At 63.4% G+C, this 115,343-nt stretch carries 97 protein-coding genes, 1 tRNA gene, 1 other RNA gene, 2 pseudogenes and 1 riboswitch (1 of these 102 running past the window's edge); of the genes and pseudogenes, 46 read left to right on the top strand and 55 right to left on the bottom strand.

Annotation, left to right across the window (positions count from 1 at the left end; all coding sequences use genetic code 11):
* The 4 genes in view from PPN31114_RS24155 to PPN31114_RS24140 are tightly spaced (at most 49 nt apart) and all read right to left on the bottom strand, a layout consistent with a single transcriptional unit that may run on beyond the window.
* Positions 1-280 carry the 5' end (the start) of an NAD-dependent succinate-semialdehyde dehydrogenase gene (locus PPN31114_RS24155; RefSeq protein ID WP_150682074.1) on the bottom strand. The gene continues 1,154 nt to the left of window position 1, outside the view, so only the first 280 of its 1,434 coding nucleotides appear in the window; its start codon is at positions 278-280; its stop codon lies beyond the left edge, outside the window.
* 49 nt (positions 281-329) lie between these two features.
* Positions 330-1,568 (bottom strand): MFS transporter, encoded by a 1,239-nt coding sequence (locus tag PPN31114_RS24150; RefSeq protein WP_150682073.1) that lies wholly within the window; start codon positions 1,566-1,568, stop codon positions 330-332.
* A 13-nt stretch (positions 1,569-1,581) separates the two neighbouring features.
* Complete coding sequence (locus tag PPN31114_RS24145; protein ID WP_150682072.1) at positions 1,582-2,097, bottom strand: flavin reductase; 516 nt, start codon at positions 2,095-2,097, stop codon at positions 1,582-1,584.
* A 46-nt stretch (positions 2,098-2,143) separates the two neighbouring features.
* On the bottom strand, positions 2,144-3,508 hold the full coding sequence (locus tag PPN31114_RS24140) for an LLM class flavin-dependent oxidoreductase (RefSeq protein ID WP_150682071.1): 1,365 nt from the start codon (positions 3,506-3,508) through the stop codon (positions 2,144-2,146).
* 212 nt (positions 3,509-3,720) lie between these two features.
* Between PPN31114_RS24140 and PPN31114_RS24135 the strand changes: the two genes are divergently transcribed.
* Positions 3,721-4,287, top strand: a complete 567-nt coding sequence (locus tag PPN31114_RS24135) for a helix-turn-helix domain-containing protein (protein WP_150682070.1) — start codon at positions 3,721-3,723, stop codon at positions 4,285-4,287.
* 42 nt (positions 4,288-4,329) lie between these two features.
* The gene (locus PPN31114_RS24130; protein WP_150682069.1) at positions 4,330-5,034 is read left to right on the top strand and encodes an aspartate/glutamate racemase family protein; all 705 of its coding nucleotides are present in this window, start codon (positions 4,330-4,332) and stop codon (positions 5,032-5,034) included.
* Here the strand turns inward: PPN31114_RS24130 and PPN31114_RS24125 are convergent.
* A complete protein-coding gene (locus tag PPN31114_RS24125) occupies positions 4,984-5,493 on the bottom strand; it encodes a hypothetical protein (protein WP_150682068.1) in 510 nt (169 codons plus the stop codon). The two genes, PPN31114_RS24130 and PPN31114_RS24125, sit on opposite strands and share 51 nt — an antisense overlap.
* A gap of 118 nt (positions 5,494-5,611) precedes the next feature.
* Positions 5,612-6,199, bottom strand: coding sequence for a TetR/AcrR family transcriptional regulator (locus tag PPN31114_RS24120; RefSeq protein WP_150682067.1), 588 nt, complete (start codon positions 6,197-6,199; stop codon positions 5,612-5,614).
* Positions 6,200-6,430: 231 nt separating this feature from the next.
* Here PPN31114_RS24120 and PPN31114_RS24115 point away from each other — a divergent pair, with 231 nt between their 5' ends.
* Positions 6,431-7,165 (top strand): SDR family oxidoreductase, encoded by a 735-nt coding sequence (locus PPN31114_RS24115; RefSeq protein ID WP_150682066.1) that lies wholly within the window; start codon positions 6,431-6,433, stop codon positions 7,163-7,165.
* 31 nt (positions 7,166-7,196) lie between these two features.
* On the opposite strand, the gene PPN31114_RS24110 is transcribed toward PPN31114_RS24115, so the two are convergent.
* The 3 genes from PPN31114_RS24110 to PPN31114_RS24100 form a co-directional block, all read right to left on the bottom strand.
* Positions 7,197-7,832, bottom strand: a complete 636-nt coding sequence (locus tag PPN31114_RS24110; protein ID WP_150682065.1) for a flavin reductase family protein — start codon at positions 7,830-7,832, stop codon at positions 7,197-7,199.
* Between the two features lie 9 nt (positions 7,833-7,841).
* A complete protein-coding gene (locus PPN31114_RS24105) occupies positions 7,842-8,735 on the bottom strand; it encodes a GntR family transcriptional regulator (protein ID WP_150682064.1) in 894 nt (297 codons plus the stop codon).
* Positions 8,736-8,802: 67 nt separating this feature from the next.
* Entirely contained in the window at positions 8,803-9,729 is a 927-nt protein-coding gene (locus tag PPN31114_RS24100; protein ID WP_246182736.1) for a polysaccharide deacetylase family protein, read from the bottom strand.
* A 446-nt stretch (positions 9,730-10,175) separates the two neighbouring features.
* Between PPN31114_RS24100 and PPN31114_RS24095 the strand changes: the two genes are divergently transcribed.
* The 4 genes from PPN31114_RS24095 to PPN31114_RS24080 all read left to right on the top strand — a co-directional run bounded on the left by PPN31114_RS24095 (position 10,176) and on the right by PPN31114_RS24080 (position 16,546).
* Positions 10,176-11,327, top strand: a complete 1,152-nt coding sequence (locus PPN31114_RS24095) for an ABC transporter substrate-binding protein (RefSeq protein WP_150682190.1) — start codon at positions 10,176-10,178, stop codon at positions 11,325-11,327.
* An 82-nt stretch (positions 11,328-11,409) separates the two neighbouring features.
* Entirely contained in the window at positions 11,410-12,288 is an 879-nt protein-coding gene (locus PPN31114_RS24090; RefSeq protein WP_150682062.1) for a branched-chain amino acid ABC transporter permease, read from the top strand.
* A complete protein-coding gene (locus PPN31114_RS24085) occupies positions 12,285-14,894 on the top strand; it encodes a branched-chain amino acid ABC transporter ATP-binding protein/permease (RefSeq protein ID WP_150682061.1) in 2,610 nt (869 codons plus the stop codon). The genes PPN31114_RS24090 and PPN31114_RS24085 overlap by 4 nt, the downstream gene beginning before the upstream one ends.
* A complete protein-coding gene (locus PPN31114_RS24080) occupies positions 14,891-16,546 on the top strand; it encodes a gamma-glutamyltransferase family protein (RefSeq protein WP_150682060.1) in 1,656 nt (551 codons plus the stop codon). The genes PPN31114_RS24085 and PPN31114_RS24080 overlap by 4 nt, the downstream gene beginning before the upstream one ends.
* A gap of 41 nt (positions 16,547-16,587) precedes the next feature.
* Here PPN31114_RS24080 and PPN31114_RS24075 read toward each other — a convergent pair whose 3' ends face one another.
* A complete protein-coding gene (locus PPN31114_RS24075) occupies positions 16,588-17,307 on the bottom strand; it encodes a response regulator (protein ID WP_150682059.1) in 720 nt (239 codons plus the stop codon).
* 236 nt (positions 17,308-17,543) lie between these two features.
* On the opposite strand from PPN31114_RS24075, the gene PPN31114_RS24070 reads away from it, so the two are divergent.
* From PPN31114_RS24070 to PPN31114_RS24040, 7 genes are read left to right on the top strand one after another with little or no spacing between them, the layout of a single operon-like run.
* Complete coding sequence (locus PPN31114_RS24070) at positions 17,544-18,182, top strand: energy transducer TonB (protein ID WP_150682058.1); 639 nt, start codon at positions 17,544-17,546, stop codon at positions 18,180-18,182.
* 51 nt (positions 18,183-18,233) lie between these two features.
* Positions 18,234-19,064: a MotA/TolQ/ExbB proton channel family protein gene (locus PPN31114_RS24065; protein ID WP_150682057.1), complete on the top strand. Its 831-nt coding sequence runs from the start codon at positions 18,234-18,236 to the stop codon at positions 19,062-19,064.
* A gap of 4 nt (positions 19,065-19,068) precedes the next feature.
* Entirely contained in the window at positions 19,069-19,503 is a 435-nt protein-coding gene (locus PPN31114_RS24060; RefSeq protein ID WP_150682056.1) for an ExbD/TolR family protein, read from the top strand.
* 28 nt (positions 19,504-19,531) lie between these two features.
* Positions 19,532-19,960: an ExbD/TolR family protein gene (locus PPN31114_RS24055; protein ID WP_150682055.1), complete on the top strand. Its 429-nt coding sequence runs from the start codon at positions 19,532-19,534 to the stop codon at positions 19,958-19,960.
* Between the two features lie 57 nt (positions 19,961-20,017).
* Entirely contained in the window at positions 20,018-21,370 is a 1,353-nt protein-coding gene (locus PPN31114_RS24050; protein WP_150682054.1) for an MFS transporter, read from the top strand.
* Between the two features lie 6 nt (positions 21,371-21,376).
* On the top strand, positions 21,377-22,396 hold the full coding sequence (locus PPN31114_RS24045) for a dipeptide epimerase (RefSeq protein ID WP_150682053.1): 1,020 nt from the start codon (positions 21,377-21,379) through the stop codon (positions 22,394-22,396).
* A 16-nt stretch (positions 22,397-22,412) separates the two neighbouring features.
* On the top strand, positions 22,413-24,101 hold the full coding sequence (locus PPN31114_RS24040; RefSeq protein ID WP_174988445.1) for a serine hydrolase domain-containing protein: 1,689 nt from the start codon (positions 22,413-22,415) through the stop codon (positions 24,099-24,101).
* A 65-nt stretch (positions 24,102-24,166) separates the two neighbouring features.
* Here PPN31114_RS24040 and PPN31114_RS24035 read toward each other — a convergent pair whose 3' ends face one another.
* Both PPN31114_RS24035 and PPN31114_RS24030 read right to left on the bottom strand, forming a co-directional pair.
* Positions 24,167-25,801 (bottom strand): serine hydrolase domain-containing protein, encoded by a 1,635-nt coding sequence (locus PPN31114_RS24035; RefSeq protein WP_150682051.1) that lies wholly within the window; start codon positions 25,799-25,801, stop codon positions 24,167-24,169.
* A 45-nt stretch (positions 25,802-25,846) separates the two neighbouring features.
* Positions 25,847-28,084, bottom strand: coding sequence for a TonB-dependent receptor (locus PPN31114_RS24030; RefSeq protein ID WP_246182725.1), 2,238 nt, complete (start codon positions 28,082-28,084; stop codon positions 25,847-25,849).
* Between the two features lie 471 nt (positions 28,085-28,555).
* Between PPN31114_RS24030 and PPN31114_RS24025 the strand changes: the two genes are divergently transcribed.
* Positions 28,556-29,584, top strand: a complete 1,029-nt coding sequence (locus PPN31114_RS24025) for an ATP-binding protein (RefSeq protein ID WP_150682050.1) — start codon at positions 28,556-28,558, stop codon at positions 29,582-29,584.
* Between the two features lie 138 nt (positions 29,585-29,722).
* Complete coding sequence (locus PPN31114_RS24020) at positions 29,723-31,180, top strand: M81 family metallopeptidase (protein WP_150682049.1); 1,458 nt, start codon at positions 29,723-29,725, stop codon at positions 31,178-31,180.
* Between the two features lie 157 nt (positions 31,181-31,337).
* Here the strand turns inward: PPN31114_RS24020 and PPN31114_RS24015 are convergent, their stop codons facing one another.
* Together PPN31114_RS24015 and PPN31114_RS24010 are read right to left on the bottom strand one after the other, a co-directional pair.
* Positions 31,338-32,570 (bottom strand): NAD(P)/FAD-dependent oxidoreductase, encoded by a 1,233-nt coding sequence (locus tag PPN31114_RS24015; protein WP_150682048.1) that lies wholly within the window; start codon positions 32,568-32,570, stop codon positions 31,338-31,340.
* Position 32,571: 1 nt separating this feature from the next.
* Complete coding sequence (locus tag PPN31114_RS24010; RefSeq protein ID WP_150682047.1) at positions 32,572-32,925, bottom strand: RidA family protein; 354 nt, start codon at positions 32,923-32,925, stop codon at positions 32,572-32,574.
* Between the two features lie 129 nt (positions 32,926-33,054).
* Here PPN31114_RS24010 and PPN31114_RS24005 point away from each other — a divergent pair, with 129 nt between their 5' ends.
* Entirely contained in the window at positions 33,055-33,711 is a 657-nt protein-coding gene (locus PPN31114_RS24005) for a helix-turn-helix domain-containing protein (protein ID WP_150682046.1), read from the top strand.
* Positions 33,712-33,769: 58 nt separating this feature from the next.
* On the opposite strand, the gene PPN31114_RS24000 is transcribed toward PPN31114_RS24005, so the two are convergent.
* The 5 genes from PPN31114_RS24000 to PPN31114_RS23980 form a co-directional block, all read right to left on the bottom strand.
* Positions 33,770-33,860 (bottom strand) — tRNA-Ser (locus PPN31114_RS24000).
* A 103-nt stretch (positions 33,861-33,963) separates the two neighbouring features.
* Positions 33,964-35,268 carry a serine--tRNA ligase gene (serS, locus tag PPN31114_RS23995; RefSeq protein WP_150682045.1) on the bottom strand — a complete coding sequence of 435 codons (1,305 nt, stop codon included), beginning with the start codon at positions 35,266-35,268 and terminating at the stop codon, positions 33,964-33,966.
* 231 nt (positions 35,269-35,499) lie between these two features.
* On the bottom strand, positions 35,500-36,945 hold the full coding sequence (locus PPN31114_RS23990) for a replication-associated recombination protein A (protein WP_246182724.1): 1,446 nt from the start codon (positions 36,943-36,945) through the stop codon (positions 35,500-35,502).
* A gap of 117 nt (positions 36,946-37,062) precedes the next feature.
* Entirely contained in the window at positions 37,063-37,713 is a 651-nt protein-coding gene (lolA, locus tag PPN31114_RS23985; protein WP_150682044.1) for an outer membrane lipoprotein chaperone LolA, read from the bottom strand.
* Between the two features lie 5 nt (positions 37,714-37,718).
* Positions 37,719-40,043 carry a DNA translocase FtsK gene (locus PPN31114_RS23980; RefSeq protein ID WP_150682043.1) on the bottom strand — a complete coding sequence of 775 codons (2,325 nt, stop codon included), beginning with the start codon at positions 40,041-40,043 and terminating at the stop codon, positions 37,719-37,721.
* A 342-nt stretch (positions 40,044-40,385) separates the two neighbouring features.
* On the opposite strand from PPN31114_RS23980, the gene trxB reads away from it, so the two are divergent.
* The 3 genes from trxB (at position 40,386) to PPN31114_RS23965 (ending at position 42,826) form a co-directional block, all read left to right on the top strand.
* Entirely contained in the window at positions 40,386-41,342 is a 957-nt protein-coding gene (gene trxB, locus PPN31114_RS23975; protein ID WP_150682042.1) for a thioredoxin-disulfide reductase, read from the top strand.
* A 74-nt stretch (positions 41,343-41,416) separates the two neighbouring features.
* Positions 41,417-42,100, top strand: coding sequence for a Smr/MutS family protein (locus PPN31114_RS23970; protein WP_150682041.1), 684 nt, complete (start codon positions 41,417-41,419; stop codon positions 42,098-42,100).
* A gap of 102 nt (positions 42,101-42,202) precedes the next feature.
* Positions 42,203-42,826, top strand: a complete 624-nt coding sequence (locus PPN31114_RS23965; protein WP_150682040.1) for a trimeric intracellular cation channel family protein — start codon at positions 42,203-42,205, stop codon at positions 42,824-42,826.
* 118 nt (positions 42,827-42,944) lie between these two features.
* Here PPN31114_RS23965 and PPN31114_RS23960 read toward each other — a convergent pair whose 3' ends face one another.
* The 5 genes from PPN31114_RS23960 to PPN31114_RS23940 form a co-directional block, all read right to left on the bottom strand.
* A complete protein-coding gene (locus PPN31114_RS23960; protein WP_058375414.1) occupies positions 42,945-43,283 on the bottom strand; it encodes a P-II family nitrogen regulator in 339 nt (112 codons plus the stop codon).
* Between the two features lie 87 nt (positions 43,284-43,370).
* Positions 43,371-45,482: an NAD(+) synthase gene (locus PPN31114_RS23955; protein ID WP_150682039.1), complete on the bottom strand. Its 2,112-nt coding sequence runs from the start codon at positions 45,480-45,482 to the stop codon at positions 43,371-43,373.
* Positions 45,483-45,591: 109 nt separating this feature from the next.
* Positions 45,592-46,722, bottom strand: a complete 1,131-nt coding sequence (locus PPN31114_RS23950; protein WP_150682038.1) for a GNAT family N-acetyltransferase — start codon at positions 46,720-46,722, stop codon at positions 45,592-45,594.
* A 174-nt stretch (positions 46,723-46,896) separates the two neighbouring features.
* Positions 46,897-47,424, bottom strand: coding sequence for an inorganic diphosphatase (ppa, locus tag PPN31114_RS23945; RefSeq protein WP_042116944.1), 528 nt, complete (start codon positions 47,422-47,424; stop codon positions 46,897-46,899).
* Between the two features lie 102 nt (positions 47,425-47,526).
* Positions 47,527-48,720 carry an alpha-hydroxy acid oxidase gene (locus PPN31114_RS23940; RefSeq protein ID WP_246182723.1) on the bottom strand — a complete coding sequence of 398 codons (1,194 nt, stop codon included), beginning with the start codon at positions 48,718-48,720 and terminating at the stop codon, positions 47,527-47,529.
* Between the two features lie 65 nt (positions 48,721-48,785).
* Here PPN31114_RS23940 and PPN31114_RS23935 point away from each other — a divergent pair, with 65 nt between their 5' ends.
* Entirely contained in the window at positions 48,786-49,664 is an 879-nt protein-coding gene (locus PPN31114_RS23935) for an IclR family transcriptional regulator (RefSeq protein ID WP_150682036.1), read from the top strand.
* Positions 49,665-49,764: 100 nt separating this feature from the next.
* On the opposite strand, the gene PPN31114_RS23930 is transcribed toward PPN31114_RS23935, so the two are convergent.
* The 5 genes from PPN31114_RS23930 to PPN31114_RS23910 form a co-directional block, all read right to left on the bottom strand.
* On the bottom strand, positions 49,765-50,670 hold the full coding sequence (locus PPN31114_RS23930; protein WP_150682035.1) for a dihydrodipicolinate synthase family protein: 906 nt from the start codon (positions 50,668-50,670) through the stop codon (positions 49,765-49,767).
* Between the two features lie 90 nt (positions 50,671-50,760).
* The gene (locus PPN31114_RS23925) at positions 50,761-52,485 is read right to left on the bottom strand and encodes an ABC transporter permease subunit (protein WP_150682188.1); all 1,725 of its coding nucleotides are present in this window, start codon (positions 52,483-52,485) and stop codon (positions 50,761-50,763) included.
* Positions 52,486-52,590: 105 nt separating this feature from the next.
* Positions 52,591-53,694, bottom strand: coding sequence for an ABC transporter ATP-binding protein (locus PPN31114_RS23920; RefSeq protein ID WP_150682034.1), 1,104 nt, complete (start codon positions 53,692-53,694; stop codon positions 52,591-52,593).
* Between the two features lie 45 nt (positions 53,695-53,739).
* A complete protein-coding gene (locus tag PPN31114_RS23915; RefSeq protein ID WP_246182734.1) occupies positions 53,740-54,783 on the bottom strand; it encodes an ABC transporter substrate-binding protein in 1,044 nt (347 codons plus the stop codon).
* Positions 54,784-55,025: 242 nt separating this feature from the next.
* Positions 55,026-56,462, bottom strand: coding sequence for an FAD-binding oxidoreductase (locus PPN31114_RS23910; RefSeq protein WP_150682032.1), 1,437 nt, complete (start codon positions 56,460-56,462; stop codon positions 55,026-55,028).
* A gap of 237 nt (positions 56,463-56,699) precedes the next feature.
* Between PPN31114_RS23910 and PPN31114_RS23905 the strand changes: the two genes are divergently transcribed.
* The 6 genes from PPN31114_RS23905 to PPN31114_RS23880 all read left to right on the top strand — a co-directional run bounded on the left by PPN31114_RS23905 (position 56,700) and on the right by PPN31114_RS23880 (position 64,650).
* Entirely contained in the window at positions 56,700-58,139 is a 1,440-nt protein-coding gene (locus tag PPN31114_RS23905) for an aldehyde dehydrogenase family protein (protein ID WP_150682031.1), read from the top strand.
* 49 nt (positions 58,140-58,188) lie between these two features.
* A complete protein-coding gene (locus PPN31114_RS23900) occupies positions 58,189-58,947 on the top strand; it encodes an SDR family oxidoreductase (RefSeq protein ID WP_150682030.1) in 759 nt (252 codons plus the stop codon).
* 123 nt (positions 58,948-59,070) lie between these two features.
* Positions 59,071-60,387: an MFS transporter gene (locus PPN31114_RS23895; protein ID WP_150682029.1), complete on the top strand. Its 1,317-nt coding sequence runs from the start codon at positions 59,071-59,073 to the stop codon at positions 60,385-60,387.
* A 91-nt stretch (positions 60,388-60,478) separates the two neighbouring features.
* Positions 60,479-61,993: an MDR family MFS transporter gene (locus tag PPN31114_RS23890; RefSeq protein ID WP_174988442.1), complete on the top strand. Its 1,515-nt coding sequence runs from the start codon at positions 60,479-60,481 to the stop codon at positions 61,991-61,993.
* 107 nt (positions 61,994-62,100) lie between these two features.
* Entirely contained in the window at positions 62,101-63,306 is a 1,206-nt protein-coding gene (locus PPN31114_RS23885) for a hypothetical protein (protein ID WP_150682027.1), read from the top strand.
* Positions 63,307-63,429: 123 nt separating this feature from the next.
* Positions 63,430-64,650: a hypothetical protein gene (locus tag PPN31114_RS23880; RefSeq protein ID WP_150682026.1), complete on the top strand. Its 1,221-nt coding sequence runs from the start codon at positions 63,430-63,432 to the stop codon at positions 64,648-64,650.
* A gap of 81 nt (positions 64,651-64,731) precedes the next feature.
* On the opposite strand, the gene PPN31114_RS23875 is transcribed toward PPN31114_RS23880, so the two are convergent.
* The 4 genes from PPN31114_RS23875 to hemC are packed head-to-tail and all read right to left on the bottom strand — an operon-like array spanning position 64,732 to position 69,001.
* Entirely contained in the window at positions 64,732-65,904 is a 1,173-nt protein-coding gene (locus tag PPN31114_RS23875) for a heme biosynthesis HemY N-terminal domain-containing protein (protein ID WP_150682025.1), read from the bottom strand.
* A 10-nt stretch (positions 65,905-65,914) separates the two neighbouring features.
* Positions 65,915-67,060: a uroporphyrinogen-III C-methyltransferase gene (locus tag PPN31114_RS26680; RefSeq protein ID WP_425325289.1), complete on the bottom strand. Its 1,146-nt coding sequence runs from the start codon at positions 67,058-67,060 to the stop codon at positions 65,915-65,917.
* A complete protein-coding gene (locus PPN31114_RS26675) occupies positions 67,047-68,042 on the bottom strand; it encodes a uroporphyrinogen-III synthase (protein ID WP_425325288.1) in 996 nt (331 codons plus the stop codon). Before PPN31114_RS26675 ends, PPN31114_RS26680 begins: the two co-directional genes overlap by 14 nt.
* Complete coding sequence (gene hemC, locus PPN31114_RS23865) at positions 68,042-69,001, bottom strand: hydroxymethylbilane synthase (protein ID WP_150682024.1); 960 nt, start codon at positions 68,999-69,001, stop codon at positions 68,042-68,044. The genes PPN31114_RS26675 and hemC overlap by 1 nt, the downstream gene beginning before the upstream one ends.
* 82 nt (positions 69,002-69,083) lie before the next feature.
* On the opposite strand from hemC, the gene ppc reads away from it, so the two are divergent.
* The 3 genes from ppc to argH all read left to right on the top strand — a co-directional run bounded on the left by ppc (position 69,084) and on the right by argH (position 74,599).
* Positions 69,084-72,065: a phosphoenolpyruvate carboxylase gene (gene ppc, locus PPN31114_RS23860; protein ID WP_150682023.1), complete on the top strand. Its 2,982-nt coding sequence runs from the start codon at positions 69,084-69,086 to the stop codon at positions 72,063-72,065.
* Between the two features lie 178 nt (positions 72,066-72,243).
* The gene (aroQ, locus tag PPN31114_RS23855; protein WP_150682022.1) at positions 72,244-73,050 is read left to right on the top strand and encodes a gamma subclass chorismate mutase AroQ; all 807 of its coding nucleotides are present in this window, start codon (positions 72,244-72,246) and stop codon (positions 73,048-73,050) included.
* A gap of 151 nt (positions 73,051-73,201) precedes the next feature.
* Positions 73,202-74,599, top strand: coding sequence for an argininosuccinate lyase (argH, locus tag PPN31114_RS23850; RefSeq protein WP_150682021.1), 1,398 nt, complete (start codon positions 73,202-73,204; stop codon positions 74,597-74,599).
* A 121-nt stretch (positions 74,600-74,720) separates the two neighbouring features.
* On the opposite strand, the gene gltS is transcribed toward argH, so the two are convergent.
* From gltS to apbC, 4 genes and pseudogenes are all read right to left on the bottom strand, one after another.
* On the bottom strand, positions 74,721-75,941 hold the full coding sequence (gene gltS, locus PPN31114_RS23845) for a sodium/glutamate symporter (protein ID WP_150682020.1): 1,221 nt from the start codon (positions 75,939-75,941) through the stop codon (positions 74,721-74,723).
* 367 nt (positions 75,942-76,308) lie between these two features.
* Positions 76,309-78,594 (bottom strand): arginine/lysine/ornithine decarboxylase, encoded by a 2,286-nt coding sequence (locus PPN31114_RS23840; RefSeq protein ID WP_150682019.1) that lies wholly within the window; start codon positions 78,592-78,594, stop codon positions 76,309-76,311.
* Positions 78,595-78,700: 106 nt separating this feature from the next.
* Positions 78,701-79,270, bottom strand: a complete 570-nt coding sequence (dcd, locus tag PPN31114_RS23835) for a dCTP deaminase (RefSeq protein WP_039373928.1) — start codon at positions 79,268-79,270, stop codon at positions 78,701-78,703.
* A gap of 126 nt (positions 79,271-79,396) precedes the next feature.
* Positions 79,397-80,494 (bottom strand): annotated as a pseudogene (apbC, locus tag PPN31114_RS23830) (iron-sulfur cluster carrier protein ApbC); the annotation flags it as partial.
* Positions 80,495-80,753: 259 nt separating this feature from the next.
* On the opposite strand from apbC, the gene PPN31114_RS23825 reads away from it, so the two are divergent.
* Positions 80,754-81,413 carry a YiaD family glycine zipper/OmpA-like lipoprotein gene (locus PPN31114_RS23825; protein WP_150682017.1) on the top strand — a complete coding sequence of 220 codons (660 nt, stop codon included), beginning with the start codon at positions 80,754-80,756 and terminating at the stop codon, positions 81,411-81,413.
* 357 nt (positions 81,414-81,770) lie between these two features.
* Positions 81,771-83,873, top strand: a complete 2,103-nt coding sequence (gene metG / locus PPN31114_RS23820; protein ID WP_150682016.1) for a methionine--tRNA ligase — start codon at positions 81,771-81,773, stop codon at positions 83,871-83,873.
* Positions 83,874-83,893: 20 nt separating this feature from the next.
* On the opposite strand, the gene PPN31114_RS23815 is transcribed toward metG, so the two are convergent.
* Together PPN31114_RS23815 and PPN31114_RS23810 are read right to left on the bottom strand one after the other, a co-directional pair.
* Positions 83,894-84,622: a class I SAM-dependent methyltransferase gene (locus PPN31114_RS23815; protein WP_150682015.1), complete on the bottom strand. Its 729-nt coding sequence runs from the start codon at positions 84,620-84,622 to the stop codon at positions 83,894-83,896.
* Between the two features lie 52 nt (positions 84,623-84,674).
* On the bottom strand, positions 84,675-85,136 hold the full coding sequence (locus PPN31114_RS23810) for an Lrp/AsnC family transcriptional regulator (RefSeq protein WP_150682014.1): 462 nt from the start codon (positions 85,134-85,136) through the stop codon (positions 84,675-84,677).
* Between the two features lie 117 nt (positions 85,137-85,253).
* On the opposite strand from PPN31114_RS23810, the gene PPN31114_RS23805 reads away from it, so the two are divergent.
* Entirely contained in the window at positions 85,254-85,490 is a 237-nt protein-coding gene (locus tag PPN31114_RS23805; RefSeq protein WP_150682013.1) for a DUF6356 family protein, read from the top strand.
* A 66-nt stretch (positions 85,491-85,556) separates the two neighbouring features.
* Here the strand turns inward: PPN31114_RS23805 and bamE are convergent, their stop codons facing one another.
* The 3 genes from bamE to PPN31114_RS23790 all read right to left on the bottom strand — a co-directional run bounded on the left by bamE (position 85,557) and on the right by PPN31114_RS23790 (position 92,283).
* A complete protein-coding gene (gene bamE / locus PPN31114_RS23800) occupies positions 85,557-86,093 on the bottom strand; it encodes an outer membrane protein assembly factor BamE domain-containing protein (protein ID WP_150682187.1) in 537 nt (178 codons plus the stop codon).
* A gap of 137 nt (positions 86,094-86,230) precedes the next feature.
* Entirely contained in the window at positions 86,231-90,511 is a 4,281-nt protein-coding gene (locus PPN31114_RS23795; RefSeq protein ID WP_150682012.1) for a translocation/assembly module TamB domain-containing protein, read from the bottom strand.
* Complete coding sequence (locus tag PPN31114_RS23790) at positions 90,511-92,283, bottom strand: autotransporter assembly complex protein TamA (protein ID WP_150682011.1); 1,773 nt, start codon at positions 92,281-92,283, stop codon at positions 90,511-90,513. The genes PPN31114_RS23795 and PPN31114_RS23790 overlap by 1 nt, the downstream gene beginning before the upstream one ends.
* Before the next feature lie 244 nt (positions 92,284-92,527).
* Between PPN31114_RS23790 and PPN31114_RS23785 the strand changes: the two genes are divergently transcribed.
* The 4 genes from PPN31114_RS23785 (at position 92,528) to panD (ending at position 95,349) form a co-directional block, all read left to right on the top strand.
* Positions 92,528-92,710 (top strand): DUF3460 family protein, encoded by a 183-nt coding sequence (locus PPN31114_RS23785; protein WP_150682010.1) that lies wholly within the window; start codon positions 92,528-92,530, stop codon positions 92,708-92,710.
* A gap of 178 nt (positions 92,711-92,888) precedes the next feature.
* Positions 92,889-93,764 carry a segregation and condensation protein A gene (locus PPN31114_RS23780; RefSeq protein ID WP_370865918.1) on the top strand — a complete coding sequence of 292 codons (876 nt, stop codon included), beginning with the start codon at positions 92,889-92,891 and terminating at the stop codon, positions 93,762-93,764.
* A gap of 187 nt (positions 93,765-93,951) precedes the next feature.
* Positions 93,952-94,788: a pantoate--beta-alanine ligase gene (gene panC, locus PPN31114_RS23775; RefSeq protein ID WP_150682009.1), complete on the top strand. Its 837-nt coding sequence runs from the start codon at positions 93,952-93,954 to the stop codon at positions 94,786-94,788.
* Positions 94,789-94,935: 147 nt separating this feature from the next.
* Entirely contained in the window at positions 94,936-95,349 is a 414-nt protein-coding gene (gene panD / locus PPN31114_RS23770; protein WP_058375448.1) for an aspartate 1-decarboxylase, read from the top strand.
* Positions 95,350-95,419: 70 nt separating this feature from the next.
* Here panD and PPN31114_RS23765 read toward each other — a convergent pair whose 3' ends face one another.
* Positions 95,420-96,043, bottom strand: a complete 624-nt coding sequence (locus PPN31114_RS23765) for a ParA family protein (RefSeq protein ID WP_150682008.1) — start codon at positions 96,041-96,043, stop codon at positions 95,420-95,422.
* Between the two features lie 212 nt (positions 96,044-96,255).
* Here PPN31114_RS23765 and PPN31114_RS23760 point away from each other — a divergent pair, with 212 nt between their 5' ends.
* Positions 96,256-97,296: an STAS-like domain-containing protein gene (locus PPN31114_RS23760; protein WP_150682007.1), complete on the top strand. Its 1,041-nt coding sequence runs from the start codon at positions 96,256-96,258 to the stop codon at positions 97,294-97,296.
* 24 nt (positions 97,297-97,320) lie between these two features.
* Here PPN31114_RS23760 and PPN31114_RS23755 read toward each other — a convergent pair whose 3' ends face one another.
* A complete protein-coding gene (locus PPN31114_RS23755; protein WP_246182733.1) occupies positions 97,321-98,772 on the bottom strand; it encodes a cobyric acid synthase in 1,452 nt (483 codons plus the stop codon).
* 184 nt (positions 98,773-98,956) lie between these two features.
* On the opposite strand from PPN31114_RS23755, the gene cobU reads away from it, so the two are divergent.
* The 4 genes from cobU to PPN31114_RS23735 all read left to right on the top strand — a co-directional run bounded on the left by cobU (position 98,957) and on the right by PPN31114_RS23735 (position 102,038).
* The gene (cobU, locus tag PPN31114_RS23750) at positions 98,957-99,508 is read left to right on the top strand and encodes a bifunctional adenosylcobinamide kinase/adenosylcobinamide-phosphate guanylyltransferase (protein ID WP_150682005.1); all 552 of its coding nucleotides are present in this window, start codon (positions 98,957-98,959) and stop codon (positions 99,506-99,508) included.
* Between the two features lie 6 nt (positions 99,509-99,514).
* Entirely contained in the window at positions 99,515-100,495 is a 981-nt protein-coding gene (cbiB, locus tag PPN31114_RS23745) for an adenosylcobinamide-phosphate synthase CbiB (protein ID WP_150682004.1), read from the top strand.
* Between the two features lie 5 nt (positions 100,496-100,500).
* Positions 100,501-101,559 (top strand): threonine-phosphate decarboxylase CobD, encoded by a 1,059-nt coding sequence (cobD, locus tag PPN31114_RS23740; RefSeq protein ID WP_246182722.1) that lies wholly within the window; start codon positions 100,501-100,503, stop codon positions 101,557-101,559.
* 254 nt (positions 101,560-101,813) lie between these two features.
* Complete coding sequence (locus PPN31114_RS23735) at positions 101,814-102,038, top strand: hypothetical protein (protein ID WP_150682003.1); 225 nt, start codon at positions 101,814-101,816, stop codon at positions 102,036-102,038.
* A 133-nt stretch (positions 102,039-102,171) separates the two neighbouring features.
* On the opposite strand, the gene PPN31114_RS23730 is transcribed toward PPN31114_RS23735, so the two are convergent.
* Complete coding sequence (locus PPN31114_RS23730; RefSeq protein WP_150682002.1) at positions 102,172-102,354, bottom strand: hypothetical protein; 183 nt, start codon at positions 102,352-102,354, stop codon at positions 102,172-102,174.
* A 287-nt stretch (positions 102,355-102,641) separates the two neighbouring features.
* Between PPN31114_RS23730 and PPN31114_RS23725 the strand changes: the two genes are divergently transcribed.
* On the top strand, positions 102,642-103,601 hold the full coding sequence (locus PPN31114_RS23725) for a cobalamin-binding protein (RefSeq protein WP_150682001.1): 960 nt from the start codon (positions 102,642-102,644) through the stop codon (positions 103,599-103,601).
* A gap of 4 nt (positions 103,602-103,605) precedes the next feature.
* Here the strand turns inward: PPN31114_RS23725 and cobC are convergent, their stop codons facing one another.
* The 7 genes from cobC to PPN31114_RS23690 form a co-directional block, all read right to left on the bottom strand.
* Positions 103,606-104,208, bottom strand: coding sequence for an alpha-ribazole phosphatase family protein (gene cobC / locus PPN31114_RS23720; protein WP_150682000.1), 603 nt, complete (start codon positions 104,206-104,208; stop codon positions 103,606-103,608).
* The gene (locus PPN31114_RS23715) at positions 104,199-104,972 is read right to left on the bottom strand and encodes an adenosylcobinamide-GDP ribazoletransferase (protein ID WP_246182732.1); all 774 of its coding nucleotides are present in this window, start codon (positions 104,970-104,972) and stop codon (positions 104,199-104,201) included. Before PPN31114_RS23715 ends, cobC begins: the two co-directional genes overlap by 10 nt.
* A gap of 116 nt (positions 104,973-105,088) precedes the next feature.
* On the bottom strand, positions 105,089-106,177 hold the full coding sequence (cobT, locus tag PPN31114_RS23710; RefSeq protein WP_150681998.1) for a nicotinate-nucleotide--dimethylbenzimidazole phosphoribosyltransferase: 1,089 nt from the start codon (positions 106,175-106,177) through the stop codon (positions 105,089-105,091).
* Positions 106,178-106,250: 73 nt separating this feature from the next.
* Complete coding sequence (gene cobO, locus PPN31114_RS23705; RefSeq protein WP_150681997.1) at positions 106,251-106,910, bottom strand: cob(I)yrinic acid a,c-diamide adenosyltransferase; 660 nt, start codon at positions 106,908-106,910, stop codon at positions 106,251-106,253.
* Positions 106,911-106,979: 69 nt separating this feature from the next.
* Entirely contained in the window at positions 106,980-107,837 is an 858-nt protein-coding gene (locus PPN31114_RS23700; RefSeq protein WP_150681996.1) for an ABC transporter ATP-binding protein, read from the bottom strand.
* Positions 107,834-108,829: a FecCD family ABC transporter permease gene (locus PPN31114_RS23695; protein ID WP_150681995.1), complete on the bottom strand. Its 996-nt coding sequence runs from the start codon at positions 108,827-108,829 to the stop codon at positions 107,834-107,836. The genes PPN31114_RS23700 and PPN31114_RS23695 overlap by 4 nt, the downstream gene beginning before the upstream one ends.
* 27 nt (positions 108,830-108,856) lie before the next feature.
* On the bottom strand, positions 108,857-110,830 hold the full coding sequence (locus PPN31114_RS23690) for a TonB-dependent receptor plug domain-containing protein (RefSeq protein WP_150681994.1): 1,974 nt from the start codon (positions 110,828-110,830) through the stop codon (positions 108,857-108,859).
* 177 nt (positions 110,831-111,007) lie between these two features.
* Positions 111,008-111,258: riboswitch (cobalamin riboswitch) on the bottom strand.
* A gap of 89 nt (positions 111,259-111,347) precedes the next feature.
* On the opposite strand from PPN31114_RS23690, the gene PPN31114_RS23685 reads away from it, so the two are divergent.
* From PPN31114_RS23685 to ssrS, 3 genes are all read left to right on the top strand, one after another.
* Entirely contained in the window at positions 111,348-111,659 is a 312-nt protein-coding gene (locus PPN31114_RS23685; RefSeq protein ID WP_150681993.1) for an ATPase, read from the top strand.
* Positions 111,656-111,967 carry a cell division protein ZapA gene (locus PPN31114_RS23680; protein WP_150681992.1) on the top strand — a complete coding sequence of 104 codons (312 nt, stop codon included), beginning with the start codon at positions 111,656-111,658 and terminating at the stop codon, positions 111,965-111,967. Before PPN31114_RS23685 ends, PPN31114_RS23680 begins: the two co-directional genes overlap by 4 nt.
* A gap of 45 nt (positions 111,968-112,012) precedes the next feature.
* Positions 112,013-112,194, top strand: a non-coding RNA gene (gene ssrS / locus PPN31114_RS23675) — 6S RNA.
* Between the two features lie 129 nt (positions 112,195-112,323).
* On the opposite strand, the gene PPN31114_RS23670 is transcribed toward ssrS, so the two are convergent.
* The 3 genes and pseudogenes from PPN31114_RS23670 to PPN31114_RS23660 form a co-directional block, all read right to left on the bottom strand.
* Positions 112,324-114,105: an acyl-CoA dehydrogenase gene (locus tag PPN31114_RS23670; protein ID WP_150681991.1), complete on the bottom strand. Its 1,782-nt coding sequence runs from the start codon at positions 114,103-114,105 to the stop codon at positions 112,324-112,326.
* Positions 114,106-114,300: 195 nt separating this feature from the next.
* Positions 114,301-115,233: an electron transfer flavoprotein subunit alpha/FixB family protein gene (locus PPN31114_RS23665; RefSeq protein WP_150681990.1), complete on the bottom strand. Its 933-nt coding sequence runs from the start codon at positions 115,231-115,233 to the stop codon at positions 114,301-114,303.
* 12 nt (positions 115,234-115,245) lie between these two features.
* Positions 115,246-115,343: pseudogene (locus tag PPN31114_RS23660) on the bottom strand (electron transfer flavoprotein subunit beta/FixA family protein); the annotation flags it as partial.

Raw genomic sequence — 115,343 nt, 5'->3', positions numbered from 1 at the left:
TCTTGCCCTGTTCCAGCGAGATAGCGAAGGCGATGCTCTCGACGCGCTCCTTGAGCAAGGCAATCGCGCGCAACATGATCTCGGTGCGCTGCGCGGGCGAAGTGCGCCGCCAAACGCGGAAGCCCTTTTCAGCAGCCGACAGCGCAGCATCGAGGTCTGCGAGCGATGCCGTCGGCACCATGCCGATCGTCGTGCCTTCCGAAGGGTTCGTCACGGGCTGGCCCGGCGCGCTGCGCCACTGACCGCCGATCAGCATCTTGATATCAGGGTAGGAATACATTTCAACGTCTCGAAACAGAAAGGAGAGAACGAAAGAAGACGAAGGCGTGCTATCGCTTGCCGCCGGCCATTCGGCGCGATTCGGGATGCTGGCGCAGCCGCCACATGGCAAGACAGCCCAGCGCCGGTCCAATGGCTAGCATGCCCATGGCACCCGCCCAACCGAGATGGGCCGAGATGACCGGCACCAGCCTGATGCTGGCGAGCGTGAGCAAGAAGCCTGCGCAGGTCTGCGCGGTGAGCAGCGTGCCGACCGACGTCGGGTCCGCCAACTCGGCCACGGCCGCAGAGAACTGCGCCGAATCCGCAATCACCGAGAAGCCCCACACGAACGCCACGCCCACGACGATCGCCAGCGGCGCACCCGGTAGCCAGCCGATGATGGCGGCGCACGTCGCGCTGGTCGCCATCGCGCCAATCGTGACGAGCGTTCTGCCAATGCGGTCGGCGAGCAGCCCCCCGGCCCACGCGCCGACCGCGCCGAACGCGATCACCGCGAACGTCAGCATTTCCGCCTTCTCGTGAAAATCGGCAACGCCGTGCAAGTTCAGCGTGTATTGCAGAAACAGCCCCAGCCACGCCCACATGGCATACAGCTCCCACATGTGGCCGAGGTATCCCAGATTCGCCAGCCGAACCGCAGGGTTGCGCCACGCTTGCGTCACCTTTGAAAAATCGACGCGCACGGCCCGCTTGATGTTCGGACCGATCGCCGCGAAGCCAATGGCGACACCCGAAGCCACCGCCAGCATCGCTGCGGCGAGATACACCCAGCGCCAGTCGAGGTCTTGCCAGCCGCCGATCAGATGCGGGCTGGCAGACCCCAGCGTGAGTGCCGCCACCAGCAGCCCGATCAGCAGCCCGAGGTCGGCTTTCGCCCACGTGGCGACAAGCCGGATGCCCACCGGATACACGCCCGCCATGCACACGCCGGTCAACAGGCGCAGTGCGATCACCAGCGGCCCCGTCGGCGGCAACACCGCCAGAGCGCCAGTGGTGAGCGCCGCCATCAAGGCCGATGCCGCGAAGATCTTGCGCAGGTCGTAACGGTCTGGGAGCGCCAGCGTGGCCGACACGACGGTGCCGATGACGAAGCCAAGCTGCACCGCGCCCGTGAGCATCGCCTCGTCGCCTGACGCAATTGCCTGCGTTCGCTTGATCAGCGCGACAGCCGTTGTCGACGAAAACCAGACGCCCATCGCCGCCACCTGCGCGAGCAGCACGATCGCGAGCGACGCGACCTTGCCGCGCGGTGCGCGATGGTGGCGAGTGGTGGTCACCCAGTCCATGACGCGTCCGTCCTCAGGCGCTGGCCGCTTGCGCGACCATGCCGACACGGTGGAACCCGCGTGCGAAGTAGATCAATCCGTCGAGCGCGCTGCTGGAACGCGCCGCTTTCACTTCGCAGAAGAAGACCGTGTGGGTGCCGACTTCCGTGATCGACGAAACCTCGCAATCGAGCACGCTGACGGCGCCGCGCAAGGCCGGTGCGCCGGTTTCCATCGTGTCCCAGTCGCCGCTGGCAAAGCGGGTCTCGATGGAGAGGTCTTTGGTCGCGAACTGCATGGCGATATCGCGCTGGTCAGCCGAGAGTACGTTCACGCAAAGGCGTGCGTTCTCGCGCATGACGGCATTGTTGCGGCTCGCCCGGTTGATGCACACGAGCAGCGTGGGCGGGTCGTCGGTGACGGCGCACACGGCAGACGCCGTGCAGCCGGCGAGCCCGCCGGGGCCATCGGTGGTAATGACGTTGACGGCAGCACCCAGCCCTGCCATCGCTTCGCGGAAGATCGATTTATCTACCGTGCACTTGTCCATGTCGTTCACCTCGTTCCAAACGTGACAGTTGCGATTCACGGCAGGCTTACTTCGCGCCCGAGCGGTACTGCGCGGCGCTGTGCGTGCTCGGCAGACGGTCGTGACCGAAGAGCTTCTTGCGATACGTACCTTCACCATAGGATGTTTTGTACGCGCCGCGCTCCTGCAACAGCGGCACCACGAGATCGATCACGTCTTCGAAGCACTCCGGCACGACAGTGCGCGACAGGTTGAAGCCGTCGATACCGGTGGCTTCGCTCCACGACATCATCTGGTCGGCGATGCTTTGCGCCGAGCCGACCCACGGCGTCTGGCGGCTGCCGAGCACCATCTGTTCGAGCAGCTTGCGACGGGTCCACTGCGGGCCGGCCGCGCGCGTCATGGCGGTCACGTTCGATACGATCGCCTGGCTCTTGCCCGTGTCGATCGGCTCGTCGATGTCGTACTTGGCGAAGTCGATCCCCAGCGACGCTGCCGCGTGCGCCAGCGCGCCTTCGGAACTCACGTAGCGGCGGTAGTCTTCGAACTTCTCTTTCGCCTCGGCGTCGGTGCGGCCCACGATGGGCGTGGCACCCATGAAGACCTTGACGTCGCTGCCTTGACGGCCATGCGCGACGGCTTGTGCGCGAATCGTGTCGACGATCTCCTTCACGCCGTCCATCTTCTGACCGTTCACGAAAACGCACTCGGCGTGCGTGGCGGCGAACTGGCAGCCGCGCGGCGACGAGCCTGCCTGATAAAGCACCGGCGTGCGTTGCGGCGACGGCGCGCTCAGATGCATGGCGTCGACTTTGTATTGCTTGCCGTGATGGTGAATGACGCGAACCTTCGACGGATCGGCATACACGCCGCCCGCGCGGTCGGCCACCACGGCGTCGTCGTCCCAACTGCCTTCCCACAGTTTGTAGACGAGCGACATGTATTCGTCAGCAAGGTCGTAACGGTCGTCGTGCGCGATCTGGCCTTCGATGCCGATGGCACGCGCCGCGCTGTCGAGATACCCCGTGACGATGTTCCAGCCGATACGCCCGCCCGTCAGGTGATCGAGCGTCGACATGCGGCGCGCGAACAGGAACGGCTGCTCGTACGTGAGGTTGGCCGTGACACCGAAGCCAAGGTGTTGCGTGGCGGCCGCCATGGCCGGGATGAGCATCAGCGGGTCGTTGACGGGCACTTGCACGGCATTGCGCAGAGCGGCGTCGGCGTTGCCGCCATAGACGTCGTACACACCGACGACATCCGCGAAGAACATGCCGTCGAAGAGCCCTTTCTCCAGCTTTTTCGCGTAGTCGGCCCAGTACTGGAGCTCGCCATAGCGCGTGGATTGATCGCGCGGATGCGTCCAGAGACCTTGCTGAATATGACCCACGCAGTTCATCTCGAAAGCGTTCAGCCGAATTTCACGGGGCATGTTGACTCCTTGTCTGCAACAAATTGGAAAGCGGAATCGACAACGGTCGACTCGTCGTTGCCGTTTACTATAGTAGACGTTTGACTACGATCAAAAATGTTTCAGATTGGGGTTAACGCGCAGGTCGATGGAGAAAGACAGTGGTGGTGTGGCAGGTTTGGGCGGGAGTCGGCTTGTATAATTTCGCAACTCGAAACCTTTGGAATCACAGCATGGCGCCCCCGATGGTCGATCCGACACCGGCGATTTCGCATCGCATCCGTATCGAACGCGAGTCTCGCGGCTGGTCGCTGGGCGACCTTGCCGAGCGCTCCGGCGTGTCGAAAGCGATGATCAGCAAGATCGAGCGGGGCGCTGCCTCGCCGACGGCCGCATTGCTGGGCCGTCTGTCAGGGGCGTTCGGCCTGCAACTGTCCATGCTGCTCTCGCTCGCTGAACAGTCGGGAGAACGGTTGAGCCGCGCCGACGAGCAACTCGTCTGGCAAGACCCGGAGACGGGCTATCTGCGCCGTGCGGTGTCGCCGCGCAATGGCGGCATGCTGGAATTGCTGGAAGTCACGCTGCCGCCCGGCGTCAACGTGTCGTATCCGTCGTCGGCGTTCACGTTCCAGCATCAGCAAATCTGGGTGCAGAAAGGCACGCTGATGTTCGACGAGGGCGAACTGACTTATGAGCTTAAGGAAGGCGACTGCCTTCAGCTTGGACCGCCCGCGCCTTGCACCTTCCGTAATCCGGGCAAGCAGCCTTGTGTTTATGTGGTCGCGCTGGTGCGGCGATAACATTACGGCCCACTTACGCTCACCATCGCAGCAGGAGTTTTCATGCGCACCATCGGCCTTATCGGCGGCATGAGTTGGCAATCCAGCGCCGAGTATTACCGCATCATCAACGAAGCCGTTCAGGCCCGACTCGGGCCATTGCGCTCGGCCGAGATGCTGATGTTCAGCGTCGATTTCGGTCCTATCGAGCGCGCCCAGCATGAGGGGCGTTGGGACGATGCGGGCGTACTGCTTCAACAGGCAGCGAAACGCCTTGAAGCCGGTGGTGCCGAGTGTGTGGTGCTCTGCACGAACACGATGCACAAGCTGGCGAGCTTCATCGAGGACGCGGTTGCTATCCCGCTGCTGCACGTCGCTGACCCGGTTGGCGAGGCTGCCAAAGCCCATGGCATCACTTGCGTTGGGCTGCTCGGAACCGCCTTCACGATGGAGCAGGACTTCATCAAATCGCGGCTGCGTGAGAAGTTCGGTCTGGATGTGCTCGTCCCGGATGCCGCCGATCGTGAGGTGGTCCACCGCGTGATCTACGACGAGCTGTGTGTCGGCATCGTCAAGGACACGTCGCTTGCGGCATATCAGGACGTGATGGCGCGGCTAGTCTCACGCGGCGCACAAGCCATCGTCCTCGGCTGCACCGAAATTTCCTTGCTGGTGAAGCCCGAGGACAACGACTTGCTGCTGCTCGATACGACCGCCTTACACGCTAGTGCTGCGGTGGAGTTTGCGCTGCGAACGCAACCACAGTAACTGCACGACAGCGCCAACCACGAAGATGCCCAGCCACGCCGCAAGCGCGCCGCGCACTAGCGGCGACTCCGGGCCGCTGGCGAGCGGATGGCTGACCGGCAAGCGGGTGAGTGTCTCGTTGATGCCCGGCACCAGCAACAAGAAGAAGCTGAACGCGAACGCCAGTTGCGACAGATAAGGCCGTGCGCGACCAAGGAATCCGATATTCGGAATGACCAGCCCGCCCAGCGTCGCGAGCAAAGCCAAAATGCCCAGCGCATGACCGGCATTGAAACCGCCTGTGCTCGATAGGCCAAACGACGTCAACACCGAGATCAACATCCCGGCCAGATACAGCTTGCCCGAGCGGCTGGCGCTTTCGATGCGCTGATACCGGACGAAGCTGACCAGCCCCGCCACGAATGTCACAAGACTGATGGCGGTATGACCCGCGCCCAAGGTAGAGATGGGATGAGGCATGGCAAGAAACTCCCGCTAAGTAGCGATGATCGAAATAACAACCAACTAGTTGGTTGGTTTGTTGCATCAAAAATCGGGCGCCGTAGCGCCCTTCCTTCCTGGCACGCCCGAACGATACTCAGTCCGTCGCGCTCAAGCGGCGGATCGCCGCTTGCGAAATTGTCTGAAATGCCTCTGCGTTGCCCAACGCACGCGCCGTCAACATGGCGCCGTGCACCGTGGACATCAACGTCTGCGCTTCCACCTGTGCGCTATCGCGTAATTTGAACTGCCCTTTCGCCACGCCAGCGGCGAGCACCGTTGCGAGCCACGCGGTCAGGCTGTCGAAGTAGCCGCGCACCTCGTCCGCAATCTCTTTCGGGATCATGGGCAGCTCGGCGGCGAGCATGGCGCATATACACATCGGCATTGAACCGTCACGAATGCATTGCGCCCAGTAATCGGTATAAGCGTTCAGGCGGGCCGTGGGGTCTGCGACGTGCTGATCCAGCGCCGCCAGTCCCTCACTGGCTTGCTCCCGGTGCCGTTTGACGACAGTGAGCACCAGTTCGGCCTTGCTCGGGAAATGGTGATGGATGCTCGCCTTGCCGATGTTCACGCGCTCGGATAAATCGGCGTAGCTGAAGCCGTGATATCCCCCTGCCGCCAACAATTGTTTGGTGTGATCGGCAATTTCGGTGGCACGCGGCGACAACGTTACGGTCATAGTCCTTAGCTCGATTCGGGCCAACGGGGCTCGGCACGCAATCTCCGAACCCACCATCGACGCCGATGAAAACATTCAATGGCAGCCAATCTACTAGTTGGTTGGTTAAATGTCAAATCGGCTTCAAACCTGCCGCACCCCGCCTCGCTTCACGGCAACTGTATCGACATTTGTGCCTAGAATTTCAGTCGACGCTTAACGATCGGCCACACCAACCTCTGGAGGCAGTTCATGACCGCAGCGCAAAAACCCCTCGTGATCATCACCGGCGCCAGTTCCGGCATCGGTATGACGACCGCTCGCCTGTTTTCGTCTCACGGCCACCCGCTGCTGTTGCTGGCGCGTCGCCTGGAAAAAATGCAGGCACTCGATCTGCCGAACATGATGACGCGATCGGTGGACGTCACCGACCGGGACGCGTTGGTTGCCGCGGTGCGCGAAGCAGAACAGCAGTTCGGCCCCGCAGACGCCATCATCAACAATGCGGGCATGATGTTGCTCGGCGACATCACGCGGCAAGACCCCGCCGAATGGGATCGCATGATCGACGTCAACATCAAGGGCGTGCTCAACGGGGTGCACGCCGTTGCTGCTGGCATGGTGCAGCGCCAGCGCGGCACCATCGTCAACATCAGCTCGGTGGCCGGGCGCAAGACGTTCCCCAACCATGTCGCTTACGTCGGCACTAAGTTCGCAGTTCACGGATTGTCGGAAAACCTGCGCGAGGAACTCTCGGCGCATAACGTGCGCGTGGTGACGATTGCCCCGGGTGCGGTCGAGACCGATCTGCTCAGCCACACGACCGACGAGAGCATCAAGACGGGCTACGAAGCGTGGAAGTCGGAGATGGGCGGCAAGGTTCTGACGGCGGACGACGTGGCCAATGCCATCTATTACGCCTACGCCCAGCCGCCAGGCGTTTGCATTCGCGAAATCGTGCTGGCGGCGACGCGTCAGCACGCGTAGTCGCCCCTCGCAAGGCGGGCGGCCGGTGTCGTCACATCTCGTCGACGGCCGTCGCCGCCGTGGGCTGCCCGTCGCGTTGCTCCAGCGAGAATCGATTGCGCGTGTCGACGTAGAAGCTCGCACCGAAGCGGCCAACAGGGAAGTAGTTCTGCAAGCGCACGCGCCAATGCTGCGTATCGATCAACTCGTCGCGGGCGTGCATGCGCTCGACACGGCCAATGAAGATGTGACGGCTCGGTGTCTCCAGCGTTTCCCACAAGGTGCATTCGAACGCAACCGGGGCTTCGGCAATGCGCGGCGGCGCGACAAGGCTGCTCGCTACCGGCGTGAGTCCTGCGTGCACCAACTCGCTCTCGGTCGGCGGCAGACTGTCTCCGCACGCGTGCATGCGCGCCGCCATCGCCTCGTCGGTCAGATGCACGACGTACTCCCGGTCGCGCAGGATGTTCGTCGCGGTGTCCTTCAGCGAGTCGTCGTCGCGCCGGTTGATCGATAGCATCACAATCGGCGGCTCTTCGCCGAGCATGTTGAACATCGAGAACGGCGCCGCATTGACGGTGCCGCCATCGCTGATCGTGGTCACGAGCGCGATCGGACGCGGCACGATCAGACTGGCCATCAGTTTGTATCGCTGATACGCCGTGATTTCACGGAAGTCGATTTCCATGCGATGTCCTCAGGCGCGTTTGCGGCTAGTGCGCTTGGCAGGCGCTACAGACGCGGCAGGCGGTTCGTCGTCCCCGGCAAGCGACACTTCCGGCACCTCCGGCAAACCCAGCAACGACGCCAGACTCTTTTGTCCTCGCATGCGGGTCGTCTCGATGCGGCGCTCAAGTTCCTCGAGATGCGACTGCATGCGGGCGATAGCCCCCGCGGCGTCGCGCGCTTCGATGCAGGCCACAATGGCCGCATGCTCGTCGTGTTCGCACGGCGCGTAACCCGGCGGCTCGTACAAGCCCACGATGAGCGAACACCGCGAAATCAATTCAGTGAGATAGCGCAACAGCACCGCATTGCCCGCAAGCGCGGCAACACGCAGGTGGAAGTCGCTCGCCAGCCGTGCCCACGACGGCTGATCGAAACGGTGCATGGCTTCGTGCTCGGCATCGAGTTGGCGGCGCAGCATGGCGAGATCGTCTTCGGTCACGCGCGACACGGCAAGCTCCACGAGCGAACGCTCCAACGCACGCCGGGCTTCGAAAATCTCGCGGGTTTCCTCCGGCGTCGGCTCGGCGATGACAGCGCCTTTGTTCGGCCTGAGCGTCACGATGCCGTCGTGCGCTAGACGCTCCAGCACGCGCCGCACCACCGCGCGTCCCACATCGAACAATTGGCAGAGTTCCGGCTCGGGCAGCTTGGTGCCGGGGGTAAGCCGATGCGCGAGCACGCCATCGACGATGGTGCGGTAGATCTGAGTCTCGATGCGCGTCTCGGCACTCTGCTCGTCGTCGTTCGCGACGGGCGAGTGCAACGAGAGCAGGCGGGATTCGGTTTCGTTTCCGTCCGAGGCGGCATTAGCGGCATGAGCGGCAGGACGGCGCGCACGGGCGGCGGGCTTGTCGGCTGGCATAGGGGGCAATGGCAATAGGGTCGAAGATTCGCAATCCGGGCAATACGGCTTGAGCGTCATGATGCGTTCATCCCATGACAGCGCCGGGCTCGGCAACGCTAACCGCCGCCACGTGCGCGGCGATATCGCCGGGCGTGGCCAGCCAAATCTCGCCGCGCTGCGCCGCTTGGGCAATCGGTGTGAGCACCCGTCGCAAATGCCGCAGGCGATACGGCTGCCCAACGAGATACGGATGCAGCGCAATCCCCATCACGAGCGGCTGCCCACGCGTGGGATGTTCGGCCTGAGCGTACATCTCGTCGAAATTGTCGGCAATCACGTCGGCGAACGCTGCGCCGTCCATCTGGCGCCCGACGATCATCGGAATATCGTTCACCTCCTGCGGATAAGGCACCGACCACAGCGTGCCGTGCGCGGTACGCATGCGCACCGGGCGGTCGTCGTGACACCAGTTCAATGTGTAGCGATAGCCGGTGCGCACGAGAAGATCCGGTGTGTGATGTGTCTCGGAAATCCACGGCGAAAGCCATCCGGTCGGCGTGTAGCCGGTCATCTCCGTCAGGCGGGAACGGCAATGCGCGAGCAGATCGCGCTCGTGCGCGGGCTCGAAATCGCTTTGCCGATGCGCATTCGTATGGCCATGGCCGATCAGCTCATCGCCACGCTCCACGCAAGCGCGCACGAGCTCGGGACAGTGATCGAGCAGCGACGTATTGAGCACCACGCCAGCCCGCATCGCCAGATCGCCAAACAGATCGAGACAGCGCCACGCGCCCACGCGGTTTCCGTATTCGCGCCAACTGTAGTTGAGCACGTCGGGCTGTGGCGAGAGGGGACCGAGATTCGCCCCCAGCCCTTCCCCGAAAGCAAAGTGCTCCAGATTGAAGCCGAGATACACCGCCAGACGCGCGCCGTTGGGCCAGCGATAGGTGTCGCGCGCCGTAATCGGCAAATAGTCGAAGCGCTCGTGCGAGCGAAGCGGGCCGAAGCGCATGTCACCAGTCGTGGGCGCATCGGGTTGCGAGGGTAGAGAAAGAGGCAGAGCAGAAGTCATCGTGTGTCGTCTTGAAACATTCGCGCACCGCCGCAGTGCGGGCGCGTTCCGAGTTGGCGCAAAGCGCATCGTCAACGAACGTCCTACGCAATCGTTCGCAATTTCAATGCCAGATCGTCAACACGTTGGTATTCCTATCGTTCGGCGTCGCAGTATCGAAATGTCGACGAGGTGGCATGCCTCTTGCGTACGGCGGAGACATCGTGGGCCGCACCCGATGTTGGGGCGCCCGCCCTTCCCGCTTCGCTTCTGATGCTTCCTCTCGGAGATTGCTCATGTCTGCTTCGTCTGCCTCAGCTCGTCACAACGCCGTCAGCCCCTGCTCGTCGACGCCCTCCCGCCGCCGCTGGCTTCGTGCGAGCGCGCTCGCCATCGCTGCGGCCGGTATGTCGTTTGCCAGCGTCGCGAGCTACGCCGCGGACACGGTCAAGATCGGCCTCGTCACGGCGCTCTCGGGACAGTCGGCACGTGCCGGAGAAGCGCTCACGCGCGGCATGACCATCGCCATCGACGAGATCAACGCGAGTGGCGGCGTACTCGGCGGGCGCAAGCTCGAACTGGTCCGGCGCGACGACGAAGGCAACCCGGCCAAGGGTGTGCTCGCGGCGCGCGAATTGATCTACAAAGACAAAGTGGCCGTGCTCTTCGGCGGTCTCGATACGCCGGTCTCGATGGCCATCGTCCCTATCGCCAATCAGGAGAAAGTGCCGTTCATGGGACCGTGGGCGGCTGGTACGCCGATTACCCACAACGGTGCCAATCCGAACTTCGTGTTCCGGGTGTCGGCGGTGGATGAAATCGTCGACGGCGCGATGGTGAACTACGCGCAGCAGACCTTCGGCGCGAAGAAACTTGGCCTGATTCTCGTGAACAACCCGTGGGGCGAATCGAACGAGAAAGGCATCGTGGCAGCGCTTGCGGCAAAGGGCATGAAGCCCGCCGCCGTCGAGAAGTTCGAGGCGAACGACGTGGACGTGACGCCGCAACTCGGACGCCTGAAGGCAGCGGGGGCAGACACGCTGCTGATGGTCGGCAACGTCGGGCCGTCGGCACAGGTTGTGAAGTCGCTCGACCGCATGGGCTGGAAGGTACCCATCGTCTCGCACTGGGGCCCGGCAGGCGGGCGCTTCACCGAACTCGCAGGCCCGAACGCCAAGACCGTGCATTTCGTGCAGACGTATAGCTTCTTCGGCGCGACGTCGCCAGTGAGCACGCGTGTCGTCGCCGCGCTCAAGGCGAAGTATCCGGACATCAAGGGACCGGACGACATTACCCCGGCCGTCGGTGTCGCCAACGCCTACGACGCCATGCGTCTCACGGCGCTCGCGATCGATCGCGCTGGGTCGACCAACGGCGACGCCATCCGTACTGGCTTCTACAAAATCGATCGCTACGAAGGGCTCATCAAGACGTATGTGAAGCCGTTCAGCGAAGCGCAACACGACGCCCTCTCGGCACAGGACTATGTGTGGGCGCAGTTCATCGACAACCGCATCGTGCCGGTGGCACCCGCTGGCGCGAAGGTCGCAGCGAAGTAGTTCTCGCAACCGACGGCACGACACGAACACACGACACCGGCAATGAACGGGCGCCGCCATGCGGCGTCCCGGAGGACTTCTCATGCAATGGATCTCGGCGCTCGTCGCCGGCCTGGGGCTCGGCAGTATGTACGGCCTCATGGCACTCGGCTTTCATCTGACTTTCGCTGTGAGCGCGACGGTCAATTTCGCGCAGGGCAGCTCGATGATGCTGGGCGCAGTCCTGGCGTACACGTTTGCGCAGACGCTCGGCTGGCCGATGCCGCTGGCCATCGTCGCAGCGCTGGCGCTGTGCGCCGTCTACGGACTCGTCGTCGAGCGGCTCGCCGTGCAGCCGTTCGTGCGGCGCAAGTCGAGCGCGTGGTTGATGGCGACGGTGGCGCTCGGCATCGTGCTCGACAACCTCGTCATGCTGACCTTCGGCACGGAGCCGCGCAGCCTGCCCTCGCCGCTCGCGCAAAGCTCGCTGCAAATCGGTGACGCGGGACTCGGCGTCTATCCGTTACAACTGCTGATTCCGGTCGTGGGACTCGCGCTGGCCGCGTTGCTGCACTACGTGTTGCGCCGCTCGCGCTGGGGCGTGGCCATGCTCGCCGTGGTGCAGAACCGTGACGCCGCCCGGCTTATGGGCATTCCGATCCAGCGCACCATCGCGGGCGCGTTTGCGATCTCGACGCTGCTCGCCGGTATCGCCGGGGTGCTGATCGCCCCGCTGTTCAATGTGCAGGCGGACATGGGCACTGTGTTCGGTCTCAAGGCGTTTGCGGTGGCGATTCTCGGTGGATTGTCCAGCGCGTGGGGCGTGATGATCGCAGGCCTGTTGTTCGGCATCACCGAGGCGATGATCACCGCGACGCTCGGCTCGGGCTACACGCAAATCATCACGTTCGGTCTGGTCATCGTGCTACTGGCGATGCGACCGGACGGCATGTTCGGCCGCGCGGAGGTGCGCAAGGTATGAGCGATTCTTCTTTGCGGCTGGCGTCGCAACCTTCCAAAGCGCAAGCGTTGCAAAAGCGCCGGACCTCGCGCGACGGCCTCGCGCTTGCTGCCGCGCTCGGCGTCGCGTTGTTGGCGATGGCCGGTGCTGCGTGTGTCGTGAACGGCTATTTCGTCGTGGTGATCGCCGGTGTCGCGTTGCTCGCGATCTGCGGCGTCGGTCTGAATCTTTTGCTGGGGCTTACCGGACAGGTGTCGTTCGGCCACGTCGGCTTCTACGCCATCGGTGCGTATGCGGTAGCGATTCTGACCACGCAAGCGGGCTGGCCGTTCTGGCCCGCATGGCTGGCAGGTGGCGCAATCGCGGCACTCACCGGTGGTTTGTTGGCGCTGCCTGCGCTGCGCGTGCGCGGGCCGGGGCTGGCGATGGTGACGATTGCCTTCGGCTTCATCGTCGAACACGGTGCCGTCGAATGGCGTGGCCTGACGGGCGGCCAGAACGGGCTGATGGGCGTGATGCCGCCGGGCGTCTTCGGCATTGGCGGCAGCGAACGCGTTGTCGCCGTCGCAGCGCTGGCCGTGCTTGCCGTCGCGTTGCTGATCTATGCGCGCATCTCTCGCGGCGCATGGGGCGCCGCCATGCGCGCAGTGCGAGACAGCGAGACGGCGGCGGCATCGATCGGCGTCAATCCTCTCGTTGTGAAGGCCGTGGCGTTCGCTTTCTCTGCGGCGCTCGCCGGGTTAGCGGGCGGATTGTTCGCACCGTTGCAAGGCATGGTCACGCCGGGCATGTTCTCGTTTCTGCAATCGATTTTGTTCGTGCTCGTCGTGATGATCGGTGGTGCGGGCACCATTGCCGGACCGCTGGTCGGCGCAGTGATCGTCGGCCTGTTGCCGGAATTTCTGGCCAGTCTCGAGAACCTGCGGCTGCTGTGCTTCGGCGTGCTCTTGCTGGTGGTGCTGTGGGGCGCGCCCAACGGCGTGATCGGCGTGCTGGGGCAGTGGTGGCAATCGCGGCGGCGCGCCGGGGCAGGTCATGGCGGCAGCGACACGGCATCGGCGCTGACCTTGCCGGTGCTCGATCCGGCGCAGCGCAAAGGACTGGCGGCGCATGGGCTAGCGATGACGTTCGGTGGCGTGAAGGCCGTGGCCGACTTGTCCTTCGACCTTCCCTCGGCGCGGGTCACGAGTCTGATCGGCCCGAACGGTGCAGGCAAGTCGACCGTGCTCAACATGCTCTCCGGCTTCTACCGTCCGCTCTCGGGTACGCGCTCGCTCGGTACTGACGAGCTAGCGGCCAAAGGCGCTTGCGACAGTGCGCGGCACGGCGTGGCGCGCACGTATCAAACGTCGCAACTGTTCGGCGGCATGAGCGTGCTCGATAACGTCACGCTGGCGTTGAGCGCGGGGCGTCTTGGCGGGTTGCTCGGCGTTGCCCGCATGCAGAGCGCAACGCAACGCGATGAGGCGCTGGCCTTGTTGCGGGCGTGTGGCTATCACGGCGATGTCGATCTCATGGCCGCCGATCTCGCGCACGTCGACCGCCGTTTGGTGGAAATTGCCCGGGCGTTGGCCACTCGCCCCGCCGTCTTGCTGCTCGATGAACCGGCTGCCGGTTTGTCGACGCAAGACAAGGAAAAGCTTGGCAAGCTGCTGCGGCAAATCGCCGACAGTGGTGTGGCTGTGGGGCTCGTCGAGCATGACATGTCGCTGGTGATGGGCGTGTCGGACGGCATCGTCGTGATCGACGCCGGGCGCTTTCTCGCGCAAGGCACCCCCACCGCGATTCGGCACGACGAACGTGTGCGGCAGGCCTATCTCGGCGCAGCGGCGGCCGATGCGGCGGTGCCGGTGGAGCGCGTCGCCGTCTCCACCCCGGAGGTGCTCGGCGTCGGCAAGCTGACGGCGGGCTATGGTGCCGCGCCGGTGCTGCATGACGTCTCGATTCAGGTGCGCGATGGTGAACTCGTCGCGCTGCTCGGTGCCAACGGTGCTGGCAAATCGACCCTCATGCGTGCGCTGGCTGGGCTGCATCGTCCGGTTAGCGGCGGCATTACGTTCAACGGACGCGACCTGTCACGACTGGACGCCGCGAAGATCGCCGCGCTAGGCGTAGTGCTCGTGCCCGAAGGGCGTCAGGTATTTCCGGAGTTGTCGGTGCTCGATAACCTGCGGCTCGGCGCGTTCCCGTGCGGACGTTTGCCGCGTGCCACGCTCGACGCGCGCATCGCACAGATGTTTGCGCGATATCCACGCTTGCACGAGCGGCAACATCAGCGCGCCGGTCTGCTCTCCGGCGGCGAGCAGCAGATGCTCGCCATTGCGCGGGCGTTGATGTCAGCGCCGCGTGTGCTGCTGCTCGACGAGCCGTCGCTGGGCCTCGCACCGAAGGTCATCGCGGAATTGTTCGCGTCGCTCGATGCACTACGCCGCGAGTCGCTGTCGATGTTGCTCGTCGACCAAATGGCCGCGATGGCGTTGTCGATTGCCGACCGGGGTTATGTCCTCGAAGAAGGTCGCGTGACGGTGAGCGGCTCGGCTGGCGAACTTGCCGGAGATGCGCGGCTCGCGGCGGCGTACCTCGGTGGTGCGCATGAGGCAGGTCACAAGGCAGGAGCAGCGGCATGACGGCGCGCGACGTGATGGACGGCCGCTCGTGCGTCGCCGCCAGCGGACGCGCAGGGCTGGTGACAAGCCCGCATACGATGGCAAGCGCTGCGGGCCGTGATGTGTTGCAGCAAGGTGGCAACGCCATCGAGGCGGCTATCGCCATCGCGGCCATGCTGTGCGTGACGATGCCGCACTTCACCGGACTGGGTGGCGACGGCTTTTGGCTGGTGGCGGACGCTAACGGCAAAAACGACGAGGCTGGCGATGCCGCGCCGCTTGCCATCTCCGGCATCGGTCAGGCGGCACGACATCTGCCGTCGGCGTTACGTGACGGCAATGCGATTCCCACGCGCGGGCCGGTCTCCGCGTTGACGACCGCCGCTACGGTTGCCGCATGGGAAGCCGCGTATCAAGTGAGTCGCGAGCAATGGGGCGGCACCCTGTCGTGGGCCTCGCTGCTCGCACCGGCCATTGAGGCCGCCGAGGAGGGCTTTGCGATCAGCCGCTCGCAGGACTTCTGGTACACGTATCGCGCCGGTGAGATGTGTGAGGCGTCGATATGGCGCGGTTTTGCCGAGACGTTTCTGCCTGACGGCCGTGCACCGGTCGTGGGCGAACGGTTCCGGCAACCGGCATTGGCGGCCACGCTGCGGCGGCTGGCCGATAGCGGGCCACGAGAATTCTATGAAGGCGAGTTGGCGGCGCGGGTGGCGGCGGGCTTGCAGTCGGCGGGGTCACCGCTCACGCGCGACGACTTTGCCGACACGCGCGTGCATGTGTCGCCCGCGCTGACGATGCCCTATGGCGAAGGTGTGCTGGCGACGCTGCCGCCGCCGACGCAGGGGGTGACGACGTTGCAAATCATGGGGATCCTTGCGCGTCTGGGGTTGAAGGACTGCGGGCATGGCAGCGCGACGTACTACCACCGGCTGGTCGAAGCGGTGAAGCAGGCGTTTATCGATCGCGACCAGTACGTCGCCGATCCGGCGTTTGCCGAGGTTCCCGTGGAGAGGCTGTTATCGGATGCGCATTTACGCGCGGCGGCGGCACGCATCGACGACAACGTCGCGCTCGAATGGCCGCACCGTTTTCGCGAAGGCGACACGGTGTACTTCGCAGCGACAGACGCCGAAGGTCGCGCCGTGAGCGTGTTGCAGACGATCTATTTCGATTGGGGCAGCGGCGTGATGGCGGGCGATACCGGGGTGTTGTGGCACAACCGTGGCGCAGCGTTTCGCCCCACCGGTAGCGCTCACCCGAACGCATTGATGCCCGGCAAGCGGCCATTCCACACCCTCAATCCGGGCATGTATCTGCAAGGTGGCCGAGCGCGGTTGCTATATGGGACACAAGGCGCAGATGGTCAGCCCCAGACGCTAAGCGCATTGCTCACGCGATTGATCGACTACGGGATGGCCCCGGATGAGGCGTTGTCGCATCCGCGCTTTCTGCTGGGACGCACGTTCTCCGACAGTCGGGACAATCTGAAGCTGGAAAGCGATGCCGGAGAAGCCGTGTTCGCAGCGCTCGCTGAACGCGGGCATGCCGTTGCGGCATTGCCGAAACACAGCGCACTCGCGGGGCAGGCCGGGGTGATCGCTATCGCCGAGGACGGTCTCGCGACCGGTGCGCATGACCCGCGCAGCGATGGTGCGGCGCTGGCGGTGTAGTCGCGTGCGGCGTAATACCGTCAACACCTAGCCGTCAGCACCTAGCCGTCGACGTCCGAGCGCGCGCGAACATCGAGCATGTAGCCTTCGCCGCGAATCGTGCGCAGTAACCGGGGCTCTTTGATGTCTTCTCGGAGCTTGTGCCGCAGCCGCGATATCTGCACGTCGATGCTGCGGTCGAACGCATCGATCGACTTTCCCCGCGCCGTATCCATTAGGTACTCACGGCTCAGCACGCGCCCCGGCGCAGACAGGAAGGCATTGAGCAGTCGAAATTCAGCGTTGGAAAGCGGAATGACCGTATTGTCGGGCGCAATGAGATGGCGACCGATCAAACTGAGGCGCCATCCAGCAAACCGCCGCTCGTCCTTCGGCTCGGGTACCGCCTTCGCCTGCGCGCGGGTGCGGCGAAGAATCGTCTGAATGCGCGCCACCAACTCACGCGGCTCGAACGGCTTCACGACGTAATCGTCCGCGCCAAGTTCGAGGCCGACAATTCTGTCGGTCATCTCGCCACGTGCGGTGAGCATCACGATGGGAATTTCCGACGAGGTGCGCAATTCCCGGCATAGCGTCAGGCCGTCGCTGTCGGGCAGCATCAAGTCGAGCACGACGATGTCGATATCGTTGTGTGCCAGCACATCGTGCATCTCCTCGCCGCTGGCCGCCTGCATACAGGTCATGCCAAAGCCGGCAAGACAATCGCAAAGCAGACTACGAATCTGCGCATCGTCGTCGACTACCAGTACGTGCGTTGCCATGTTCGCTCTCCCCTCTTTTTATCTTTCGCTACATCGATTCCCAGTCCCCCACTGCGCGATTATCCGCGACAAACGTGCCAGCAATCTTGCGGCATTGTTGCAGTCCTGAAACATTCGGCGCCGGTCCATCGCATCGCCTATGTATCAAACCCGATACAAAGTCGAGATGAAACAGAAATACCTGCGCCGTAACGTGGCTCCACACAAGACCGATGCCGGTAGGAGACACGTAGTCCATGAATTACGCCCAGCCCAAACCGCCCGCCCGGCGACTGCTCGGAATCGGCGTGGCACTGCTGCTGCACGCCCTGATTCTGTATGCCCTGCTTAGCGGGCTCGCAACCCGTGTCGCGACGATCATTCAGGCCCCCATCGAGACACGCATCATCGAGGAACTCAAACCGCCTCCGCCGCCGCCCCCACCACCGCCGGTAAAGAAGATCGCCCCGGCACCACGCCCTGTCGTCCAGCCGAAGGCCTACGTGCCGCCGCCCGAAGTGCAGGTGCCCACCACGCCGCAACCCAATGCGATCGCGGTGCAGTCCGACAAGCCTGTCGCCACCGCACCGGTGGCGCCTCCGGCCCCTGCCGAGAGCAAGCCTGTGGCGGGCAACGTCGGCGTCGTTTGCCCGAACTCTGCGCAAGTTCGCGCCGGTATCCGGTACCCGCGTGAAGCGCTGCGCGACAACATCACCGGCAACGTCCTCATCGAATTCGTGGTCGGCACCGATGGACAGGTCAAACAACTTCGCGTCGCCCGTTCTGCCGCCCCGGTGCTAGACCGCGCGGCAGAGAGCGCCGTCCGGCAGTTTCAGTGCGTCGCACAAGGTCAGGAAGTGCGCGTGCAAGTGCCGTTCGACTTTCAACTCAATTGAGGCGGTCTTCAACCGCCCCGCCCCCTCTGAACTCACGTCAAGGAGACGACTATGTTTCAGTTCCAGTATCGTGCCGCACCGCGTAAGCGCCGCCCTTCGGGCGCCTTGGCCCTCATGGCCGTCATGTCGACCCTTGCGGCGCTCACCTCGCCCGCCGCGCATGCCGCATCGACCGTGACCAACCCCTACGGGCTGCAAGCGCTGTGGGAAGGCGGCGACATGATCGCTCGCGGGACCCTGCTCATTCTCGTGGTGATGTCGATGGGGAGTTGGTACATCATCGTCGCGAAATTGCTCGAACAAGCCAAAGTCTTGCGTCGCGCCCGCGCCGCCGAAAAGAACTTCTGGAACGCCACGTCGCTGTCCGAAGGCATCCGGTCGCTCGATGCGGGTAGCCCGTTTCGATATATCGCTGAAACCGCGCTGTCGGCACGCGATCATCACAACGGTGCCCTGCTCGATCAGGTCGACTTGAATACCTGGATCGCCAGCGCTATCGAGCGTGCCATGACCGGCGTGTCGAACCGGCTCCAGGACGGCCTGTCGTTCTTGGGCACCGTCGGCTCGACGGCCCCGTTCGTCGGCCTCTTCGGCACCGTTTGGGGCATCTATCACGCGCTCACCGCGATCGGTATTGCCGGGCAGGCGTCGATCGACAAGGTCGCAGGGCCCGTGGGCGAAGCGCTGATCATGACGGCCATTGGCCTGGCGGTCGCCGTGCCCGCCGTGCTCGGCTACAACTGGCTCGTGCGTCGCAACAAAGCCGTCATGGAGCGCGTGCGCGACTTCGGCTGCGAAATGCACAACGTGCTGCTCACCGGCAAGACGACGGCCTCGGCCATCGTCGCGACCCGGTCGTCGCAAGTCGCGCGTGTGGGGTGATGCCATGGCGATGTCCCTATCTGGCGGGAGCGGTGGCGCAGAGCACGACGAGGTCATGGCGACCATCAACACGACGCCGCTGGTGGACGTCATGCTGGTGTTGCTCATCATCTTCCTCATCACCATTCCCGTGGTTTCGCACACCGTGCCCGTCACCCTTCCGAAGGAAGCAGTGCAACCCTTGCAGACCACGCCTCAGAACGTTGTCCTCGCCGTCACACGCGACGGCGAGGTGTACTGGGACGAACGGCACATTCCCGACGCGGCGACGTTGATGGAAAAACTCAAGACGGTCGCCGTGTTGACACCCCAGCCCGAAGTCCAAATTCGCGGCGATCTCGATGCTCGCTATGCCGCGATCGGACGGGTTGTCCTCGCCTGCCAGCGCGCGGGCATCGCCAAGGTCGACTTCATTACCGAAGCGCCGCCGCGCCAATAGCGCGACGCGCACCTCTCAGGAGACTGCCATGGCAATGACCATGCCCTCGGGCGCTGGCGAGAACAGCGACATCATGGTGGAGATCAACACGACGCCACTCATCGACGTCATGCTGGTGCTGCTGATCATGCTGATTCTCACCATTCCGATTCAGACGCATGCCGTGAAGCTCGACATGCCCGCACCTTCCAATGCCGCACCCGCGACGCCTCCGCTCGTCGTGCAAATCGATGTCGACGCGAGCGGCATCGTGGCATGGAACGGTTTGCCGCTTAGCGACCGCGCGCAATTGGAGACCCGCCTCACCGAAGCCGCGACGTCCACACCGCCGACCGAACTGCACCTGCGCGCCGATGCGACAGCGCCCTACCGGTCGGTCGCAACGGTCATGGCGTCGGCGCAGCGGCTGGGCGTGACGCGCATCGGACTCGTGGGTAACGAGCGCTTCGCGCAATGACATCTCGTCTCTGCGCCCGTGCCCTTGCACGCTGACGCACTCAATACTGGACTTCACATGTTCGATTCGAATACCGAAACGCCACGGTATGCCGCCGCCTCACGCCGCGAGCAATATGCGGGCGCTGGGGCGTGGCTCGGGCTGCTCGCCCTAGTCGTCGTGACCTTCTTCGCCAACGTCGATCGCCAGATGCTGGTGCTGTTGGCCGAACTCATCCGCGCAGAATTCGGCCTTGCCGACATTCAGGTCGGGCTTCTGCAAGGCGCTGGCATTGCGCTCTTTGCAGGCGCTGCGGCCATTCCTATCGGCTGGCTCGCCGACCGCGTGGATCGCCGTGCCGTGCTGGCGCTGTGCATCCTTCTCTGGAGCGCTGCGACGGCCGCGTGCGGCTTGGCGACCGGATTCTGGACGCTCTTCATCGCATCGATCGGTCTGGGTATCGGCGAAGCGGGGCTCATGCCGATCATCTACGGTTTGCTCCCCGACCTCTTCCCTGCACGCCAACGCATTCTCGCCAACTCGGTCTTCGCGTTGGTCAACTTGTTGAGCGCCGGTGCAGGTATGGCGCTTGGCGGGCTGCTCATCCAAGGCATCGACACCTTGCACGGCGTGATGCCGTTCGGTCTGGGCAACGCTTCCACGTGGCGGATGGCCTTCTTCGCCGTCGCCATACCCGCGCCGCTGCTGGTGTTGATCGTCGCGATGATCCGGCCGCGCTATGCCCATTCGGACACTCAGCGCGCGACCGGGAACGTGTCGGCGCCCGGGCTCGCTGCGGGGCAATACTTCCGCCGCGAAATGCCGATGATGATCCGTTTTTTCGGGGCCATCGCGCTGATCAACATGGCGTTTGCTGGCGTGACCACCTGGATGCCGGTCGTCGCCGTGCGCTTCTTCGGCGCAACACCGGCTACGGCGGGTGCCGGACTCGGCAGCGCCGCCATGGTCGGCAGCGTTATCGGCTGTGCGCTCGGCTGGCTAGTCGCTCGCCGCCTGAGCTCGCGGCTCGGCGTGCTTGCCCCGCTACGCGTTTGCGAGTGGGGGGCCTTGGGCGCGTGCGTCGTCAGCCTCGCCTATTTGGTCGCGCCGTCGGTGTCGTATGTCTACGTGCTGTTCGGCGCGCAGTTCATGTGCGTCGTGGCGGGCATGATCATGTTCCCGGGACTGATGCAGAGCATTTGCCCGCCTTATCTGCGCTCGAGAGTGGCGGCGATCGGGGTGCTGACTACGGTGTTGATGCAGTCCGGCAGTCCCGTCGCCATCGGCCTGATGTCGGATCACCTGCATGGCACCGCCTCGGGGCTTATCTGGGCCATCGTGGCCGTAGCCGTGTCGGGATTCGTCGCGGCCTGTCTCCTCATGCGCAGTGCGGCCAATGCCGTACGCGCGGCCATCGAACGCTACACCTGAGCGCCTATGACGATTCCCTGCACGCTTTCCGTTCGCATAGAACACTGGCCACTGGCCGCCCCCTTTCACGTCTCGGGTCATACCGTCGACGCCGCTCGCGTACTGGTCGTTGCGTTGCGATCCGGTCAGCATCGAGGCCGAGGCGAGGCCGCCGGTGTCTACTACCGGGCAGAAACGCCCGAGAACATGGCCGAGCAAATTGCCGCCGTACGCCCGCAAATCGAGCGCGGTATATCGCGTGAGGCGCTCATCGGGCTGCTGCCTGCCGGGGGTGCGAGAAATGCTGTCGACGCGGCGATGTGGTCACTCGCCGCTCAGCGTTGTGGCATGACGGTCGCGCGATTGGCCGGACGCGCGCGCCTGCGCCCGCTGCGCACAACGTTTACCGTCGGCGTGGACACGGCACCCGCCATGGCCGAGGCAGCGCGAGGATACGAAGGTGCCGTGGCATTGAAGATCAAACTCGACGGGAATGCGGCCGATGCCGATCGACTTCTCGCCATTCGCGCCGCATGCCCCAGCGTCGCACTGTCGGTTGACGCCAATCAGGGTTGGACACAAGACCACATGCGCCAGATGCTGCCAGTTATGCAGCACGTGGGTATCGACCTGCTCGAACAACCCCTGCCGGTGGGTGAGGACGAATGTCTTGAGTCGATGCGATATCCGATTCGCCTGGCCGCAGACGAGTCGTTTCAAGATCTGGACGATCTCGCATCGGTCGCGCGCCGGTACGACGTTGTGAACGTGAAGCTCGATAAATGCGGTGGCCTCACGCGCGCGCTTTCGCTCGTCAGCGCGATTCGAGAGCGCGGACGCTCGGTCATGGTCGGCTGCATGCCCTGCACATCGCTTGGCGTCGCACCGGCCTACATTCTGGGACAGTTGTGCGACCGCATCGACCTCGACGGGCCCTGCTTTCTGGCAGAAGACCGCACGCCCTCGTTTCAATATCGGGATGGGTATCTGTTCGGCCCGGAGAGTCCTTGGGGGCGCGATGACGCCTTACAGCATGAGGCGCATTGATTCCGGAGGATATGCCGTGTCGACACAAGCGCGATTCGATGGCAAAGCGCTGATGGCGCTGTTTGAGCCGTTCAACCGAAGCGACGCACCGGGCGTCGTTGCCGGGGTGGTGATGAACGGCGAGATCGCGTTGCGCCGAGCCTTTGGTATGTCGGATGTTGGTCTGGGACTGGCATTGCACGCGCAGACGCGGCTGCGCATCGGCTCGACAAGCAAGCACATGGCCTGCCTCGCCACGCTGCTGCTTCAGGAAGCGAAAGCGCTGGATATCGATGTGCCGATCCGGCGTTATCTTCCCGAGCTGACGGGAATCGCAGGCGAGGCGACGATACGCTCGCTCATGTTTCACACAAGCGGGCAACGCTGCGCGCTCGACATCTCGCTGCTTACCAACGGGCTGGCGGCACCGTCGCCGGGCTATCTGCTCGACATTCAGCGCAGACAAACCGGCGTCAATTTTCCTGCTGGCGAGCGGATGATGTACTGCAACGGCGGATATCACCTGATTTCGCTGGCGATCGAGCGTGTCAGTGGGCAATCGTTCGCGGCGTTTCTGGCGTCTGAAATATTCGAACCCTTGGGCATGAACGATACGTTTTGCCTGCCCGACGATTATCGGATTCACAGCCGGATGGCCGCTTGCCATGTCGATCACGGCGACGGCGCTTACGGCCGGGGACTCTTCCCTTCGCGCGAGATACTCGGCGAGGGCAGCGTCGTCTCGTGCGTGGACGACATGCTGAAATGGTGTGCCCATCTGCGCGGTGCAAAACGCGTGGGAAGCACCGCCACATGGGACATGATGTTTTCGTCGCCCCTATTCACCAGTGGCCGGCGCAGCGATTACATGATGGGGTTGAAACGCACGCAATATCGCGGGTGTGAGCTGATCCACCACGCCGGGGGTGTCGTCGGGGGATCGTGCCAGATGCTATGCGTCCCCGAGTACGGCATCGATATCGTGCTGCTTAGCAACGGGGCGATTTCGGCACCGACGGCGTTGTCGCTTCGCATGCTGGACATCCTGTTGGCTGACGAGTTGAAGGAATGCGCCGCCCCGACGCCCGCCATCATGGCCCCTTGGCGCGAACGCGCCGGAACCTACCGCGAGGCAAACAGCGACATCGTCTACGCCATCGCCGAGCGTGGCGAGACCATGACGCTCAGCGGTCCGCTTGAACCGAGCAATCCAACGCTCTACGCGGTCGACGCCCCGGCAACCGGCACGTGCGAGTTCGCCTTGGAATCGAGTGGCGACGGCACCTTCCTGCTTCAGTGGGGGGCCGCCATCGCGCCGGACGATGCAGCGCAATTGCGCATCTCGCACTGCGGTCATGCAAGGACTTATCGTCGGATTGAGATACCGTCATCGGTGAGTCTCGATGTCGTCGATTCGCTACGCGGTGACTATGCTAGCGAAGAAGCCGACGCTCGCGCCACGCTGTGTCGTGTGGTGCCGGGGAAAGAAGCGTCTGGCGACGTTTGCGCAATCATGTCGTTAGCGATCGTGGGGCGCGCGGGGGAATGCCACTACGACGTCTTTCCGCTCGACACCGATCTGTTTCGCTTCTCGCCCCGCGGCCCGAACGCCATCACAACAGGCACGATTTCCATCGTCAGGTGCCCCAGCTCGGGGAGTGTCGAGGGATTTGCTGTCAACACACCCCGGACGCGGCATCTGCGATTCGCCAAGGCTTTCTCGTAAGCTTTCTCGTTAGCTATATCGCGGCGGTGGGCGCTCACGTGCTGAGTTCCCACCGCCGCGCCACATCACTCGACTCGAGCGAACGCTAGTCCCCGCGTGCGGGATGTGGAAAGGAAAAAGCGCGTAGCCTTGTCCGCGCTGCGTTCCACCCGTGCCGTGCCCGTCGCCATTGCCGAAGCGTCGGCAGGCGCGAAGGTCCAGACATCGCGGGTCAAGGCATTCAGTCGATAGCGTGCACTTCCCGTAGCCCCGCGAATGGCGAGCGTCAGCCCCTCATCCTCAATCGAGACGACGGCGTGTGCGTCGGCATCGTGACTGAAGTATCGACCGCAGATTTCGTCCATTTTTAACGCCTCGGTCGGCAGCACGATGTCGTGTCGACGCAAGGTGACGGCATGCCCGCTCTCGATGACATCGATGGCCGAAACGTCGCCCGCCGGTGTACGTGCATGCGGCACGACGCGCGTCTGCGCCCCCGCGCCATCGTCGATTCGGTAGCCAAATTCATCGGCGATGAGCGGCTCCGGATGATGCGATTGATTGTGTGTCGTTGCGTACCACGCGCCGTCGCGCTCCGCGATTTCCACCCACTGAAGCGGTTCGACGGAAAGATATTTACCGCGCAAGCCGGGGTTGTCCGACGTCTCTGCCGGGGCTTGCCGCGGTGCGCCGAGGACTTCGTCGCCCAGGACGATATCGACGATCTCGGTCGCCAACGCCACGGGATTGACCGCTGCACCGTTGCTCATCAACACGATGTCCAAGTCGTGCGCGGGCACCGTCAACATCTGGCTGCATCCGCCGAAAACACCGCCTGCATGATGAATGGTGTCGACGTTGCGGTAGCGGGTGCGCATCAATCCCAACGCATAGACGCCAACTTCACCGCTCGAGTATCGCGGCATCGTCAGCATCTCTCTCCACGTGTCGGGGCTGCCGAGTTTGGTCGGGTGACGGAGGTGTGCGGTCCACGTCAGCATGTCGTCAATCGTGGAGACGATACCGCCCTCGCCCAAGACATCGACGCTCGGAAACAATCCACGCAAATATCCGCCCGCGCCGTCCGGCACGTGCTGCGTGGCCATGCGCGGCCGGATTCGCAGGTCGTCGCTGACGGACTCCGTGTCGTTCATGCCCATCACGCGGAAGATTCGTTGCGCAAGGAATTGCTCGAACGGCATGCCGCTCACCCGTGCGATGACTTGCGACAGGAGGTGATATCCCCCGTTGCAATAAATCATGCGCTCGCCCGGTGCGAAGTTGACATCCTGCTGACGCAACTCAATCGCTAACGGCACGCCCGGACCGATGGTGGCAACACCTTGCGTGATCACCGATAAGTCGAGATAGCAGCGATAGCCGCCGGTATGCGTCATCAACTGACGCAGCGTCGGTACGCCCTTCAATTCGGGTAATTCGGGAAGGTAAGTGCGAACGCCCGCATCGATATCCAGTTTGCCGTCCTCGGCAAGGAGCAGCACGGCAAGGCAGGTGAAATGCTTACTGGTCGAACCGATACGCATGCGGGTGGCCGGACTGTTGGCAACGCCGTGTTCGAGGCTCGTCATGCCGAACCCCTTCCGGTACAGCGCACGCCCCGCGCGGGCAATGCCGACCACTAGCCCTGGGGAATCACTTCGATTGAATTTCGCAAGATGGGCGTCAAGCCGATCGTGCACGTCTTGGTGCTGCAAAGTCATTGAGAGTCTCCGGTATTCGGTCATTCAGTCATTCGGTCGGGCGTATCAGAACGGCACGGTGAGCACAGCGCCGATGGTGCGCGGCTGTTCCACACTGACGAGCGCCGGTCCGCCGAGCGGCATGAGGGCGGTCCCTGCGGCAAGCAGCGCGCGGCGGTCGAACACGTTGCGCACGTAGAAGTTCAGGCTGGCGCGGCCGAAGTCGATCCCCGCCTGAAGGTCGGTCACGGCATAACCCGGCAGCGGGTAATCGGGTCGGCCGCTGCTGCCGCTAAACCCGGAGTGGCGACTGCCGACGAATCGCTGCGCAATCCCCACGTACGAGGCATACGAGGCGATCGAGAAGTGGTATGTCCCCGTCAGCGTGGCCGCGAACTTGGCGGAATTCGGCAGCGGGTCGCCTGTTTGTGTCCCAGTGGCGGTATTTCCCTGCGTCAACCTTGCGTCGATGTAGGAAAAGCCCAAGCCAAACGTCCAGTGCTGATCGGGGCGGAAGCTACTCGCCAACTCGAACCCCTTCACGCGCGCATCCCCCGCGTTGAGCACCTGATTCACACCATCGATGGCGCCGAGCTGCTGGATGTTTTTCCACTCGATGTCGTAGACGGTGGCCGAGAACGAAAGCCGTTTGTCGAACAAATCGGCCTTGTAGCCTGCCTCGTATGTCCAAAGCGTATCGGGCTGAAACGTTGGATTGCCATTGCCGGGAAGCCCCGTGATTGGGCTGATGAGCTGCGCGTTCGGCCCACCGGGGCGATAGCCGCTAGCCGCGCGAACGTACACGTTGCTGTTCTCGGTCAATCGATAGCTGGCCGTCAACATGTAGGTCTTGCTGGTGTCGGACGACGGCGAGGAAGTCGATTGGGGCGGTCCGCCCAGAATGCCCGATGTCGTTTGGTCGTAGTTCTGCTGGTTGTGGGCGATTCGGATACCGCCCGTGAGCGCCAAACGCGGCGTCAGGTGGTAGGTCACGTCGCCATACGCGGCGTATTCGGTATAGGTGCTCGGTGCCACCAGTCCGGAGAGCGTGGCCGACGTCCCGTCGGGGAATCCGGCGAGAATGCCCTGATCCGACTCGCTTCGTTCACGGGTAAAGAAGAGCCCGCCTAACCATTCGAGGCGCTGGTTCGCCGCCGATGTCAGACGAAACTCTTGCGTCACCTTGTTCGTCTTCGCAAAGTTTGCCGCGACGACCGAGTTCAAATTGAGCCCTTGAGCCGCGAGCGCCGGCACGTAGACCACCGACAGATCCTGCGGCTGGTCTGTCTTGACCGATTGATACGACGTGATCGAGTTCAAGCGTGCCCAGCCGAAGTCGTACTCCACGCCAAGCGAGTAGAGCTGAACGTTTTGATGGAACGGCTCCGGGGCATACACCCGCGTCGTCAGATCGCCATCGACGGGTTTGCCAGTGCTGTCGTAAGCAACATAGTTGGGGGCGTTGCGATTGATGTTCTGCGTGATCGCGCTCAGGCGCACGGTGAATTGACTCGTTGGCGTCAGGAGCAACGACGCGCGCGCGCCGTACGTATCGCCTCTGTCGATTCGGTTGCCTGCCTGCGGTCCGACGGCGTCGACGTACCCGGCGTCGTGTTGGCTGAACGCAGAGACGCGCACCGCCGCTACGTCGCTCTTGATCGGGATATTGAGCACCGCGTTCGCGCTATTGCCAATGCCGCCGTGTTTGGTCGACGACATGCCGAGGCTCGCCTGGCCGGAGAATTCATTGGTATTCGGCTCGTTCGTGACGTACTTCAACAGCCCGCCCATCGCCCCCGCGCCGTAGAGCGTGCCCTGCGGCCCGCGCAACACTTCGATGTGATTCAGATCCAACAGGCTCATGTCCAGCGCGAACGAGGCGCCTTGCGAGAAGACCGTGCTGCCGCCGAAGGCGACATCGTCGACGTAGACACCGACGGTGGGGCCGGTCTGCTCGCCGGTCGTCACGCCGCGCATGCTGATCTGTCCGGCACCGCTGCCGCCTTGGGTGTTGAGATCGACGCCCGGCTCGGCCGCGAGAAAATCGGACATCGTTTTCGCGCCGCTCTTCTGCAAGTCATCGGCGGAAATGACGTTGATCTGCATCGGCACTTCGCGCGCAGGCTCGCGACGACGCGTGGCCGTCACCACCACGGTATTGAGCGTTGCGCCGTCTTTCGCCGACGCTGCGGTCTTGGTTTCTGCGCTTGCTGCGGCTTCTGCGCTTCCGGCGCTTCCAGCGGTTCCGCCCGGGTTTGCGTTTGTCTGAGGCGTTGGGTTGGCGCTCTCTGCGTCGGCACTCACCGCAGACGCGGCACCTGGTAGCGTTACGGTTTGCGCATGTCCATAGGCTGACGCTAGCCCCAGCAGCGAGCCGACCAACCAGGTTCCGCCGCGCGGACATAATCTGAATCGATGCCAAGTGACTGCGGTATGCCTGCGATGCTGTCTGATTGCCACTGTCGTCTCCTCCGGGATTTCCGCACGTCGGTCATCACGAATGCCTTCGCGGTATGGGTCGTCAAGCGTTGTGTGTCCACGCTCATTCGAGTCTTAGGGCCAGTTCGCCCTAATTCCGGGATAGACGTTATTTGCGCGACATTTCTGGTTCATGTGGACTTTGTATCGCGCGTGAAACATAGCCTCGTGAACGCGGTGGCTTATCCCTGCGGAGTTGGCGCGCGGCGTATGTGTGTGTGGACGTGCGCGCGGATGTGTCTGTCTTGAAACAATCTGTTGACGAAGGCGCTACATGGGCGCGGGATAATGGCGGCCATGTTCGAGTTCTCTTCTACGACGTCCGCCACCACCATGCAAAAGCCATCGTTCGACTCCGCGTTTTATCGGCTGCTGTTTGTCATGCTCGTCATGGTGGCGCTCACGCAAGCTGGCACCGGAATACTGATGTACACGCTGTACTCGTCGGCCGCCTTCAAGCCACCGCCCGGCATGTCGGCCGGGCTGCAATGGGGGATTGCCACTGCCGTGCAGCTCGTTCCGCTACTCGTTTCTTCCTGGGTCGGCGCGCGAATGCTGTCGGTGCCGTTCAAGTCGCTGGCCGCGGGGGCGGCGGAGTTGTCCCGCAATATGGACGCGCCCCCCATTCCCGAAGCGGGGCCCATCGAAGCGCGGCAAGCGGCGCGTGTTTTCAACTCGATGCAGGCCGCCATCCGCCGTCAGGTAAACGATCGCAATCGCTTTCTCGCCGCCGTCTCGCATGATTTGCGCACACCGCTCACGCGCATGCGCCTTCGAGTGCGGACGCTCGAAGCATCGGAATTCAGCGATCGAATGGTCTCGGATATCGATGAAATGACGCAGTTGCTCGACGCAACGCTCTCGTTTCTGCGCAATGAGGCCGTCACGGAAGAACTCAGCCCCATCGACATCGATGCGCTCGTGGATGCCATTGCGGAAGACGCGCTGGAACGCGGCCAGAAAGTCTCAGTGCAGGGCGCGATCGCACCGCTGCTCGCGCAGCCGCTGGCGTTGAAGCGTTGTCTGAGCAATCTGGTGGCGAATGCCATTCGTTATGGCGGCGAGGCGCGCATTGAACTGATCGATGGCAACGACGCGGTTCAAATCGACGTCGTCGATCGCGGCCCGGGCATTCCGGAGCGCGATCTCGAGCGGGTGCTTGAGCCGTTCTTTCGCCTCGAACAATCGCGTAGCCGCGACACCGGCGGTACCGGGCTCGGGCTAGCCATTGCGCACGATGTGGTGAAGCGGCACGCCGGGTCGTTGACGCTGCTTAACGGCAAAGAAGGCGGCTTGATCGCACGTGTCGTGCTGCCGAGGCGATAGGTGCTTTCGGCAATGACGACCGCGTTCGGAGAGCGCTAGCGGGGCTCTGTGTCAATGTCGATACACATTGCTCACAATCAGGCAACGCGGTCCCCATAGAGTGTGTGTCACGGTTTTCTTCACACCTCTGGACTCGTCATGAAGATCTTCGCGGCACAGCTATCGACAGAAACCAACACCTTCGCGCCATGCCCCACGGGCTGGGGCGGGTTTCAGGAATTTGGCATTTTCCGGGGCGACGCAAGTCTGCGCGCGCCCGAAAGTGTGGGCTATCTGATGGCGGAACTGCGGCGACTCATTCACGCCGATGGCAACGCATTGGCTGAGGGGCTGAGCGCGGAAGCACAGCCATCGGGCCCTGTGATTCGAGCGGTCTATGAGACGTTGCGCGACGAGATCGTCGCCGGGGTGCGCGCCGCACTGCCGATCAACGCCGTGGTGCTCATGCTTCACGGTGCGATGGTGGCGCAGCATTACGACGATTGCGAAGGCGACCTGCTCGCACGCATTCGTGAAGTCGTCGGCCCCAACGTGCCCATTGCCGCGACACTCGATCCGCATTGTCATTTCACCGCGCAAATGCAGCGTGCGGCCGACATTCTCATCGCTTACAAAGAGTATCCGCATACGGATGCGATCGATCGGTTGCGCGAAGCCTACCGGCTGGTGACGCAAGCTGCCGATGGCAAAGTCACGCCAGTCACGGCCGTGCACGAGTGCCGCTTGGTGGGCGCATGGCATACCACGTCGGAACCGATGGCGGGCTTCGTGCGGCGCATGAAGTCCTTCGAGGGGCGCGACGGCATTCTCTCCGTGTCGCTCGGTCACGGCTTCCCCTGGGGAGACGTTCCCGAGGCAGGCGCGAAGCTTTGGGTGGTTGCAGACCGCGACCCCGAGCTTGCCAGTGCGTTAGCGGATCAACTCGGTAGTGAGTTCTGGGCGATGCGGCACGAGGTTCAGCCCAAATGGCTCGATCTGGATCACGGGCTCGATACCGCGTTGGCGGTGGGGGATGGTCCGGTCGTCGTGGCGGATGTTGCGGATAACCCCGGCGGCGGTGCCCCAGGGGACAGCACGTTTGTGCTTCGGCGCATCGTGGAGCGAGGTATCCCCAATGTTGCGCTGGGTTGCTTCTGGGATCTGGGGGCGATTCAAATCTGTGCGGATGCCGGTGTCGGCGCCACGCTCGACCTTCGCATCGGCGGCAAATGCGGTGTCACTTCAGGCGACCCGATCGATCTGCGTGTCACCGTCCGGGCTGTGCATGATGCGCATTCGCAGAGCATCCACGGGATGTCGATTCCGTTGGGACGCTCGGTCTGGGTCGAAGGGCCCAACGGATTGGACATCGTGCTTGTCTCCGTGCGAACACAAGTCATCGGTGTGGACGCTTTCACCGGCATCGGTATCGCCATGGACGCCAAACGGCTCGTGATCGTGAAATCGACGCAGCACTTTCAAGCGGAGTTTGCCCCTCGGGCGAAGGCGATCGTCCACGTCGCGGCACCGGGCGCGCTGACGCCTGACTTCGCGGCAATCCCCTACCACCGCCGCAATCTCAATTACTGGCCACGCGTCGAAAACCCGTTCGCGTGATTCGAGGCGCGCTGGCGCCTCCGACGGTCGATCCGATCATTTGCCGGGAATCGCCAAAACCTCGGCAAATTTTGCCCTTCTTATCGAAGGGCTTTTTTTTCGTGGCGCGCCGCCGGGGGGCGGCGCGTGTCGAACGAGGGAGTGGCGCTACGCCGAGTCAGAAACGATCGGCGCGGAAGGGTGTGAGGTCGACTAACGTCGGCTCGCCAGTCACCATCTCGGCGATTAAACGTCCTGTCACAGGACCGAGCGTCAGGCCGTGATGAGCGTGACCAAATGCGAACCAGAGGTCGCGATGGTTCGGTGCCGGGCCGATGATCGGCAGCATGTCTGGCGTGCAGGGGCGGCTGCCCATCCATGGCGTCGATTCGATGGGCGTTCCCAATGGGAACAACTGTCTCGCCATTGGCTCGACTGCCGCTAGCTGCACCGGTGTGCGTGGTGCATCGCGCCAAGCAAGTTCGACGCCCGTGGTCAGACGAATACCTTGCTGCATCGGTGCGATCAAAAAGCCACTTTCGGCATCGAGTACCGGTTGATTCAGACTTGCCCCCGGTTCGGGTTTGAAGTGCCGGTGATAGCCGCGCTTGACCGCCAGCGGCAGCTGGTAGCCCAGCGCACGCGTGACCGTGTCGGACCATGGGCCCATGGCCACGACGGCCTGTCGGCCTTCCACCTCTCCCTCGGCAGTCTGTACGCGCCAATGCGGGCTTAGCGTGGTCGCATCGCCGCGAATGATATGCCCGCCTAGCGACGTAAAGTAGCTTGCGTAGCGGGTCACCAACTCGCCCGGATCGCGTATCGAATTCGACGCGGTGTATCGAATGGCACCGGCGAGCGTTGACGACAGTGAAGGCTCATCGCGCTGAAGTTGCGTGGCATCGAGCCGCTCGAAAGGTACGTCGTACTCACGGTGCCAACGCTCAGCTTCGAGATGCGCAGCGTCGAGCGCTCCACTGTGATGGAAGACCTTGAGCCACCCACCTTCGCGTAGCAGTTCGTCTGCGCCCGCAAGACCGATGAGCGCTTTGTGCTCGGTTAAGCAATGTTCGATCAGCGTGCTGTACTGGCGGGCGATGCGCGCGTGGCGATCTGGCGCGGAGTGATGCCAGTAGCGCGCGAGGAACGGGGCGATGCTCGGCAGCGCTGATGGGTGATAGCGCACGTCTGTCGATCGATTGCGCGCGTAGTGAAGCAGCGTGCCGAGGTCTCTTGGAAATGCATAGGGGTACACCCCTTCACGCTGTATCAAGCCCGCGTTGCCATATGACGTTTCCCGGCCGGGCGCTTCACGGTCGATAAGCGCGGTTATCAGGCCACGACGCTGGAGATGGATCGCCGTCGAGGTGCCTACGATCCCGCCGCCAAGTACGAGAACATCGAATTTCATATTAGGCCAACGCCGTGACGGCAATTTCTACGTCGAAACCCGCTCGCATCAAGGGCGACTGCACGCATGCGCGCGTGGGGGCGTTGCCCTCCGGAACCCAAACATCCCAAATGCGGTTGAATTCCTCGAAATATCGCGCGTCGGAAAGCCAAATGTTCGCCGTGAGGAGATGGGTTTTATCGACGCCCGCCGATTCGAGCAACGCATCGATTTGCTTCAGAACTTCGATCGTCTGCTCGGTAATCGTGGCATGTTGCGTCATCGGCACTTGGCCCGCCAGATAGACGACGCCCCCAGCGATGACCACCTGACTCATACGGGCATTGGTTTGCAAACGCGTGATTTCTTTCTTCATTGCTGGACTCGGAAAAGAAGGACGATGGAATGACGATGCGACCGTCGACGCAGACACCAAGGGGCTGCGGCTATTTCAGTTATCATATATGAGAATTTTCATTCTCGTATACGAGAAAATACTAAGCGAATGACGTCAACGACACGAAAGAAATCGGCTTCGGCTGGCAAACAGAAGCGCAACGACAGTCAAGTCAGTCATGAAACCGTGGGCGCACGACTGCGCGACGCACGCAAAGCGAACGGGCTGACGCTCAAGGCGTTGAGCGAGCGCTCAGGGGTTGCCGTGTCGACGATCTCGAAGGCGGAGCGCGGCGATATTGCGCTGACCTACGACAAGTTCGGCGCGCTGGCCTCGGCCCTTGGTCTGGATTACGCCAGTCTCTTCGGGCAAGGCAATGCCGAACTCAGTGGCGGGATCAGCCCATGCTTTACCGAGGCGGGGAAGCAAGCGATCTATGAGACGCCTAACTATCGCTACGGCATGATCGCTTCCGATCTCGCCAATAAGCGCATGGTGCCAATGCGTGCCCACATTCGCGCGCGTAAGTTGGAAGATTTTCCCGACTACATTCGCCACGAAGGCGAAGAGTTTGTTTTCGTTTTATCGGGCAGCTTGTTGTTGCAGTTTGAAGATGGCAACAAATTCCGGCTGGCGCCGGGAGATAGTTTGTATTTCGACAGTGCGGTGGGGCATGTCTATTTGAGCGAACACGATGGCGGCGTTGACGCCATTGTGTGCTGCGTGGACGGCAATGTGCCAATGCCGATGTTGCGGGCTCGATGACGTTTGGGACGCAGAAAACAAAAAAGCCCTTGAATGATCAAGGGCTGATTTGTTTGCTTGGCGGAGAGGGTGGGATTCGAACCCACGGTACGGTATAACCGTACACCAGATTTCGAGTCTGGCGCATTCGACCACTCTGCCACCTCTCCAAGCACACTTGCTGCTTTGAGTCGCTGCCTGAGTGGCCTCAAGCAGCGAGAAAGAGATTATAGCCGAATTTCTTCAGCTGCCAAGTCCTTTTTTTGAAATTTTTTACGCGGTCGGCTCGAGGCGCTCGATGCCGCCCATGTACGGACGCAGCACTTCCGGCACCGTGATCGAACCGTCGGCGTTCTGATAGTTCTCGATCACCGCCACCAACGCGCGCCCCACCGCCAAACCCGAACCGTTCAACGTGTGCACCAACTCCGGCTTGCCTTGCGCATTGCGGAAACGCGCTTGCATACGACGTGCCTGGAAGTTCTCCATGTTGGAGCACGAGGAAATCTCACGGTACGTGTTCTGCGCCGGAATCCACACTTCCATGTCGTACGTCTTCGCCGCGCCGAAACCCATATCGCCCGTGCACAACACGATCGTGCGGAACGGCAGTTCGAGCTTCTTCAGAATCGCTTCGGCGTGACCGACCAACATCTCCAGCGTGTCGTACGACTCTTCCGGACGCACCACATGCACCAACTCGACCTTGTCGAACTGATGCTGGCGAATCATGCCGCGCGTGTCCTTGCCATAGCTGCCCGCCTCCGAGCGGAAGCACGGCGTGTGCGCCACCATATGCATCGGCAGCGCATCGTTGGCCAGCAACTCGTCGCGCACCAGATTCGTCAGCGACACTTCCGCCGTCGGAATCAGATAGAAGTTCTCGATGCGCTCGCCCTCGTCACCGCCGACCTTGCGCGGCACTTTGAACAAGTCGTCTTCGAACTTCGGCAGTTGGCCAGTGCCACGCATCGACGCCGCGTTCACGATGTACGGCACATACGTTTCCGTATAACCATGCTCGCCCGTGTGCGTGTCGAGCATGAACTGCGCGAGCGCACGATGCAGGCGGGCAATGCCACCCTTCATCACGGAAAAACGCGCACCGGCCAGTTTCGCGGCAGCATCGAAGTCGAGGCCCAGCTTGGCGCCCAGATCGACGTGATCGCGCGGCGTGAAGTCGAACTCGCGCGGCGTTCCCCAGCGGCGCACTTCCACGTTCTGCGTTTCGTCGTTGCCCACCGGCACGCTCTCGTGCGGCAAGTTCGGCACGCCCAGCAGCAGGTCCGACAAACGCGTTTGGATTTCTTCCAGACGCACCGACGATGCCTTGAGCGTGTCGGCAATACCGCCGACTTCGGCGATTTCAGCCGAGGCGTCTTCGCCCTTGCCCTTCTTCATGCCGACTTGCTTCGAGAGCGCATTGCGGCGGGCCTGCAACTCCTCGGTTTGCGTCTGAATCTGCTTGCGCTCTGCCTCGAGCGCAGCGAACGCCGCCACGTCCAGCGTGTAGCCGCGCGCCTTGAGCCGCGCCGCAACGCCGTCGAGATCCTTGCGAAGAAGTTGAATGTCGAGCATGGTGGGAAGTCTGTCGTTAGCGACTCACTTCAGTGAGTCATAAAATTCGTTCTGGCCGCACAGGGCGCGCCGATCGCGCCCAATGCAGCATTAAGCGCGTGATTTTACCAAACGCGCAACGCGATTTCGTCATTTACAGCGTCTTGCCCGGCGTATTGGCCCAGTCGCCGCTGTTTTGACCGCCTGAATCACGGCGAAACCACGCCAAACGGGCGCCAAACCAACCTTTGCTTACTCGTCGTCGCTCGTGTCGGGCGGGGGTGATTTTTCGGAAGATGGGTTGGAAGCGACGCCGCCGGAAGCGGAAGATGCGCTGCCGGACGCCTTAGCTGGGGCTGGAGCATCGCTCCCTGCGGCCCCGGCCTTCCGCCCCTTGGCATTCGCGCGACGCCACTCCGCATCCAACGACTTGAGCCAGTTCAGCTTCTCTCCAATCTTGCCTTCCAACCCGCGCGGCACCGGACGATACCACTGCTGGGTTCGCAAATCGTCCGGAAAATAGGTCTCGCCAGCGGCGTAGGCATCCGGCTCATCGTGTGCATACCGGTACTCGTGACCGTAGCCCAGTTCCTTCATCAGCTTGGTCGGCGCATTGCGTAAGTGCACCGGTACCGCGCGCGACTTGTCTTTGCTAACGAAGGCTCGCGCCTGGTTGTAAGCGTTGTAGCCTGCGTTCGACTTGGGGGCAGCAGCCAAATAGAGCACGGCCTGCGCCAGCGCCAATTCGCCTTCCGGCGTGCCGAGACGCTCGTAGGTTTCGGCCGCGTCCAGCGCAATACGCGCCGCGCGCGGATCGGCCAACCCGATGTCTTCCCATGCCATGCGCACAATGCGTCGCGCCATATAGCGCGGATCGGCGCCGCCATCCAACATGCGGCAGAACCAGTACAGCGCACCGTCCGGCGAGCTGCCGCGCACCGATTTGTGCAATGCGCTGATCTGGTCGTAAAACGCATCGCCGCCCTTGTCGAATCGGCGTAGGTTCTCAGCCAGCACGCTCGCGAGCAAGGCATCGTCAATCGTGTCGAGGGCTTGCGACGTTGCCGCCTGCGCCACGATTTCCACATTGTTAAGCAGCTTACGCCCGTCGCCGTCGGCCGAATCGATCAGCCCTTGACGCGCTTCGTCGGTAAACGTGATGCCGCCAAGCTCCTGCGCGGCACGCGTGACCATCTCGCCCAGCTCGTCGTCATTCAAACTCTTGAGCACGTACACGGCGGCACGCGAGAGCAATGCGCCGTTCACTTCGAACGACGGGTTCTCCGTCGTCGCGCCCACGAAAATGAAGAGGCCGGACTCGACGTGCGGCAAGAACGCATCCTGCTGCGCCTTGTTGAAGCGATGCACCTCGTCGACGAACACGACCGTTTGTCGGCCTTGGCCGCGCTGAATCTGCGCCGCTTCGACCGCGTCGCGAATGTCTTTCACGCCGGAAAGTACCGCCGAGAGCGAGATGAAATACGCCTTGAAGGCGTCGGCCATGAGCCGCGCGAGCGTGGTTTTCCCAACACCGGGCGGGCCCCACAGAATCATCGAATGCGGACGCCCTGCTTCAAACGCCACGCGCAGAGGCTTCCCCTTGCCGAGCAGATGGCGCTGGCCGATCACGTCGTCAATGGTATGGGGGCGCAAGCGCTCGGCGAGGGGCACCGAGGCTGAAAGAGGTGCGTCAGGCATGGTAAGAAGCAGTGCGGCCGGGGATTGCCCGGCCGCAGATCAGATTTCGGATGCCCCATTATGCCAGTCCACCGGCATCGGGGCCGATCTCTGGGGACAGCCGATCCCTTCGATCGCTTATCCCTTGATGACGTCCGCGCCCTTGGGCACGGTGAACTTGAAGTGGTCCGGCGACATCGGCGGGTTCTTCTGCATGTTGGCAAACGTGAGCAGCGTCACATTGCCAAACGCGTCGTAGAGCTCCATCGCGGCGAGATTGCCATCGCGAAAGCCGATGCCCACGCGCTGGAACTGGGTGTCTTGCGCCTTCGGCGTGAGCTCGACCCAATCGATACCGTTCTTCACGCCAGCATCCTTGAGGGTGAAGTTCTTCTCGATATCGTTGCTGCCGAACAGAATCGCCGCCGGACTCGCGCCCAACGACGCGCCAAGCTTACGCTCGGTGACCTGATTCAAATCCTTGTCGTAGATAAAGAGCGTCTCGCCGTCGGCTTGCAGCAGTTGATCGTAAGGTTTGACGTAGCGCCAGATGAAGCGGCCCGGGCGCGAGAACTCGAACGTGCCCGACGACACGTTCGACACCTTCACATTGCCGTCCTGCCCCTGCTTGACCTGCTTTTGCTCGAATTCGCCACGCGCGGTTTTCACCTGCGCCGCGAATGCCTTGAGTTGCGCCGTGCCGCTGGCATACGCCGGAGCGACCAGCGCTGCCAGCGGCACGCCGACCACACCCGCCATCAGCGGCAAGCCGCGCTTGAATCCCAGCATGCTCTTTATTCTCCTTCGCGATTCGGCACCAGAATTTCCCGGTTGCCGTTGCTCGCCATCGCCGACACCACGCCGGACTGTTCCATCTGTTCGAGCAGCCGCGCCGCCCGGTTATAACCGATGCGCAAATGCCGCTGCACCAGCGAGATCGACGCGCGGCGCTGCTTGAGCACTACCGCCACCGCCTGATCGTACAGGGGGTCGGACTCGCCGCCCCCCTCGCCGGTTCCTGCACCGCCGACACCATCGACGCCGCCTTCTTCACCTTCGATCGCGCCGTCGAGCAGGCCTTCGACGTAATTCGCCTCGCCCTGCTCCTTGAGCCGTTCGACCACGCGATGCACTTCATCGTCGGCCACGAACGCGCCGTGCACTCGCAACGGCAAGCCAGTACCCGGGGGCATGTAGAGCATGTCGCCCATGCCGAGCAGCGTTTCCGCACCCTGCTGGTCAAGAATGGTGCGCGAGTCGATCTTCGACGACACCTGGAACGCCACACGCGTCGGCACGTTGGCTTTGATGAGGCCGGTAATCACGTCCACCGACGGGCGTTGCGTGGCCAGAATCAGGTGGATACCCGCCGCGCGTGCCTTCTGCGCAATACGGGCGATCAACTCTTCAACCTTCTTGCCGACCACCATCATCAGGTCGGCCAATTCGTCGATCACCACGACGATGTACGGCAGACGCTGCAACGGCTCCGGTGCCTCCGGCGTCAGCGAGAACGGGTTCGGAATGTGCTCTTCGCGCTTGGCCGCATCATCGATCTTGTTGTTGTAGCCCGCGAGGTTGCGCACGCCAAGCTTGCTCATCAGCTTGTAGCGGCGCTCCATTTCCGAGACCACCCAATTCAGCGCATGGCCCGCCTGGCGCATGTCGGTGACCACCGGGCACAACAGATGCTGAATGCCTTCGTACATGCTCATTTCGAGCATCTTCGGATCGATCAGGATGAGTCGTACCTGCTCGGCCGTGGCCTTGTAGAGCAGCGACAGAATCATCGCGTTGATCCCCACCGACTTGCCCGAGCCGGTCGTACCGGCCACCAGCAAGTGCGGCATTTTGCCCAGATCGGCCACGACCGGCTTGCCGCCGATGTCCTTGCCGAGCGCCAGCGTCAGCAACGACGATGAATCGTTGTAGACCTCGGAGCCGAGAATCTCCGTCAGGCGAACGGTCTGGCGGCGCGGGTTCGGCAGCTCCAGTCCCATGAAATTCTTGCCGGGGATGGTTTCCACCACGCGGATGGACACCAGCGAGAGCGAACGCGCCAGATCCTTCGCCAGACCCACGATCTGGCTGCCCTTCACGCCCGTCGCCGGTTCAATTTCGTAACGCGTAATGACCGGCCCCGGATACGCCGCCACCACGTTCACTTCGACGCCGAAATCCTTGAGCTTCTTCTCGATCAGACGCGACGTGAATTCCAGCGTCTCGCCGGAAACGGTTTCCTGCGCGACAGGCGCGGCATCGAGCAACGCCAGCGGCGGCAGGATGGAATCCGGCAAGTCGGCGAAGAGTGGCGCCTGCTTTTCCTTCTCTACGCGCTCGCTCTTCGGCACCACCTTCACCGGCGGCACGATCTGCACAGGCTCGTGCACGTCGGCACGCACGCGGTTCTGCACCACGGCACCTTCGCGGGCGATGGCGGCTTCTTCGCCAAGGCGGCGGTCCTGACGCGCTTCGCGGCGACGGCGGATCACGGTGCCGGTGTCAAGAATCAGCGCGCCGAGCTTTTCCGCCGCCGACAACCACGAGAAGTGGAACAGCAGCGACAAGCCGAACGCAAAAATCAGCAACAGGGCGAGCGTGCCGCCGGTAAAGCCAAGTGCGTGCTGGAAGAACCCACCGACGGTCTCGCCGATCACGCCGCCCGACGCACGCGGCAGTTGGGCCTTCAAACGATACAAACGCAGGGATTCGATACCGGCGCTGGCCAGCAGCACCATCAGGAAGGAGACGATCTCGACCCAGCCGCCGCTCGCCAGCCGCTCGCGCAGCGGGGGCGCTTCGCGCTTGGTTGCGATACGGCGATAACCGGAAACGACACGGCGGGCGATGAACACGACCAGCCAGTAAGCGGACAAACCCAGCATGAGCAGCAGCATGTCGGCCACCCAAGCGCCGACGCGCCCCGCCCAGTTGGCGATGCGCTCCACGTGCGCCGCATGTGTCCAGCTGGGGTCCAGACGGCTGTAAGAGAACAGTGCCATCAAGAGGAACACCATCAGCGCGACTTGCGCCATCCAGCGGATTTCATGGAAAAGATGCGTCACCCGGTTGGGTAACGACGATCCGGCACCAGCAGAGTAGGAAGATTTCGTCGTCATCAAGCCAGTTGGTTGGGCGGGCAGACGGGCGGCCTGCCGCGCGGCAAGCCTCCATTCTAAACAACTATTACAACGCTTAATGCATGAAAAGGTGACAAGGGGTAACGTCGTGCCCCGCCAGAACGCCCGCCGTGCACCCGCAGCACGCCGCGCCGGAGGCTATCGCGACGATTGTAAGGCTCGATCAACGAAACGACGTCGGCCCTTTATAATGACGGTTTGCGCCGATTCCCGGCCAGTGCCAATCCGCCCTCCCGCCCGCCTCCCAATGGCCGGTGCGGCGCGGCTCGCGGCACCGGGGAGCGGCGCCAGCCCCCAAGCCTATTTACGGTGAGTTCGTCCATGTCCGCTGCCAAGCACGCTAAAGTCCTGATTCTCGGTTCCGGCCCCGCCGGCTACAGCGCCGCCGTCTACGCCGCACGCGCCAACCTCCAGCCCGTGCTCATCACCGGCATCGCCCAAGGCGGTCAACTGATGACGACCACCGACGTCGAGAACTGGCCCGGCGACCCGACCGGCGTGCAAGGCCCGGAACTGATGGCCCGTATGCAGGCGCACGCCGAGCACTTCAACACCGAAATCATCTTCGACCACATTCACACGGTGCACTTGAACGAGCGCCCGCTGCGCCTCGTGGGCGACTCCGGCGAGTACACGGCCGATGCCCTGATCATCGCCACCGGCGCTTCGGCGCAGTACCTCGGCCTGCCGTCCGAAGAAGCGTTCTCGGGCCGCGGCGTGTCGGCTTGCGCCACGTGCGACGGGTTCTTCTACCGCGGCAAGGAAGTGTGCGTGGTCGGCGGCGGTAACACGGCCGTGGAAGAAGCGCTCTACCTGTCGAACATCGCTAGCAAGGTCACGGTGATTCACCGCCGCGACAAGTTCCGCGCCGAGCCGATCTTGATCGACCGCCTGCTGGAAAAGGCCAAGCAAGGCACGGTTGAACTCAAGTACGACAGCGTGCTCGACGAAGTGACCGGCGACGACTCGGGTGTGACCGGCATTCGCATCAAGAACACCAAGTCGGGCGCGCATGAAGATATCGCGCTGCACGGCGTGTTCATCGCCATCGGCCACAAGCCGAACACCGACATCTTCGAAGGTCAGTTGGAGATGAAAAACGGCTACATCGTCACGCACAGCGGCCTGAACGGCAACGCCACGGCAACCAACGTGCCGGGCGTGTTCGCCGCCGGCGACGTGCAGGATCACGTGTATCGTCAGGCCATCACCAGCGCTGGCACGGGCTGCATGGCGGCACTCGACGCCCAGCGTTATCTCGAGAACCTCGATCAGTAATCGCTGACCGACGGTGCCGTCCGGGCTCCCGGGCGGCACCCCCCAGCCTCCGCCTCTCTGCATTTGTGCACGCCATGAGCAAAAAGCCCCCCAAGCTTAGTCTCAACGACCTCGCCGGCCTGCGCGACACGCTCGCCAAGGAAACGGCCGCCCGCGAAGCCGAACGCGTCGAAGCGGCCAAGCGCGCCGCACAGGCCGCACGCGACGCCAACGTGTTTCGCGACAGCATCGGCGACATCGCCCCGCTCAGTAGCAAACGTGCCGTCGAACGCGTCGAACATCCGCGCCAGCCGCCCGCCCCCGTCGCCCGCCAGACGCAGGAAGACGAAGCGGCCGTGCTCTACGAATCGCTCTCCGACGAGTTCGACCCCGAGGCACTGCTCGATACGGACGACCGTCTGTCGTACCGCCGCCCCGGCATCAGCCACGACACGGTGCTCAAGCTCCAGCGCGGCGACTGGGTGGTTCAGGCCCAGGTGGACTTGCACGGCATGCGCCGCGACGAAGCCCGCGAAGCGCTCTCGGCTTTCCTGCACGACGCCGTCAAGCGCGGCCTGCGCTGCGTGCGCGTCATTCATGGCAAGGGGCTCGGATCGATCGGGCGCGAGCCGGTGCTCAAGGACAAAGTGCGCAGTTGGCTTGCGCAGAAGAACGAAGTTCTGGCTTGGGCGCAAGCACAAGGACGCGACGGCGGCGCCGGTGCACTGGTAGTATTGCTACAGCCTTCGCCCGGCAGACCGTCGCGCGCAGGCGACTGACGCAGGCGAGGCGCTAAGTCACATTGCGGTCCTCTCGTCTCGACGTCGGCCCCGACGCTAATCACGACGTTTCACTCAAAGGATTCGCCGATGGTTTTGGAGATGAGCGACCAGCTCCGTACGATTCTGGCCGTTGCCGAGGCCATCGCCGTGATGTCGTGCGCCATCTCCGGTTTCGCCGAAGCCCGTAAGCAGCACCTCGACCCGGTTGGCGCGTTCGTGCTGGCCTTTGCGACGGCCTTCGGCGGCGGCACGCTACGCGACGTGCTGCTCGACCACCGCCCGTTCTACTGGGTGCAGCATCAGTGGTACACCATCATCATTCTCGTGCTCTCGCTCTCGACTTCGGGCGTGCTGCGGCTCGTCTCGCGTGTCGCCACCGAGCGCGTGCTGCTCATCACAGACGCCATCGGGCTCGGGTTCTTTAGTGCGTCGGGAACGTCGTTAGCGCTTCAGACCGGCATGTCGCCGTTCATGTCGGTGATGATGGGCGTGATTACTGGCGTTGGCGGCGGTGTGATGCGCGACATTCTCTGCAACGAAGTGCCGCTGGTGCTGCGCGACACGCGCCCTTACGCCGTGTGCGCCTTCATCGGCGGGTGGATCTACATCGCCCTCACCTACGCCGATCTCGACCCGTTGTACACGCTATCGATCAGCGCGCTGTCGGTCATTTTCGTGCGACTGATTACCGTCGCGTTCGACGTCCGGCTGAAGTCCGAGTAATCGACGGGCCTCGCTCCCGCGCCAAGAAACGCCAAAGGGCGACGCTGCTTTTGCAGCCGTCGCCCTTTGTCATATCTTGCCTTGGTGTTGCCGCAGTCAGGCTGCGGCAATGCCGACCTTACACAGCCTGTTCGCCCTCTTCGCCCGTACGGATGCGGATCACGCGTTCCACGTCGGTCACGAAGATCTTGCCGTCACCGATCTTGCCGGTGCGCGCTGCGCCCAACACGGCGTCGATGACCTGCTCGGCCTGTGCCGCGCCCACAACCACTTCGATCTTGATCTTCGGCAGGAAGTCGACCACGTACTCGGCGCCGCGATACAGCTCGGTGTGGCCTTTCTGGCGGCCGAAACCCTTCACTTCGGTGACGGTCAGGCCGGTCACGCCGACTTCGGCCAGGGCTTCACGCACTTCGTCGAGCTTGAAGGGTTTGATGATGGCAGTAACGCGTTTCATTGTCGCCTCGATATCTTGGTTGGAATGTTCTGGAAAATCGCTGGCCTATTGTACCGGTCCGGCAGCGGCATGCCGATGACAGCAACGTCACGCGTGCGGATCGTCGGGCACCGTCTCCAGATCGGCCAGCCACACCACCGACTCCGAATCGCTCGGCGCGCGCCAGTCGCCACGCGGCGAGAGCGAGCCGCCCGTGCCGACCTTCGGCGCGTTGGGCACGCACGAACGCTTGAACTGGCTGGTACGGAAGAACCGGTCGAGGAAGATGCGAAGGTTGCGCTTGATCGCGACCATGTCATAGGCATGGTGAGCGAGATGCCCCTCGTCCGGCCACCTTCCGGCCGACGCGTCGTGCCATGCGCTCCACGACAGGAACGCCACTTTGCGCGGCGCGTAGCCAAAACGCAGCGTGTAGTACAGGTTGAAGTCCTGCAATTCGTACGGACCGATGAAATGCTCGGTGCGCTGTTCCGGTGCGCCATTGGCCTTGCCCGGCACGAGTTCCGGGCTGATTTCGGTTTCGAGAATGTCGATCAGCACATTGCGACGGCCCGTGGCTTCCTTACCTTCTTTGGCCGCTTTCGCCGGTGCCGTTTGCCCTGCCGAATTACCCAATTGCCCGGTCTCGGCCACCCAGCGCACCAGGTGCATGATGAGCGTCTTCGGCACGCTGGCATTCACGTTGTAGTGCGACATGTGATCGCCTACGCCGTACGTGCACCAGCCCAACGCCAGCTCGCTCAAGTCGCCCGTGCCGATCACAATCGCGCCAAGATGGTTCGCCAGACGGAACAAGTGATTCGTGCGCTCGCCCGCCTGCACATTCTCGAACGTGACGTCGTAGACTTCCTGTCCCTTCGCAAACGGATGGTCGAGGTCCTTCAACATCTGCATGCAGCTCGGGCGGATATCGATCTCGCGCGCCGTGCAGCCCACGGCCTCCATCAACTCGCGCGCCTGACGCAGCGTGCGCTCGCTCGTCGCGAACCCCGGCATCGTATAGGCGAGGATATTCGTACGCGGCAGCCCCAGACGGTCCATGACCTTGGCGCACACCAGCAGCGCGTGGGTCGAATCGAGCCCGCCCGACACGCCGATGACCACCTTCTGAATCTTCGACGACGCGAGACGCTGCATCAGCGCCTGCACCTGAATGTTGTAGACCTCGTGGCAGCGCTCGTCGCGCAGGCGCGGGTCGGCGGGCACATATGGAAAACGTCCGATATTGCGCGCAAGCGGCAACTCGGCATCGCGCGGCATCGTCACATCGACCTTGATCGTGCGAAAGCGCGCGACTTCTTCGGCATGGCGGCGCACCGACACGCCAAACGTGGTCTGGTGCATGCGCTCGCGGGCGAGGCGCTCCAAATCCACGTCTGCATAAATCAAATGCGAATCGCTGGCAAAGCGAGCCGATTCGGCCAGCATGTCGCCGTTCTCATAGATCAGCGCTTGCCCGTCCCATGCGAGATCGGTGGTCGACTCGCCCTGCCCGGCCGACGTGTACAGATACGCGGCGAGACAACGCGCCGACTGCTGACCGACGAGTTGATGGCGATACGCCGACTTGCCGACGACCACATTCGATGCCGACAAATTGACGAGCACCGTCGCACCCGCGAGTGCCGCAAACGACGACGGCGGCACCGGCACCCAAACGTCTTCGCAAATTTCGCAGTGAAAGCGCAGCAGCGGCTGATCGGCGGCTTCGAAAATCAGGTTGCCGAAGGGCACTTCATTGCCCAGCAGCGTGACCGTGTCGACACCGGCGTCATCCGCCGCGTTGAACTGGCGCGCTTCGTAAAACTCGCTGTAATTCGGGAGATAAGTCTTGGGCACCACGCCGTGAACGCGTCCGCGTGCGACGACGACCGCGCAATTGAACAAGCGCTGTTGCACGCGCACCGGCATGCCGACGATGAGGGCCGCGCCCAGTTCCCGGCTCGCGGCAACGATGTCGGCGAGCGCCGCGTTGCACGCGTCGAGCAACGCGCGTTGCTGGAACAAGTCTTCGCAGCTGTAAGCGGGAATCCCGAGTTCGGGGAACGCCACGAGCACCGCACCTTCGGCGTCGGCTTCACGCGCCAGCGCGATGGTCTGTTGCGCGTTGTACGCCGGATCGGCGACGCGGCAGCGCGGCACGCCAACGGCGACGCGTGCGAAATCGTGGTTATAGAGATTGAGAAATCGGTTGGTCATGTCGGCGGCTACCCATGCATCGCTCGTGGGCCGGTGCGAGGGCAGACTGACCAGCAACGCTGTGCAGGCAGGCCCGGCGCGACCGGCGGGCGGTCAGATCGCCAGTATATTACGCGCGCTTGAAAGGCGTGTGAGCCTCCAACTCGCCGATATGCTCGTCCATCGCCGAGGTTTCGGCGTCGAGAAACTCGGCAATCGCATCGGCAAACCGCGCGTCGCCAATCCAGTGCGCCGACCACGTCGGCGTGGGCAGCAAGCCCCGCGACATCTTATGCACGCCCTGTGCACCGCCCTCGAAGCTCTTCAGTCCATGCACGATGCAGTACTCGATGCCCTGCGCATAACAGGTCTCGAAGTGCATCCCGGAGACGAAATCGGTGGTGCCCCAGTAGCGGCCGAACATCGTGTCGCCGGTCACCACATTGAGGGCGCAGGCGAGCGGCGCGTCGTCGCGCATCGCCATGACCAGCAGCAGCGTATCGGGCATCGTGGCATGCACTTGCCCGAAGAATTCGCGCGACAGATACGGCGCGTTCCAATGCTCGCGGTAGGTGTTTTCGTAGCACTGATAGAAGAAGTCGAGCGCCGCGTCATCGATATCGGCGCCGCGCAGCCAGCGATAGGTCACGCCCGCTTCGCTCACGCGCCGGCGGTCTTGTCTCAGCTTCTTGCGCTTTTCCTGATTCATCTGCGCAAGAAAATCGTCGAACGTGGCGAAGTCCCGGTTTTCCCAATGGAATTGCACGCCCTCGCGCAGCATGTAACCCGCTTCGGTGAGCGCCGCCAGATCGTCCTCGTGCGTGAAGAGCACGTGAATCGACGACACGTCCAATTGCTTCGCAAACGCGATCGCGCCACGGGCCAGCGCCACACGGTCGGCGTGTGTACGGGCGAGCAAACGCGGCCCAGTCACGGGCGAGAACGGCACGGCGGAAAGCAGCTTGGGGTAATAGCGCAGCCCGTGGCGCGCAAACGCGTCGGCCCACGCATGATCGAATACGTATTCGCCGCGCGAGTGCGACTTCACGTAGAGCGGCATGGCGCCGACGAGTGTGTCGGCGGCGTGCATGAGCAGATACGCGGGCTGCCAACCGGTGCCTTTGCTGGCGCAGCCGCTGGTATGCATCGCGTGCAAAAACGCGTGTTGCACGAAGGGGTTGGTGCCCGCGAGCGCGTTCCACTGGTCGGCCGGCACGTCTTCAATCGATTGCACTACCCGAATCACTACGTCGCTGCTCACCCGTCACCTCGTTCGTGAAGCCGCCGGCGAAGCATCGCTACGTCGCTGCCGGACTGTGCGTCATTGTCGCCGAACTTGCCGTTGCTTTCAGACAGACAACAAAAAACCCGGCAAAGATGCCGGGTTTCGATGGCGTCATGGCCGCAGCCAAGACGCCGTAAGCGCAAACGCCGCTTACTTCTTGGCGTTGGCCACGCCTTCGACGATTTCCTTGTGGGCGGCTTCGATGCCTTCCCAGCCTTCGATCTTGACCCACTTGCCTTTCTCGAGCGCCTTGTAGTTCTCGAAGAAGTGCTTGATCTGGTCTTTCAGATAGCCCGGCACGTCGTCGATCGACTTCATGTGCGCGGTCATCGGGCAGATCTTGTCGACCGGCACGACCACCAGCTTTGCGTCCACGCCCGACTCGTCGGTCATGTTGAGCATGCCCAGCGCGCGGCAACGCACGACCGAGCCAGCCAGCAGCGGGAACGGCGTCACAACCAACGCGTCGACGGGGTCGCCGTCGCCAGCCAGCGTTTGCGGAATGAAACCGTAGTTGGCCGGGTAACGCATGCCCGTGCCGATGAAGCGGTCGACGACCAGCAGGCCCAGGTCCTTGTCAGCTTCGTACTTCACCGGGTCGCTTTGCGCCGGGATCTCGATGATGACGTTGAAATCGTTGGGGATATCCTTGCCGGCCGGCACGTGGTTGAAGCTCATGATGACGTTCCTGTGTATGAAAGATGGCATACCGCCGTGCGGCGCGCTCCCCCGCTCACCTGCCGGATGCCGCGCCGCCCGAGGGTATTCGGGCGCGGAACATTATAGCGGGTTTGCCCCAAGGGCCGGCAGCCGGGCCACGCACTGCGGCGTGAGCGCGCCAACCTGCGCACAACCCAGCAATTGCATCGTAGTGCGCAACTCGCCCAGCAACAACGCCAGCACCTCGGCCACGCCCGCCCCGCCGCGTGCCGCCACGCCATACAACGGCGCACGCCCGAGCAGTACCCCTTTCGCGCCTAGCGCCACCGCCTTGGCCACATCGGCACCGCGCCGCACGCCGCCATCGACGAAAACGTCCAGCGACGGACCGCGCCCGTTCACCGCATCGACGATTTGCGTGAGCGCTTCAATCGGTGCCAGCGTGTTGCCCAATTGGCGGCCACCGTGGTTCGACACCACGATGCCGTCAGCGCCATGGGCTTGGGCCAGCTTCGCGTCGTCGGCCGTCAGAATGCCTTTGACGAGCACTTCGCCCGGCCAATGACGCCGCACCCACGCCAGATCGTCCCAACCGAGCGACAAGTCCATCTGGCGGCTGAGCATCGCGGCGTGGCGCGCCAGATCGGCCCGCTCGCCCACACTCTTGGCGATGTTGCGCAGTTGCGGCGCGCCATTCGTCATCATCTGCCAGCTCCAGTGGGGATGCCGCATGCAGTCGGCCACCAGCTTGGGCGTGAAGCGCAGCGGCAGTTTGAAGCCGTTGCGCGTGTCGTGATCGCGCTTGCCGTGCACGGGGGTGTCGACGGTCAGCAATAGCGTGCGAAAACCCGCTTCGCGCGCGCGCCGCATCATGCTCTCGGCAATGCTGCGGTCTTGCTGCACATAGAGTTGCAGCCACATCTCGCCCTCGGGCGCCGCCGCACGCACGTCTTCGAGCAGCGAGGTCGATGCCGTCGACAACACAAACGGCAAACCGGCGTCAGCCGCCGCCCGCGCGAGCAGTTCGTCCGCACGCGGCCAGAACAAGCCATTCAACCCTGTGGGACCGACCGCCATCGGCGCAGCAGCCTCACGTCCCCAAAACGATGTGCTACTGGAGACTTGCGACGTATCGGTAAGCACCCGCGGGCAAAAGCCCCATTGCGCGAAGGCATCGCGATTGCGGCGCAGCGCATGACCATCCTCCGCCCCGCCCTCCAGATAGTCGAACGCCAGCTTCGACAACCGCCGCTGCGCGGCACTCCGGTAATCGTCCACGCACGACAACGCGCCCATCGCTCCCCCTATTCTCATGACTTGCGCACAAACAATTGCATTACAATCACAATCATTACAATACGAACACTCACGAACCGCTCATGCCGCGCTTACCCGCCCGGTCGTCCCGTCGCACCGACGACACTGCCGCTTCTTCCGTTGCAACGCCTGCCACGTCCGCCGCCAAACCCGAGCGAGACGCCACGCGCTCGTCGCTGTTCATCGGCTCGACCGAGAAGACATTTCAGGTGCTGCACGCCTTCGACGGCCCGGCGCGTTACATGACGCTCAGCGACATTGCCAAAGCCGCCGATCTGGACCGCAGCGCCACGCAACGCGTGGTGCATACGCTCGAAGCGCTGGGCTACCTCTTCCGTGTGCCCGAGACCCGCACCTACGGCCTGACGACCAAGGTGTTGCAGTTCTCGTACAACTACATTCGCGCGAACGAACTCGTCGACAAGGCGTCGCCGTATCTGCTCGACATCAGCCGCCGTGTGGGCGAGACGACCAACCTGCAAGAGCTCGACGGCCACGAAATCGTGTTCGTCGCGCGCTTCCCCGGTCAGCATCTGGTGAACATCGACATCGTGGTGGGCGCCCGCTTGCCTGCCATGTTCACGGCGTCTGGCATTGCCATCCTCTCCCGTCTGCCGGAACCGCGCGTGCGCGAAATACTCGCCAGCACGTCGCTCGAACCGATGACGCCGTACACGTTGACCGACGAGCGCAAGCTGCTCGACCGCATTGCGCTCACTGCGCGCCGCGGCTACGCCATCGTCGAGAACGAAACTGTGATGGGCGACATCTCCGTCGCCGCCCCGATCACCGATCACGACGGTCACGCGGTCGCGGCCATCAACATCTCGGTGCCGACCTCGCGCTGGTCGCGTGAACGTGTCGAATCCGAACTCGCCCCGCACATTCAAGTGGCCGCAACCTCGATCTCGAAGTCGCGGCTGTCGACGTTCCGGCGCTAACGCGTTCTCGTCACTCGGTCCGTGAGACGCCGAAAGCGTCCACGTCGATCACCCCAGTTGACGGCGCGTGACCTACCGCGACGTCAGCCGGTGCAGTGAATCAACGCCCTTCGAAAATCGCGAGTTGCTTCGTCAGTTCCGTGCGCAACTCGGCCGACAAGGCCGGTGCGGCGGACACGAGCGGTGCGAGCATCGCAGGCGCGTCGACACCGATCAGATCCATCACCGACTTCATCGGCCCCGGGTTCGTCTCGGCAAATGCGAGATTCATCAGCGGAATCAGCGAACGATGCAGCGCCAGTGCCTCGGCCGTCTTGCCTTCGGACGCCAGCGCGAAGATGCGTTGCCATGCCGTCGGCAATAGCGAGGCCGTCACGACGATGCCGCCGCGCGCGCCCGCCGCCACATGCAGCGGGAACAGCGTGTCTTCGCCGCTCAACACAGCAAACGACTCGTCCACACCGGCCACCGTGCGCAGGAAGTGCCACATGTCGGTGTTGCACGCCTTCATACCGATGATGTTCTCGTGACGCGAGAGCTCATGCAGCACTTCGGGGGCGATGGCGATACGGGTGCGATACGGAATCTCGTAGATCAGAATCGGCACCGGCGATTCGTCGGCATAGCGCAGGAAGTAGTCGCGAATACCGGCTTGCGTCGGGTTGGTGTAGTACGGCGTGAGCACGAGCAGGCCGTCGGCACCCGCAGCGGCGAAGTCGCGACCAGCGGCAATCGCGTCGTGATAGCCGGGATCGAGCACCCCTGCAATCACCGGCACGTCGCGGCCTTCGACTTCCTGCGCCGTGAGTTCGGCCATGCGCACACGCTCAGCGCGCGAGAGCGCACCGTACTCGCCGGTACCACCCAGCGGCACGACGCCGTCGATGCCCTGCCCCAGCAGGTAGCGCAGCAACGCGCGCGCAGCGTCCATGTGAATCGTGTCGTCGGCATGCACCGGCGTGGGAATGGCCGGCAAGATGCCTTTGAGTTGTGCAGAGCGAAGCATGAGTTTTACGTCCATCAAGCGTGAATCGGATCAATCGGTGCAATCTGTCAGGTATCGGCTAGGCGTCGGTCACGACGCCTCGTCAACCCATCAGGCGGCCTCGGCCGGTGCCGTCGTCAGACTGCGACGGCGCAACCGTTCGGCCACCCAGATCAGTGCGGCAATGAAAAGGAACAGACAGGTCGAGACGGCGGCAATCACCGGCGAAATCTGCATCGTGATTTCGTCCCAGAACTGCTTGGGCAAGGTGGTCGACAAACCGCCCGAGCTAAACAGGGCAATCGTGAGCTCGTCGAACGACGTGGCGAACGCGAACAGGAACGAAGACAGCAAGCCCGCCCCCAGAATCGGGAACGTCACACGGCGCAGCGTCGCCCAAGGGCGTGCGCCCAAGCTGTACGCGGCCAGATCGAGACGAGTGTCGTAGTTACGCAGCACGGCCATCATCGTGATGACGACATACGGCACGGCCACGACGGTGTGTGCGATGGTCAAGCCGATGCTCGATCCCACCAGCCCTATCTTGGCAAAGAAGTAGAAAACGCCCACCGCCAGAATCATGCGCGGCACGACGATCGGCGCCAGCACGAATGCCAACATGCCCGCCTTGCCTCGCATGCCGCCGCGCACCAGCAGGAACGCCGCAGGCGTGCCGATCAGCATCGACAGCAACCCAGCGCCGATACCGACCAGCATCGAGCGCGTGATCGCCTGCATCCACAGCGGCGATTCCCAGATCATCTGGTACCACTGCAACGAGAAGCCCTTGGGCGGCCACGACAAACCCGACGCCGAATCGAACGAGATCGGAATCATCAGCATGGCCGGTGCGGCCAAGAACACGATCAGCAGGAACACCACGCCACGCAATGCCAGTCCATCGCCTTGCGCACGACGGCTGCGCGGCAACGCACGCAAGACCAGATCGGTCACATTGCCGAGCGCTGCCAACACGGTCTCGCCCAGCACGCGCGTCCAGCCGCCACGGCGCTTGCCCTGCTTCGCGTCGCCCGCACCGCCAGCCATCGTCGAGAGCCCCACCATGCGGTCGTAGATGAAGAACACCACGAGCACCACGGCCAACAGCAAGACCGAAATCGCCCCTGCAAAGCCCCAGTTGAGTGCCTGCATCACCTGATCGATGATGAGCTGCGTAATCATCGTCTCGTGACGCCCGCCCAGCAGCGTCGGCGTAATGAAGAAGCCGATCGACGTGACGAACACCATCAGCGCACCGGCCGCCACGCCGGGCAGCGACAACGGGAAATACACGCGCCAGAACACCGTGCCCGGACGCGCACCCAGCGTCGAGGCGGCACTCGGCAGACGGCGGTCGATGTTCTCCATCACGGAGAGCATAGTGAGCACGGCCAGCGGCATAAGCGCATGCACCATGCCGACGATCACGGCGGGGAAGTTGTAGAGCAGCGAGAGCGGCGCGTCGATGATGCCCAGATCCATCAGCGTGCGATTGACCACGCCGTTACGGCCGAGCAGCACCACCCACGCGAACGTGCGCACGAGAAAACTCGTCCAGAACGACAGCAGCACCCAGAACAGCAGCCGCTGCTTGCGCGCACCGGTCAGCGTCGAGAGCCGGTAGGCAATCGGGTAGCCGGTAAGCACCGCGAAGAAGGTGGTGTAGAGCGACACCTTCAGCGTGATGAGCAGCACCTCGATATACACCGACGAGGCGAACAGACGCTGATATTCGGCGAGCGTGAAGCCCGCTTCGCCGCGAATGCTCAAGAGCAGCAACTGGCCGACCGGATACACCAGCATCACCATCAGCAAGATGACGATCGGCGCGGCCATGAGCACCGGGCGCAACCGGGCACGCCAGCGCGGGCGGCGTGGCGTGGGCTGCGCGGGGCTCGATGAAGGAACGGAAGGACGGACCACGGCGGAAGCACTCATGACTTACCCCGCAATGGCCACGGCATCGTCGGCACGCCACGCGAGGCCGAGCGTCTGCCCGATCTCGAAGCGGTTGCCGCGGCGATGCGTCGGGAAGGCCGCGATCAGCGATTTGCTCGCGTCCGTGCCCGTCGCCTGCGATTGCAGGTACAGCTTGGTCATGCCGCCCGTGACCATGATGTCGGTCAGCTTCGCCGAGATCGTCGCCACGCCGTCGGCGCTCGCAGCACCGTCGTGCACGTGCAGGTTCTGCGGACGCAACATCAGCTTCACGGGCTTGCCGCGCTCGACTTGCGGGTCGTAGACCATCGCCGCGCCACCTTCGACACCGGCCATCGCCACGCGCACCTGATCGCCGCTGCGATCGAGCACGGTTGCATCGAGCAAGTTCGATTCGCCGAGGAAGTCGGCCACGAACACACTCTTCGGACGGAAGTACAAATCGTCGGGCGTGCCCAATTGCGCGATCTCGCCCGCATTCATCAGGCAGATGCGATCGGACATCGTCATCGCCTCTTCCTGATCGTGGGTCACGTACACGATGGTCGTGCCCAACTCGCGGTGAATGCGCTTGATTTCGAGCTGCATGTGATCGCGCAGCTTCTTGTCGAGCGCCCCCAGCGGCTCGTCCATCAGAATGATCGACGGCCGGTAGACCATGCAGCGCGCAAGCGCAATACGTTGCTGCTGACCGCCCGAGAGCTCGCGCGGATAGCGCTCGGCCACGTGCGGCAAGTGCACCATCTCCAGCGCCTGCATCACCTTCTGGCGCATGGTCGCGGCATCGGTGCGACGCATCTGCAACGGGAACGCGATGTTCTCCGCCACAGTCATGTGCGGAAACAGCGCGTAGTTTTGAAACACCATGCCGATGTCGCGCTCGTACGGCGCACCGTACGTGACATCGGCCCCGTTGATGCGGATAGCGCCCGCATCGGGCTGCGACAGACCCGCGATCAGCGAGAGCAGCGTGGTCTTGCCCGAGCCGCTAGGCCCGAGCAAGGTCAGAAATTCGCCCTGAGCGACGTCGAGATCGGTCGGCGCGAGCGCGACGAAATCGCCGTAGCGCTTGCAAAGGCCCGAGACTTGGAGATTGGCAACGGTCATAAGATCAGCACCCGTAAAAACGTGAAACGGAACCGCAGGTGAGGATCAGGTCAGGATCCAGCGATTGAAACGCTCAAGCGCGGCGCTCTGGTTCTGTTGCCAGAACTTCGCGTCGATATGCACACCGCTCTTCATGTTCTCGGGGAACGTCGGGCAGTTCTTGGCGACTTCGGGTTTGACGTAATTGAACGCCTCGGGCTGCGTCATCCCGGCCGGGAAATACTTGACCAGTTCGGCCTGGCGCTTCGGGTCGCTCGCAAACTTGATGAACTCGCGACAAGCCGCTGCATTGGGCGTGCCCTTGAGAATCGACCAGTTATCGCAGCCCCAGATGTTCTGATTCCACACGATCTGCACGGGCACGCCGTTGGCTTGTGCCGACTGCGCACGCGACGCCCACGTGGCCACCATGTCGACTTCGCCCGAACCGAGCATCTGCTCGACTTGTGCGCCGGTCGTCCACCACACGTCTACATGCTTGGCGATCTTGTCCAAGCTCTTGAACGCGCGGTCGAAGTCGGCCGGATACACCGAACCTGCGGCAACGCCGTCGGCGAGCAGCGCTTCTTCAATGGTGTCGAACGGATACTTGCGAATCGAGCGGCGGCCCGGGAAATCCTTCACGTTCCACAGATCGGCCCACGAGGTCGGTGCCTTGCGGCCCTTGAACGCATCGGTGCGATAAGCGAGCACCGTCGAATACACGTTGGTGCCCACGCCGAACGGCGACATGTACTGCGGCGGGATCTTGGCGATGACCGGGTCCGATTCGAGACCGTGACGCTCCAGATACTCTTTGCCGCCCGAGGTCAGCAGCAAGATGGCGGGCTGGCTGATCTTCGCCATATCCCACGTGTAGCTGCCCGCATCGACCATGCTCTTGATCTGCGCGGTCGGCTCGGCGTTGGCTTGCACGCCCACCACTTGAATGCCGGTCTTCTCGAAGAACGGCTTGTAGTACACGGCGTCGTACGCCTTGGTATAGATACCGCCGTCGTCGCGCACCACGATGCGCTTGGTGGCGGCGCGCGACGGCGTCCACACGAACGGGAACGCCACGGCGGCGGCGCCCACCATGGCCGTTTTCATGGCCGTGCGGCGGCTCGGTTGCGCGAGCGCGTCTTTGCTGTGGTTGTCGGCGAGATCGCTGGGGAGTGCGGAGGTCTTGCGTTTCATCATGGTCTCCGGTCTGGGAGGGTTGGGCGCGGCGACGTTCGGTGCAGTCGGTACGGTCAGGAACTTAGGCACCGGCCGCCGCGCGCGCAGTTATGGCAACACAAAAGCAGAACTTGCGATAAAGCAGAAACGAGGGTTTTGAGGAAATCGGGAAATCAGGGAATCAGGCGGCCCGGGTTGAGCAATTGCTGCGGATCGAGCGCCGCCTTCACGGTGCGCATGAGCGTGAGTTCCGCCGACGACTTGTAGCGCGCCATCAGCGGCAACCCCGTCTGGCCTACGCCATGCTCGGCACTGAACGTGCCCGACAGGCGCGCGGCCACGTCGTTCACGCAGGCACGCATGGCCTCGCCCATGGCGGCGGAATCGCTCAGCGCTTCCCATGCGTCGAACGAGAACATCGGGATGAAGTGCACGTTACCGTCGCCCATGTGGCCGACAATCGCGATGTCGAGCCCCGGCACGATGTCGTGCACGGCGCGCGAGGCCGCTGCAATGAATTCGGGCACGCTCGAGACCGGCACGGCGCAGTCGGTGGTGAGGCCCACGGCCGCCTTCTTGTTCGCTTCGCTCACGCTGTGGCGCACTTCCCACAGGTCGGCGCGTTGCGTTTCGTTCGCGGCAATCACCGCGTCTTCGACGAGCCCTTGTTCGATCGCCACGCCAAGGGTTTCGGTCAGCACGGCTTCGAGCGCGTCGGCGTCGCGCGTGTCGCCCAACTCCACCAGCACATGCCACGCGTGCTCGCCCGCGAGCGGGTTGCGGCGGTTGGGCACGTTGGCGAGCACCAGATCCAACTGGTGACGATTCATGATTTCGAAGGCCGACAGGCGCGAGCCGCAAGCACTCTGGAACATGCCCAGAATTTGCAGGGCGGCGGCCGGGTCGCGCGGCGCGAACCACGCGAGCGAATGATGCGTCGGCAGCGGATGCAGCTTGAGCGCCGCCGCCGTGATGATGCCCAGCGTGCCTTCGGCACCGATGAACAGATGCTTGAGATCGATGCCGGTATTGTCTTTGCGCAGCGCGCGCAGGCCGTCCCAGACGGTGCCGTCGGCAAGCACGACTTCGAGGCCGAGCACGTTTTCACGGGTGTTGCCGTAGCGCAGCACGCTCGTGCCGCCCGCATTGGTCGAGAGCGTGCCGCCGATCTGGCACGACCCTTCCGCACCGAGACTGACCGGATACAGACGGCCCACATCGGCGGCCGTGTCTTGCACGGTTTTCAGAATGCACCCGGCTTCGACGACCATCGAGCCATTGGCCGCATCGACTTGGCGGATGTGACGCATGCGCGCCAGATTCACGATGACCGGTGCACGGCCGTCGTTCGACGGCACCGAGCCGCCACACAGGCTGGTATTGCCGCCCTGCGGCAGGATCGGGACGCCGGCGGCACCGCACAGCTTCACAACGGCGCTCACTTGCTCCGTCGACGAGGGCAACACGACGCACAGCGCTTCGCCGTGATACCGGCCACGCCAGTCTTCGGTGTAGCCGTCGGTGTCTGTCGCGCCGGTGAGCACGGCGGTCGTGCCCAGCGTGGCCTGCAACTGTCCAATCAGCGATTCATGCGTTACAGCGTCGTTCATTGCCCACCTGCTCCTGAATGACGGAGATAGCCCGTCTGGCGATCCGATGTGATCAAGGATAGGCGAGAAAAAATTGCAATAAAATCTCTTTAATTGCATTGCAATCGATTTAGGTGTTTATGCGGATGTGACTCATACGACGGTCAACGCTCTCGTGAGTTAAGTGATAATGGTCGACGTCATCCGGAATCCTCCGGAATCGTCCGATCGTCCAACCCGACGCGAGGTGCGCTCGACATGCCTGAAGCCACACACTTCATCGGCAACCAATGGGTCGCTCCGGCTAAAAGCCCTGCGATTCCCGTGGTGGATCCGTCCGATGGTCAGCCGTTCACCCATATCGCCCGAGGCGATGCCGAAGATATCGACCGCGCCGTGAAAGCCGCCCGCGCGGCGTTCGATGGCGAATGGGGGCGCTTCTCCGCCGCCGAGCGGGGCCGCGTGCTCTACGCAGTAGCCAACACCCTCGCCAAACACCACGAAGCGCTCGCGCAGCTCGAAGCGCGCGATACCGGCAAGCCGCTCAAGCAAGCGCGCGCCGACGCTGCCGCGATCGTGCGCTACTTCGAGTTCTATGCGGGGGCCGCCGACAAGCTGCATGGCGAGACCATCCCGTATCAGCAAGGCTTCACCGTGTTCACCGTGCGCGAGCCGCATGGCGTGACCGGCCACATCATTCCGTGGAATTACCCGCTGCAAATCTTTGGGCGCAGCGTTGCCGCAGCACTCGCGACTGGCAACGCGTGCGTGGTGAAACCCGCCGAAGACGCCTGCCTGTCGCTGCTTCGCGTGGCCGAACTCGCGGCCGATGCGGGGCTGCCGCCGGGTGCGCTCAATCTGGTGACCGGTTACGGGGCCGAAGCGGGTGCAGCGCTCGCCAAGCACCCGGGCATCGATCACATCTCGTTCACCGGGTCACCCGTCACCGGCACGCTGATCTCGCAGATGGCGGCCGAGAATCACACGCCCGTCACGCTGGAGTTAGGCGGCAAGTCGCCGCAGATCGTGTTTGCCGATGCCGACATGGAGGCCGTGTTGCCCGTCGTCGTGAACGCCATCGTGCAGAACGCAGGGCAGACATGTTCCGCAGGCAGCCGCCTGCTCGTCGAGCGCGAGGCTTATGAGCCTTTGCTTGCGCATCTGGCCGAAGCGTTTGCAAAGCTGCGCGTCGGACGCGCCAGCGACGATCTCGATCTCGGGCCGCTCATCAACGCCCGCCAGCAACAGCGCGTGTGGGACTTTCTGTCGGAAGCGCAGCACGACGGCATTGCGTTGATGTCGCAAGGCGAAGTCGTCGGCAGCGCGCCGGAAAGCGGCTTCTACCAAGCGCCGACGCTGCTGCGCGATGTGCCCGCCGACCACCGGCTGGCCCGTGAAGAAGTGTTCGGCCCAGTGCTTGCTGCGATGCCCTTCGACGACGAGGCGCACGCCGTGCGTCTGGCTAACGGCACGCTGTACGGGCTTGCCGCGGGCGTTTGGACACGCGACGGCGGGCGTCAGATGCGACTCGCGCGCTCGATTCGTGCCGGGCAAGTGTTCATCAACAACTACGGCGCAGGCGGTGGCGTGGAGTTGCCCTTCGGCGGCATGAAGCACTCCGGCCACGGACGCGAAAAAGGTTTCGAAGCGTTGTACGGTTTCACCACGCTAAAGACCGTTGCCATCAGGCACGGCTAAATCACACGAATTCACGTCGGACAGCAAGCACTCACGGGGGAGACAACCCATGCGTTTGCAAGACAAAGTGGCCATCGTTACCGGGGCAGGCTCGGGCTTCGGTGAAGGCATCGCCAAAACGTTTGCGCGCGAAGGCGCGGCGGTCATCGTCAACGATCTGAACCGCGAGGCCGGTGAGCGGGTGGCGAACGACATCTCGGAGGCGGGTGGGCGTGCGGCGTTCGTGTATGGCGATGTGTCGCGCGAAGGCGATCACGTCACCCTGCTCGATGAAGCCGTCACGCGCTTCGGTCATCTCGACATCGTGGTGAATAACGCGGGCACCACGCATCGCAACAAGCCGCTGCTGGAAGTGACCGAAGCCGAGTTCGATCGCGTGTATGCGGTCAACGTGAAAAGCATCTTCTGGAGCGCGCGGGCGATGGTGCCCTACTTCCTGCAACGCGGCGGCGGCGTGATGATCAACATCGCGTCCACCGCAGGCGTGCGCCCGCGCCCGGGGCTGGTTTGGTACAACGGCAGCAAAGGCGCTGTCATCACCGCCAGCAAGGCCATGGCCGCCGAGTTCGGGCCGAAAAACATTCGCGTGAACTGCGTGAATCCGGTCATTGGCGACACGGGCCTGACCGCCGACTTCATGGGCGTGCCCAATACGCCCGAGAATCGCGCCAAATTCCTCGCGGGCATTCCGCTCGGGCGCTTCTCCACCCCGCAAGACATTGCCAACGCCTGCCTCTATCTGGCCAGCGACGACGCCGCGTTCATCACCGGCGTTTGCCTCGAAGTGGATGGCGGGCGCTGCATCTGACATCCGGCATCACGCACCATTTCTGCTTTAGCTTTTTGCAGTTGCAGTGGGTTGCACCGTAGCACCGTAGTTGTCACACACCAAAACGACAGACAACAAACGTCAATGCAGGAGGAGATCCGTATGAACAGTATTCCGACGCCCCCCACGCCGGTAGCCGACACGCTACCGGCAGGCTTCGAAGAAGCGACCTATCGCAAGGTAGGCTGGCGGCTGATTCCGTTTTTGCTGTTGTGCTACGTGGTCGCGTATCTCGACCGCGTGAATGTCGGCTTCGCCAAGTTGCAGATGGTCGGCGACCTGCAATTCTCCGAAACGGTGTTCGGCCTTGGCGCCGGCATCTTCTTCATCGGTTATTTCATTTTCGAAGTGCCGAGCAACGTGATTCTGCATCGCGTGGGCGCACGCGTGTGGATCGCACGCATCATGATTTCGTGGGGCATCATCTCGGGCGCGACGATGTTCGTCACCACGCCCTCGATGTTCTACGTCATGCGCTTCCTGCTGGGCGTGGCCGAGGCGGGCTTCTTCCCCGGCATCATTCTGTACATCACCTACTGGTATCCGGCCTCACGGCGCGGGCGCATGACGGCCTGGTTCATGACAGCCGTCGCCCTCTCGGGGCTGATCGGCGGGCCGATCTCCGGCTGGATTCTCAAGGACATGACCGGTGTCTCCGGCCTCGCCGGCTGGCAGTGGATGTTCCTGCTCGAAGCGATTCCGTCGGTCATCATCGGCATCGTGGTGCTGTTCGTGCTCGATGACCGCATTCGCGACGCGAAGTGGTTGAGCGAAGCGGAAAAGTCGATGCTCGAGCGCAATATCGCGAGCGACGTGCTCACGAAGGAAGACCTGCCGCTGCGTCAGGTGTTTTCCAGCCCGCGCGTGTGGATGATGAGCCTCATCTACTTCTCGTTCGTGATCGGCCTCTACGGCGTGGGCTTCTGGCTGCCGACGATCATCAAGGGCACCGGCGTGACCGATCCGCTGCAAATCGGCTTACTGACCGCCATTCCGTACTTCTTCGCAGTGATTGCGATGGTGCTCGTGGGACGGCGCTCCGACGTGCGCGGCGAGCGGCGCTGGCACATCGCCATCCCGGCGTTCATCGGTGCGGTCGGGCTGTTCCTGTCGACGACCTGGAGCCACAACACGCAAATGGCGATGGTGGCGCTCACATTCGGCACGATGGGCATCATGATCGTGCTGCCGCTGTTCTGGAGCTTGCCGACGGCGTTCCTCGGCGGCACGGCGGCGGCGGCAGGCATCGCGATGATCAACTCGCTGGGCAATCTCGCGGGCTTCGTGGGGCCGTACCTGATCGGTTTCCTCAAAGACACCACGCAAAGCACCAACAGCGGCATGTTCCTGCTCACCGCGTTCATGATTCTCGGCGGGCTGCTCACGCTTGCCGTGCCGGCGCGGTTAGTGAATAAGTAAACGACCGGCGTTGTAGTCGAGTCCCCGCCTTGGGAGTAACATGCATCAGGCCATCCGCTCCGGGATGGCCTGTTTTTTTCCCCGAAACCGCATGCCCGCCAACGACTCACAGACGACGCCGGCCGGCGTCTCGCTCACCCCCGCCGAGGTCAAGTCGATCCTCTCCGGCCTGCTGCTCATCATGTTTCTCGGCTCGCTCGACCAGACCATCGTCGCGCCGGCGCTGCCGACGATTGCCCGCGATCTGGGCAGCTTCGACGCCGTGTCGTGGGTGGTGACCGCGTACCTGCTCTCGTCGACCGCCATCACGCCGATCGTTGGCAAGCTCTCCGATCTGTTCGGACGCCGCGGCATCATCGCGCTGAGCGTGGCAGTGTTTCTCGTCGGCTCGATCCTCTGTGCCCTCGCGCCGACGATGCTCACGCTCATCATTGCGCGCGGCGTGCAAGGGCTGGGCGGCGGCGGGCTGATCGCGCTGTCCAATACCGTAATTGCCGACATCGTGTCGCCTCGCGAACGCGGGCGTTATCAGGGCTATATCTCCGGCATGTTCGCCGTCTCGGGCGTGGCGGGGCCGGTGACAGGCGGCGTGTTCGCGCAATACCTGAACTGGACGCTCATCTTCTGGATCAACATTCCGCTCGGCCTACTCGCCATCTACCTGAGCGACCGCGCCCTGCGCCGCCTGCCGCGCCGCGTGGGGAAGCCCAGCATCGACTATCTGGGCTCGCTACTGTTGATCGTGGCCACCGTGGCGTTGCTGCTGGCGCTCACGTGGGGCGGTCATCGCTATGCGTGGGTATCGAAAGAGATCGTTGGGTTGATCGTCGTCACAGTGGTGGTCGGTGCCGTGTTTTTGCGACATCAGCGCAGTACCGCGGAGCCGCTGCTGCCGCTCGCTTTGCTGGCGAATCCGGTGTTCCGTGTCACGTCGACGATGGCCGTGCTCGTGATGATGGTGAACATCAGCATCGGTATCTACGTGCCGCTTTATCTGCAATTGCAACGCGGTCAGTCGGCGAGCAGTTCGGGATTGATGCTGATTCTGCCGCTGCTCGGCATCGTGGTCGGCGCGTTGTCGTCGGGGCATTACATGCGGGCAACCGGGCATTACAAGCGTCCGCCGCAGATCGGCTTGCCTGCGGCGCTGCTTGGACTTGCGGTGATCGCGGTGGGTGTCGAATCGCTGCCGCTCGTGGTCATCGGCGCGTGTCTCGGGCTGGTGGGTATCGGCTTCGGTTCGGCCATGCCGGTGATGACGGTCGCGACGCAAAACGCGGTGGCACCTCGCGATATCGGTATCGCGACGGCTGCGCACGCGTTCTTCCGAGCACTGGGCGGCATGATCGGCGTGGCGCTGTTCGGGGCGATTATCGTGGGGTTGCTGGTGATGGGGGGCGACGGTTCTGCGCCGCACGAACTCACCGATTTCCTGCGTCCCGGTGGCGCACCGGCCGGTATGGAAGACCATCTGCGCCTCGCGTTCGGTGCGTTCTTCGGCGGCAGCGCTTTCGTGGCTGCGCTCGCCATCGTCGCGTTGAGCCGCTTGCCGGAAATTCCGTTGCGGCAAAGCTCCGCCAACGAAGCGGTAGCGGCGATCGATTGAGGGGAAGGCGGGCTTCGTGCAGGCGTCTCTAATGAGCACTGCATGAAAGCAACGAAGGGGCGGCACGCGGGATATTCGACGCATGCCCCCTCGTTAAGGAGTCTGCCTTGCTCCCGATCAACGCTCACCGTGTCGACACGCCTCGCCTTCGCGCCGAGTCGACATTCGCTGGTTCGTCATCGCAAGACGCCGATAGCACGCCAGCGGACAACTTCCCCATGGACACGCATGATGCCTCGGCCGGTGACGGCGGCAGTCATGTCGAAGCCAACCGTGTGGACGCGGAACTCACACGCAACACGGCGCTATCCCGAATCGCACCAATCAGTGGCGTCGACCCGAATCCGCAGGCGCGCACGGGCAGCATAGCGGGCGCGCCGGATGAAGCGCTCGATGCTGCGCTGCAAGCGGGCGCTCAAGACGCCAACTGCCTGCAATTCCACGCGTTACGAGAGAGCATCAGGCAGCTTCCGCTGGCCGACGCGCAACGGCTGTTCGGACGGCTCGCCGGGAGACTGGCGGCGTATCCGCTGTCGCTCCATCACTGGGGGCCAGCGTTCGAGCGGCTGGCGCTTCTGGGCTTCGATCTGCGCAATCGGCTAACCGACGCCATTCTGGCGCTCCTCGCCGCCCCGCATAGCGACCAACACGGACATGCGTTCTTCCTGGCGACCGAGTCGGTCGAAGCGACGATGGATGCCACGTTTTTGGGACGCGTCGGTGCCATGGAATGCGATACGCCATCGCCAGCCTTGGCACTGTCGTGGACAAGCACGCTAGAGAGCTTGCGGCGTACCAGTGAGTATTGCGAACCGTGGCGTTTGACGTGTCTCGCGCGGGCCATTCCAACGCTTCCGGAAGCGCACCGATCGACTGCCGCGTTGGCGACGCTCACGGCCGTGCTAGCGGCCGAGAGCAGCGAAATCACCGAAGGCTGGAGCGATCTGACATCGGTGCTCATCAACGCAACACCCGAGCGGGAACGCGCACACGTCGCGCGTGAGTTGCTTCGATCGGTCGTCACATCGCGGCCCTCTGAAGCCATGGATGTCCTCAGAACGCTGGCAACGGCGATTCGGCAATTCCCCGACGACCATGCAGGCGCGATTGTCGCGACACTCACCAATCTCGCCGCGATGCGGCTCGAATACGAGCAACTCCAGATCTTCACGAAAGCGCAATCGCTTGACGGTTTGCAAGCCGTGCGCGACGCCACCGAACTCGACCACGAGCGGCAATACCCTCGCCCAGATTTCGACGCGCTGCTCAGCGATACGCTGGAGGCGCTTGCCGAGAGCGTCTACGGGGCGTAGGCGAACCGTTTGCCCAAAGGGCATTGACGACATCGGCGCCTGTCGCGGCGTGCGTGGTCGGCGGTTGGGAAACGAAAACGCAGGTGTTCACCGCGTGGCACTTTGGCGCCCCACTTTCATGACATGGAGATCGATTTGTTCCCTATCGGCACTTCCGGCCCCTCGACGCCACCGCAAATGCGCTCGATTTTCGACGGTGAACCGCCTGCGAAACGCGCCTGTATCGATGCCCCTTTCGCCTTCGATTTTGCGGGCACGTCGTCATCGAATATCTGCGTCATCACGCCCCTTGTCGCTGCCAATCCACCTCCCCAACCAGCGCCACCCGTTACGCCAGCGCCCGAGTTTGACGTCGACGCGGCCTTGCCCGAAGCCTTCGATACCAGCACGTTATCCAAGATCGGCACCGACCCCAGAAGCTTGACCGCGCTCGCGACGGTTGCCCATTTGGCGATAGCCCCCATCCCGGAAGCCAAGCGGCTCTACGAGCGTCTGCTCGATGCGCTCGAAGCGATGCCGAACTTCGACAACTGGGATCTGGCATTCGGCAACCTGTTGGCCGTGCGCTCAACGTTAGTGAATCGAACGGCCGATGCGATGATGGCCCTTCTCGTCGATGCGCCGGGCAAACAACGCATCAAGGAAATCACGACGCTGGCGCTTGCGGCGAGCAACGCGCGATTCGACACCGTTCTGCAAAGCCGACTCGACGCCATTGCCGAGTTGCCCCCGGCGAAGCGACTCGCGGCGTGGCGCGACACGCTCGCCAGTTGTCAGCGCAGCGATGCGTATTACGACACTTCGCGGGCCAACCGGCTGGCGAAGTGCATTGACCATTTGCCCGAGGGGGAGCAGCGCGGTGCGATATCGACGCTCCTCACCAATGACGGTCGTGCGATTAGCGGCACCGACTGGGAACCGTTAGTGCACACGTGCACCATGCAAGCCCATCGGTTAGCCCTTGCGAATTCGCAGGCGTCGGCGCAACCCGCGCCTGCGGGCGTGCAGCGCGCTCCGGTTACGCCAGCTACGGTGCAGTTGGAAGTCTTGAAAGCGGCGATCGATGCATCAACGAAAGCGGGAGATCCTGCCATCAAAGACACGATTGGCGAGGTCATGCGCCATCTCGATCGATGCCCGCCGGAAACTGCCCAAACGTTGCTGACCATCGCCGTGCAAATCACGAACGCGCAAGATGAATACGAGCATCTGGGGTTCAGTGACCTGGAGGCAATCTCCGTCTTACGCAATCTGCGTGACGCCAGTGGTAACGACAAGCGAACGTACCCACGCCCCGATTTCGAGCGATTGATTCGGGAGCAATGCGATTACGCAGCGGAATGACCTGTGATGGAAGGCGTGCGGGTGTCGTGAAGTGAGCGGTTTGTGGCGCCAGCCGTGTGAGGCTGGCGCCATTCGTACGCCTTAGGCCGTGGCGCACGCCCGGTAATGACGGTTGGCCTGCTCCATCTGGCCAAGCCCTTCGAAGAGTTGCGCGAGCGCGAGATGCACACGCTGTTGCAGATGACGGTCGTCGGTATGACGCAGTGCGCCTTCGAGGAACGTCTGCGCCTTGCCCCACAGTCGCTGATGCTGACACAGCTTGCCCAGCGCGTAGAGCAGATCGGGATCGTTCGGGTGGCGTTGCTGCCACGCTTCCGCCTTCTGAATCAGCGGCAGCGCATCGCCGCCCGCACAGTCGGCGTAACGGCGCAGCAGCCTGGCATCCCAATGCTCGGCGAGCGCCGCCTCGACGATGTCGCGCGCTTCACGCGGACGATCGAGGGCAATCAGCAACTCAGCGGCCACATCGGCAATGCGCGAAGACGTGCGGGCATCGGCTGGCAACTCGTGCCAGCACTTGAGCAACGCGTCGGCATCGTGGCGATGATCGCGCAAGATGCCTTCGCTGGCCGTTTGCTTGAGCTTGGCCGCCAGCGCCGGGTGCAGCGCTTCGCGCTTCTCCAACACTTTGAGCAGACCCAGCACTTCCGGCCAATGCTTCAGATGCTGATGCGCCCGCAGTGCCACGAGCTGCGCCTGCATGCGGCGCGCGCCCTGTGCCCGCATTTCGGTCAGCGCTTCGAGGGCGCCTTCCGCATCGCGCGTGTCGACGCGCAACTCTGCCGTCTGCAACAGACGCGCTTCTTCGAGATTCGCCCCCTGGGCTTCGGCAAGCCACGTGTCGCGACGCGCGAACTCGCGCATCCGATGGGCCGCCCGAGCACCGATGATCGCGGCGACGCCACGGTTATCGTCTTGCTCGGCGGCTTCACGCGCGGCCTTCTCGGCACGGGTATAGCGCCCGGCGAAGAGGTTCGCGACGGCATCGCGCAAGGCGATGTTGGCGCGACGGCTGCGTTGGCGATTGCGGTAAGCGGCCACGCGCTCCGGCATCTTGTAGATGTTGCGCAGAATACGAATGATGACGTACAGCGCAACGAACAGCGCCAGCAGCGCCAGCACGAACAGGTTCAGCGACACGTCCACACGGTACGGCGGCACCAGCATCACCACCTGCCCGTGATTGAACGTGGCCAGCACGGCAAAACCGGCCGCCACCGCGAACAGGAGCGTCAACCAGATCAGTCCTCTCATCCAGGGCTCCTTACGGCTTGTCCTTGACGTCCTTGACCTGACCGATGGCGGTCAGGCTGGCGTCAAGCGTGGGCAGTTCGATGGTGCGGGCACCCGAGTCGACCTGATCGAGCAACGTTTTGACCGCACCGATGCGGCGCGACTTGCCGTCGAAATACTTGTCGAGCGCCGCTTGCGCCACCTGCACGTCGGTATGCACCGCCGCCGCGTTGCGCGCGAGCAGTGCCAAACGGGCGTTGAGCAGGCGTAGCTTCAGATTGGCTCGCAGGAACGCACCCTGTTCTGGCGCGACGAGCATCACGTCCGGGTCGTCCAGACGGCGCACCTGCACCAGTTGCTTCAGACTGCCGAGCATCTCGCCCGACAAGCGGTGCAGCGTCGCTTGCCAACCGGTATCGCCCGCACCGCTCGCGCCTGCGGCATCCGTCTTCGGCGCAGCGCGCTGCTCTTCGGCTTGCAGCGGCAGGGTGTCGATCATGGCGATCGCTTGATCGAGCTTGCCGGTGAGTTGCGGCAAGTCGGCGGCAGGCACCGCCTTCAGACGGTCGATGTCTTTCTTGAGCGCATCGCGCACGCCAGCCAGTTGCGGCGCGCCGGTGCGGGCGAGGCGGGCATCAGCCCCTTCGAGCGCGATCAGTGCCCCACGGACGTTGCCGGTGAGCTGCAACTGTTGGTTGGCACTCGTGACGATCTGCTCGGTCTCGGCCAGCACCCATTCGTCGCGGTTATGCGCGAGTTCCTGATAAAGCTGTTCGAGCGCGGCCTGCTGGCTGCGCGAGTCGGACACACGGCCTTCGAGCGCCGTGAGGCGATTCTGCAAATCGCGCTGGTTGTCGAGCGCCTGCGCGGTGCGCACCTGCGCTTGCATGACCTGCGCGTCGCCAGCCTGCGCACGGCGGGCCATCTCTTGCTGTACGCGGTCGAGCTTCTGGTTGAGTGACCAGCCGCCGATGCCGGCACCTGCCGACACCAGCACAAAGAGCAGCCACGGCAGTGCAGCCCCACCGCCCCGGCGCTTTTGCGGCGGCTCGGGTGGCGTCCACGCGGGCGGAACGCCCGGTGAGCCATAGGGCGCAGTCGAAGGGTTCGACGCTGCCGGGCCGGTCGAAGCCGGCGTGTTTTGGGAAGACTCAGGAACGCGATTATCTGTCGTCATGCTTGACTTGAATGGGATCCGCCCATGTTTTGAGTGCCGCCAGCAAGTTCTCGTCACCGGCCGCGCACTGCGTAATCCTATCAAACCCCGCAGCCCGCGCGGCATCCGCGATGCGCGCATGCGACGTAAAGCACGGCGCAGCAAGGATTTGCGCCAGGATATGCGGGGTGCCGGGCGTGTGGATGCCCTCTTGTGTGCCGTATCGGGCGGCCAATAGCGTCGCCAGATGTCGCACGGCTTCGGAACTGGTCAGTAACCACGCGCAAGGCGCGTTGGAGGCCAATCGTGCCTCGAGTGCCGCCCAAGCGGCGGCGTCCGGTGCGGGTGCCCGCCGAGTGTACGCGCTCACGATGTCGACCTGTGCACCGGCAGCACGCAATGTATCGGCGAGCAATTCGCGCCCGCCGTCGCCGCGCACGAGCAGAACGCGTTTTCCGGCCAGCGCCGGGACGTCGAGTTGTTCGAGCAGGGCTTCAGAGTCGAAACGCGCGTCCGGGCCGCCCGGTGGCACGATCACACGATGCGGCGGCGGCGCGATGCCAGCTTCAGCCAGCGCTTGTGCACTGCCGGGGCCGACCACCGCCACCGGCAGCGACGCTGGCCAATAGGCGCTTGCATCGGGCGATGCAACGCCACTCCCCGATGCGCTCCGACCAGCGGCCGACACACCATTGGTATCGGCAGAATCAGGCGATTGCGCGCCCGCCCCCGACTTCAGCGACACCAGCCTCGCCAACGCATGCGTCACGGCATTTGGCGAGACAAACACGGCCAGCGCGTAGACCGAGAGATCCGCCAGTGCAGCATCAAGCGCCGCCAAGGCGTCAGCGTCGGCTTGCGCGGCAATATGCAGCAACGGGAAGGCAAGCGAATCGATACCCGCGGTTTGCAGCGCGGCGGCGAGTGCCCCGCTCTGCCCGTCGGGACGCGTCAGGATGACACAGGGCGAGGAGGAGACCGGCGCGCGCGGGCCCAAACCCATCAATCCTTAGGCTCGGACGGCGGCACCAAGGCCAACCCGCCCGCGTCGATGAGCTCCTGCGCCACGCGCTGTCCAAGCGCCTCGGCACCGGCCACGTCACCGTTCGCCACGGTTGCGACACCGTCAGCGCGCAGCACCGTCGCACCGTCCGTCGAGGCGATGAATGCCCGTAGCGAGAGCGCGCCCTGCGCATCGAATTCGGCAAACGCGCCAAGCGGCACTTGGCACGAGCCGCCCAACGCGCGCGAGACGGCACGCTCGGCGCTGACCGCCAGCGTGGTGCGGGCGTCGTGTAGCGGGGAGAGCCATTGCAAGATTTCGGGACGTCCAGCGCGCACTTCGATGCCCAAAGCGCCCTGACCGGCCGCCGGCAGGCTCGCTTCAGGTGGCAAAATGGCACGAATGCGCCCGCCCATGCCCAGCCGTTTCAAACCGGCAGCGGCGAGGATGATCGCGGAGAAGTCACCCCGGTCGAGCTTGCCCAGACGGGTATCGAGATTGCCACGCAACGGCGCGACTTTCAGATGCGGATATTTCGTGCGAAGGCTTACCTCGCGACGCAGGCTCGACGTGCCAACAACCGCGCCCGCAGGCAACGCGTCGAGACTGTCGTAATCGTTGCTCACGAACGCATCGCACGGGTCTTCGCGCTCGAGCACGGCGGCCAGTGTGAAGCCCTCGGGCAGTTGCATCGGCACATCTTTGAGCGAGTGCACGGCCAGATCGGCGCGGCCGTCGGCAAGCGCGAGTTCGAGCTCTTTGACGAACAAGCCCTTACCGCCGACCTTGGCAAGCGAGCGATCGAGGATCTGGTCACCGCGAGTGGTCATGCCGAGGATACTCACGTGGCACTGCGGATATAATTTGTGCAGCGCGTCACGCACGTGTTCGGCTTGCCACATGGCGAGCCGGCTCTCGCGTGAAGCGATCACCAGGGTTTCAGGAGCAGCGAAGTTCATTCAGCAACCGCGTGAAGACCAAAAGAAAAAATGGTATCACGCTTGGCCGGCGGCTCTGACTGCCGGCTTCGAGAGGAGCGACATGAAGAGCAGCGCAACGGCAGACGCCCCGCAAGAGGGCCTCGCCTCGTCGGTCAGTAACACCTCACCCGCGCAAGCAGCAACCGCGGCCGCATCCACTACCGGTGAGGCCGCGAGCGGTGCGCCCCCGGGCAAGGACAAAGCCCGCCGCTCCCGCGAGGACAAAGACGCCCCGCTGCGCGAGGACATCCGCTTCCTCGGCCGCCTGCTGGGCGACGTGCTGCGCGAACAGCAAGGCAGCGCCGCCTTCGATCTGGTCGAAACCATTCGCCAGAATGCCGTGCGCTTTCACCGTGAAGACGACCGCAGCGCCGCCCAGGCGCTCGACACGCTGCTCAATGGCCTGTCGAACGAGCAGGCGATTCAGGTGGTACGCGCGTTCAGTTACTTCTCCCATCTCGCGAACATTGCCGAAGACCGGCACCACAACCGCCGCCGCCGCGTGCACGCGCTGGCCGGCAGCAACGCGCAGCCGGGCAGTCTGGCCGCCGCACTGCAAAGCCTGAAAGACGCCGGTCTGGCCGATCCCGCCACGCTGCAAGCGTTCTTCGCCAGTGCGTTGATCGTGCCGGTGCTCACCGCGCACCCAACCGAAGTGCAGCGCAAGAGCATTCTGGACGCCGAGCGCGAAATCGCCCGCTTGCTCGCGCATCGCGACGACGCCCTCACCGAGCGCGAATCGGCACGCAACACGGAAGCGATGCGCGCTTACGTGACGACGCTCTGGCAGACACGCATGCTGCGTAGTTCACGCCTGACGGTGGCCGATGAAATCGACAACGCGCTGTCGTATTACCGCAGCACTTTCCTGACCGAAATTCCCGGGCTGTACGCCGACGTGAGCGCCGAGCTTAGCGAAGCGGCGCCCGACGTGCGTCCGCAGGCGCTGGGCCGCTTCCTGCAAATGGGGAGCTGGATCGGCGGCGACCGCGACGGCAATCCGAATGTGACCGCGCAGACGCTGCAACTGGCGATCACGCGTCAGGCGACGGAAATCTTTGCGCACTATCTCGAACAGGTGCACTTGCTCGGCGCGGAGTTGTCGGTCTCGCAACTGCTGGCCGGGGCGAGCGATGCGCTGCTCACGCTGGCCCGCCGCTCGCCCGACGATTCCCCGCACCGGACCGACGAGCCGTATCGGCGCGCGCTGATCGGCGTGTATGCACGTCTGGCGGCGACGGCCCATGAGTGGGTCGGTCACGTGCCGCATCGCGGCGCGGTGGGCGAAGCCAGCCCGTATCTCGACGCGGCGGAGTTCGTCTCCGATCTGAATACCGTTGTCGCCTCGCTGATGACGCATCACGGCAGTGCGCTGATTTCGCAGCGCCTCGGGCCGCTGGTGCGTGCCGCAGAAGTGTTCGGCTTCCATCTGGCCAGCATCGACTTGCGCCAGAGCTCAGACATTCACGAAGCCGTGATTGCCGAATTGTTCGCCAAGGCGGGTGTCGAGCCGAACTACGCGCAATTGTCCGAGGACGACAAGCTGGCGCTGCTGTTGCGGGAGCTGCGTGAGCCGCGTCCGCTCTTCTCGCCGTATCTCGACTATTCGCAGCGCACGCGCGACGAACTCGCGGTGTTTGAAGCCGCACGCGATATCCGGGCGCGCTTCGGCGCGCGGGCGGTGCGCAACTACATCATTTCGCACACGGAGACGGTGAGCGATCTGGTCGAAGTCATGCTGCTGCAAAAGGAAACGGGCCTGTTCCAGGGCGCGCTCGGCGGCACCGGTGCGACCGATGTCATCGGCGAAGATGGCGAACCCGCGCCCGCGATCAAGGTCGGCGCCATGGTCATTCCGCTGTTCGAGACCATCGCCGACTTGCGCAACGCGCCAGTCATCATGCGTGCGCTGTTCGACATCCCCGGCATGACCGATGTGGTGACGCAGCAAGGCGGCGAGCAGGAAGTGATGCTCGGCTACTCGGACAGCAACAAGGACGGCGGTTTCCTCACCTCGAACTGGGAGCTTTACAAGGCCGAACTGGCATTGGTGCATCTGTTCGAGGAGAAAGGTATCCGTTTGCGGCTCTTCCACGGCCGTGGCGGCACCGTCGGACGTGGCGGCGGCCCGACCTATCAGGCCATCCTGTCGCAGCCGCCGGGCACGGTGAAGGGGCAGATTCGCCTCACCGAGCAGGGCGAAATCATCGCGAGCAAGTTCGCCAACCCCGAGATCGGGCGACGCAACCTCGAAACGATTGTCGCCGCCACGCTCGAAGCCACGCTGCTGCCCAGCCGCAACCAGCCGCCGCGTTTGGCCGAGTACGAAGCCGTCATGCAGGCGCTCTCGGATACGGCATTCGCCGCGTATCGCGATTTGGTCTACGATACGCCGGGCTTCACCGATTATTTCTTCTCGGCTACGCCCATTGCGGAAATTGCCGAGCTCAATATCGGCTCGCGCCCGGCATCGCGCAAATTCTCCGATCCGAAGCAACGTCGCATCGAAGACCTGCGCGCGATTCCCTGGGGCTTCTCGTGGGGCCAGTGCCGCCTGCTGATCACCGGCTGGTATGGCTTCGGCAGCGCCGTAGCGGCGTATCTCGACGCGGCGCAAGACGATACGGCTCGCGACGAACGCCTCGATACGCTGCGCCAGATGGTCAAGCGCTGGCCGTTCTTCGCGAACCTGCTCTCGAACATGGACATGGTGCTCGCCAAGACCGATCTCGGCGTCGCATCGCGCTACGCCGAACTGGTGCCTGACGTGGGTCTGCGTACGCGCGTGTTCGATCGCATCAAGGCGGAATGGGAGGGCACGTCGCGGGCGCTGGCGCTGATCACCGGCCACGAAGAGCGATTGGCCGACAACCCGATGCTCGCCCGTTCGATCAAGAACCGCTTCCCGTACCTCGATCCGCTGAATCACTTGCAGGTCGAACTGCTACGCAGACACCGTGCGGGGGAATCGGACGAGCGTGCGCGTCGCGGCATTCATCTCTCCATCAACGGCATTGCTGCCGGTCTGCGCAATACGGGCTGATGACGGGCTGATGGCGGGTTGATTCGGGCGTCAAAGGCCTGCCGGACATGGCGTCGATGCGGCTTGCATAGCGTCGACGCCACCCGGACCCTTGGGATTCTCCCCAACGACAAGCGGGTCGATAGAGCGGTATATTGCGACGCATTCGATTCGATTGTTGCCGGGGGGCCAATCCATCATGCATGCCAATCTGTTTTTGCGATGCGCGCGACCTATTGCGGCCGGTCTGGCGTCGCTCTGCGTTCTGAACGTTCCTGCCCATGCCGGGGCGTCGCCCGAGAGCGACGCCACCGCCACCTCGGCAACGCCTGCCGTCGCTTCCGCTTCCGTCTCCATCACTCGCCCTGAGCAAGACGCCGGTGTCTTCACCGCGGCACCGCACGGTCTGCGTGGGTTCGCGGCGCGGCTGGTGTCTCAAACGCTCGCTGGCTCGCCTACCCAGGCAAAGCAGCCGCCCCCAGTACTCGACCCCGTGCTCGACCCGCTCATGCGCGGCATTCTGGAGCGCCTCGCGATTAGCGAAGCCGTCGCCCGCACCAAATTCGCCTCCGGCAAACCGGTACAAGACACCCCACGCGAGCAAGCGCTGCTCGACAGCGTGGGCGAGCGGGCAAGCCAATACGGCCTGACGCCAGCCCAAGCGCGCACGTTCTTCCGCCTGCAAATCGACGCGGGCAAGCTGGTGCAGACCGCCCTGCTCGCCCGCTGGGCGCGTGAAGGGCGGGCCCCGGGGCAACCCGTCGATCTGGCGACGCGCCTGCGCCCGGCACTCGACCGGCTGGGCGGCTCGTTAATGCACGACCTCGGCCGACTGTGCGCGCTGCCCGATGACCCGACGCGGCTGGCCCGCATTCACCAGGCGCGCGAGCGCATCGCCAAGGCGGCCAAACTCGAGGCGCTGCAACGCGCGGCGTTCGACGAGGCGACTTCCGGCCTGTGCTTGTCAGCCCCGCCGCGCATCTGGACGCTGTCGATGTCGCAGTGACCACCCCCGCCTGGCGCCGAGCGCGAAAATCCCCCGGATTGCACGGCCAACCTGAGCGGGCGCGGGCGTTGGTATAATCGCGGTTTGCTGTGTTTTCATCACGGTCCGCTTCAATCTGCCTCGATTGGCCTCGATTAGCCACGCTACGACAATGACCTCCCAACTCCACAAGAAGGGCGAAGCCTGGTCGGCTCGCTTTTCCGAACCCGTTTCCGAACTCGTCAAGCGCTATACCGCGTCGGTGTTCTTCGACAAGCGTATGGCCCTGTTCGATATCGAAGGGTCGCTCGCCCACGCCGACATGCTGGCCGCACAGGGCATCATCAGCGCCCAAGATCTGGCCGATATTCAGCGCGGCATGACGCAAATTCGCGGCGAGATCGAGCGTGGCGAGTTCGAATGGCAACTGGACCTCGAAGACGTTCACCTGAATATCGAAGCCCGCCTGACCGCGCTGATCGGCGACGCCGGTAAGCGCCTGCACACGGGCCGCTCGCGTAACGATCAGGTCGCCACCGACATCCGCCTCTGGCTGCGCAGCGAAATCGACCGCATCGGCACGCACCTCGGCGATCTGCGCAGCGCCCTGCTCGATCTGGCCGAACAGCACAGCGCCACGATTCTCCCGGGCTTCACCCACCTGCAAGTCGCACAGCCGGTGACCTTCGGTCATCACCTGATGGCGTATTTCGAGATGTTCAGCCGTGACGCCGAGCGCATGCTCGACGTGCGCCGCCGCGTGAACCGTCTGCCGCTGGGCGCTGCCGCACTGGCTGGCACGAGCTACCCGATCGACCGCGAACGCGTTGCTGCCACGCTGGGCTTCGAAGAAGTCTGCGCGAACTCGCTCGACGCCGTGTCCGATCGTGACTTCGCCATCGAATTCACCGCCGCCGCCGCGCTCGTGATGACGCACGTCTCGCGTTTCTCTGAAGAACTGGTGTTGTGGATGAGCCCGCGCGTGGGCTTCATCGATCTGGCCGACCGTTTCTGCACGGGCAGCTCGATCATGCCGCAGAAGAAGAACCCCGACGTGCCGGAACTGGCGCGCGGCAAGACCGGCCGTGTGAACGGCCACCTGATCGCGTTGCTCACGCTGATGAAGGGCCAGCCCCTCGCGTACAACAAAGACAATCAGGAAGACAAAGAGCCGCTGTTCGACACCGTCGATACCGTGATCGACACGCTGCGCATCTTTGCCGACATGGTGCCGGGCATCAAGGTGCGCGAAGCCAACATGCGCAATGCCGCGCTGCAAGGCTTCTCGACCGCGACCGATCTGGCCGACTACCTCGTGAAGAAGGGTCTGCCGTTCCGCGATGCGCATGAGATCGTCGCGCATGCCGTGAAGATCTGCTCGGATCGCGACATCGATCTGGCCGACCTGACGCTGGCCGAACTTCAGAAGTTCTCGCCGCTCGTCGGCGAAGACGTCTTCGGCTATCTGACGCTCGAAGGCTCGGTCGCCAGCCGTAACCACATCGGCGGCACCGCACCGGAGCAAGTGAAGCGCGCTATCGCGGCCGCTCGCGCGAAGTTGGCGAAGTAAATTCGCTCGCAGCGCTCTGCTGCCGATTGCCGATGTATGTGAAAAAGCCACTCATTCGAGTGGCTTTTTCTTTGGCACCTAGGCTTTTGAACGCGCGCTTGGGGCGCACGCCCAGCCAGATTCAGAAGATCGGCAACGACAGGAAGCCCTTGATGATGATGGCGTTCACGATATCGATAAAGAACGCCCCCACCATCGGCACGATCAAGAACGCGATGTGCGACGGCCCAAAGCGCTCGGTCACTGCCTGCATGTTCGCGATGGCCGTCGGCGTGGCGCCCAGCCCGAAGCCGCAGTGGCCCGCAGCGAGGACAGCGGCGTCGTAGTTGCGGCCCATCACGCGGAAGGTCACGAAGATGGCGTAGGCGGCCATCGCCACCACTTGCACGGTGAGAATCACGACCATGGGCACGGCCAGCGTCGACAGATCCCACAGCCGCAGCGCCATCAATGCCATTGCCAGGAACAGCGACAGGCTCACGTTCCCCAGCACCGACAACGACCGGTCGAACACCTCGTAGCCGACCAGCGACAGCGCATTGCGCACGATCACGCCGGTGAACAACACGCAGACGAACGTCGGCAACTCGAAGGCGGTGCCCGACAGCCACGACGCGAAGATTTCGCCGCCCAGCAAACAGATGGCGATCATCGCCACCGTCTCGATCAAGGCTTGTGCCGTGATCAGACGTACCGTGTGCGGCTGCTCGAAACCCTCCGGTGCCGGGGCGCTCGCCGACGTATCGGCGCCGGGCACCTTACCGCCCAGACGCCCCACGAGATACCGCGCGACCGGCCCACCGAGCAGACCGCCGAGTACCAGCCCGAACGTGGCGCAAGCCATCGCGATCTCGGCCGCCGACTGCACGCCGTACCGATCCGCCATCACGTGCCCCCAAGCGGCCCCCGTGCCGTGCCCGCCTGCCAGCGTGATCGACCCGCCAAGCAGCCCCACACCGGGCGGCAGGCCAAGCAGCATCGCCAGCCCGACGCCGATCGTGTTCTGCATGATCAACATGCCGACGACCACGGCGAGGAACAGCGCGAGCGTACGTCCGCCGGCGCGCAAGCTCGCCAGATTGGCCGAGAGCCCGATGGTCGCGAAGAACGCCAGCATGAGGGGTGTTTGCAGCGAGGTGTCGAACTTCAATTCGAAGTGACCGAACTGACGCAGCGCCAGCGTGGCGAACGCGACCAGAAGCCCCGCCGCGACCGGCTCGGGAATGCTGTAGGTGCGCAGCGGCGCAATCCATTCGACCAGCTTGCGGCCGAGCAGCAAGACCAGCGAGGCGCAAACCAATGTCCCGTAATTGCTGAAGACCAGTTGTCCCGTGACGCCCATGATCCGCCCCTCCCGCAGTCGAAAAGCGACGAGTGTAACAATCGGATTCGCCCTAAATCTTGGGTAATTTCCCAAAAGTCGGACACCCAAGCATAACTTCAAATCGGGTGGCTTACCTCGGGATCGAAGCGTTTGCCACCGTGTTCGCGACGTCTCACCGGGTATTCAACGCATTTGGGAACATCCGGCGTGTAGCCGACAAGGTCGTTTGGGCTATTTCCGCAAGTTGTCACGCAAGAAATGAGCGTATAGGGCGTGACGATTCGCAGCACCGTAAACGACAACACCCTGCGAAGCGCGAGGCTCGCAGGGTGTTGTCGGATCGTACGGCGGACTCGTTAGCGATTACCGAGTCCTTGCCTACGCATTACTGGCGCACGCAGTCCACGAAGTATTCCGGACGGCCATCGACTTCCTCGACCACGAGACCGTGAACATCGGTGTGGAAGCCCGGGAATCGCTCGTTGAAGTCGCGAGCAAAGCGCAGATACTCGATGATCGCGGCGTTGAAGCGTTCCCCCGGAATCAGCAGCGGAATGCCCGGCGGGTACGGCGTGAGCAACACGCTCGTCACGCGCCCTTCCAGTTCGTCGATAGGCACGCGGTCGATCTGGCGGTGCGCCAGCTTCGAGAACGCGTCGGTCGGCTTCATCGCCGGCTGCATGTCCGAGAGGTACATCTCGGTGGTCACGCGCGCCACGTCGTTGGCCTTGTACACGCTGTGAATCTGATCGCACAGATCGCGCAGACCGATGCGCTCGTAACGCGGGAACTGCGCCACGAACTCAGGCAGCACGCGCCACAGCGGACGGTTGTGGTCGTAATCGTCCTTGAACTGTTGCAACTCGGTCACCATCGAGTTCCAACGGCCCTTGGTGATACCGATCGTGAACATGATGAAGAACGAGTACAGGCCGGTCTTCTCGACAATAATGCCGTGCTCGGCCAGATACTTCGTGACGATCGCCGCCGGAATGCCCGACTCGCCGAATTCGCCGTCCACGTCCAGCCCCGGCGTGATGATCGTCGCCTTGATCGGATCGAGCATGTTGAAGCCGTCGGCCACATTACCGAAGCCGTGCCAGCGGTCGTTGGCGCGCAGCACCCAGTCGTCGCGCTGAATCGTGCCTTCGTCGCCCAGATTGTCCGGGCCCCACACCGAGAACCACCACGAATCGCCGTACTCGTTCGCCACCTTGCGCATCGCGCGGCGGAAGTCGAGCGCTTCCATGATCGACTCTTCGACCAAGGCCGTGCCGCCCGGCGGTTCCATCATGGCTGCCGCCACGTCGCACGAGGCGATGATGGCGTACTGCGGCGAGGTCGACGTGTGCATCAGATACGCTTCGTTGAAGCGGTACGTATCGAAGTTACGGGTCTCCGAATCCTGCACCACGATCTGCGAGGCCTGCGAGATACCCGCCAGCAGCTTGTGCGTGGAGTGCGTCGCGTAAATGGTCGCTTCCGACGAGCGCGGACGGCCTTCGCCAATCGCGTGCATGTCGCGGTAGAACTCGTGGAACGTGGCGTGCGGCAGCCACGCTTCGTCGAAGTGCAGCGTATCGATCGTGTTGCCCAGCACTTCCTTGATCATCTCGACGTTGTAGATCACGCCGTCGTAGGTGCTTTGCGTGATCGTCAGGATGCGCGGCTTGGCGTCCGGGTTCTTTTCGAGCACTTCGCGAGCGAACGGGTTTGCTTCGATCTTCGCGCGAATGACTTCGGGCTCGAACTCCGACTTCGGAATCGGGCCGATGATGCCGAGGTGGTTGCGCGTGGGCGTCAGAAACACCGGCACGGCGCCCGTCATCGTGATCGCGTGCAGGATCGACTTGTGGCAGTTGCGGTCGACGACCACGATGTCGCCCGGCGCCACGGTGGCGTGCCAGACGATCTTGTTCGAGGTCGACGTGCCGTTAGTCACGAAGAACAGGTGATCGGCGCTGAAAATACGCGCGGCATTGCGCTCCGACGCGCCCACCGGGCCGTTGTGATCGAGCAGCTGGCCGAGTTCTTCCACGGCGTTGCAAACGTCCGCGCGCAGCATGTTCTCGCCGAAGAACTGGTGGAACATCTGTCCGACCGGGCTCTTCAGGAACGCCACGCCGCCCGAGTGACCGGGGCAGTGCCACGAGTACGAACCGTCGGCCGCGTAGTGCGTGAGCGAGCGGAAGAACGGCGGCGGCAGCGAGTCGAGGTACGACTTGGCTTCACGGATGATGTGACGCGCCACGAACTCGGGCGTGTCTTCGAACATGTGAATGAAGCCGTGCAGCTCGCGCAGGATGTCGTTCGGAATGTGACGCGAGGTACGCGTCTCGCCGTACAGGAAAATCGGAATATCCGGATTGCGGCGGCGCACTTCTTGCACGAACGCGCGCAGGTTGATGATGGCCAGCGCCAGCTCGCCCTCGCCTTCACCGCCCGCTTCGCTCGAGAAGGTGCCGAATTCGTCGTCGTCGATCGAGAGGATGAAGCTCGACGCGCGGCTCGCCTGTTGTGCGAACGAGGTCAGGTCGCCATAGCTCGTCAGGCCGTTGACCTCCATGCCCTCGGCTTCGATGGCCTCCGCCAAAGAGCGAATCCCGGATCCGGAGATATTTTCGGAGCGGAAGTCCTCGTCGATGATGACGATCGGAAAACGGAATTTCATTGGCGTTCCTTCGACAAAAGAACGAGCCACGGTCCGACATGGCCGTGGCTCTTGGGCAGTGCAATAGAGAGGGTGCTCACCGGCGGCGAGTGTCTAGCGTAGCGGGCTAGGTTTTCGGCAGCGTGACACCACGCTGTCCCTGGTACTTCCCGCCGCGGTCCTTGTACGAGGTCTCGCAGACTTCGTCGGACTCGAAGAACAGCACCTGAGCCACGCCCTCATTGGCGTAGATCTTGGCCGGCAACGGCGTCGTGTTCGAGAATTCCAGGGTCACGTAGCCCTCCCATTCGGGTTCGAACGGCGTCACGTTCACGATGATGCCGCAGCGGGCATACGTCGATTTGCCCAGACACACGGTGAGCACACTGCGCGGAATGCGGAAGTACTCGACGGTGCGGGCCAGCGCGAACGAGTTCGGCGGAATAATGCAGACATCGCTCTCGACGTCGACAAAGGACTTCTCGTCGAAGTTCTTCGGATCGACGATCGTTGAATTGATGTTCGTGAAGACCTTGAATTCAGGCGCACAGCGAATGTCGTAGCCGTAGCTCGACGTGCCGTAGCTGACGATCTTCTGCCCGTCCTGGGAATATCGGATCTGCGACGGCTCGAAGGGCTCGATCATGCCGTGCTCTTCGGCCATACGCCGGATCCATTTATCGGACTTGATGCTCATGTGTGGGCCTGAACTGGGTAGTACGTAAAAAGTGGGCGTATTTTACGCGATTGTTGCGGTGCGGTGATTTTTTCACACGCACCGCTTCCAACGCCCGCTTCCCTTGTCCCGCTGCTTCCGTCCCGCTTAGGTGTTCTGCACCACGATCGACGGGAACTTGCTGGTCATGTCCTTCTGCTTGGACGCGATCTTCACCGCGACCTTGCGGGCGATGGCCTTGTACAGCTCGGCGACACGGCCGTCCGGGTCACCCACCACGCTCGGCATGCCGGCGTCGGCATGGACGCGAATGCTCATCTCCAGCGGCAGCTTGCCCAGCAGATCGACGTCGAAGTCGTGGCTCATGCGCTCGCCGCCGCCCACGCCGAAGATCGGCTCTTCGTGACCGCAGTTCGAGCAGATATGCAGGCTCATGTTCTCAATTAAGCCCAAAATCGGGACGCCAACTTTCTCGAACATCTTAAGACCCTTGCGCGCATCGAGCAGCGCAAGGTCTTGCGGGGTGGTCACGATGACCGCGCCGGTCACCGGCACCTTCTGCGCGAGCGTGAGCTGGATGTCGCCCGTGCCCGGCGGCATGTCGACGATCAGATAATCGAGATCCTTCCAATTGGTCTGGTTGAGCAGTTGTTCGAGCGCCTGCGTGACCATCGGGCCGCGCCACACCATGGGGTTGTCCGGCTCGATCAGGAAGCCGATCGAGCTGGCCTGCAAGCCGTGACCGACCATCGGTTCGAGCGTCTTGCCGTCTTTCGACTCGGGCTTGCCGTGAATGCCCAGCAGCGTGGGCAGCGACGGGCCGTAGATGTCTGCATCGAGAATCCCGACATTGGCGCCTTCAGCGGCCAGCGCGAGCGCCAGATTGACGGCCGTGGTGCTCTTGCCCACGCCGCCCTTGCCCGAAGCCACCGCCACAATGTTCTTCACGTTCGGAAGCAGCTTAACGCCACGTTGCACGGCGTGCGCCACGATCTTCTGGCCGATTTCGACAGCCACTCGCTCGACCCCGGGCAGCTTGCCGACGGCGTCGCTGATGCGTGCGCGCATGGCTTCGAACTGACTCTTGGCCGGATAGCCGAACTCGATTTCGATGCCGACATGGCCGTGTTCGGCGTCGACTCGTTTCACGTACTTGCCAGCGATCAGATCCAGCCCCGTGTCGGGGTCGACGATGCCTCGCAGAACGTCGTTGATTTGCGCTACTTCCATGTCGGTCTCTCGCTCTGTAGCGGCACGCCGGACGGGGCCTGCGCGTCGCTAACAACTTGTAACATCCGTGGCGCGCGCTCTCGATTAGCATGCGAGGCGCACGTGTTTTGGGGAACCAGTCACCGCGGCAATCTGTCCTTGCCTGCGGTTGACACTCGGCACTATTGTAAAAGACGTCGCGCCGGCAGCGTCAAAACCCATGCCAGGCGCGCGTGCTTCCGCGAAGTGCTCACGCGTGTCTCATCACAGCAAGCTAATCGAGAAGGAGCCTTATATGAATAAGAACACTCTGCGCGCTTCGGCGCTCGTCCTGGTCACTGCCGCCCTCTTGGCCGGTTGCCAGACGCCGCAGGGCACCAACACGGCAGTCGGCACCGGTGTCGGCGCGGCAGTCGGGGCGGGTTTGGGTAACCTCATCGGTGGCAATACCACGGGTACGTTGATCGGCGCTGCGGTTGGTGCCGCCGCCGGTGGTGCAGCCGGGTACAACTGGCAGTCCATTAAGAACACGCTGGGCGGCCACACCGCTGGCACCGGCACGCAAATTACCGAACGTCCGGACGGACAACTTCAGGTCAACGTGCCGAGCGACGTGACGTTCGATACCAATCAGTACGCGATCAAGCCGAACTTCGCTGCCGTGCTGACCGACCTGGCCAATTCGCTCAATCAAAACCCGGGCATCACGGCACGCGTGATCGGGCACACCGACAGCACCGGTGGCGACCGCATCAACATTCCGCTCTCGCAGAACCGTGCGAACGCCGTCATCCAGTTCCTGACGAGCCGCGGTGTCGCCGCGAACCGCTTGCAGGGCGTGGGCGTGGCATCGAGCCAGCCGGTCGCGTCGGATGCCACGGCAGAAGGCCGCGCGCAGAACCGCCGAGTGGAGATTCTCTTGCAGGCCCCGCAACAGCAAGCCCCGCGCGGGTGATGCTTTGAACGTACGTTGAATGCGCCTTGAATGGTGCGCCGCAGCATCGAAAGTCGGTGCTGCGGTTGAACTAAAGCGGAGATGCGTCGCTCTGACCCTTCGGAAGTGCCTACCGTGGGCGCTTCCATCTCCTCTTTGTTATTGACGTTACGTGTGCCTAGTTATGCCGGAACCTGGTTCCGGCTTTTTTTTGGCCGAACACTTTTGATGTGGCGCGTGATGTCGACGGCCAAATCGCCTGGTATCCCCCTCATTTGTCCCCGCGTTGCCCCCGCATTTGTCCCCTTTAGGGCGGCAAAGCCCCGCGCCTGCTAGAATCGTCCTTTCCTCCCACCCCACAACCCACAGTCAAACTCCATGTCCCGCCGCATTCTTGTCACCTCCGCCCTGCCGTACGCCAATGGCCAGATTCACATCGGTCACTTGGTCGAATATATCCAGACCGATATCTGGGTGCGGTTCATGCGGATGCAGGGCCATGAGGTGTACTACGTGGGCGCGGACGACACGCACGGCACGCCGATCATGCTGCGCGCCGAAAAGGAAGGCCTCACGCCTAAGCAGCTGATCGAGCGCGTGTGGAAAGAACACAAGCGCGACTTCGACAGCTTCGGCATCTCGTTCGATAACTACTATTCGACGGATTCCGAAGAAAACCGTGAATTGTCCGAAAACGTCTATCTGGCGCTCAAGGAACAAGGGCTGATCGAAGCACGCGATATCGAACAGGCGTATGACCCGGTCAAGGAAATGTTCCTGCCGGACCGCTTCATCAAGGGCGAGTGCCCGAAGTGCGGCGCAAAGGACCAGTACGGCGACTCCTGCGAAGTTTGCGGCTCGACCTACTCGCCCACCGACCTGCTCAACCCGTATTCCGTCGTTTCGGGCGCGACGCCCGTGCGCAAGACCTCGACGCACTATTTCTTCAAGCTCTCGGACCCGCGTTGCGAGCAGTTCCTGCGCAAATGGGTGGCGGGCCTTGCCCAGCCCGAAGCGGCCAACAAGATGAAGGAATGGCTGGGCGAAGACGGCGAGTCGACGCTGGCCGACTGGGATATTTCGCGCGACGCGCCGTATTTCGGTTTCGAAATTCCGGGCGCACCGGGCAAGTACTTCTATGTCTGGCTCGACGCGCCGGTGGGCTACTACGCGAGCTTCAAGAACCTGTGCGCGAAGCGCGGTCTGAACTTCGACGAATGGGTCAAACCGGGCTCGAAGACCGAGCAGTATCACTTCATCGGCAAGGACATCCTGTACTTCCACACGTTGTTCTGGCCGGCCATGCTCGAGTTTTCGGGCCATCGCACGCCGACCAATGTGTTTGCACACGGCTTCCTGACCGTCGACGGCCAGAAAATGTCGAAGTCGCGCGGCACCTTCATCACCGCCCAGAGCTTCATCGATACGGGCCTGAACCCGGAATGGCTGCGCTATTACATCGGCGCGAAGCTGAGCAACACGATGGAAGACATCGACTTGAACCTCGATGACTTCATCGCCCGCGTGAACAGCGATCTGGTCGGCAAGTACGTGAACATCGCCAGCCGCGCCGCAGGCTTCCTGATCAAGCGCTTCGAGGGCCGTGTGTCGGCCGACGCCATGCAAGCGCCGTTGCTCGTGCAATTGCGCGCCGTGGCGCCGCAGATCGCCGCGCACTACGAGGCGCGTGAGTTCGGCAAAGCACTGCGTCTGGTGATGGAACAGGCCGACGCCGTGAACGGCTATGTCGACACGGTCAAGCCGTGGGATTTGGCGAAAGACCCGGCACAAGGCGCCGCCCTCCACGAGGCGTGCTCGGTGTGTCTGGAAGCGTTCCGTCTGCTCACGCTGTACCTCAAGCCGGTGTTGCCGACGACGGCCGAAGCGGTCGAGCGATTCCTGAGCATTGCGCCGCAAACGTGGCAAGACGTCGCCACGCCGCTCACGTCGGCCAGCGCCATCACGGCCTACAAGCACCTGATGACGCGCGTTGAAGGCAAGCAGGTCGAAGCCCTCGTCGCCGCCAACCGCGACTCGCTGCAAGCCACGGCCGCACCGGCGACCGAAGCCAATGCGAAGGCGAAAGGTAAGGACAAGGCAGCCGCGGCAGCAACTGCACCGGCAGCCGCGGACGACGGTTTCATCACCATCGACGACTTCGCCAAGATCGATTTGCGCATCGCGCGCATCGTCGCGTGTCAGGCCGTCGAAGGCTCGGACAAGCTGCTGCAACTCACGCTCGATGTGGGTGAAGCGCAAACGCGTAACGTCTTCTCGGGCATCAAGTCGGCGTACCCGCAGCCCGAAGCGTTGGTCGGCAAACTCACGGTGATGGTGGCCAACCTGGCACCGCGCAAGATGAAGTTCGGTCTGTCCGAAGGGATGGTGCTCGCAGCTTCGGCGGCCAATGAGAAGGCTGAACCGGGTATTTACATCCTCGAGCCGCACGACGGCGCGAAGCCGGGCATGCGCGTGAAGTAAGCGCGTCTGGCGGGAGGACGCTACGCCTGCGCTGAGACCATCAGCATCATCGGGCGCTCGCGTTCTTCCGCCAACGCCGGCATCTGCCGGATCTGTTCCGGCGTCGGCGCAAATTCCTCAACACGTTGCAGCCGGAAACCCGCGCCAATCAACGCGTTCAGCGTCGTTGCCAGCGTGCGGTGATACTTCAGCACGCCTTTGGCAAACCAGTCGGTGCGCCGCTCCCCTTCATCGCTATAACCATTCACGGGCCAGGTCTGGCGTCCGTCCTCGTCGACTATCCAATGCGGATGCGCGGCGGCCATGAAAATCGGATGTTCGATGGTGAACACGAAGTGGCCACCGGGCGCGAGCGACTGGTAGATACGCTGCACCAGTCGGTCGAAATCGCGCACGTAGTGGAACGTCAACGCGCTGTAGGCGAGGTCGAACGCCGAGTCGGGCAGATCGAGCGTGTCGAGGTCGGCAATCCGGTATTGAATCGCTGAATCCGGCGTGTCTGCCGTCGCCCGCGCGATCATGTTTTGCGACAGATCGAGCCCGAGCACCGACACCGCACCTTGTGCACGCATCCAGCGCGACGCCCAGCCAAATCCACAGCCAAGATCGACCACACGCTTGCCCTGCAAGTCCGGCAGCAGGGCTCGGATGGCGGGCCATTCAGGAGCACCGTCCAGCCCGAGCACTTGCCGGGGAAGCTGGCTGTAGCCCGCGAAGAAGTCGGGGTTGTCGTAGATGTTCTGCGCCATATCGGAGGGTCCCTGAGCGTCCCTTAGCTTCGTTGAGGCGGCCAGCGCCGCGTTAGCGCAGGTGATCCACGGGCAATGCCGTGGTGAATTTCACCGTCTCCATCGAGAAGCTGGCGCTGATGTCTTGCAGATCGGCCACGCGAATCAGCTTTTTGTAGAAGCGGTCGTAGGCGGCGATGTCAGGCAGATAGACCTTGAGCAGATAGTCGATATCGCCAGCCATGCGGTGAATTTCGACAATTTCCGGCAATTCGCGCGCCCCGGAGACGAAACGCACCATCCACTCTTCGCTGTGCGTGGCGGCCTTGATAAAGACAAAGGCGGTCACGCGTAAATCGAGTTGCTGCGGATCGCACAGCGTGACCTGTCCGGTGATCACCCCGTTCTCGCGCAGGCGCTGCACCCGCCGCCAGCAAGGTGTGGGCGACAGGTGCACGGCTTCGGCCAACTCGCCCAGCGAACGTGAGGCATCCGCTTGCAGGTTTTCGAGAATCGCTAGATCAGTTTTATCCATGATCGCCACGTAAAGGGAAAAATTTTCTCAATCGTACTCGATTTGAGCCAAACTTTGAAAGCCTTTACCTGTGGCCGCCCGGTAGACTGGCCAAACATTTCAAGAACGGGTGCTGCCATGAACCTCTTTACCGAACATCCCGCTTCCGTCGGCGAAAACTACACCCAGCATATGGGTTCGGCGTTCTCGTTCGCGTTGCCGCTGCTGGGCGCTGCGCTGGCGTGCTTCGTACACGGCCTGCTGCCGTTCGCCTTCAAGAAGACCGGCAGCAACGTCATCGTGCGCCTGCACGAGCGCATGGTGACGCACCGTCACCGCGACCCGGCGCACCACGCGTCGGATCGCACGGCTTAACACTGAACGTCGCGCTGAACATCACGCCGGACATCAGAAACTCAGCAACCCAGAACGGCCCTGCCCTCAAGGCCGCTCTGAGGCCGGGTCCGGCGAGCGCGAAGTCACGGTCACGCGTCCGTCGGGGCCGAAGTGGGCGTTGAACATGCCCGCCGTATTCACCCCGTCTTCCAGCCAGCGCCAGCTCCACACCACTTCCTTCTTCAGCCGGTACTCAGCCACCGTCGTCGGCTTGCCCAGCAGGCGACGCACGTCGTCTTGCGTCATGCCCGGCTGCACTTGCTCGAAGTTCTCCGCCGTAAGGGCCTGCGTCACCGCGCGCAGCTTGCCGTCCGGCGCGATATCCACCATGTACGTGCGCAGCCCGCCCGGTGCCCGCGGATATTCCAGTCGACGCGAACCGTCGTTGTTCTCCCAGACGATTTCGGGCTTGCCCATCTGCTCGCGCACCTGCGCTTCGGTGGTCACACCGGGCTTGAGATCGCGTAGCAGCATGTCGTCGGGTTTGACGGCGTTGAACGTATCGCGCGCCTTCTCGCGCACCTTGTCGATTTGCTGCTGATCGCAGCCGAACAGCCCCAGCAGACTCGCAAACAATCCCATGGCGACTCCCCAACGAACGCTGCGGCGCAAGCCCTGCGCCGGGTGAAGTGAACTATGCGACGTCATCATCGATGGCACCTCCCTTTTCTATCCAAACGGTCATCAACTGTCCCAATGCCCTGACACTTGAGCGGACATCAATCGAAACGACGGTTAAACAACACGTCGAAGCCCGACAGCGACCCCGTGCGAACCGCCAACTGCCAACGGCGCGACACCTGCCACGTGATCTTGACGATACTGGCCGAGCTCGTCAGCCCCTGCTCGAAGCCGAGCGCGAAGTTGTCCGAAATCGCCTTGCCGACCTTCACCACTTGCTCGTCGTCCGACAGCCCCGACTCGCTGGTGCCGATGCTGAATTCGTCGATGCCCAGATCCTTGATGATGCGCTTGCCGCCCGTGGCGCCCAGCAATGCCGTGGCGGCCCCTGCCATCGCCTGACGCTGGCCGAGACCCGCGCCGTCCGGACCATGGCCGAACATCAGCCACGAGAGCTTTTCTTCGTCCGACACATTCGGCTCAGACACCAGCGCCACGCGCGGCTGACGCACCGTGCCCGTCACCAGCACCCCGGCCGCCACTTCCTGATTGCGGCGCATGGCTTGAATGTAGAGGTCTGGGTTGTCGAGCGGGCCGACGAAGTTGATCTGGCCGCGCTCGATGGCGAGCTTTCGATCGAAAGCCTCGTAGGTCCCTTCGGCCACCGTAATCGTGCCGGTGGCACGCATCGGCGCGAGCGGCTCGCTCTGCACGTGCATGCTACCGCGCAGCAGCAGATCCGCCCCTGCGCCGACGAAGCGGAAGTCGCGGCCGAGATTGAGCTCGATATCGATACGCGGCGAGAACCGGCCTGCCGGTTTTGCGCTGATGCGCGCGGCTTCCTCCTTCGGGTCGAGCGGTTTGCTACGCGCTTGCGCGCCGCCGCGTACGACGAGCACATCGTCGCCGAGCTTCGGCGCGCTCGTCGGCGGCAGCGCGAAGCGGGCGCGGTCGACGGTGAACTTGCCCGTCACCGACATGGCATCGCCGCTGCCCATCGCCTTCGCGTCGCCGGAGAGCGAGAGCTGGCGATCGGGGGCGGCGAACAGTTGCAGCTTGTCGGCTGTGAGCGTGATGCCCAGCGTCGGCTCAGGGGTATCGATGCGAATGCCGCCCGTCGCGCGCGCCGTACCGCCGCCTCCGCCCGTGAAGACCACGTCGCGCAGTGCGATTTCCGTCGGCGTGAGGGCAATCCGCACGTGGCCGTCCTTCACGCTCACGCCCGTATCGAACATCTGCACCGACAGATCGTCGGCAGTGAGTTCGCCCGTGGGGCGCGGCTTTGCGACCGTGCCCGCGAGCGTCATGTTCAAGTTCGCGCGGCCCTTGAAGGCAAACTGCGCCCCCGCAAGATTCTCGAACTTCGAGAGATTGGGGATGACCATCGCCACGCGGCCAGTGAGCGGTGCGTCGTCGGGCAGACTCGGGATACCGTCGGCAACGCGCAGCCCCGTTTGCACATCGACGTCGAGCGTGCCGACCAGCGCCGAGGCGGCTTTCACCGTCGCGTGTGCCGACTGCCCCGACAGGTCGATACGTGTGCGCAGTTCCGAAATACCCAGCGGCACCCGTGCGCCCACCCCGCCCTTCTCGGCGGAAAGCCCGGGAATGCCCGTGACGGTCACTTTCACGTCGTCGTTCACGCCGCCGCGACGCAGCGTCACGTCACCGCTACGACGCACGATTTCAACGAACCCGTCGGCGCGCTGCGCCATGCTGATATTCCATTTGCCGTCGAGCACGAGATCGCTCGCCACCGCAGGCTGCTCACCGGTGAACGACGCGAGCACGCGCAACACCTGACCGACATCGAGCGTGTCGATGGTCCCGGCCGTCTTCATCTGGCCTGCGCCGTAGTCGAAGTTGGTGAGCGACAACGCGCCCACACCGGTCACCAGCTTCGCTGCGCCCAAATGGACACGCTCAGCGCTAGCCTCTACCTGCCAAGGGGCGGCGAGCGTCAGCTTCGGCATGCCGTGGTTTTCCAACGCCTGAATCGTGCCTCGCCAGCCCGGCTTGCCGCGCGTGTCGGTGATGGCGCCCGCGGCGTCCACGTTCAGATCGAGCGGTGCTTCGCGCAACTTGCCTGCGGCTTTCAGATGCAGCGTGTGCGCGCCGCGCGTGCCTGCCAACGCGACCGACAATCGGTCGAGGCGCGCGACATCGCTCGTAAAGCCATTGCCGTCGAGCGTCACGTTCAGCCGGTCGCTGGGCGCGCCCGGCAAGCCGCCGCTCACATCGACCTTGCCCGCCAGATGCTCCAGTTTTTGTGCGCCGAAAACGAGTTTGTCGGCCGCGAGCGTTGCCGCCACGGCGGGACGCTCGATCGTGCCCGAGACTTGTCCGTCGAGTTGCAAACGGCCCGCCAGCCCGAAGCCGAGCTTATCGAGCGAAGGCGCGTCGATGTTCACCGCCATCTTGTCGCCTGCGGCACCGAAGCTGCCGCGCAGCGCCACCTTGTTACCGGCGACGAGCAGGTTCGCGTCGCTCGGCAGCAAGCGCTTGCCCGCCACTTTCACCGTGCCCGCGCCGCTCATCGGCAAGTCGGCATAAACGCTGTCTTGCAGCGCGAATTTGAGCGTCACGCCCAATTCGGGACGCAGCGCGCCTTGTGCATCGAACTGGCCGGTGACGCTTGCCGCAGGCGGCTTCGCCGCGCCCTTCTTCGCGTGCGCCGCGTCGTAAAGGTCGTACCAAGCCGCCGGATCGAAGCGCGTGAGTTTGATTTGCGCCCGATACGCGCCTGTGTCGCCGTTCTCCAGCACGCCGGTCGCAGCGACCTTGCCTTGTCCGGCGTCGAGCGAGAGCGAGTGAATCGTCGTGCCCTTGGCGTCCAGACCGACATCGGCCAGCACGCGCCGTGCGGCATCGCGCCAGTCGAGAACGATGCGCTGCCCGGTAGCGTCGAGCTTGATGTCGAGCGGGCCGGAGAGCTTCGTCGCGGGCAACTTGCCGTAAAGCGCGTGCAGGTCGAGGTCGCGCATGGTGAGGGCGAAGCCACCGACCATGGCTTCGGCGGGCGCGTCGGCATTGGCGTCTGTGGCGACGGCCGAACTTGCCGTTGCGGATACCGGTGCCGTTGCTGATGCCGGTGCCGGTGCCGGTGCTGATGCTGATGCCGGTGCCGCTGAAGCTGCAGATGCGGATGCGGTTGCCGCCGATGCCGGTACCGGTGCCGCCGCGACAGCAATCTTCTCGCGACGGATATCGCCGCTGCCGGTCAGCAGCGCGCGTCCCGCCAGCTTCAGTTCAATCCCCGTGAGCGCCTGACGTGTCGCATCGAGCAGCACTTCGGCGCGCAGGCTTTCGACCGGCAGCAACTCCGCATCGATCGCGCCGGGTTTCGCGTTCGTCACCGACACGGGCCCCAGCACACGGAATTCCTTCGCCCCCGGTGCCGGTCGCAAGTCGGCCTGCACGGCAAGGTCGGCTTGCGGCGCACCCGCAGAAAAGTCGCGCGGGTTGAGGTGATCGAGGGCAATCTGCGCGCGTGAGAGCGGCACGGCCCCGAACGGGGCGGCTGCGATGTGCGCCGTGCCGTTGAGCTTCTCGCCGGTTGCCGTCAAATCGACCACCAGCGCGTCGAGCGAGCCGGATAGGTCGGCCTTCAACGCCACGGGAATATCGCCCGCCTTGGCTTGCAGGCCGACGTTGCCTTCCAGCGCAAACGGACGCTGCCCGTTCATTTTCAGATTCGCCTGCGCCTCGCCATAGGGCGTGCCGAGGTGTTCGAGTTGGATCGTGTGCTGTGTGCCGTCGCTGCGTGCTGCAACGCGAATATCCTCAAGCACCAGCGCCGGGGAATCGAGTGTGAGCTTCGCCACGCGCACATCGTTGAGCGTCAGGCCCAGCGGCAGACGCAAACTGGTCGGCATGACCGTCGGTTTGTTCGACGGCGGCGACGGCGCGAACGCCAGCGCCACGTCGCCCGCGTGCAGCTTATCGACCGTGAAATGGAGCGGTCGCAGCGACAACGCCCAGCGGCTCTCGAGACGGCTCACGGTAATGTGCGTCGCACCATCGATATAGCGCACGTCGTTCACGGTGAAGCCGTGGGCGAGACTGCCGCTACGCCAATCGCCCGCGAGCTTGCCGCCCAGCGTGGAGACGGCGGTCTGCCAGAGCCAGCGGCTGCCGCGTTCGGACGACATCGCCCACAGCAGCGCGCCGATGGCCAGCACGACGATCAATACCAGCGCGAGCAGCACGCCTGCGAGCCAACGGCCCCAACGTTTGCGGGGCGGTGGTGGCGGCGACTTCGCGGGCGGAGGCGATGCGCCGCCGCCATCGTTGCCCGACGATGCAGCGGGCGCGAGCGTCGGCTCGCGTGGGTCTTGCTGTTGTGTCGACAGCATCGGGTTGAGTGGCATCGCCGTCATCAGAACGCCACCCCCAGCGAGATCGACGGCCGGAACTGGCGGTCATGCACGCCATAGCCGAGGTCGACGTTGACGGGGCCAACGGGGCTGCGCCAGCGCACGCCCAGACCGACGCCGTGATAGAGCGGTGTCGGGTGTCGATAGTCGTCCGTGGCCGTGCCCACGTCCCAGAACGCCGCCGCCCCCCAGTCGCGCGTGAACCAACGCTGATATTCGAGGCTGCCGGTGCCGAGGTATTTGGTCGGGTACGTCGTGCCGTTCTGTTGACGCCCGATGCTTTGATACGTGTAGCCGCGAATCGACGACGTACCGCCCGCGAAGAACAACAACGACGACGGAATGCGGTTGCTGTTGCCGTTGGTGATGACCGCGCCGAGTTCCAGCCGCGCAATCACGATATCGCGATCGCCCACGGGGAAATACTGGCGAATGCGTCCGTAGACGCGGCCAAACGTCTGATCCGTGAGGACAGGTTTCGCGGCAAAGCCGATTTGCGTGTTGATGATGTTGCCGGTGCGCGGAAAGATCAGATCGTCCACGTCGCGCCGGGTCCAGGCGAAGGCGGGCACGAGGGCTTTGTTCACGAATCGCGTACCGCCGTCGGGGCGCTCGTCCGTGTGATAAAAGTCCAGCGAATAGGCCCAGTCGTAACGTTCGCGGGAGCGGGCGCGCTTGATGCCGACTTGCAGCGCGCGCTGATCCAGTCCGTTCAGGTCGGTGCGGTCGTACGACCCGCGCAGGCTATTCGTATACGCGCTGGTATCGGGTGGCATCGCCAGTTCCGCGTAACCGCCCTGCCGGAATTGTTCGAGACGGGCTTGCGTGTCGAACGTCCACGCGCTGCCGAACACGTTGTAGTACGAGTAGCGCCCGGTGACGCTGCCGCCGGTGTCCGTCGTATAACCCACGCCGCTTTGTACGCGCTGCGTCGGAAATTCATTCACCTTCACTTCCACCGGTGCGTTCTCGGCCTTCGTGGGGTCTTCCGTGACCGAGATGATCACGTTCGAGAAATAAGGCGTCGCCTGAATCTGGCGCTGCAATTCCTGAAGCCGCCCGGCGTCGAACGCCTCGCCCTCCGAGAGCGGGTTCACATTGCGGATGATCTGTTCCGGATAGCGGCGGGTGCCCGTGATGACCAGCGGGCCGAGCGTGAACGGCGGACCACTGTCGTAGGTCGCTGACAGCGACGCGGCGTCTTTATCGGCATCGACCACCGCGCGCGAGAACGTCATTTTCGCGGCGTGATAGCGCTTCTGTCCGAGATTGAAGAGCGTGTCACTCTTCGCCTTGTCCCAGTCGGCCTGCCGGAATGGCGCGTCGACGGGCAATTCCCAGCCGTTGCGCAGTTGTTCCGCGCGCTGCGGCTCCTGTTCGGCAATCGGCCCGGTGAACTTCAGGTCAACGTCTTTGATGTGGGTGCGCGGGCCCGAGTCGACGGTGACATGCACGTCGCGCTTGCCGTTGATCGTGGCGACGTCCACATGGGTGACGGGCGAAAAATAGCCCTCCGTCGACGTGAGTTCCTGAATCTGTTCGCCAACCGTGGCGATCAGGTGTTCGAACTGCGCTTCGCCAATATCGTCGCGATCGGCGTAGCGCACGAGGTCGAGATTGGCGTTGAGCAATTTGGCGAGGCCATTGGGGGCGTCTACGCGAACGCGATAGTCGGCCCGGGCCAGCGTGGGCAGTGCGAGAGCGCAAGCGAGCGCGACGAATACGGCGTAGCCGGGTTTGATCTGTGCGACGGTCAAAACCTTCCTTATTGTCATGGCATCCGACGCCGATGGGTCGGCGTGCGGCGTGTCGACCGATGCGGCCTGTTCGGATGATGCAGATGTTCAGCGTTTGTGAGGCGTATTTGACCATAACCCCGGTGTCACTTCACCCGGGAATCCCAAACCGGTCCGAAGCGACGCCTTGACACCGGTTTGCGGTAGAATCGCGTCGTTCCGCACAGCTTGCGCCGTGCTGCTTTGCCTATTTCGCATTGCCTATTTTTTAAGCAGACCGATCATGTACGAGTCCGACATCACCCAATTCATCAAGCAACTCAAGACCGAGAAGCCGACGCTCGAAGCCGAGCAGCGTCAGGGCCGCTCCCTGTTGTGGGACAAGCAGCCCATCGACATGGAAGAGCGCCGCCGCGCCCAGCAATCGCGCGTGGCCCAACAGCCGTACGTCTACCAGAGCGAGTAAGCCGTGCCTGCGGGCCTGACGTGCGGCGTTTGCCGCCGAGGCCCGTCACGCCACGCTTCGCACCGCCCACCGCCGCCAGCCAGCTATCGCGTTGAATCCCACCACGCCTGACGATCCGTCGCAAACACCCGAGCCCGCTTTGGAGCCCGTCTTGGAGCCTACCTCCGAGACCGCGCCGGTGCCTGCGCACGTCGATTCGCCCAGCCGGGAAGCCAAGGCGGCGGAACTGCCTGCCCCGCCCGACGGGCAGGACACCACGCCCGACATCGTCGATGGCGTAGCGCGAGCGCGTTTGTATGGCGAGCCGCTGTTTGCGCTACCCAACGATCTCTACATCCCGCCCGACGCGCTCGAGATCTTTCTCGAAGCCTTTGAAGGTCCGCTCGACTTGCTGCTGTATCTGATTCGCAAGCAGAACTTCAATGTGCTCGACATCCCGATGGCGCAGGTGACGAAGCAGTATCTGCTGTACGTCGAACAGATCCGGACCACCAACCTGGAGTTGGCGTCGGAGTATCTGCTCATGGCGGCGATGCTTATCGAGATCAAGTCGCGCATGCTGTTGCCGGTCAAGAAGGCCGACACGGGCGAAGAAGCGGAAGATCCGCGGGCCGAATTGGTGCGCCGCCTGCTCGAATACGAGCAGATGAAGCTGGCGGCACAGAAGCTCGATACCTTGCCGGTGCTGGGCCGCGACTTCCTGCGCTCGCAGGTGTACATCGAGCAAAGCTTGCAGCCGCGGTTCCCCGATGTGGATGCCGACGACTTGCGTGCGGCGTGGGCCGAAGTGCTGCGCCGGGCCAAGCTGGTGCAGCATCACAAGATTTCGCGCGAAGAGTTGTCCGTGCGCGAGCACATGAGCCAGATGCTGCGGCGTTTGCAGGGTGCGCGGTTCATGGAGTTCACCGAGTTGTTCGACGTTGGGCGAGGCGTGCCCGTCGTGGTGGTCAACTTCATTGCCATGCTGGAACTGGCGCGCGAGTCGTTGCTCGAGATTACACAGGCGGAGCCGTTCGCGCCGATCTATGTGCGCCTGACGTACTCCCCCAACTGAAAAGCGGACGCGGCAATGCGGTAATGCCGTGGCACAGCAGAGTCCGCGCGGTGCTTGCGGTTTTGCGCACGCCCGTTGAGATTTCCTCTACAATCCCCCGGACGTTTTGGCAGCCGCGCCCCAATATCGGGCATCAAGCGCACCAGAGCTGGACGTAACCCACACGTACGCCACGCACGGAACCTCAATGAAAGTCATCCCCTCGATTCACGAACTGCGCGACCAACTGCGCGGACAGAATCGCGTTGCCTTCGTGCCCACGATGGGCAATCTCCATGAAGGGCATTTGTCGCTGATGCGACTGGCGCGCCAGCACGGCGACCCGGTCGTGGCCAGCATCTTCGTCAATCGCCTGCAATTTGGGCCGAACGAAGATTTCGACAAGTACCCGCGCACCATGATGGACGACGTCGAGAAGCTCACGCGCGAGAACGTCTACGTGTTGTTTGCGCCGGACGAGAAGGAGATGTATCCCGAGCCGCAGGAGTATCGCGTCGAGCCGCCGCACGATCTGGGCGACATTCTCGAAGGCGAGTTCCGCCCGGGCTTCTTCAAGGGCGTGTGTACCGTCGTCACCAAATTGTTCTCGTGCGTGCAACCGCGCGTGGCCGTGTTCGGCAAGAAGGATTATCAGCAGCTGATGATCGTGCGCAGCATGTGCCGACAGTTCGCACTGCCGATCGAAATCATCGCCGCCGAGACCGTGCGCGCTGACGACGGTTTGGCGCTGTCGTCGCGCAACCGCTATCTGTCGGAAACCGAGCGTGCCGAAGCCCCGCAGTTGTATCGCTTGCTGGGCCAGATTCGCGACGACGTGAACGCGGGCAAGACCGATTACGAAGCGCTGGAAGCGGCGGCGATGCAGACCTTGCGCGAGCGGGGCTGGGCACCGGATTACGTGTCGATTCGTCAGCGTGCAAATCTGCGTGCGCCCGCACCGGGTGCTGCACCGGCCGAGAGTTTGGTCGTGTTGGCGGCGGCGAAGCTGGGTGCCACGCGTCTGATCGACAATTTGGAAATTTAAATCTGAGTGCTGGCGCCGCCAGTATCCGAGTGCGCAGCGATGCGCGATGGATAGCGGGCGGCGTTGGCGGATATTCGCGCGCGTGTCGGATGCGCGTGCTTAATTCGTCGCGCGGAGTGCGCGACATTGCAACACAAGAGGCAAGCCATGTACCGCACCATGCTCAAGTCGAAGATTCACCGCGCCACCGTGACGCATTGCGAATTGCATTACGAGGGTTCGTGTGCGATCGACGAGAACCTGCTCGAAGCGTCGGGTTTGGTTGAGAATGAGCAAATCGACATTTTCAACGTCAACAACGGCGAGCGTTTCACGACGTATGCCATTCGTGGCGAGCGTGGGAGCGGCATGATTTCGTTGAACGGTGCGGCGGCGCGCCGTGCGCAGTTGGGCGACATCGTGATCATCGTGTCGTATGCGCAGGTCGACAACAAGGACGTGCTGGCGGGCTTCAAGCCGCAACTCGTGTTTGTCGATGAAAAGAACGTGCAAAAGGGCGAGCGCGATCACGTGCCGCTGCAAGCGTGGGAAGAGACCCGCGCCTTCGACGCAGCAAAGTAAGACGCGCGAACGTGCAGCACAAAAAAACCGGCCGAGATGGCCGGTTTTTTCGTTTCAGGCGAAGCAAAAACTAGGCGGCGACGAATTTCACGATCCCGTCCCACTGAGGCAGATCGCGTTCGACGCGGCTGGGTGCCACGTCCCAGAGCGTGAGCCCGTGGGCGGCGAGTTGCACGTAGTTTTGGGTATCGCGGAGCATGCCGAGCACGGGCAACTCGGCCTCATCGCAATAGCGGGCGAGTTGGTCGGCGGCACGGGTGCGGGCATCGACGCGCATCCCGACGACGCCGACGCGCACATCGCCCTGGCGTACGGCCTTTTCTTCGCGGAGCTTTTGCAGAAAGTCGCGGGTCGCGAGGATGTCGAAGATGGACGGTTGCAGCGGCACGAGCACGTAATTGGCGAGCTTGAGGATCGTGTCTAGCCGTTTGCCGTGCAGGCCTGCGGGGGTATCCAGCACGGCGTGCGTGGTGCCTTTGGGCGGACGGGCGACTTCGCTGTGATCGACGTCCCATGTCGCGATGGGCCGCAGCGCGGGCGGGCGCAGCCCTAGCCAAGCCCGGGAAGACTGCTGGCGGTCCGTGTCGCCGAGCATGACCGCGTGGCCTTGCGCGGCCAGATATCCGGCCAGATTCGTTGCCAGCGTGCTTTTGCCCACGCCACCTTTCGGATTCGCCACCACGATCACCGGCATTACGCACTCCCCGAGGTCGATTTTCCGCACATCTTACAACGGCTTCGTGACGGGTCCCCTGCTTCTGGCTTCTGTTATCCATTGCGGAAACGGTGATCGACGGCAGTATTCGTCGAACGTGTACACGCACGTTGCGTGCAAAAGCGCCGCGTCAACATCAGCATTACAATAATTCACCGCCATGTTTCCATGACGACTAGCTGAGGTTTACATTGGACCCGACTCGCTTCGACGCTGATTCTGCCCGCCTGCTGTCCGAGCAATATAAGTTCGACGAAAGTAGCCCGCTTGCGCCTATTTTGGAGACTGCACGAGGTATCTCTCGCCAGGCCGCGGCGTCGCAAGTTCGGCGTTGGGTGGCAGCGGGGTTGCTTCAGGAAGACGGCAACCACAGACCGAAGCGGTACACCCTTTGCCGTCTAGAGCACCATGCGAAAGCCTTCGAATTGCATGGGTTCGACGAGCACGTTGTGTGGACTGACGCAATTCGCCCGCTCATTGCCCGATACGCCGACCCGGCGGCAATGCGAATCTGGGACTACGGCGCGACCGAAATGCTGAACAACGCCAAAGACCACTCGGAAGGAACAGCCGTTACGGTGAGCGTAGTCATCACAGGGGCATTTGCCACCATGCTCATCTCGGACGACGGCGAAGGAATCTTTCGTCGATTGACGCGACTGTGTGCGCTACCCGACGAACGGCTCGCCATTCTCGAGCTAGCGAAGGGGAAATTGACGACGGACCCGGCCCACCATTCCGGGGAAGGCATTTTCTTTACGTCCAGAGCATTCGATCGGTTCCAGATACATTCAGGCGATCTGATTTTCGATCACACCGATCGGCACGAAGACATGTTGACGGACGATGCCAATACAAAACAGGGGACAGTCGTGGCGCTACGCCTCTGTCATTTCACAGAAAGATCGCTGCGGACCATCTTCGATGAGTACACCGAAATGGACGACGACGAAGGACTTTCGCGATTCAACAAGACGGTAATCCCCGTACGGCTCGCACGTTTTGGTAGTGAAAGCGTTGTCTCCCGCTCGCAAGCGCAGCGTTTGCTCGCGCGAATCGAACGCTTTCATACCGTGATTTTCGATTTCGCCGACATCGATACCATCGGGCAGGGGTTCGCCGATGAGATTTTCCGGGTATTTAATCAACAACGCCCCGAAGTGAGACTGAAGATCACCAACGCAAACGACGACGTGCAATACATGATCAATCGCGTCGGAGGCACTAGATAACTGAGGCGGGGATCACCGCCCCTTTCACCGCAAACAAGCCCACACGCGCGCCAAATCCATATTCGCGGCGAACGAGTCCGCGAGCCGGTCCAGCGACGCTTCTCGCAATGCGTTGTAGTCCTGTGCTTCGATATCGCGCGCACCCGCCCACGTCAGCAGCGCGTGCAGCGCCTCGGGTGTGTCGAACAGTCCGTGCAAATACGTGCCCATGACCTGATCGTCGGCAGAACGGGCGCCGTCCGGCATTTCCCCGCCGTCGCCATCGAGCCGTGCGGCGGGACGCGACAGCGCCGCCCCCTGCGTCACGCCCATGTGAATCTCGTAGCCACGCACCGGTGCGTCGCCCACGCTCAGACGGCCGCTCACCACGCGAAGCTGCTTTTGAGGCGCCATCGTCGTCTCGATCTCCAGCCAGCCGAGGCCCGCCGTCGTCCCGGCGTCGCCCTCCAGACCTTCTGGATCGTGAATCGCCGCCCCCAGCATCTGCAAACCGCCGCAGATGCCAAGCACCCTGCCGCCATAGCGTAGATGGCGCGCGATGGCGGGCTCCCAGCCCTGCGCCCGCAACCACGCCAAGTCGGCTCGCACGTGCTTGCTGCCCGGCAAGATCACGAGATCCGACGCTGGCCACGCCTGCCCGGCCCCCACATAGCGGAAGTCCACCTGTGGGTGCGCGCGCAACGCATCGAAATCCGTGTGATTGCTAATCCGGGGCAACGCAGGCACCGCCACGCGCAGCCGCGTCTCGCCGCTGGCCGCAGCGTGCCGTTCACCCGGCAGCATGTCCTCGCCATCCAAATGCAGACCGTGCAGATACGGCAGCACGCCGAGCACCGGAATCCCCGTGCGCGCCTCCACCCATTCGAGTCCGCTCGTGAGCAGTGACGGGTCTCCCCGAAAGCGATTGATGACGAACCCCTTAATGCGCGCGCGCTCGCTGTCGGATAAACACGCCAGCGTGCCGACCAGTTGCGCAAACACCCCGCCCCGGTCGATATCCGCCACCAGTAAGACCGGCGCGTCGACGGCTTCGGCAAACCCCATGTTTGCGATGTCGCGCGCCCGAAGATTCACTTCGGCCGGGCTGCCCGCCCCTTCCACGATGACGGCGTCATACCCGGCACGCAGCCGTTCATAGGCCGCCAGCACCGCCGCCATCGCCCTCGGTTTGTATTCCTGATACGCACGGGCATCGAGATCGGCGACCACCTTGCCACCGATGATGACCTGCGCCCCGCGGTCGCTGCTCGGTTTGAGCAACACCGGATTGAAGTCCGTATGCGGCGCAATGCCCGCCGCCTGCGCCTGCAACGCTTGCGCGCGGCCAATCTCGCCGCCATCCGCCGTCACGGCACTGTTCAATGCCATGTTCTGCGGCTTGAACGGCGCAACGCGCACGCCTTCGCGATAAAGCAGGCGACACAACCCAGCCACCACCGTGCTCTTGCCCGCATCGGACGACGTGCCCTGAATCATCAGCGTGCCGCGTCGCGACGATGCGCGTGACACCTCGGCCGCGCCGCTCGCAAGCGTTGCTGCGTTAACTACAGACGATGCCGATGATGCGGCGTCCGACAACGTCTCGGACGCCACGCTGGAATTGACAGGGATTTCACTCATGGAGCGGATTATCGCATCGGGCGCTCGTACAATATCGCCCATGAGTGCCCACGACCTGACTTTCGTGCTGGGTGGCGCGCGCTCCGGCAAGAGTGCGTTCGCAGAGCGCCTCGCGTCGGAAAGCGGCCTGCCAGTCAGCTACCTCGCCACCGCTGCGGTGAGCGACGAACCCGAGATGCGTGCTCGCATCGCCCATCATCGCGCCAGTCGGCCAGCCCATTGGCCCACGGTAGAAGTCGGTCGCGATCTCGCTGGCGCATTGCGCGAAACGGCGCGCGAAGGTCACTGCGTTCTCGTCGATTGCCTACCGTTGTGGCTCGCCGGTTGGCTCTGCCCGCCAGACGATGGCCCCGATGTCCCTGTCGACGACGCGGCGTGGCACGACGTCGTCGATGACCTCGCGCAGGCGCTGTCCACCGCCCCCGGCAAACTCATCGTCGTGAGCAACGAAATCGGCCTTGGCGTCATCCCGATGGGCTCGCTCACGCGACGCTATGTCGATGAACTTGGCCGCCTCAACCAGCGCGTCGCTGCGCTGGCACCGCAGGTGCGTTTTGTCGTCGCCGGCCTGCCCATGGCCGTCAAAGGATGATGGCGGATGCTCACCGGACTCTCCCCTGAATCGCTCTGGCTCGCCGGCCTCATCGGCGTGTTGCTCGATGCGTGGCTCGGCGAACCGAAACGCTGGCATCCGCTCGTCGGCTTCGGTTTCGTCGCGGCAGGTGTCGAGGCGTGGCTCAACAGCGCCGACACCCGCGACAAACCCTTCAGCGCGATGGTGCGCGGCGCTTGGGGCTGGACGCTCATGCTGCTCGTGCCCGTGCTCATCGCGTGGGCGCTCACGTTCCTGCCCGGCTGGGGCGGCATCGTCTGGCAAGCGCTCGCGCTGTATGCCGCCCTCGGCGCACGCAGCCTGCGCGAACACGTCATGCCCATCGCCCGCGCGCTGCGCGATGGCGACCTGCCGCAAGCGCGTGAACTGACGTCACGCATCGTCTCGCGCGACACCGAAGACGCCAGCGCGTCGGATATCGCACGCGCCGCTGTCGAATCGACGCTAGAGAACGGCAACGACGCCATCTTCGGTGCGCTCTTCTGGTTTGCCATCGCCGGAGCGCCCGGCGTGGTGCTGTTCCGGCTAGCCAATACGCTCGACGCCATGTGGGGCTATCGCACCGAACAGTTTCTGTATTTCGGCCGCCCCGCAGCGCGTATCGACGATCTGCTGAACTGGATTCCGGCACGGCTCACCGCCGCGAGTTACGCCATCTTCGGCGATGTCGCCCGCGCCATCGACTGCTGGCGCACGCAAGCGAGCGCGTGGTCGAGCCCCAACGCGGGCCCCGTGATGGCAGCCGGTGCGGGCAGCCTCGGCGTGCAACTCGGCGGGCCCGCCCGCTATCACGGCGAATGGGAAACACGTCCGCCGCTGGGCTGCGGCATGGAACCGTCCGCACAACACATCAAGGCCGCCTGGCGACTCATCTCCCGTTCGATGTGGATGTGGCTCGTGGTCACCGGCGCACTCGCCTTATTCGCCGCCTCGCAGGCGGACGCAATGCCCGTGGGAGTGGTATGAGCGACATGACAACACCCGTAGCCCCCGTGCCGATGCCGCCCGCCCCCCGCCACGGCGGCAATCTGGGCGAAGCCATCGCGCGCTTTAAGCGACCACGCGAAGAATGGCTCGATCTGTCGACCGGCATCAATCCGCACGGCTACCCGGTGCCGACGCCACCGCCCGAGGTGTGGCGCGACCTGCCGGATGACTTCGACGATTTGATTGAAGTCGCGGCCCAGTACTACAGCGCGCCTGCGAACACCGTGGTGCCCTGTGCCGGATCGCAAGCCGCTATTCGCACGCTCCCAACGCTGCTGCCCCCGGGGCGGGTGACCATCGCTTCGCTCACGTACAGCGAATACGTCCCGGCGTTCCTCCGGGCCGGGCATACGCTGGTGCCGTGGCCCGGCCCAGAGGCCGGACTCCTCGACGACATCGACTATCTCGTTTGGGTGAATCCCGATAATCCGACAACGCGGCACGTGACGCGCGAAACCTTGTCGTCATGGCAAGGTTCGCTGGCTGCGCGCGGTGGCTTGTTGATTGTCGACGAAGCCTTCGCCGATGTATCGCCGGACGCCTCGATGGCGTCGCGCGCTGGGCAAGACGGCCTCGTCGTGCTGCGCTCGGTGGGTAAGTTCTTTGGGCTGGCCGGTGTGCGGGCGGGGTTCGCGCTTTGTCCGCCCGACCTTGGCCAGCGTCTGGCGCACGCCCTTGGCGCGTGGACCGTCAGTGGCCCTGCCCGCTTCGCCGCACGCGCGGCGTTACGCGACACTGCATGGCAATCTGCCACGCGCGAGCGTCTACAACGCGACGGAGAGCGGCTTCTGACGCTATTGCATGCCTATGATTGGCCGGCGCGCGGCACGCCGCTCTTTGCGTGGACACCGCATCCGGCAGCCTCCGCCTGGCACACGCAATTGGCCGTCCGCGGTATTTGGACGCGTTTCTTCGGCGACCATCATGTGCCGCTGGAAACAGGCGGCACGCGACTGCTACCGAGCCTGCGCCTGGGCCTTCCTGCGCACGAATCGGACTGGCAACGCTTGCGCGACGCACTCGACGAAATATCCCGCACCTGAAATTTGTGGGAACTGCCGTGCCCGGCAGCCATCCAAACTCCCCGTTATGCTTCTGATCGGGCGTGCCCTGTCCGTTCGTTAGACGGCGCGCCGCCCCAGCGGCGCCTTACGCGGTATTAAATGACATGCGTTTGCCGCCGTTTTCGTTACAAATTGAAGCATTTCTGCAACAAATGCACACAGCCTTCGCCTCAGGGCGCCGTTAGACTGAGGGTTCTTTCGCAAGGGCTTTCCCTATATAAAAGGACGACCAAATGAAAAAACTGCCGCTGTTGCTTGCTACGCTCCTGACCGCCACCGTCGTGATGGTGGGTTGCTCGAAGAAGGAAGATCAATCGGCCGCTCCGGCCGCCGATACCACGGCATCGGCTCCGGCCGCCGCCCCGGCGGATAGCACCGCCCCGGCAAGCGATGCTGGCGCCGCCATGGCACCGGCTTCGGACGCAGGCGCTGCCGCCCCGGCTCCGGCCTCCAACTAACGCCGCTCGGCGTTGCCGCGGGCTTCGATCGGGCATACGGTCGATTCTGCGCTGCGCCACAACGACTACGCCCCCTGAACTCATTTGAGTCAGGGGGCGTAGTCGTTTTCCTGCCGGGTTACCGCGTGACGGCTTATTTGATGGTGGTGGTCACACCGCCGTCGATCACGCCGTACATCTCCACTTTGCCCGTACCGCCGCTGCGCGCCGACGAACTCGAATCGCCCGTGCCGCTGCCAGTGTTGGCGCAAGCGCCGAGCATGAGCGCCACCATCAGCGCGCCCAAAATGCTGAAATTTCGTTTCACGTCGTTCACGTCAATTCACTCCTTATCTCGCCCGGGCATCTGTGCCGGACATGTTACGCATCGTTCGACCGCAACCAGGTGACATCGGTTCGCCACGTGGGCATCTTACCCTCGCGAGCGGCGCACGGTGGGCGAGACAGCGGCCCATGCGTCGCCGTCCTTGCGGCGGCGCGGCAACGCGTCGAAAATGGCGGGGCTCGTCGTTCAGCACGGGGTCCATATTGTGGGCCACGTGATGATTCATCGCGTCGATGGACGCCCTTCTAGCCCATTTCCACGCCTTCCTTCCCCGGTCAATGCCGCTGACTCTCCAGACTCTTTCTCGCCGTAGCGCCCGCGCTGCCGTGCTGTCCGCGCTGTCCTTCACGCTTCTCTCGACAGTTGGCTTCGTCGCCAGCGTCCACGCAGCGATCTCCGTCAAAGACGACACCGGTGCGACCGTGACGCTGCCCGCCCCGGCGCAGCGGGTCGTGAGTCTGGCGCCGCATGCCACCGAGTTGCTGTTTGCCGCAGGCGCAGGCGATCGCGTGGTCGGTGCCGTCGCGTACTCCGATTACCCGGAAGCCGCACGTCGCATCCCGCGCGTGGGCGACAACAGCGCGCTCGATCTCGAACGCATTCTGGCGCTCAAGCCCGATCTGCTGGTGGTGTGGATGCATGGCAATTCGCAGCGGCAAGTCGAAGCGCTGCGCCAGTTGAAGTTGCCGGTGTTCTATTCGGAACCGAAACATTTGACCGACCTGCCCGACGCCATCGAGCGTCTGGGTGCGCTCACCGGCACGCCCGCGAAGGCACAGGCCGCCGCCAACGCGTTCCGTGCGCGTTACGAGGCACTGCGCATGCAGTATTCATCGCGCGCGCCGGTGCCGGTGTTCTATCAAGTGTGGACGCAGCCGTTGATGACGCTCAACGGCACGCATATGGTGAGCGACGTCATCCGGCTGTGTGGCGGCGTCAATGTCTTCGCCGACGAGCCTGCGCTGGTGCCGCGCGTGTCGGTCGAAGCCGTGCTCGCGAAGCGCCCGGAAGCGATGTTCACCGCAACCCCCGGGGCCACGAAGTCGGACAAGCCGCTCGCCACGCTCGATAGCTGGCGTAAGTGGACGCAACTTCCTGCCGTCGCGCACAACAACTTATTCGGTATCGACGGCGATCTGATCAACCGGCCCGGCCCCCGCATTCTCGATGGCGCACGCACGATGTGCGAAGACCTCGATATCGCGCGCGAACGGCGCACCAAGGCGGCGGCGCAGTAGTCTGTCAGCCGTTCCAGCGAAGCAGGCAGGCTTGCCCGTCGTTGCTCACGCGCAAGGCGCAAACTGCGCCGAAATCGAGCGCCCACGACAAACACGCCGTGGGCGGCATACCGAGTGCGGCTGCGGCATGCAATCGCATGGGGCCAGCATGTGTCACCGCGACATGCACATCGCGGGCCGAGTCTTTAGTCGTGGCCAGCACCGCCTTTGCCCATGCGGCCATGCGTGAAGCCACGTCGTGCGCCGACTCGCCACCCGGGGGCGAAAACCCGGTAACGTCGTTGGCCCACGCATCGAGTTGGTCACGATCAATGGTGTTCCACGCCTGCATTTCCCACTCGCCGAAATGCATTTCCGACAAGCGGGCATCTTCCGTGACCGGCATACCCAACGATGCAGCGATCGACTGTGCCGCGTCTCGCGCACGCTGCAATGGGCTGCTATGGATGGCCAGGGGACGGCGGCCGTCGAGCAGCGTCACCAGTTTCTGGCGCATCGCTGCCACCGTGACGTCGAACTTGGCGGCATCGACCGGCAAATCGGTCTGACCGTAGCAAACGCCCGGCGCGACATCGGGCGGCGGATGCCGCAGCAGAATCAGATCCATGCGCACACCGTCAGATACAGAGCGAGTTCGCCAATCTGCTGCGCAAAGCCCAACGTGTCGCCGGTATAGCCGCCCAAACGACGGCGCAGATAGCGAATGAACGCACCGCGCAGCACGACGAGCACCACCGCGCCGGTGACGCCCGCGCGCCAATCCGGCCAGAATGCCCACGGCACGCTGCACGCCACGCCGAACAGCAAGCCATTCAGGCTCAAGCGCTGCGCTACCGGTTTCGCTTTGCCCTCGGGGCGCACATAGTCCAGCGCACGCAGCAAACTGATCGCCATACAGCGGCTTGCCGCATGCGCACCGATCAGCACGATGGCGAAGCCGCCCCATCCGAACGCAGCTTGCACATCGACCAGCGCCTGCCATTTGATCGCAAGCGCCAGCCATAGCGCGACCGCCCCGTATGTGCCGATGCGCGAGTCGTGCATGATCTCGAGCACGCGTTCGCGCGCGAACGCGCCGCCGAACGCATCGACGGAATCGGCAAGACCGTCTTCGTGAAACGCGCCCGTGAGCAGCACACTCACGGCCAGCCCCAGCGCGATCGCCAGTCGCGGCGACCAGATCATTCCCATCGCCACCGTCAGCAACGCGACCAGCAAGCCGACAAACACGCCGACCATCGGGAAGAAGCGTGTCGCGGCGTTCAACTGCGCAGGCGAATAGCCCACCCAAGCGGGGATCGGGACGCGCGTGAAGTAGCCGAGCGCCGTCAGGAACAGCCGCAGTTGCTGCTTGCCCCAATCGTCGTGCATCGGTGCACCGGGTGCCGTGGGCACCAACTCATGCGCCGACGCCTCACCGGGCGGTGTCGATTTATCGCCGGACAGATCGCCGGACGGATGATCGGACGGATCGGGGGCGGGGGTCGTCATGCCGTAGGGGCGTCGCGATCGCTCACGCCAGCGCCCTCGAACGTCGCCATGTCGCGCAAAAAGGCGGCGGCGGCCTGAATCAGCGGCATGGCCAGCGCAGCACCAGTGCCCTCACCCAGTCGCAGCCCCAATTGCAGCAGCGGCGCCGCGCCCAGCGCATCGAGCATGGCGCGGTGGCCCGCCTCGTCGGACGCATGCGCAAAAATGCAGTAATCGAGTACCGCCGGGGCAAGGCGCGCTGCCACGAGCAGTGCCGACGTGCTGATAAATCCGTCGACCACGATCACCAAGCCGAGCTTGGCAGCCGCCAGATACGCACCGGTCATCATCGCGATTTCAAAGCCGCCGAAGGTGGCCAGCACATCGAGCGGATCGACGTTTGCGCTCATCGGATGGGCTTCGAGCGCCTGCGCCAACACGGCGGTCTTGCGCGCAAGACCCGCGTCGTCCACGCCCGTGCCGCGTCCCACGCACGCCGCGAGCGGCAAGCCTGTCAGACGTTGCATCACACAGGCCGCGGCCGATGTGTTGCCGATCCCCATTTCGCCGAACCCGATCATGCGCGTGCCGCGCTGCGCATGCACAACGACGCGTGCAGCACCGGCAGCCAGCGCCGTCTCGAGTTGCTCACGCGACATCGCGGGGCCTTCGAGAAAGTTCTGCGTGCCGCGCGCGACGGGAATATCGACGAGCGACGCATGCGACGGGAAGTCTGCCGCTACGCCCGCGTTAATCACTTCCATCTCAATCTGATTGGCACGGCAGAACACATTGATCGCCGCCCCGCCGCGCAGGAAGTTGAGCACCATCTGCGCGGTGACCGCTTGCGGATAGGGACTCACGCCCGAGGCCACAATGCCGTGGTCGCCCGCGAACACGAGCATCGCAGGGCGCGAGAGGTCGGGCGTCAGGCTTTGCTGAATGCGGCCGATTTGCAGCGCAACGCGCTCCAATGCCCCCAGACTGCCGGGCGGCTTGGTCTTGATATCGATGGCGTGTTGCAACGCGGCGTCCATCGCCGCGGACGGTGCGGCAACGTCGAACAACTCGGCCAGCAATGGGCTGTATGCGGTGTTAGCGGTCATGCGTGAGACTTCCTGAAACGAATACTAGAGACTGGCGGGCACTATCGGGCGCCATGGGCGCAGCGGGCAGCGCTTACATTTCCACGCCGGGTTGTGCGCGAATGCCCTGCGCAAATGCGTGCTTGACCGGTGTCATGTCGGTCACCGTGTCGGCCACATCGACCAGCGCCTGCGGTGCGCCGCGACCGGTAATCACTACGTGCTGCATCTCGGGGCGAGCTTCGAGATCGGCGATCACCTTGTTCACATCGAGATAGCCGAGCTTGAGCGCGATGTTCAGTTCATCGAACAACAGCAGACCGAACGAAGCGTCGTTCAGCATGCGGCGCGCTTGCTCCCACGCCACTTCGGCTTTGGCGATGTCGCGTGCACGGTCTTGCGTGTCCCACGTGTAACCCTCGCCCATCACGTGAAACTCGCATTCCTCGGGAAAGCGGCGCAGGAATTTCTCTTCACCGGTCGGAATCGCCCCTTTGATGAACTGCACCACACCGGTTTTCATACCGTGCCCCATGGCACGCACCACCATGCCGAAGCCGGAGCTGGACTTGCCCTTGCCGTTCCCGGTGGTGATGACGAGCACGCCGCAATCGTGCTGCGCCTGCGCGATCTTGCCGTCGATGAGCGCCTTCTTGCGCACCATGCGGGCACGATGGCGCTCGTTGCGGGCCGCTTCGGCGCTCTCTGCGTCGGGCGTGGCGTTGGGATCGAACTGCGGCGTCTCTTGCGTCATGAACAGCACCTGTGAAAGCAAGCGCGCGGCGCGATGCCACGCGCGGAATATAGGAAAGAAGACGGCGCCTTAGCCACGGCGTGCGGGCACCAAGGCCTCGTCGTCGCCATCGCGAATCAGGCGCAGCGGATAGCCGAACGCATCGCTGCAATATTCGGCCGTGAGCACCTCGTGTACGGGGCCAGCACGCCATGCGCCGCGCCCGTCGAGCAATAGCGCATGCGTCGCAAAACGACGCGCGAGATTCAAATCGTGACAAGAGAAAACGACAGCGGCATCGTCGCGTGCCGCGTGCTCAGCCAAGCGCTCCAGCGCATCGATCTGGTGATGCAAGTCGAGATGGGAAATCGGCTCGTCCAGCAGCAACAGCGGCGTCGCCTGCGCGAGCACGGCCGCAAGCGACACCCGTTGACGCTCGCCGCCCGAGAGCGTGGTCACGTCGCGCTGCGCAAACGTTTCGAGGCCGACTTGCGCCAACGCGGTCATGGCCGCAGCAATGTCGTCCTCAGATTCCCACGCGCCCCAGCGGCCTTGCGCCAAATACGGATGGCGGCCCGCGAGCACGACTTCAAGCGCGGTGGCACCGAAAGCGTCTCGCGTTTGCTGCGGCATCAGCGCGCGCACCTTGGCGAGTGCGCCGACACGCCATTGACTCAGCGGCTTGCCCGCGATGTCGATGCGCCCTGACGCGGCGATGGCATCGTCGCGATGCGGCGTCGCGTCGATGCTGCGCAAGCCCGCCAGCGTGCTGAGCAGCGTCGTCTTGCCTGCGCCGTTCGGCCCCGCGAGACACCAGCACTCACCGGGGGCGACCGCAAAGTCGATCCAATCCACCAACGTTCGTTCGCCCGCGCGCAGTGTCAGCGCGTGGGTATGTAGCAGTGGTGTGGGCGAATTCGGCTGCGCCACAAGCGTGGACACACTCATCGCATCACCCGTCGCGACAGCAGCCAGAGGAACATCGGCACACCGATGATCGCGGTAATGACACCGACCGGCAGTTGTGTCGGCGCGACGATCGTGCGGGCGATGAGATCGGCCACCATGAGCAATACACCGCCCGCCAACGCTGCGGCGGGTAGCAGCATGCGCTGATCGTTACCGAAGCGCAGCCGCAGAATATGCGGCACTACGAGACCGACGAAGCCGATACTGCCCGCCGTGGTCACGGCGACAGCGGTCGCCAACGACGCCGCCAAATAAATTCGCGCGCGCAGCGGCCCGACCGATACGCCGACCGCCTGCGCCACGGCTTCGCCACGCAGCATCACATTGAGCCGATGGGCAACGGGGCAAACGATAAGCAGGGTCGCGGCCAGCGCCAGCAAGGGCAACGTCGCCCGGTCGACGCCGTTCAAATCGCCGGTCAGCCAGAACAGCATGCCGCGTAGGCTGGCGTCGGGGGCGAGCGTGAGAATGAGCATCGCGATGGCGCCGAAGCCAGCCGCCATCATCACGCCGGTCAGCAGAAGGCGCGCGCTGCTGTCCTGTTCGCCCGGACGGAAGAAACTGCGGTGCGAGAGCGCCATCACAAGCGCAATCGCGGCTAATGCCCCGAGAAACGCGCTGGTCTGCACCCAGAAGAAGGGCAACATCAGCGCAAGCGACGCCAATGCAGCGACGGCGGCACCGCCGGAAATGCCCAGCACGTAGGGATCGGCGAGTGGGTTGCGCAGCAGTGTCTGCATCAACGTGCCGGAGACGGCCAGCAAACCGCCACAGGCAAACGCCGCCAGCGCACGCGGCAGACGCAGACGCCAAACGACGTCGCCCGCGAGGCCGACGTCGTGGCCGAGTACCAGGCCGCCGATCTCGCGCAGTGAGACGGGCACGCTGCCCAGCATCAACGATGCGACGAGCACCGCCAGCGCAAGGCTGGCGAGTGCCGTCCAGATGGCGAGGGCGCGACGCAGCGTCATGCCGCTACGCCCTGCCAGGGCGATGCGTCAGAACTGCTTCCAGCCGAGCGTGACGTAAATCGCGCGCCCGATCGTGTTGTAGGCATATACCGTCTGGTAGTTTTTGTTGAAGACGTTGTCCAGATGCGCCGAGACGTACCAGGATTTGTCGATATCGTAACGCGCTTGCAGGTTCACGAGCGTGTACGCGCCCAGATGCTGGCCGCCGGTGTCGTAACGCTCGCCACTGTAGAACACGTCGCCGCCGAAGGTGAACTTGTCGAAAGTCTTCGACAGGCCGACCGAGCCGAACTGCTTGGCGCGGCGCGCGAGTTGCTTGTCGGCATCCAAGTCGGTCGGGTTTTGACGCGTGAACGAAGCCCGCACATCGACGCCGAAAATCGGGCGGCCCGTGTAAGTCAGTTCAAGCCCTTCGACACGCGCCTTCGCCACGTTCGAGGCGGTGTACGGGAAGACGGTCAGACTCTGAATCAGGTTCGTGTACTTGGTCTGGAAACCCGTCAGCTTGACCAGGCCCAGACGCTCGCCACCGTTGAACTGCACACCGATTTCCTTCGAAATCGAACGCTCGGGTTGCAAGTTCGGGTTGCCATAGCCCGGATAGAACAGGTCGTTGAAGGTCGGCGCACGGAAGCCGTCCGATGCGTTGGCCATGAACTTCCACATCGGCGTCAGGTTGTAGCCGTAGCCCACCCAGTAACTGTTTGCACCGCCAAAGTCGGAGTACACGTCGCGACGCACGTTGGCCTGCACCTGATGCTTGCCGAAGGCGCCTTCGTAACCGATGTAGCCGGAATCGACGTGGCGGTTGTTGCGGCCGTAGTTGGTGCTGCTCTCGACGGTCTGTTCCAGACGGGTGTAACCCGCGATCAGCTTCTGGTCGGGCATGAACGCGTATTCGTTACCCCAGTCGATTTGGTTGCTCGACGTGTGGAAGTTGCCGTTGCCTTTGTCGTTCAGATAGCTGTAGCTGTAGTCGTCGCCCTGCGTGACCGAGAAGCGCGTGCTCCATTTGTCGGTGACGTTGCCCTTCGCATAGCCCGAGATCTGACGCACACGCGCGTCGGTGTTGTTCAAGTCGGTCGGCTTGCCGTACGCGTTGTCGTAGCTGCTGCTGCCGTCACTTTGGAACAGGCGCGCGCCCACTTCCCACGTGTCGCCGAGCTTTTGCGAGATGGACGCGCTCACGCTCGTGTTGTCGTCGCCATTGCGGTTCGGATTCACGTTCTTCGGATAGAAGCGCGGGTCGATGGCCGAGATGCCGTTCGTGTGAAAGCGCGACACGTCGAGCGAGAAGTTGGTCTTGCCGTCGTTGAACGACCCGGCGATACCGGCGTTGGCCTGCGTGGTGTTGTTCGTGCCGTAGCCAATTTCCGCATAGGCGCGCGGCGGGCCGCCGTCGCCCTTGCGGGTAAAGATCTGAATCACACCGCCCACGGCTTGCGAACCGTAGAGCGCCGACACGTTGCCGCGCACGATTTCGATGTGGTCAATTTGCGACACCGGAATTTGTGCGATGTTGGTCGTGCCCGTGGTGGCCGAGTTGACCGGCACACCGTCGATGAGCACAAGCGATGCGTTCGAGGCCGCGCCGCGCATGAAAATGCTGGCCGACGTGCCGAAGCCGCCGTTCTGCACGATCTCCACGCCGGCCTGGCCGCGCAGCAGCGTCGGCAGGTCTTGCGCCTGGCTTTGTTCGATATCTTCGCGCGTGATGACGGAGGTGGCGGCGAGCGTGTCGGCGAGCTTTTGCTCGGTACGCGAGGCCGTCACGACGGTCGTCTTGAGCTGGGCGGCGGTGGTGTTGTCGCTGGTCGCGGTGTTGGCTGCGACGCTCACTGGCGCAGCCGTTGTGTCGGGCGACGGTGCCGATGCGGCCGACTGGGCGTGCACAGCGAAGCTGAAGGTCGCCGCGAGCGAGGCGCAAGCGAGCGCGACAGCGCGTGGGGCAGGAACAAAAGCGGGCGCGAGCTGCGCCATAGCGCGGACGTGGGAGCGCATGATCTGGTGTGACTTCCGTGGTTTTCTTTTTTTGCCTTGACCCGTTCCCCCGCGGGTCGTCAGCGCACGAGGAGCGCCGGTGACAGGTCACGGATGCGAATCTCACGGCATGGCATGAATTCGCATCGGCACATGAAAACGACGGCAAGCCGCCAGCGGCAGCGCCGGGCGGCATGGCTTATCCCCACTCGCTCGGCCGGTATCCGGGCTGGTCATCGTCGCGCCTGACCGGCCTTCCCACAAGCGAATAACTTGCAGTGGCGATTGAGGCGAGGTGCGTTTTCGGAAACCTTTATGGCCGAAATGATGACTTACCGTTGCGGGGGCAGCACAGGTTGGCCAGCCCGTGTGGGGGCGCGGCTCCCTGTTTCCCGTTTAACTGCGCATGCCGGGGGGCGTGCGCGAGCACCGAAGCGCCGCAAGTGTAGGGGTCAATCGAACGAGCGTCAATGCTCGTTCGTCGGGCATTGGCCGCCGATTCCGTTAGAATGTAGGGCAATTATGAGGACGCAGCCCGATGCTCACCGATCTCGACAATCTCACCGACAAAATTGAACAGTTGGTTGTGATAAGCCAACGTTTTCATCAACACAATCAGGCACTGCTAAGTGAGCTTGAGCGCACCCGCGCCGAATGCGACGATACCCGCGCCGCCATTGAACAATTGCGCGCAGAGCGTGACGCCCTGCGTTTGCAGCGCGACCAGCTCGCCGCCAAGATCGACGAGGCTCAGGTTCGCCTGAATGCCATTCTGGAAAAGCTTCCGACGCAAAACCCCGCTGAGGGTCAGATGGATCTGCTCGGTACCCCCGGTGGAGAACACGCATGACGATCAAGCAGCTCGAAGTTCATATCCTGGAACAGTCGTACCGGCTCGCTTGCCCGCCGGAACACGAAGCCGACCTGCTCTCCGCCGTCTCACGTGTGGACGCCGAAATGAGCAAGGTGCGTGCGCAAAGCAGCGTGCGCGGCACCGACCGCATTGCCGTCATGGCAGCGTTGAGCCTGGCATCCGAATTGCTTGCGTTAGAAAAAAGTATTGCTGCTGGACAAGCATTCCCCGCTGAAGAAATTCAGAGTAGAATGCAACGCATGAACGATCGATTGAGTGCTGTGATCGACCAGTATCAAAGCTGAGTCAACGTTGTAAAACACACGCTGTCGTTCGATTCAAAAAGTTAGTTTTCCCTGCCTGGTTCGCGAAAGTCATAGATTCCTTGAACCAATGCTTTGCAGCAGGTTGCGGAAGTTTGTAGCGCTGGCGTGAGCGTCACTCTGTCTGATGAACCCAAAGCGTTACTAACCGCGACCACCTTGAACCTCCCGGTTCAGGATGCCGGCTTAGCGGCTGAGGCGGGGACCCAATACACGGCACTGCGTTCGCGCAGTGCCGTTTTTTTTCGTGCGCGTGCCGTATGCGAGGCATGCAACGCGTGAAGGAAAATAAAAAGGCGGCCCGTAGGCCGCCTTTTTTACTACTGTCGATCGCTGGCTCAGAACTGCGCTTCGCTCAACGACAGCGCCGAATCTGCGCCTTCGGTAATCGATTGCGCGAGGCCAGGCGCCTGCGTGAGGATGTGATCGGCAAAGAAACGCGCCGTACCAATCTTCGCATCGTAGAACGCCGGATCTTCAGCGCGACGCGCCTGTGCCGCCAACAATGCACGGCCCATCTGCCAGCCGCCCAGCACAATCCCCGCCAGCTTCAGATACGGCACGCTGCCGGCAAACACGGCGTTCGCGTTGTCTTGCGTGTTCGCGATGACGTAGTCGACCACAATCGATAGCGCTTCGCGGCCCTTCGCCAGACGTTCCGCAACGCTTTGTCCCACACCGCCTGCGGCGCGCAAATCGTTTTCCGTCGCCGCGATTTGCTCGAACAGTGCACGCGCCACGGCCCCGCCATCGCGCAACGTCTTGCGGCCAATCAGGTCGTTCGCCTGAATCGCCGTCGTGCCTTCGTAAATCGGCAGAATGCGCGCGTCGCGATAGTACTGTGCAGCACCGGTTTCTTCGATGAAGCCCATGCCGCCATGCACCTGCACGCCGAGGCTCGTGACGTCGAGCGACATCTCCGTGCTCCAGCCTTTGACGATCGGCACGAGAAACTCATACACAGCCTGTGCACGCTTGCGCTCGCCCGCGTCGGCGGCGTTATGGCCAATGTCGGCTTGTGCCGCTGCGACGTAAGCCAATGCGCGTGCGCCTTCGGTCAGCGCGCGCATCGTCATGAGCATGCGTTTGACATCCGGATGATGAATGATCGCCACGGCATCGCGCGACGAACCGTCGACCGGACGGCTCTGCAAGCGCTCACGCGCATACGCCACGGCATGCTGATAGGCACGCTCGGCCACGGCAACACCTTGCATGCCCACAGCGAAGCGTGCGGCGTTCATCATGATGAACATGTACTCGAGGCCGCGGTTCTCTTCGCCGATCAGATAGCCCGTGGCACCGCCGTTGTCGCCGAATTGCAGCACCGCCGTCGGGCTCGCCTTGATCCCGAGCTTGTGTTCGATGGACACACAGTGCACGTCGTTGCGCGCGCCCAGCTTGCCCTCGGCGTCGACGTTGAACTTCGGCACGATGAACAGCGAGATGCCCTTCACGCCCGGGGGTGCATCAGGAGTGCGCGCGAGCACGAGGTGCACGATGTTCTCGGCCATGTCGTGTTCGCCGAACGTGATGAAAATCTTCGTGCCGAAAATCTTGTACGTGCCGTCGCCAACGCGATCGGCACGCGTGCGCACCAATGCGAGGTCGGAGCCCGCCTGCGGCTCGGTGAGGTTCATCGTGCCCGTCCATTCGCCTGAGAGCAGCTTGGGCACGTACAGCGCACGTTGCGCGTCGCTACCGGCCGTGAGCAGCGCCTCCACGGCACCGTCGGTCAGCAACGGGCACAGCGCGAACGACAGGTTCGCGGCGTTGAGCATTTCGGTGCAGGGCGTCGCGACGAGTTTCGGCAGGCCTTGACCGCCAAACTCCTGCGGATGCAACACGCCTTGCCAACCGGCTTCGGAGAACTGTTTGAACGCTTCTTTGAAACCCGGCGTCGTCGTGACGACACCGTCTTTCCACGTACTCGGCTGTTGATCGCCGATGACGTTGAGCGGCGCGAGCACTTCCTGATTAAAGCGTGCGGCTTCTTCGAGCACGGCCTGCGCGAGTTCGGGCGAGGCATCCTCGTAGCCCGGCAACGCCGCAATGCTCGACAAGTCCGCCAGCTCGTTCATCACGAACTGCATGTCCTTGATCGGGGCCTGATAACTCATGTCGTTCCTCCAAGGGATTCCGTTTGCCTGCGGATGGTGGCGAATGCCGGGATTCTTGTTTTTATATCGTCTTGTATTTGACCGATTCGGATGAGGACGCAGCGCATTGCCCACCTCATCATGCGAATCGGCTGCGAGGCCAGTCTTACGACTCGCCCCGCAGCACGATGTTTTTCCTACCTGACCTACCCGCGCTTACAGCGCGTTCACCAGTTCCGGCACGACCGTGAACAGATCGCCCACCAGACCGTAATCCGCCACCGAGAAGATCGGCGCTTCCGGATCCTTGTTGATCGCCACGATCACCTTCGAATCCTTCATCCCGGCCAAGTGCTGAATCGCGCCCGAGATGCCCACCGCCACGTACAACTGCGGGGCCACGATCTTGCCCGTCTGACCGACTTGATAGTCGTTGGGCACGTAACCGGCGTCCACTGCTGCGCGCGAAGCACCGAGAGCGGCGCCCAGCTTATCGGCCAGCGGCTCCAGCACCTTCGTGTAGTTCTCGCCCGAGCCCAGACCGCGGCCACCCGAGACGATGATCTTCGCGCTCGTCAGTTCCGGACGGTCCAGCTTCGTCACCTCACGGCCCACGAACTGCGACAGGCCTGCGTCCGGCGTCGCGGCAACGCTTTCCACTGCGGCGCTGCCACCCGTGGCGGCTGCCGGGTCGAAGCCCGTCGAGCGCACCGTGATCACCTTCACCTTGTCGGCGCTTTGCACCGTCGCAATCGCGTTACCCGCGTAGATCGGGCGCTCGAACGTGTCAGCGCTGTCGACCTTCGTGATATCGGAGATTTGCGCGACGTCGAGCAACGCAGCCACGCGCGGGGCGATGTTCTTGCCGTACGCGGTTGCCGTTGCCAGGATGTGCGAGTAGTTGCCAGCGATCGACACCACTTCGTCAGCGATGTTTTCTGCCAGACCATCGGCGAAATACGGCGCATCAGCAAGCAGCACCTTCTTCACGCCAGCGATTTGTGCAGCGGCGTCGGCGGCAGCTTTGGCGTTCGAACCCGCCACCAGCACGTGCACGTCGTCACCACATTGCAGTGCTGCCGTCACGGTGTTGAGGGTCGCGGCCTTGATCGATTGATTATCGTGTTCTGCGATTACCAGAATGCTCATCTCGTCGTCTCCTTACAGGACCTTAGCTTCGGTCTTCAGTTTGTCGACGAGCGTTGCCACGTCCGCCACCTTCACCCCTGCGCTGCGCTTGGGCGGCTCGGCCACCTTCA

The sequence above is a fragment of the Pandoraea pneumonica genome (assembly GCF_902459645.1).
GTDB lineage: Bacteria > Pseudomonadota > Gammaproteobacteria > Burkholderiales > Burkholderiaceae > Pandoraea > Pandoraea pneumonica.
The sequence above is the reverse complement of the archived record's forward strand: the minus strand, read 5'-3'. Positions and strand labels throughout refer to the sequence as shown.

Excerpts from the sequence above, each read along its gene's own strand:
- PPN31114_RS24150 (WP_150682073.1), bottom strand. The coding sequence starts at position 1,568 with ATGGACTGGGTGACCACCACTCGCCACCATCGCGCACCGCGCGGCAAG.
- PPN31114_RS24145 (WP_150682072.1), bottom strand. The coding sequence starts at position 2,097 with ATGGACAAGTGCACGGTAGATAAATCGATCTTCCGCGAAGCGATGGCA.
- PPN31114_RS24140 (WP_150682071.1), bottom strand. The coding sequence starts at position 3,508 with ATGCCCCGTGAAATTCGGCTGAACGCTTTCGAGATGAACTGCGTGGGT.
- PPN31114_RS24135 (WP_150682070.1), top strand. The coding sequence starts at position 3,721 with ATGGCGCCCCCGATGGTCGATCCGACACCGGCGATTTCGCATCGCATC.
- PPN31114_RS24130 (WP_150682069.1), top strand. The coding sequence starts at position 4,330 with ATGCGCACCATCGGCCTTATCGGCGGCATGAGTTGGCAATCCAGCGCC.
- PPN31114_RS24125 (WP_150682068.1), bottom strand. The coding sequence starts at position 5,493 with ATGCCTCATCCCATCTCTACCTTGGGCGCGGGTCATACCGCCATCAGT.
- PPN31114_RS24120 (WP_150682067.1), bottom strand. The coding sequence starts at position 6,199 with ATGACCGTAACGTTGTCGCCGCGTGCCACCGAAATTGCCGATCACACC.
- PPN31114_RS24115 (WP_150682066.1), top strand. The coding sequence starts at position 6,431 with ATGACCGCAGCGCAAAAACCCCTCGTGATCATCACCGGCGCCAGTTCC.
- PPN31114_RS24110 (WP_150682065.1), bottom strand. The coding sequence starts at position 7,832 with ATGGAAATCGACTTCCGTGAAATCACGGCGTATCAGCGATACAAACTG.
- PPN31114_RS24105 (WP_150682064.1), bottom strand. The coding sequence starts at position 8,735 with ATGCCAGCCGACAAGCCCGCCGCCCGTGCGCGCCGTCCTGCCGCTCAT.
- PPN31114_RS24100 (WP_246182736.1), bottom strand. The coding sequence starts at position 9,729 with ATGCGCTTCGGCCCGCTTCGCTCGCACGAGCGCTTCGACTATTTGCCG.
- PPN31114_RS24095 (WP_150682190.1), top strand. The coding sequence starts at position 10,176 with ATGTCGTTTGCCAGCGTCGCGAGCTACGCCGCGGACACGGTCAAGATC.
- PPN31114_RS24090 (WP_150682062.1), top strand. The coding sequence starts at position 11,410 with ATGCAATGGATCTCGGCGCTCGTCGCCGGCCTGGGGCTCGGCAGTATG.
- PPN31114_RS24085 (WP_150682061.1), top strand. The coding sequence starts at position 12,285 with ATGAGCGATTCTTCTTTGCGGCTGGCGTCGCAACCTTCCAAAGCGCAA.
- PPN31114_RS24080 (WP_150682060.1), top strand. The coding sequence starts at position 14,891 with ATGACGGCGCGCGACGTGATGGACGGCCGCTCGTGCGTCGCCGCCAGC.
- PPN31114_RS24075 (WP_150682059.1), bottom strand. The coding sequence starts at position 17,307 with ATGGCAACGCACGTACTGGTAGTCGACGACGATGCGCAGATTCGTAGT.
- PPN31114_RS24070 (WP_150682058.1), top strand. The coding sequence starts at position 17,544 with ATGAATTACGCCCAGCCCAAACCGCCCGCCCGGCGACTGCTCGGAATC.
- PPN31114_RS24065 (WP_150682057.1), top strand. The coding sequence starts at position 18,234 with ATGTTTCAGTTCCAGTATCGTGCCGCACCGCGTAAGCGCCGCCCTTCG.
- PPN31114_RS24060 (WP_150682056.1), top strand. The coding sequence starts at position 19,069 with ATGGCGATGTCCCTATCTGGCGGGAGCGGTGGCGCAGAGCACGACGAG.
- PPN31114_RS24055 (WP_150682055.1), top strand. The coding sequence starts at position 19,532 with ATGGCAATGACCATGCCCTCGGGCGCTGGCGAGAACAGCGACATCATG.
- PPN31114_RS24050 (WP_150682054.1), top strand. The coding sequence starts at position 20,018 with ATGTTCGATTCGAATACCGAAACGCCACGGTATGCCGCCGCCTCACGC.
- PPN31114_RS24045 (WP_150682053.1), top strand. The coding sequence starts at position 21,377 with ATGACGATTCCCTGCACGCTTTCCGTTCGCATAGAACACTGGCCACTG.
- PPN31114_RS24035 (WP_150682051.1), bottom strand. The coding sequence starts at position 25,801 with ATGACTTTGCAGCACCAAGACGTGCACGATCGGCTTGACGCCCATCTT.
- PPN31114_RS24025 (WP_150682050.1), top strand. The coding sequence starts at position 28,556 with ATGTTCGAGTTCTCTTCTACGACGTCCGCCACCACCATGCAAAAGCCA.
- PPN31114_RS24020 (WP_150682049.1), top strand. The coding sequence starts at position 29,723 with ATGAAGATCTTCGCGGCACAGCTATCGACAGAAACCAACACCTTCGCG.
- PPN31114_RS24015 (WP_150682048.1), bottom strand. The coding sequence starts at position 32,570 with ATGAAATTCGATGTTCTCGTACTTGGCGGCGGGATCGTAGGCACCTCG.
- PPN31114_RS24010 (WP_150682047.1), bottom strand. The coding sequence starts at position 32,925 with ATGAAGAAAGAAATCACGCGTTTGCAAACCAATGCCCGTATGAGTCAG.
- PPN31114_RS24005 (WP_150682046.1), top strand. The coding sequence starts at position 33,055 with ATGACGTCAACGACACGAAAGAAATCGGCTTCGGCTGGCAAACAGAAG.
- serS (WP_150682045.1), bottom strand. The coding sequence starts at position 35,268 with ATGCTCGACATTCAACTTCTTCGCAAGGATCTCGACGGCGTTGCGGCG.
- PPN31114_RS23990 (WP_246182724.1), bottom strand. The coding sequence starts at position 36,945 with ATGCCTGACGCACCTCTTTCAGCCTCGGTGCCCCTCGCCGAGCGCTTG.
- lolA (WP_150682044.1), bottom strand. The coding sequence starts at position 37,713 with ATGCTGGGATTCAAGCGCGGCTTGCCGCTGATGGCGGGTGTGGTCGGC.
- PPN31114_RS23980 (WP_150682043.1), bottom strand. The coding sequence starts at position 40,043 with ATGACGACGAAATCTTCCTACTCTGCTGGTGCCGGATCGTCGTTACCC.
- trxB (WP_150682042.1), top strand. The coding sequence starts at position 40,386 with ATGTCCGCTGCCAAGCACGCTAAAGTCCTGATTCTCGGTTCCGGCCCC.
- PPN31114_RS23970 (WP_150682041.1), top strand. The coding sequence starts at position 41,417 with ATGAGCAAAAAGCCCCCCAAGCTTAGTCTCAACGACCTCGCCGGCCTG.
- PPN31114_RS23965 (WP_150682040.1), top strand. The coding sequence starts at position 42,203 with ATGAGCGACCAGCTCCGTACGATTCTGGCCGTTGCCGAGGCCATCGCC.
- PPN31114_RS23960 (WP_058375414.1), bottom strand. The coding sequence starts at position 43,283 with ATGAAACGCGTTACTGCCATCATCAAACCCTTCAAGCTCGACGAAGTG.
- PPN31114_RS23955 (WP_150682039.1), bottom strand. The coding sequence starts at position 45,482 with ATGACCAACCGATTTCTCAATCTCTATAACCACGATTTCGCACGCGTC.
- ppa (WP_042116944.1), bottom strand. The coding sequence starts at position 47,424 with ATGAGCTTCAACCACGTGCCGGCCGGCAAGGATATCCCCAACGATTTC.
- PPN31114_RS23940 (WP_246182723.1), bottom strand. The coding sequence starts at position 48,720 with ATGAGAATAGGGGGAGCGATGGGCGCGTTGTCGTGCGTGGACGATTAC.
- PPN31114_RS23935 (WP_150682036.1), top strand. The coding sequence starts at position 48,786 with ATGCCGCGCTTACCCGCCCGGTCGTCCCGTCGCACCGACGACACTGCC.
- PPN31114_RS23930 (WP_150682035.1), bottom strand. The coding sequence starts at position 50,670 with ATGCTTCGCTCTGCACAACTCAAAGGCATCTTGCCGGCCATTCCCACG.
- PPN31114_RS23925 (WP_150682188.1), bottom strand. The coding sequence starts at position 52,485 with ATGGCCGCGCCGATCGTCATCTTGCTGATGGTGATGCTGGTGTATCCG.
- PPN31114_RS23920 (WP_150682034.1), bottom strand. The coding sequence starts at position 53,694 with ATGACCGTTGCCAATCTCCAAGTCTCGGGCCTTTGCAAGCGCTACGGC.
- PPN31114_RS23915 (WP_246182734.1), bottom strand. The coding sequence starts at position 54,783 with ATGAAAACGGCCATGGTGGGCGCCGCCGCCGTGGCGTTCCCGTTCGTG.
- PPN31114_RS23910 (WP_150682032.1), bottom strand. The coding sequence starts at position 56,462 with ATGAACGACGCTGTAACGCATGAATCGCTGATTGGACAGTTGCAGGCC.
- PPN31114_RS23905 (WP_150682031.1), top strand. The coding sequence starts at position 56,700 with ATGCCTGAAGCCACACACTTCATCGGCAACCAATGGGTCGCTCCGGCT.
- PPN31114_RS23900 (WP_150682030.1), top strand. The coding sequence starts at position 58,189 with ATGCGTTTGCAAGACAAAGTGGCCATCGTTACCGGGGCAGGCTCGGGC.
- PPN31114_RS23895 (WP_150682029.1), top strand. The coding sequence starts at position 59,071 with ATGAACAGTATTCCGACGCCCCCCACGCCGGTAGCCGACACGCTACCG.
- PPN31114_RS23890 (WP_174988442.1), top strand. The coding sequence starts at position 60,479 with ATGCCCGCCAACGACTCACAGACGACGCCGGCCGGCGTCTCGCTCACC.
- PPN31114_RS23880 (WP_150682026.1), top strand. The coding sequence starts at position 63,430 with ATGGAGATCGATTTGTTCCCTATCGGCACTTCCGGCCCCTCGACGCCA.
- PPN31114_RS23875 (WP_150682025.1), bottom strand. The coding sequence starts at position 65,904 with ATGAGAGGACTGATCTGGTTGACGCTCCTGTTCGCGGTGGCGGCCGGT.
- PPN31114_RS26680 (WP_425325289.1), bottom strand. The coding sequence starts at position 67,060 with ATGACGACAGATAATCGCGTTCCTGAGTCTTCCCAAAACACGCCGGCT.
- PPN31114_RS26675 (WP_425325288.1), bottom strand. The coding sequence starts at position 68,042 with ATGGGTTTGGGCCCGCGCGCGCCGGTCTCCTCCTCGCCCTGTGTCATC.
- hemC (WP_150682024.1), bottom strand. The coding sequence starts at position 69,001 with ATGAACTTCGCTGCTCCTGAAACCCTGGTGATCGCTTCACGCGAGAGC.
- ppc (WP_150682023.1), top strand. The coding sequence starts at position 69,084 with ATGAAGAGCAGCGCAACGGCAGACGCCCCGCAAGAGGGCCTCGCCTCG.
- aroQ (WP_150682022.1), top strand. The coding sequence starts at position 72,244 with ATGCATGCCAATCTGTTTTTGCGATGCGCGCGACCTATTGCGGCCGGT.
- argH (WP_150682021.1), top strand. The coding sequence starts at position 73,202 with ATGACCTCCCAACTCCACAAGAAGGGCGAAGCCTGGTCGGCTCGCTTT.
- gltS (WP_150682020.1), bottom strand. The coding sequence starts at position 75,941 with ATGGGCGTCACGGGACAACTGGTCTTCAGCAATTACGGGACATTGGTT.
- PPN31114_RS23840 (WP_150682019.1), bottom strand. The coding sequence starts at position 78,594 with ATGAAATTCCGTTTTCCGATCGTCATCATCGACGAGGACTTCCGCTCC.
- dcd (WP_039373928.1), bottom strand. The coding sequence starts at position 79,270 with ATGAGCATCAAGTCCGATAAATGGATCCGGCGTATGGCCGAAGAGCAC.
- PPN31114_RS23825 (WP_150682017.1), top strand. The coding sequence starts at position 80,754 with ATGAATAAGAACACTCTGCGCGCTTCGGCGCTCGTCCTGGTCACTGCC.
- metG (WP_150682016.1), top strand. The coding sequence starts at position 81,771 with ATGTCCCGCCGCATTCTTGTCACCTCCGCCCTGCCGTACGCCAATGGC.
- PPN31114_RS23815 (WP_150682015.1), bottom strand. The coding sequence starts at position 84,622 with ATGGCGCAGAACATCTACGACAACCCCGACTTCTTCGCGGGCTACAGC.
- PPN31114_RS23810 (WP_150682014.1), bottom strand. The coding sequence starts at position 85,136 with ATGGATAAAACTGATCTAGCGATTCTCGAAAACCTGCAAGCGGATGCC.
- PPN31114_RS23805 (WP_150682013.1), top strand. The coding sequence starts at position 85,254 with ATGAACCTCTTTACCGAACATCCCGCTTCCGTCGGCGAAAACTACACC.
- bamE (WP_150682187.1), bottom strand. The coding sequence starts at position 86,093 with ATGGGATTGTTTGCGAGTCTGCTGGGGCTGTTCGGCTGCGATCAGCAG.
- PPN31114_RS23795 (WP_150682012.1), bottom strand. The coding sequence starts at position 90,511 with ATGACGGCGATGCCACTCAACCCGATGCTGTCGACACAACAGCAAGAC.
- PPN31114_RS23790 (WP_150682011.1), bottom strand. The coding sequence starts at position 92,283 with ATGACAATAAGGAAGGTTTTGACCGTCGCACAGATCAAACCCGGCTAC.
- PPN31114_RS23785 (WP_150682010.1), top strand. The coding sequence starts at position 92,528 with ATGTACGAGTCCGACATCACCCAATTCATCAAGCAACTCAAGACCGAG.
- panC (WP_150682009.1), top strand. The coding sequence starts at position 93,952 with ATGAAAGTCATCCCCTCGATTCACGAACTGCGCGACCAACTGCGCGGA.
- panD (WP_058375448.1), top strand. The coding sequence starts at position 94,936 with ATGTACCGCACCATGCTCAAGTCGAAGATTCACCGCGCCACCGTGACG.
- PPN31114_RS23765 (WP_150682008.1), bottom strand. The coding sequence starts at position 96,043 with ATGCCGGTGATCGTGGTGGCGAATCCGAAAGGTGGCGTGGGCAAAAGC.
- PPN31114_RS23755 (WP_246182733.1), bottom strand. The coding sequence starts at position 98,772 with ATGATTCAGGGCACGTCGTCCGATGCGGGCAAGAGCACGGTGGTGGCT.
- cobU (WP_150682005.1), top strand. The coding sequence starts at position 98,957 with ATGAGTGCCCACGACCTGACTTTCGTGCTGGGTGGCGCGCGCTCCGGC.
- cbiB (WP_150682004.1), top strand. The coding sequence starts at position 99,515 with ATGCTCACCGGACTCTCCCCTGAATCGCTCTGGCTCGCCGGCCTCATC.
- cobD (WP_246182722.1), top strand. The coding sequence starts at position 100,501 with ATGACAACACCCGTAGCCCCCGTGCCGATGCCGCCCGCCCCCCGCCAC.
- PPN31114_RS23735 (WP_150682003.1), top strand. The coding sequence starts at position 101,814 with ATGAAAAAACTGCCGCTGTTGCTTGCTACGCTCCTGACCGCCACCGTC.
- PPN31114_RS23725 (WP_150682001.1), top strand. The coding sequence starts at position 102,642 with ATGCCGCTGACTCTCCAGACTCTTTCTCGCCGTAGCGCCCGCGCTGCC.
- cobC (WP_150682000.1), bottom strand. The coding sequence starts at position 104,208 with ATGGATCTGATTCTGCTGCGGCATCCGCCGCCCGATGTCGCGCCGGGC.
- PPN31114_RS23715 (WP_246182732.1), bottom strand. The coding sequence starts at position 104,972 with ATGCACGACGATTGGGGCAAGCAGCAACTGCGGCTGTTCCTGACGGCG.
- cobT (WP_150681998.1), bottom strand. The coding sequence starts at position 106,177 with ATGACCGCTAACACCGCATACAGCCCATTGCTGGCCGAGTTGTTCGAC.
- cobO (WP_150681997.1), bottom strand. The coding sequence starts at position 106,910 with ATGACGCAAGAGACGCCGCAGTTCGATCCCAACGCCACGCCCGACGCA.
- PPN31114_RS23700 (WP_150681996.1), bottom strand. The coding sequence starts at position 107,837 with ATGAGTGTGTCCACGCTTGTGGCGCAGCCGAATTCGCCCACACCACTG.
- PPN31114_RS23695 (WP_150681995.1), bottom strand. The coding sequence starts at position 108,829 with ATGACGCTGCGTCGCGCCCTCGCCATCTGGACGGCACTCGCCAGCCTT.
- PPN31114_RS23690 (WP_150681994.1), bottom strand. The coding sequence starts at position 110,830 with ATGCGCTCCCACGTCCGCGCTATGGCGCAGCTCGCGCCCGCTTTTGTT.
- PPN31114_RS23685 (WP_150681993.1), top strand. The coding sequence starts at position 111,348 with ATGCTCACCGATCTCGACAATCTCACCGACAAAATTGAACAGTTGGTT.
- PPN31114_RS23680 (WP_150681992.1), top strand. The coding sequence starts at position 111,656 with ATGACGATCAAGCAGCTCGAAGTTCATATCCTGGAACAGTCGTACCGG.
- PPN31114_RS23670 (WP_150681991.1), bottom strand. The coding sequence starts at position 114,105 with ATGAGTTATCAGGCCCCGATCAAGGACATGCAGTTCGTGATGAACGAG.
- PPN31114_RS23665 (WP_150681990.1), bottom strand. The coding sequence starts at position 115,233 with ATGAGCATTCTGGTAATCGCAGAACACGATAATCAATCGATCAAGGCC.